Origin of the sequence: Pseudolactococcus insecticola, assembly GCF_011170065.1 — a bacterium.
GTDB lineage: Bacteria > Bacillota > Bacilli > Lactobacillales > Streptococcaceae > Pseudolactococcus > Pseudolactococcus insecticola.
Genome location: NZ_BLLH01000002.1, coordinates 230,686 through 342,246, shown reverse-complemented (window position 1 = coordinate 342,246; position 111,561 = coordinate 230,686). Strand labels below are relative to the sequence as shown.

Genomic DNA, 111,561 nt, shown 5'->3' with positions numbered 1-111,561 from the left:
GATCTTCAAGCATTGATTGATGATCCAGACGCAACAGAAACTGAAATCAAGGCTGCCCAAGATGCATTAGACGATGCTGTTAAACAAGCTGAACAAGAAGTTGAAGATGCTAAGTCTGCCGCAACTGATGACATTAACAAAATCCCAACAAATGTTTCAGATGATGACAATGTAAACAAAGCTAAAGATGATCTTCAAGCATTGATTGATGATCCTGATTCAACGGAAACTGAAATCAAAGCTGCTCAAGATGCACTTGACGATGCAGTAGCTCAAGCTGAACAAGAAGTTGAAGATGCTAAGTCTGCCGCAACTGATGACATTAACAAAATCCCAACAAACGTTTCGGATGATGACAACGTTAATAAAGCTAAAGACGATCTTCAAGCATTAATTGATGATCCAGACGCAACAGAAACACAAATCAACGATGCTAAAGACAAACTTGACGATGCTGTTAAACAAGCAGAGCAAGAAGTAACTGATGCTAAGTCTTCTGCTACTGATGACATTGAAAACATCCCAACTAACGTATCCGATGATGACAATGTCAATAAAGCTAAAGATGATCTTCAAGCATTAATTGATGATCCTGATGCAACAGAAACTGAAATCAAGGCTGCTCAAGATGCGCTTGACGATGCAGTAGCTCAAGCTGAACAAGAAGTTGAAGATGCTAAGTCTGCAGCTACTGACGACATTGCTAAAATCCCAACTAACGTTTCAGATGATGAGAATGTCAACAAAGCTAAAGATGATCTTCAAGCATTGATTGATGATCCTGATGCAACAGAAACTGAAATCAAGGCTGCTCAAGATGCGCTTGACGATGCAGTAGCTCAAGCTGAAAAAGAAGTTGAAGATGCGAAGACTGTAGCTACTGATGATATTGCCAAAATCCCAACAAACGTTTCGGATGATGAGAATGTCAACAAAGCTAAAGATGATCTTCAAGCAGTAATTAATGATCCTGATGCAACAGAAACTGAAATCAAGGCTGCTCAAGATGCTTTGGACGATGCAGTAGCTCAAGCTGAAAAAGAAGTTGAAGATGCGAAAACTGCAGCAACAGATGACATTAGCAGCATCTCAACAAATGTTTCAGATGATGATAATGTCAATAAAGCTAAAGATGATCTTCAAGCAGTGATTGATAACCCAGATTCAACAGAAACTGAAATCAAGAAAGCTCAAGATGCTTTGGACGATGCAGTAGCTCAAGCTGAACAAGAAGTAACAGATGCTAAGTCTGCCGCTACTGATGACATTGAAAACATCCCAACAAATGTTTCAGATGATGACAATGTCAATAAAGCTAAAGATGATCTTCAAGCATTGATTGATAACCCAGATTCAACAGAAACTGAAATCAAGGCTGCTCAAGATGCACTTGACGATGCTGTTAAACAAGCTGAACAAGAAGTAACAGATGCTAAGATTGCCGCAACAGATGACATTAACAACATCCCAACTAACGTAACTGATGATGACAATGTCAATAAAGCTAAAGATGATCTTCAAGCATTGATTGATGATCCTGATGCGACTGAAACACAAATCAAAGATGCACAAGACAAACTTGACGATGCTGTTAAACAAGCTGAAAAAGAAGTTGAAGATGCTAAGTCTGCAGCGACTGACGACATTGCTAAAATCCCAACAAATGTTTCAGATGATGACAATGTCAACAAAGCTAAAGATGATCTTCAAGCAGTAATTAATGATCCAGATTCAACAGAAACTGAAATCAAGAAAGCTCAAGATGCTTTGGACGATGCTGTTAAACAAGCAGAACAAGAAGTAACAGATGCAAAAACTGCAGCAACAGATGACATTGCCAAAATCCCAACTAACGTTTCAGATGATGACAATGTCAATAAAGCTAAAGATGATCTTCAAGCATTGATTGATGATCCTGATGCAACTGAAACACAAATCAAAGATGCACAAGACAAACTTGACGATGCTGTTAAACAAGCTGAAAAAGAAGTTGAATATGCTAAGTCTGCAGCGACTGACGACATTGCTAAAATCCCAACAAATGTTTCAGATGATGATAATGTCAATAAAGCTAAAGATGATCTTCAAGCAGTGATTGATAACCCAGATTCAACAGAAACTGAAATCAAGGCTGCTCAAGATGCACTTGACGATGCTGTTAAACAAGCTGAAAAAGAAGTTGAAGATGCTAAGTCTGCCGCAACAGATGACATTAACAAAATCCCAACAAACGTTTCGGATGATGACAATGTCAACAAAGCTAAAGATGATCTTCAAGCATTGATTGATGATCCAGATGCAACAGAAACTGAAATCAAGGCTGCTCAAGATGCACTTGACGATGCTGTTAAACAAGCAGAGCAAGAAGTTGAAGATGCTAAGTCTGCAGCGGCAGATGACATTGCCAAAATCCCAGCAAATGTTTCAGATGATGACAACGTTAATAAAGCTAAAGATGATCTTCAAACATTGATTGATGACCCTGATGCAACAGAAACAGACGTCAAGAAGGCTCAAGATGATCTTGATAACGCAATCAAGACAGCCGAAAATACTGTTAAGCCAGTTGTGACAAATACTGATCTAGCTGATGCGGTTAAGGCTGCTCAAGATGCACTTAACAACACTGCACCTGTAAGTTTGGAAAACGCTGTTTCAAAAGCTGCTGATAATCTTAAGAACATTCTTAATGATCCAAACGCAACTGTTGAACAAATCGAGAACGCAACTAAGGCTCTTGAAGATGCAACTGCGGATGCAAAAGTAATCCGTGACGATGCAAACAAACAAGCTGCTGTAGTTGAAATTCCTAGCTCAATTGCTGGCAATCAAGATGTAATCAATGCTAAAAAAGCTCTTGATGATGCCATTAAGAACGCCGCAAATGACAAGGGAACTACTCAAGATATTCTTGATGCCTTGGCAAATCTTGAAAATGCAATTACAATTGCTGAAAATGATAAAGATTCTGCAATCAAGAAAGCTCAAGATGCTTTGAATAACGTTCATCCAGTTGGTAACGAAACTGCTGTTAAGAATGCTGCTGACGCACTTGAAGATATTTTGAATGATCCAAATGCAACAGTTGAACAAATCGCTGATGCAACAAAGAATCTTCAAGATGCGACTAATGCAGCCAAAATCGATCGTGGTAATGCAATTTCAGATGGTAACAGTGCAATTACAACTATTCCAAGTTCAATTGCCGATGATCCAGCCGTTTCTGCAGCAAAAGATGCTTTGAATAAAGCAATTGCCGATTCGAAGAATGAAAACGCAACTACTGCTGATATTCAAAAAGCAATCGATGATCTAAATGATGCAATTATCATTGCCCTGCAAGGAACTGGAGATGCACGTGCTGCTGCTCAAGTAGCAATCAACGCAACTCACCCAGTTGGTAACGAATCTGCTGTATTTGATGCAGTTAAGAGGTTACAAGATTTGCTTGATGATCCAAATTCGACAACAACGCAAATTGAAGATGCAATTAAAGCACTTCAAGATGTAACTAAGCCTGCTAAGTCAGATCGTAACGCTGCAATTGAAAAAGCAAATTCAACTAAGATTCCAGCTAACGTTGTAACTGATCCAGCAGTCAAAGCGGCGCAAGACAAACTTGCAGCCCTGATTGCAGCATCAAAAGATGAAAAAGCAACGACGCAAGAAATTCTTGATGCGATTGCTGCTTTGAATGCTGCAATTGCTTCAGCAGAATCTTCAAACGATTCTGCAAGAACAGCAGCTCAAGCGGCACTTGACAACGTGCATCCAGTTGGTAATGAATCAGCTGTAGCGGATGCGGTTAAAGCGCTTCAAGATTTGCTCAATGATCCAAACGCAACAGCAGATGCAATCAACGCAGCGACAGACGTACTTGTCAAAGCGACTGAATCAGCTAAAGCAGCTCGTGATGAAGCGATTGGAACAGCAGATGCGATCACGATCCCGACAGACGTTGCGGCAGATCCAGCAGTCAAGGCAGCGCAAGAAAAACTTGCAGCGTTGATTGCGTCATCGAAAGGTGAAAAAGCAACGACACAAGAAATTCTTGATGCGATTGCGGCGCTTAATGCAGCGATTGCGACAGCGCAAGGCAATTCAGTTGTCCCAACTGTTCTACCAACAACTGCAAAAGCGAAAGTAACACCGATTTTGTCTACAACTGCTAAAGCAAAATCAGTTCAACCAATACCTAGTGCGAAAATTTTGCCGAAAACAGGTGAAAGTGACAGTAAAGCAACGCTCCTTGCGGGTGTAGCAATGCTCTCAGCCGGGTTCTTGGTAGCCTACAAACGCCGTAAGAAACAAGACGGTGAAGGTGAACAAGTTATTGACCAAATTACTGGTAAATAATCAAAAAAGACGCGTAACGTGTGAAAACGTTATGCGTTTTTTGGGCTCTATAAAAATTTTTGCTTTAAGCTTGATTTTAGTTAAGAATATGTGTCACAATTTTCAGAAAACATGATATAATTGAAAAGATGATGGTTTATTTTGCCATCGCTGATTTTATAAATTGGAGAAGTTATGTCCTATATATTAGAAATTTTACCGCAATTATTGGACGGGACTAAGCTGACCTTGCTTGTCTTTGCCTTGACATTGGTGCTTGCGATTCCACTTGGCATCTTGCTGTCATTTTTACTACGCGTGCCTGTTGTGAGCTGGTTTGTGAACATTTACGTCTGGATCATGCGTGGCACACCGCTTCTTGTGCAGCTGATCATCATCTTTTATGCTTTGCCAATGATTGGGCCAACTTTACCGCGTTTTCCATCTGCGCTCCTTGCTTTCACGCTGAATTATGCAGCGTATTTTGCAGAAATTTTTCGTGGCGGGATCAAGGCCGTGCCAAACGGTCAGCTTGAGGCCGCAAAAGTGCTGAAACTCAGCAGATGGCAGACCATCCGCTATGTACAACTGCCACAAGTTATCAAAATCGTTTTGCCGTCAGTTTTTAACGAGGTCATCAATCTTGTCAAAGACTCGTCTTTGATCTATGTGGTCGGGCTTGGCGATCTGCTGCGGGCTGGAAAAATTGCGATGAGCCGTGATGTATCGCTTGCGCCCATCATGATGGCAGCTCTGATTTATTTGATCTTGATTGGGATTCTGACTGTCTTATCGAAAAAAATCGAGCAACGATTTGACTATTACAAGTAGGAGTTTTTATGCTAAAACTTAAAAATATTTCTAAAAAATTTGACGATCGTGTGATTTTTGATGGTTTTGATTTGACAATCAATGCGGGTGAAGTCGTGGCGATTGCGGGTCCCTCAGGCGGCGGGAAAACGACCTTGCTCAGGATGCTTGCGGGGCTTGAAACGATTGACTCAGGTCAGGTCATTTTCGATGACGAAACGATCAACCTAGATGAGCTTATCACGCGAAATTTACTGGGATTTGTCTTCCAGGATTTCCAGCTCTTTCCACATATGACAGTGCTTGAAAACTTAACCTTGTCACCTGTTAAGACGATGGGCATTTCAAAACCAGATGCTGTTGCAAAAGCTGAGGCCTTACTTGAAAACTTGGAAGTCATTGAGCAAAAAAATGCCTATCCGTATAGTTTATCAGGCGGTCAGAAACAGCGTGTGGCACTTGCGCGTGCCATGATGATCGACCCGAAAATCATCGGCTATGATGAGCCGACATCTGCGCTTGATCCAGCCCTGCGAGATCAGGTTGGTAAGCTGATTTTGGAAAATAAAGCGCTTGGTATCACGCAAATTGTCGTGACGCATGACATGACTTTTGCAGAAAAGATAGCAGACACTATTATCAAAGTCAATCCAAAAGAAAATAAGGAGAATTAAGATGACGTTTAAAAAAATAATAGGATTCGTGGTTGTTGTTGCAGCATTTATCACATTAGCCGCTTGTGGTAATAAATCAAGCAAGGACAGCTGGGCTGCCATCAAAGACAAAAAAGAAGTCGTTATCGGCTTTGATAATACATTTGTGCCAATGGGCTTTAAAAATGACAAGGGTAAAAATGAAGGCTTCGACATTGACCTAGCTAAAGCAGTCTTCAAACGCTATGGCATCAAGGTCAAAATGCAGCCAATCGACTGGGACATGAAAGAAACTGAGCTCAAAAACGGCTCAATAGACCTGATTTGGAATGGCTACTCAGTGACGAAAGAACGTGAGAAAAAAGTCTTGTTCAGCGACCCTTACATGAAAAATGAGCAAGTGTTAGTCACGAAAAAATCAAGTAAAATCGACTCGGTTTCAGGCATGAAAGATAAAATCCTCGGTGCCCAACAGGGCTCATCAGGCTACGACGCTTTTACCAATCAGCCGAAAATTCTAAAAGATATCGTCAAAGATAATGACGCCACACAGTACGAGGATTTCAACTCAGCACTTCTTGACTTGAAAGCGGGTCGTATCAACGGTCTTTTGATTGACAATGTCTATGCTAACTACTATCTGACGAAAAATGGCGAGATCAATGACTATAACATCATCAAAACAGGTTATGCGTCAGAAGACTTTGCCGTTGGTGCCCGCAAGTCTGATAAGACATTGGTGGCAAATATCAACAAATCAATCAAAGCCCTCCATGCAGACGGTGAGTTCCAAAAAATCTCTGAAAAATGGTTTTCAGAAGACGTTTACCCAGGCAAATAACTAACCGAATTTTCAAAAAATGCCATCTTTTTACTTGACAAAGATCTGACAAAGCGGTAAACTGTAATAAAATAAGAAAGGTTCCATTGAAAGATGACACAGTCAAACAAAACATTGCGATTGTTGATGAAGGACACGTTTTAAGGTTTATCCTTAATTGTACGTGTCCTGTTTGGCGTTCAGTCATCTAGTGGGACAAAAGACTTGCGTCCCGCACTTTGATGGGGCGTTTTTCTTTTATAATTTTATACCTTTCCCAAAAATAAGGAGAATATGCTATGCGTAAAATCGAATTTCTAGACACCAGTCTTCGTGATGGTGAACAAACACCTGGGGTCAACTTTTCTGTTAAAGAAAAAGTTGCCATTGCAAAACAGCTTGAAAAATGGGGTATTTCAGCCATTGAAGCTGGCTTTCCAGCAGCGAGTCCAGATTCATTTGAAGCGGTTCAACAGATCGCTAAGACGCTGACAAAAACAGCTGTCACTGGCCTTGCACGTGCGGTCAAATCCGACATTGACGCAGCCTATGAAGCGCTTAAAGACGCGAAATTTCCACAAGTTCACGTTTTTATCGCGACAAGTCCTGTCCACATGACTTATAAACTGAAAAAAACACCAGACGAAGTGATTGCCTCAATCACAGAGCACGTTAGCTATGCCAAATCACTGTTTGATGTGGTCGAGTTTTCGCCAGAAGATGCGACGCGGACAGAAAAAGATTTCTTGCTCAGGGCTGTGCAAACAGCAGTTGATGCGGGTGCGACCTATATCAATATTCCTGATACAGTCGGTTTCACAACCCCGTCAGAATACTATGAGACATTCAAATTTTTGATTGAAAATGTGACATCTGATCGTGAGATTATTTTCAGCCCGCATTGTCATGATGACTTGGGCATGGCGACGGCAAATACACTTGCAGCCATCAAAGGTGGCGCAGGACGTATTGAAGGCACGATTAATGGTATCGGCGAACGTGCGGGAAATGTCGCACTCGAAGAGGTCGCAGTGGCGCTTGAGATCCGTAAAGACTATTATCAAGCAACGTCAGACATTGTGTTAAACGAAACCTTTACAACGTCAGAACTCGTATCACGTTTTTCAGGCATACCAGTGCCTAAAAACAAGGCGGTTGTCGGTGGCAATGCTTTTGCACATGAGTCAGGTATTCACCAGGATGGCGTGCTTAAAAATCCTGAAACCTATGAAATCATCACACCAGAAATGGTTGGGGTCAAGAAAAATTCACTGCCACTTGGGAAACTTTCAGGTCGCCATGCCTTTGTTGAAAAACTGCATGAGCTTGACATTGAGGTGACAGACTCAGAAGTCCAAGATCTTTTTGCTAAGTTTAAAATCCTGGCTGATAAAAAGCACGAGATCACAGATACAGATATTCGGGCGCTGGTTGCTGGGACAACCGTTGAAAATCACGAAGGCTTCCAATTTGATACCTTGACGATTGCGTCAAACCTTGATGGCACGCAAACTGTGACAGTGGCCATGCGCAATGTTGACAATGAAAGTATCGAAACGATTGCAAATGGTAGTGGTTCAGTGGAAGCGGCGTTTAACGCGATTGACAAGTTCTTTAATCAAACGGTTAAACTTGAAAGCTATACCATTGTTGCGGTGACAGACGGGATTGATGCCCAAGCAGAAGTGCATGTGACGGTTGAAAATGTGGACACAGGTACCATTTTCAATGCGAGTGGCCTTGACTTTGACGTATTGCGCGCGAGTGCTATCGCCTACTCAAACGCAAATACTTTGGTGCAACGTGAAAATGCGGGTATCATCACGAAGAAAATTTCTGAAAAAGACACGATTTAAGACAAAGTTTAAGTAAATAGAAAGACGATTATGACGAAAAAAATAGTAACACTTGCAGGTGACGGGATTGGTCCTGAGATCATGGCAGCAGGCCTTGACGTGCTTGCTGCAGTTGCACCGAAAATCAATTTTGACTACGAAATTGAAGCGAAAAATTTCGGAGGCGCAGCCATTGATGCGGAAAATCATCCATTGCCTGAAAGTACGTTAAATGCTGCTAAAAACGCAGATGCCATCTTACTTGCAGCGATTGGTGGACCCAAATACAACGATGCGGCTGTTCGACCAGAACAGGGCTTACTTGCCCTCAGAAAAGAGCTGGGCTTGTTTGCTAATATCCGCCCTGTGCAAATTTTCGATGCGCTCAAGCATCTTTCGCCACTCAAACCTGAGATTATCGAAGGTGTTGACTTTGTCGTGGTGCGTGAGTTGACAGGTGGCATTTACTTTGGCGAGCACACGCTGAACGCGCGTGATGCGCGTGATGTCAATGATTATAGCTATGAAGAAATCGAGCGCATTATCAAAATTTCCTTTGAGATTGCACGTGGACGTGGTAAAAAAGTCACCTCTGTTGACAAGCAAAATGTGCTTGCAACTTCGAAACTTTGGCGTATTGTCGCTGAAGATGTAGCCAAAAGTTATCCTGATGTGACGCTTGAACACGCACTTGTTGACAGCCTTGCTATGAAGATGATCACGAATCCGAGCGACTTTGACGTGATTGTGACTGAAAACCTGTTTGGTGACATCTTGTCTGACGAATCAAGTGTTTTGCCTGGAACTTTGGGCGTCATGCCGTCTGCCTCTCATGCTGCAAATGGGCCTAGCCTTTATGAACCGATTCACGGCTCAGCGCCTGATATTGCAGGCTTAGGCATTGCAAACCCAATCTCGATGATTTTATCAGTTGCCATGATGTTGCGTGAAAGTTTTGATGAAACAGCAGGAGCTCAGTTTATCGAAAATGCGGTTAATAAAACCTTACTTGACGGTGTTCTGACGAAAGATTTGGGTGGCACAGCAAGCCTGTCAGAAATGACAGCAGCTATTATCAGTAATCTATGATGATGGGGTTATTTGCCATCCTCGTCATCTGGAATCTAGTTGTTTTTGTCATTTATGGTGAAGATAAACGGCGTGCCAAGCGTGGCCTTTGGCGTATTAGTGAAAAGACATTATTGCTATCAGCCGTCTTATTTGGTGGCATTGGGGCACTTTTGGCAGGTCATGTGTTTCATCATAAAACTCGAAAAGTATATTTTCAGATAATTTGGTGGATTGGTGTTATAATAGATTGTGTTGCAATAGTTGCAATTATCAGAAATTTGACTTAAATTAGGTCAAATAAAAATAGAAGATAGAAAGAAGAACTTTATGGGACAAACAATTTTTGATAAGCTTTGGGATCGTCACGTCATTACAGGCGAAGCAGGCGAGCCACAACTGCTTTATGTGGACTTCCACATGATTCATGAGGTAACCAGCCCTCAAGCTTTTCAAGGTTTACGTGAAACCGGACGTAAGGTACGTCGCCCAGATTTAACATTTGGCACGACAGACCACAATGTACCAACTGTTGATATTTTCAACATTTCAGATTTGATTTCTAAAAATCAGATTGATACACTTGCGCGCAATGTCAAAGAATTTGGCATTGATGCTGCCACGCATGGCTCTGCCCGTCAAGGCATTGTCCACATGGTTGGCCCTGAAACGGGAAATTCACAGCCAGGTAAAGTCGTTGTTTGTGGGGATTCTCACACGGCAACGCATGGTGCTTTTGGGGCAATTGCCTTTGGGATTGGTACGAGCGAGGTTGAACACGTTTTTGCAACACAAACCCTTTGGCAAGTTAAACCTAAACAAATGAAAGTCGAGTTCATCGGAAAACCTGCTAAAGGGGTCTACTCAAAAGACTTTATTTTAGCACTGATTGCTAGGTATGGCGTTGATGCGGGTGTTGGCTATGCGGTTGAGTTTACAGGCGAAGCCATCGCAAATCTTGAGATGGAAGAACGCATGACCATCTGTAACATGGCAATCGAATTTGGCTCAAAAATGGGTCTGATGAATCCTGACCAAAAAACATATGACTATGTCAATGGCCGCGAATTTGCACCAAAAGATATGGCAGCAGCTATTGCTGACTGGGAAACACTGCCGTCAGACGCGGATGCTGTCTATGATAAAGTCATCACAATCGACGTGTCAGAACTCGCACCAATGGTCACTTGGGGGACCAACCCTGAGATGGGCATTGAGTTTACAGAAAACTTCCCAGAAATCAAAGATTTCAATGATGAACGTGCTTACAAATACATGGACTTACAACCTGGTGGTAAGCCTGAAGATATTGACCTAGGCTATGTTTTCATTGGTTCGTGTACTAATGCGCGTCTGAGCGATCTTGAACTCGCTGCTGAAATTGTCAAAGGTCACAAGATTTCTGACAAACTGACAGCCATTGTCGTGCCAGGCAGCCGTCCAGTCAAAAAAGCAGCTGAAGCGCTTGGCCTAGATAAAATTTTTATCGACGCTGGTTTTGAGTGGCGTGAACCGGGTTGCTCGATGTGTCTTGGCATGAACCCTGACCACGTGCCTGAAGGCGTGCATTGTGCATCAACAAGTAATCGTAACTTTGAGGGGCGTCAAGGTCACGGTGCTCGCACACATCTGTGTAGTCCAGCCATGGCAGCGCTCGCTGCAATCAACGGCAAGTTTGTAGATGCACGGGAGGTGCTTGCATAATGGATAAATTTACAGTCTATAAAGGCACAACAGTGCCACTCATGAACGATAATATCGATACAGACCAGATCATTCCCAAACAGTTTTTGAAGGCGACGGATAAAACAGGCTTTGGAAAAAATATGTTTTTTGAGTGGCGTTATCTGGATGATGGTGAAAATGAAAATCCTGATTTTATTTTAAATCATCCAGAATATCAGCAGGCAACGATTTTGATTTCTGGGGATAACTTTGGTTCAGGGTCGTCACGTGAACATGCTGCTTGGGCGATTAAAGATTACGGTTTTCGTGCGGTTATCGCAGGTTCATTTTCAGATATTCACTACAACAATGAACTAAAAAATGGCATTCTGCCAATTGTTCAACCACTTGAAAATCGTGAAATCTTGGCAGCCTTATCACCAGACGAGTCAATCGAGATTGACTTACCAAACCAAGTGATCAAAACCTCAAAAGGGGAGTTTACGTTTGAAATCGACGCCGAATGGAAGCGTAAACTGGTCAATGGTCTTGATGACATCGGTATCACGCTGCAGTATGAGGACATGATCACAGCCTACGAAAAACAACGGCCGGCTTACTGGCAATGAGATTCAAACAACCAAAATGTGCTACGCGCATCGGATTATCAAAAAAGCCACAAATGCTAGTGGCTTTTTATGTTATAATAGAAAGACGACTACTAGAAAAACGAGAACACTATGCAATTCACAGAATTTAATTTCAAACCATTTATTAACGAGACGTTAGAGAATATCAAGTTTAAGACAGCTACACCAGTCCAAGAAAAGCTGATTCCGATTGCTTTATCAGGCCGTGATATTGTCGGTGAATCAAAAACAGGATCGGGCAAAACGCATACATTTTTGCTGCCGATTTTTCAGCAGATTGACACGCAGATTGACGGTGTGCAGGCCGTGATTACAGCGCCGTCACGCGAACTTGCGACGCAAATTTATAATGCGGCGATGGCATTTACCAAGTTTGATGATACGATTCGTATCACAAACTTTGTTGGTGGCACAGATAAAAAACGTCAGATTGAAAAACTATCTGGCAATCAACCTCACATTGTCATCGGAACGCCCGGTCGGATTCTTGACTTGATTGATGCACAGGCGCTTAAAACTTATACAGCCAATATCTTTGTCATCGATGAAGCTGATATGACACTAGACATGGGATTTTTAAACGAAGTTGACAAAATCGCTGGCACCTTTGACAAAAAAGTGCAGATGCTTGTTTTTTCAGCGACTATTCCACAAAAGCTACAACCATTTTTGAAAAAATATCTCAATAATCCTGTCATGGAAAAAATCGCAACCAAGACGGTTATCAGTGATATGATTGATAACTGGTTGATTTCGACTAAGGGTCGTGGCAATAATGCAGCGATTTTGGAAGTACTACAAACGGTTAATCCATACCTTGCCATGATTTTTACCAATACCAAGGAACGTGCTGATGAGCTGCATCGCTTTTTGGTCAATAACGGTATCAAGGCCGCTAAAATCCATGGTGGCGTACCACCACGTGAACGTAAACGCATCATGAAAGCTGTCCAAAATCTCGACTACCAATATGTGGTTGCGACTGATTTGGCGGCGCGTGGCATTGACATCGAGGGCGTGAGCCATATCATTAACGACGCCATTCCTAGAGACTTGGAATTTTTCGTTCACCGTGTTGGAAGAACTGGGCGAAATGGCATGTCTGGGACAGCGATTACGCTCTATCAGCCGTCTGATGATGCGGCAATTCATGAGCTTGAAAAAATCGGCATCAAATTCACACCAAAAGTCATCAAAAATGGTGAAATCGTAGATTCCTATGACCGAGACCGCCGTGATAAACGGGAAAAATCAAAGGAAGCACTTGACATTACCATGATTGGGCTTGTCAAAAAGAAGAAAAAACATATCAAACCAGCTTATAAGAAAAAAATTGGCTGGGAAATTGACAAGCAAAAGAAAGCGAAAAAACGCATTGAAGGTCGTGCACAAGGCCGTGCGGAGCGTAAATCAAAACGTCAAAGTTTTTGAGATAGCTGTAGGATAAAAGAGACTAGGCATGTTGTATAGAAACAATGTGCTTTTTGTCTGTTTTTGAATGAAAGCGTTTTCGTTATAATAAAGGTATCAAATAAAGATAAAGAGGAATTATCAGATGACAACATTAGCCCTAGAACATGTTGATAAAGTGTATCCAAACGCCAAAATCAAGGCAGTGGAAGATTTTAACTTAGATGTCAAAGACAAAGAATTTATCGTATTCGTTGGCCCTTCAGGCTGTGGTAAGTCAACGACGCTACGCATGATTGCAGGACTTGAGGACATCACAAATGGTGAATTTACGATTGATGGCGTGCGGATGAATGACGTTGCACCAAAAGATCGTGACATTGCCATGGTTTTCCAAAACTATGCCTTGTATCCACATATGACTGTATTTGACAACATGGCATTTGGTCTGAAATTGCGCAAATACAAAAAAGATGACATAAAAAAACGCGTGGAAGAAGCAGCAGAAATTCTTGGCTTGACTGAGTTGCTTGACCGTAAGCCCGCAGATATGTCAGGTGGTCAGCGTCAACGTGTAGCGATGGGACGTGCCATTGTCCGTGATGCGAAAGTCTTTCTTATGGATGAACCTTTGTCTAACTTGGATGCCAAACTGCGTGTGTCAATGCGTGCTGAAATTGCGAAAATTCACCGTCGTATTGGGGCAACAACAATCTATGTTACCCATGACCAAACAGAAGCGATGACGCTTGCTGATCGTATTGTCATCATGAGCGCGACAAAAAATTCTGATGGCACAACAGGACGTATCGAACAAATCGGTGCGCCAAAAGAGCTTTACAATGAGCCTGCAAATAAATTTGTCGCAGGATTTATCGGTAGTCCAGCTATGAATTTCTTTGAAGTGACAGTAAATGGTGATCGCATGACAAATGGTGCGGGTCTTGACATCATGATTCCAGAAGGTCAGGTCAAATTGCTCAGAGCAGCAGGCTATGATAAGAAAAAAGTTTGGTTTGGCTTGCGTCCTGAGGATATTTCAGCTGAAAGTATCGTTCAAGACGTCTTCCCAGATCAAAATGTTAAAGCAGAAGTTGTTGTTTCTGAGTTGCTTGGTGCTGAAACCATGCTTTACTCTAAAATCGGCGACACAGAGTTTGTCTCAAAAGTTGATGCGCGTGATTTCCGTCAACCGGGCGAACATGTTGATTTGACGTTTAATGTCAACAAAGGTCATTTCTTTGACTATGACACTGAGAAACGCATTACAGAATAAGCAGATGAAAATGCCATTGAGTTGGCATTTTTTATTGCCTGGAAATATCTTTCAGATAAGCAAAATAGTTGAAATTATATTACAATAAACATATAATATAGTCAAAGGTCAAAAATGGTCAAAGTCCGTTTTACCTTTTATCAAATAATGAAGGAGTGACTTCTATGCTCTGTCACAATTGTCAAATAAATGAAGCAACGATTCACCTTTATACGAATGTGAACGGTGTTAAACAACAAAATGATCTCTGTCAGAACTGTTATCAGATTATGAAAGCGGGCGGTCGCGAAAATCTTTTTGGCGATGCCTCAGCTAATGGAGCGCAAAATATGTCAGATAATAATGACTATACACCAAATAATCCATTTGATGACCTTTTTGGGACATTAAGTGGGGATCTCAACCGACCAAATGGTCGACCAAATCATACACCACCAACGCAATCTGGTGGTGGCAACGGTGGCAATCGTCCGCCGCGTGGTCGTGCGGGGGCTGCTCAACCTAAAGGTATGCTAGAAGAATTTGGCTTTAACGTCACTGAAAGTGCACGCAAAGGTGAGATTGATCCGGTCATTGGCCGTGATCAAGAAATCACACGTGTGATTGAAATTCTCAACCGTCGTACGAAAAATAATCCCGTCTTGATTGGTGAGCCTGGTGTTGGTAAAACAGCTGTGGTTGAAGGGCTTGCACAAAAAATCGTTGATGGAGATGTGCCACAAAAACTACAAAATAAAGAAGTTATTCGTTTGGACGTTGTCAGCCTTGTTCAAGGTACTGGTATTCGTGGTCAGTTTGAAGAGCGGATGCAAAAGTTGATGAAAGAAATCTCTGAACGTAAAGATGTGATTTTGTTCATTGATGAAATTCATGAGATTGTTGGTGCTGGTTCTGCCGGCGATGGCAATATGGATGCGGGAAATATCCTGAAACCTGCACTTGCTCGCGGTGAACTACAACTTGTTGGTGCAACGACATTGAACGAGTATCGGATCATCGAAAAAGATGCGGCGCTTGAGCGTCGGATGCAGCCTGTCAAGGTAGATGAGCCTTCTGTTGATGAAACGATTACTATTTTGCGAGGGATTCAAAAACGTTACGAAGACTACCATCACGTCAAATATACCGATGAAGCAATCGAGCAGGCAGCAATCCTGTCAAATCGCTATATCCAAGATCGTTTCTTGCCAGATAAGGCGATTGACTTGCTAGATGAGTCAGGATCTAAGAAAAATCTGACCTTGAAATTTGTCGATCCACAAGAAATCGCAAAACGCATTCAGTCGTCAGAAGACGCTAAAAATGAAGCTTTGCGTTCAGAAGATTTTGAAAAGGCGGCGCATTTCCGTGATCAAATCGCAAAATTGCGTGAGTTGTCTAAACAAGAGCTGACGGACGAAGAAACGCCAATTATTTCTGAAACAGACATTGAAGCCATCATCGAAGAGAAGACGCAAATTCCTGTCGGCGACCTCAAAGAAAAAGAACAAACGCAGTTGATCAATCTCGCTGATGACTTGAAGAGTCATGTCATTGGTCAAGATGAAGCGATTGATAAGATTTCTAAAGCGGTGCGTCGTAACCGCGTCGGACTTGGCAAAGCCAATCGCCCAATCGGTAGTTTCATGTTTGTTGGTCCGACTGGTGTCGGAAAAACGGAGCTTGCAAAACAGCTCGCCCTTGAGCTATTTGGTAGCCAAGAAAGTATGATTCGCTTTGACATGAGCGAATATATGGAAAAACACAGCGTGGCAAAACTCATCGGTGCGCCTCCTGGCTATGTTGGCTACGAAGAAGCAGGACAATTGACTGAAAAAGTCCGCCGTAATCCTTATTCGTTGATCTTGCTTGACGAGATTGAAAAAGCGCATCCTGATGTGATGCACATGTTTTTGCAGATCCTTGATGACGGGCGTCTGACGGATGCACAGGGCCGTACGATCAGCTTTAAGGACACTATTATCATCATGACGTCAAACGCTGGGACTGGTAAGGTTGAGGCAAATGTCGGATTTGGTGCAGCACGTGAAGGCACTACAAACTCTGTTTTAGGTCAGCTCGGTGACTTCTTTAGTCCTGAGTTTATGAACCGTTTTGATGGTATCATTGAGTTCAAGGCTTTGAGTAAGGAAAATCTGCTCAAGATTGTTGATTTGATGTTGGCTGATGTTAATGCTCAAATCGCGCGCAATGAAATTCATCTGGAAGTGACGCAAGCCGTCAAGGAAAAATTAGTCGACTTGGGCTATGATCCGAAAATGGGAGCGCGTCCACTTCGCAGAACCATTCAAGACAATATAGAAGATGCTATTGCCGACTTCTATATTGAACATCCTGAGCACAAAGAACTTGTGGCAGACGTGATTGACGATAAAATCGTGATTAGCAATGTCACAGAAACCCTTGATGACACTGCAACAGTTGAGGAAAACTCCGCTGCAAGTGATGCTGAAGTAAAAGAAGATTGATAAAAAAACTAGCTTACTCTAATATAAGCTAGTTTTTTGTGAAAATGATAATCTGGAATATGTTATATAGGGAGAACTAAAAAAGAAAGAAAGCTTTTATCATGAGAATATTTCCACTACCAAGCAGCAACACACCTATGTCCTTATCAATCTTTGTAGGTATGGCAGTTTTATTGGTTATCAGTACCATCATTTCAATGGTTTGGGGTCAGATCAAACATGGCTCATTTTTGTTTGGCGCCAAGTCCTTTGGCAAATGGCTCTGGCAATCAATCGTCTGGGCCTTTCGAACTGTTATCATGCAGTTTTTCATGCAACTGATCTGGACGGTCATTCGTCAGATTGGCGATAGTATTTTAGGGAATAATAAAAAGAATTGAGCAATTGGCTCGATTCTTTTTGAGTTTAGTTAATCAGCTATTCAATAATCAGCATGCCATCTTTGACGGCAAAAGGATTAGTTTCATTGATACGGTCATAAAACATAATGCCGTTTGTGTGGTCAATCTCGTGTTGGACGACCATGGCATCATAACCTTTTAGTTTGAGGCGTTTTTTCTCATTGTTTTTGTCGATATACTCGATTGTCACACGGGCGTGGCGGACGACGTAGCCAGGGACTTCGCGATCGACAGATAGGCAGCCTTCCCCGTCTGCAAGAGCCGCATCCTGTACGCTGTGGCTGACGATCTTAGCGTTGTACATCACAGTGGCAAGGGTGTAGGCATCATTTGCAGGTGCGCCTTCGCTTTCCAAATCTTTTGGCACGAGGCAGGCGATGATTTTTTTAGAGACGTCAAGCTGTGGTGCAGCAAGGCCAACACCACCACGGAGGCCCATTTTTTCAGCAGTGACGGGATCTTGCGAGTTGCGCAAGAAATCAAGCATTTTCTCACCTAGGATAATGTCCTCGTCAGATAGCGGTAGTGTGACGTCAGATGCCACTTCACGAAGGGTTGGATTGCCTTCACGGATTACGTCAGTCATGTCGATCAAATGACTGGCTTTAACTAAGTTTTCTTGTCTTGTCATGATAACCTCTTCTTATTACATTCAAATCTATTATATCACAAATGAGGCGCCAAATATGCTAAAATGAACCTATGATAGAAAAAGATACATCAAGAAAATTTGAACTAGTCTCAAAATATTCGCCTTCTGGGGATCAGCCACAGGCCATTGAGCAGTTGGTTGACGGGCTAGAAAATGGTGAAAAAGCACAGATTTTGCTGGGGGCAACTGGGACCGGCAAGACCTACACCATGAGCCAGGTCATCGCGCGTGAAAACAGACCAACGCTTGTCATTGCACACAATAAGACACTCGCGGGTCAGCTCTACGGCGAGTTTAAGGAATTTTTCCCGAACAATGCGGTAGAATACTTCGTGTCCTACTATGATTACTATCAGCCTGAGGCCTATGTGCCGTCAAGTGATACGTATATCGAAAAAGACTCATCTGTCAATGATGAGATCGATAAACTGCGCCACAGTGCAACGAGCTCGCTTTTAGAGCGAAATGACGTGATTGTCGTTGCTTCCGTCAGCTGTATCTACGGTTTGGGTAATCCAAAAGAGTATTCTGATAGCGTGGTGAGCTTGCGGCCTGGTATGGAAATCTCACGGGATCAGCTTTTAAATAACCTAGTTGATATTCAGTTTGAGCGCAATGACATTGATTTTCAACGTGGGAAATTTCGAGTGCGTGGGGATGTTGTTGAAGTCTTTCCAGCGTCACGTGATGAGAATGCCTTTCGGGTAGAATTTTTCGGCGATGAGATCGAGCGCATCCGTGAAATAGAGGCACTCACAGGTCATGTCATCGGCGAAGTTGAACATTTGGCGATCTTTCCTGCGACCCACTTTGTGACAAATGATGACCACATGGAAGAGTCGATTTCAAAAATTGAAACGGAGCTTGAAAGTCAGCTCAAACATTTCAACGAAGAAGGGAAGCTTTTGGAAGCGCAGCGTTTGGAGCAACGGACCAACTATGATATCGAGATGTTGCGTGAGATGGGCTATACCAATGGCGTTGAGAACTATTCGCGCCATATGGACGGACGCAGTGAGGGTGAGCCGCCGTATACCTTGCTTGATTTTTTCCCGGATGACTTTTTGATCATGATTGACGAGAGTCATATGACCATGGGGCAAATCAAGGGCATGTATAATGGTGACCGCTCGCGCAAGGAAATGCTTGTCAACTATGGTTTTCGTTTGCCGAGTGCGCTTGATAACCGTCCCTTACGCCGTGAGGAGTTTGAAAGTCACGTGCATCAGATTGTCTACGTGTCTGCGACGCCTGGTGACTATGAAATGGAGCAGACTGATACGATTGTTGAGCAGATTATTCGCCCGACAGGCTTACTTGATCCAATCGTTGAAGTGCGGCCAATTATGGGGCAGATTGATGACCTTTTAGGTGAGATCAACTTGCGTGCCGAGCGCAATGAACGGACGTTTGTCACGACATTGACCAAAAAAATGGCGGAAGATCTGACGGACTATCTCAAAGAAATGGGCGTCAAGGTCAAATACATGCACTCGGACATCAAAACGCTTGAGCGAACCGAGATTTTGCGGGATTTGCGGCTGGGTGTGTTTGATGTTCTGATCGGTATCAATCTCCTGCGTGAAGGCATTGATATTCCAGAAGTCTCGCTGGTTGCCATATTAGACGCCGATAAGGAAGGCTTTTTGCGCAATGAACGTGGGCTGATCCAGACGATTGGCCGTGCGGCAAGGAACTCTGACGGCCGTGTAATCATGTATGCGGACAAGATGACAGAATCTATGCAAAAGGCGATTGATGAGACGGCCCGCCGCCGTGAAACGCAGATTGCCTATAATACTGAACATGGTATCACACCAACAACGATCATCAAGGAAATCCGTGATAAAATCGGTATCACCAAGAAAACAGATGATGGTCAAGAAGTCGAAGTGGACTATGAAACGATGTCGCGCAAGGAAAGAAAAGCTGCCGTCAAGACCTTGACTGAGCAGATGAATGAAGCAGCTGGCAATCTAGATTACGAGCTTGCGGCGCAGATTCGTGATACGATTTTAGAGATTAAGGCGATTGATTAAAATTGTGTTTGGATATTTTTGCAAATTTTATGCAAAAACGCTTGACAACATCTGGAAATCGTGTATAATTATGCTATAAACTAATAAATATACAGAAAAGAGTGTGTGATGAAATTGAAAAAAGTTCTTTTAGGAATGGTTGCTGCGGCAGCAGTTGTGGCATTGACAGCGTGTGGCTCAGATAAAAAAGCGAGTCCTGACAAGTATTTGGATAAAATCAAAGACAAAGGTACCTTGACCGTTGCCATGAATCCTGAGTTTGCACCATTTGAGTTTCAAATGATCAAAGACGGTAAAAACACGATTGTAGGCTCAGACGTCGACATGGCAAATGCAATCGGAAAGGCGCTTGGCGTCAAGGTTAAGTTCCAGTCTATGGACTTTAACAACGTCCTTGCTTCTGTCGAATCTGGTAAGGCTGACATTGCGATTTCAGGGATTTCAGCAACACCTGAACGTAAAAAAGCCTATGATTTTTCAACACCCTATTATACGGCAAATAATGTCATGATCGTCAAAAAAAGTGATCTGACGAAACTTGATAAGCTGACAGCCTTCAAGGGCAAAAAAGTTGCAGCTCAAAAAGGGACTGTCCAAGAAACAGTAGTGACAGATCAAATCAAAAGTGCAGAACTTGTAAGTCTGACGAAAAATGGTCAGATGATTAACGAACTCAAAAATGGCACAGTTAATGGCGTTGTTTTTGAAGAGCCAATTGCGAAAGCCTATGTGGCATCAAATAGTGACCTTGCGATTGTGGACGCCATTAAATTTGACTCATCAAAATCTGACAGCTATGCCATTGCGATGCCAAAAAACGCGGGCAAACTTAAAACTGAGATTGACAAAGTCATCACGCAACTCAAGAACGAAGGCAAGATTGACCAATTTGTCAAAACAAACTTTGAATTGTCACAAAAAGCAAAATAAATTGAAAAAAATCATCAAAATTGATGGTTTTTTTGTGTATATCAATTCACAATATGATATAATAGTATCAATATTTAGTCAATTCTAAATATTATGTCAATAATGACGCACTATAAAACTCGGAGGTTTTACCAAATGACAGTTTACAATTTTTCAGCAGGACCAGCCGTCTTGCCTAAGGCTGTGCTTGAACAAGCACAAAAAGAAATGCTTAACTACCGCGATAGCGGCATGAGTGTGATGGAGCTGTCCCATCGCTCGTCCGAGTTTGATGAGATTATCAAGGCTGCTGAGCTGCGTTTGCGTGAGCTCATGGCGATTCCTGATAACTATAAAGTGCTCTTTTTACAAGGCGGCGCATCATTACAATTTTCGATGATTCCGCTTAATCTTGCAAAAGGCAAAAAAGCTTATTATTTAGTCGGTGGGTCATGGGGCAAAAAAGCCTATACTGAGGCTGTTAAACTCTCAAAAACGATTGATTTTGAACCCATTCTTTTGGCATCATCAGAAGACACGACATTTAACCATATTCCAACATTTGACCCAGCAACGATCGATAAAGATGCGTCTTATGTACATTTGACGACCAATAACACGATTGAAGGCACGACGATTTACGACTTGCCAGATACAAATGGTGTGCCGATTATCGCTGATATGAGCTCAAACATCCTTGCTGTGCGTTATAATGTTGCTGATTTTGGCATGATTTATGCTGGGGCACAAAAAAATATTGGTCCTGCTGGTGTGACGATTGCTATTATCCGCGAGGATTTGCTTGAAGGTAATGACCCAGTTTTATCAAGCATGCTTGACTATAACATCCAAGCTGACAATGGCTCGCTTTATAACACACCGCCAACTTACGGTATTTATATCGCACGTCTTGTATTTGACTATGTGGCAAGCCTTGGTGGTGTTGACGCCATGGAAGCAAAAAATGTTGAAAAAGCAAACTTGCTTTACAACTTTATCGACAATTCTGAGTTTTATTCAAATCCTGTTTCTGTCACGGCTGACCGTAGTATTTCAAATGTACCGTTTGTGACGCCTTCTGATGACCTGGACAAATTATTCAATAAAGAAGCGTTAGAACATGACTTTAAAAATATCAAAGGACACCGTTCAGTTGGTGGTATGCGTGCCAGCATTTACAACGCTTTCCCGCTTGAAGGCGTGCAAGAATTGATCGCCTTTATGGCTGATTTTGAAGCTAGAAATAAAGCCTAACTGATCACATCATCTGATCAGAATGCTCTAGCAAATCGTTTTTGGTGCTTGTCATCATTTTCAAATAGAAAAAGGTAATCTATGGTTTATACAGTAAAAACATACAATAATATCAATAAAATCGGCCTGCGTGAGCTGGGAAATGGGTTTCAAATCGATGGTGAGCTGAAGGAAAATCCAGACGCCTACATCATTCGCTCAGAAAATCTCCACGAAACGGAGCTGCCGAGTAATCTCAAAGCTATCGCCCGTGCAGGTGCTGGGACAAATAATATCCCGATCGATGCGGCAACAGCGCAAGGTGTCGTCGTCTTTAACACGCCTGGTGCGAATGCCAATGCGGTGAAGGAAGCCGTCATTGCGTCAACGCTATTGAGTGCGCGTGATTACATCGCAGCCAACAAATGGACCAACACGCTGACTGGTGATGATGTACCAAAACAAGTCGAAGCCGGCAAAAAACAGTTTGCAGGTAGCGAGATTTTGGGTAAAACCTTTGGTGTCATCGGCCTTGGTGCCATTGGTGCACGAATTGCAAATGACGCTTATCGCCTGGGTATGAAAGTCTATGGCTATGATCCATACGTGTCGATTGAGACCGCTTGGAATATCTCAAGCCACGTCCGTCGTGTCAATGATATCAAAGAAATTTTCACCAACTGTGACTATATCACGATCCATGTGCCGTTGACTGATGAGACGAAAAACACCTTTGACCGTGCGGCGTTCGATCTCATGGGAAAAGACGTGACGATCATTAACTTTGCACGTGGCGAGCTTGTGGATAATGCTGCCTTGTTTGATGCGATTGAGACAGGTGTTGTCAAACGCTATATCACGGACTTTGGGACGGAAGACTTGCTGAATAAAGACAAGATCACAGTCTTTCCGCACGTTGGTGGTTCAACGGCTGAAGCTGAGCTGAACTGTGCTATCATGGCGGGTCAGACCATTCGTCGTTTCATGGAAACAGGCGAAATCGTAAACTCGGTCAATTTTCCAAATGTCAAACAGGCCTTGTCAGCACCGTTCCGGATTACGTTGATCAATAAAAACGTACCCAATATCGTAGCGCGCATCTCGACTCGCGTGTCTGATAATGGCATCAATATTTCAAACATCATCAACCGTTCAAAAGGTGATTTTGCTTATACACTCCTTGATTTGGACGAGGCAGATGCAGCAAAGGTGCAAGCACTTGCTGATGAGTTTGAAGCATCAGACAACATTGTTAAAGTTCGGATTATCAAGAAATGACACAGACATTTTACTGGTATCCAAAGTGTTCAACCTGCCGTAAAGCTCATAGAGAGCTTGATACGCTAGGTATTTCGGTAGATGAGATTGATCTAAAAACGGCGCCACCAACGGCTGATCTGATCAAAAGCTGGATCCTATCGTCTGGACTCGACAAAAAGAAGTTTTTCAATACATCAGGCATGAGCTATCGCAGCCTCGGACTCAAAGACAAGGTTGATGGGATGTCGCTCGATGAAGCGGCAGCTTTACTTGCAAGCGATGGTATGCTGATCAAACGCCCGATATTACTTGACACATCTGGAAAAGTTGTGCAAGTAGGCTACCGAACGACATATGGGGAGTTGGATTTAAAATAATACATCAAATCGTGTCAAAAAATCCTGAGATTTCTCAGGATTTTTTCTTATTATCAAAGTTTGATTTCAAGCAAGAGTGGCGTGTGATCTTGTCTGGCGCCTGAGTCGATCATCTCTGATCTTGTGACCTTGTTTGCGATGCGTTCTGATGTCAAAAAGTAGTCAATGCGCCAGCCAGAATTATTGATTTTGCTGGTTTTTGAACGCTGAGCCCACCAGGAATAAACGCTTGGCACTTGCCCATGAACATGGCGGAAAGTATCTGTGAATCCTGCCGCAAGTAGCTGCGTAAATCCAGCACGTTCTTCGTCTGTAAAGCCTGGTGAGTTGCGGTTATTGTTGGGATTTGCGAGGTCGATTTCTTGGTGAGCAACATTGTAGTCGCCTTGTGCGATGACGGGTTTTATTTTGTCAAGTTGCATGAGATAATCACGGTATTTTTCGTCCCAGATTTGGCGTTCTGCAAGGCGTTTTAGGCCATCACCAGCATTTGGTGTATAGACTTGGGTCAGATAAAAATCGTCAAACTCAAGGGTAATGATGCGGCCTTCACAGTCCATTGTCGACGGGGCATCAATCTCTGGAAAACTGACAAGTGGCGTCAAGTTATTTTTATAGAGAAACATGGTACCAGCATAGCCTTTTCGTGCGGGTTCAACTGATGAGCGAACGGCAATCTCGTAGTCAGGAAAGCGCTCGGCTAGGATCTCAAGATGCTTTTTTGTTGGGCCTTTGGATGAGAGCTTGGTTTCTTGCAGGGCGATGATGTCCGCGTTTTGTGCGGCGAGTGTCGTGAGCACGGCCTGTGAGAGCTGGGCGCGAGGAGAGTCGCTTGTGAGCGCAGCGTTTAGGGAATCAATGTTCCAAGAGATAAATTTCATATTCATAGTCTTAATTATAACAAAAATATGGTATAATAAAAGGGATTAGGGCGTCTCATTTGACGTCATGAAAGAGGACATTATTTTGACGACTCAAGCTAACAATAAAAAAGAAACTTTTTACATCACAACCCCGATTTATTATCCATCAGGCAAGCTCCACATCGGAAATTCGTATACGACGATTGCCTGCGACGTGCTTGCGCGTTACAAGCGTGCCATGGATTTTGACGTTTTCTACTTGACAGGAACCGATGAACATGGGATGAAAATCGAGGAAAAGGCAAAAGAATTGGGCATTTCGCCTAAGGCCTATGTCGACGGTATGGCGGCAGATATGAAGGCTTTGTGGCAAACGCTTGATATTTCCTATGATCACTTTATCCGGACGACGGATGATTATCATGAAAAAGCCGTACAGGATATGTTTGAGCAGCTGCTTGCGCAAGATGACATCTATCTGGGCGAGTATGCGGGTTGGTATTCGGTTTCTGACGAGGAATACTTTACAGAGTCTCAGTTGGCTGAGGTTTTTCGTGATGCTGCGGGCAATGTGACGGGTGGTAAAGCGCCGAGTGGTCACGAAGTTGAGTGGGTTAAAGAAGAATCTTATTTCTTCCGCATGGGCAAATACGCCGATCGCTTGCTTGCCTATTACAATGAACATCCAGAGTTTATCCAACCAGAATCTCGTAAAAATGAGATGATCAACAACTTTATCAAGCCTGGATTGGAAGATTTGGCGGTATCACGGACGTCATTTACCTGGGGAATTCCTGTCAAATCAAATCCGAAACATGTCGTCTATGTCTGGCTTGATGCGCTGACAAACTATATCACAGCGCTCGGTTATGGTTCTGATGATACGACGAATTTTGATAAATATTGGCCAGCCAATGTCCACATGGTTGGGAAAGAAATCGTGCGTTTTCACACGATTTACTGGCCAATCATGCTGATGGCGCTTGACTTGCCGTTACCTAAGCAAGTTTTTGGTCACGGCTGGTTGCTGATGAGGGACGGCAAAATGTCGAAATCAAAAGGCAACGTGGTCTATCCTGAAATGCTGGTTGAACGCTATGGTCTTGATGCGCTGCGCTATTATCTCATGCGCGCCGTGCCATTTGGTTCTGACGGGATTTTCACGCCTGAAGACTTTGTCAATCGTGTCAACTACGACCTTGCAAATGATCTTGGAAACTTGCTCAACCGCACAGTTGCTATGATTAACAAGTATAATGGTGGTGAGATTCGGACGCCGAAAACTGCTACAGCGTTTGATAGCACACTTAAATCTGTGATTGAAGCTGCGGTTAAAAACTATCACACGGCCATGGACAAAATGGAGTTTAATATCGCCTTGAGTGAAATTTGGACAATCATCTCACGGACCAACAAATATATCGATGAAACAGCGCCGTGGATCTTAGCTAAGGACGCTGAAAAAGCGGCTGAACTTGATAGTGTCATGTACCATTTAGCTGAGAGTTTGCGTGTGGTTGCAGTCCTTTTGCAACCTTTTATGCGGGCAACATCTCAAGCGATTTTTGAACAACTAGGTCTGACATTTGACGCACCAAGCTTGCTTGATTTGAGTTTTGGTTATACGTTCACTGCACCTGTTGTGGCAAAAGGTCAACCGATTTTCCCACGTCTTGATACAGATGAAGAAATCGCCTATATCAAAGAGCAGATGGCACTTACGACCCCTGTGGAAACATCAGAGACGACATTTGACCCGGAAGCGACGACTTTGTCTTCTGACAAGAAAGCCATCAAGTTTGATGACTTTGAAAAAATCGAGATTAAAGTAGCAGAAGTTATTGCAGCCGAAAAAGTTGAAGGTTCTGACAAATTATTGAAATTTGAGCTGGACGCAGGCGACGAAGGACACCGTCAAATTCTTTCAGGCATTGCAAAATTCTATCCAAATCCTGATGAATTGGTCGGGCTTAAGTTGCAGATTGTCGCCAATCTCAAACCACGTAAAATGATGGGACTTTTGTCACAAGGCATGATCTTGTCAGCCGAATCTGACGGCGAACTGACCTTGCTTGCAGTACCAAATGATGTTGCAAATGGCAGTATCATTGGCTAATCCGGTCATCTAGGAGTAAATCATGCCAATCGTTATTGCTGATATTTTGGAATTTTTGATTGCTGTAACAAGCCTTGTTGCTGTGATCATCCTAATTTGCGGGATTGTAAAGGCTGTTTATAAGTTTGTCAAAAATGAATTGGCCGACACGGAAGATGCGATCAACCTGCGTCTGATCAAAAATGAATTGGGTGCTTATGTGTTACTGTCTCTTGAGATTTTGATTGCAGCTGACATTATTGAAAGTATCGTCAGACCAACATTTTCAGACATCGGCAAGCTTGCAGCACTCGTTGTGATCAGAACAGTCATCTCCTACTTTTTAGGTCAGGAGATTGATCAGGAAAATAAGAGATAATCAAGGACGAAAGTCCTTGTTTTTGATAAAAAGACGCGTTAGAAAGGATATGCTTTGAAAAAACGACAGAAATCTGCTATGTTTACGATTACAGGCCTGATTTTAGTGCTAGGTGTCGTTTTTGGCCTAGTTTATGTATCAGGTCAGTTATCAAATGATAGTGAGCAGGCTCAGGTACGTGCTTATTCGTCGCAGCTCACCGCGCAAGATGCCAAGCAAACGAGTAGCTTGAGTCAACCAGATCATGAGGTCAGCTATGATTTTTCGACGGATAATTTTGCAGATCCTTCGGCAATAAAAGTAGGCAATCACTATTATGCCTATGCCACGTCGACAGATGGTTTGAACATTCCGCTTGCCACATCTGACAACGGTAAAAAGTACCGTGTCAAGTATGATGCGCTGCCTGTATTGCCAAGCTGGGCGAAAAAGGGCATCTGGGCGCCACATATTCTATCAAAAAACGGTAAATATTTTCTGTATTTTTCGGCAAAAGATAAGGTGACTAATAAGCGAAGTATCGGCGTTGCGACATCGCAGTGGCCGGATGGTCCGTTTATCCCAGATGATGAAAAAGTGGCTGAAAATGATGCGTTGGGTGGCTTGATTGACCCCGCAACATTTTCAGAAAATGGTGACACTTATCTGCTTTATAAAAATGATGGCAATGCAATCAACCTGCCCAGCAGCATCTGGATTCAAAAATTAACTCAGAACGGTATGCGAACCGACGGTGCTGCGTATAAACTTCTGACCAACACGCAGGTGCCTAATCCAGTGGCAAGTGGTGTGAGTCACCCGATGACCATAGAGGCACCGTTTCTGACGAAAACGCCTGATGGTCGTTATTTGTTGCTATTTTCTGGTAATTCCTATGCCACGACCAACTATTTTACAGGATATGCGACGAGTACGAGCTTGCTTACGGGTTATGTGTATCAGTCGGCATTGCTCACAACGGCGGGGCTTGAAGGACAGATCAAAGGACCAGGTGGTGCTGAGCTTGTAGCAGGTGAAAAGTCGCAACAACAGCTGGTTTTGCATGGTTGGGTAGGAGATCCTAAAGATAAAGCAACGCGCAAGCGCAAGCTCTATATATTACCATTTTCATGGACGACAACCAATCAACCCCAGATACCCTAGCTGATAAAATACAGTGACAAGGTGCGTATGGCCTTGTTTTTTGGTATAATGATAATAATGGAAACTTTACACGAAAAATTACGCGAGTATCAGATATTTTTTGATAATGAAGCGCTTTTAGATGAAGCGTTTACGCACAAATCTTACTTTTTTGAGCATAAGGCGACGAGCTTGGCGCATAATGAACGGCTGGAATTTCTAGGCGATGCAGCGCTTGGTTTTATCATCGTTGAGTACCTGTATAAAGCCTTTCCCGAGGAGCGCGAGGGTGTTTTAACAGAGAAAAAAATCTCGATTGTTCGCAGGGAATCTTTGGCGGATTTTTCGCGTAAACTCGGCTTTGACCAGTACCTCAAGCTTGGTAAGGGCGAGGAGAAAAATGGTGGCAGAAAAAATGACGCCAATCTGGAAAATTTATTTGAGTCATTTTTGGGTGCTTTACTGATGGATCAAGGACTTGACGCGGTAAAAAGTTTTATCTACGCAGTTATGATTCCTGAGATTGAAAATGGTAGCTATGACAAGGTAACAGACTACAAGTCAGCTTTGCAGGAGGTTTTTTACACGGCAGGCCAGATCGATCAGCACAATAAAATCCCGCTCGACTACGTGATTACGGCAAAAAGCGGTCCTGTGCATGATCCGATGTTTGAAATAGCAGTCGTTTTTGAAGGACGCACCATTGGCCACGGCCGTGGCAAATCAAAGAAAATCGCTGAGCAAGATGCCGCGCGTGATGCTTTTGAGCACCAAAAAAAGCTGCGGTTAGCAGACGAATCAACCGCAAAGGAAAGCAAATAAATGTATCTGAAACAAATCGAAATGGTCGGTTTCAAGTCTTTTGCTGATCGGACAAAAATTACATTTGATACGGGTGTGACGGCGATTGTTGGGCCTAATGGTTCAGGCAAGTCAAATGTCACTGAAAGTTTGCGCTGGGCGCTGGGTGAGCAGTCGGCAAAGAGCCTGCGTGGTGCAAAGATGCCAGATATTATTTTTGCAGGAACGCAAAAACGTCGTGCGCTCAACTATGCTGAAGTGATTGTCACTTTTGACAATAGTGATGACTATCTGCCGAGTGAAAAAACAGTGATGATTACGCGGCGCCTGTATCGCAATGGTGACAGCGAGTTTTTGATCAATGATAAAAAAGTCAGACTAAAAGACGTGCATGAGCTGTTTACGGACACGGGCCTTGGTCGCGATAGTTTTTCTATCATCTCACAAGGCAAGATCGAAGCGATTTTTAACAGCAAACCCGAAGAGCGTCGCGCTATATTTGAAGAGGCGGCGGGTGTTTTGAAGTATAAAAACCGCAAGAAAGAAACGGAGTCAAAACTTTCAGCGACTCAGGAAAATATAGACAGGCTTGATGACATCATCTATGAGCTTGACGGGCAATTGACACCATTGCGGGCGCAACGTGATGTGGCTTTGCAGTTTCGTGAGCTTGATGAGGTGCGCACAAAACTTGATATGTCAGTTTTAGTCGCGCAAATCATGGCTGAAAAAATCAAGTATGACAGTGCGCAAGCGCAACTTTCAGAAGTAAATAATGAGCTTGCTCAGCAAGAAGCACAACAGATCGCTTTTGAAGCACAGGTGCAAGAGTTGAAGACAGCGCGTTTGCGGGTAGAGACAACTCAGGAGTCGTTGCAAACTGAGATATTACAGCTGACTACTGCTAAGTCTGACTTTCAGTCAAAAATCGATATTTACACCAATCAATCGCAGATGTCACAAAAATCAGCAGCTGAGCGTTCGGCGCGCATTGCGACGTTGACCGAAAAACTCGTAGAAATCTCTGAGACACTTGCGGCTTTGACAGAAGCCAACACAGCAAATCAAGCTAAAAAACAGGCGCTAGATGCTGAGATTGTCGATGTTAAGGGGAAGTTAGACCAGTTATCTGAAAATCCGGATGACGTCATTGAGCGCCTGCGCGCAGACTTTGTCAATCTGGTCAGTAAAGAGGCAAAACTCTCAAACGATGTGACGAAAAACACGTCAGAACTTGCCAATATCAAGGCAAATGCGGCAAGTAAATCTGACGAAAATCAAGCCTTGGCAGATAAATATGCCGACCTTGAAAAAGAGTTAGATGCGACAAGTAAACAGGCAGATACAGCGAAACTTGAACTTGATGGGCTGATTTCAGACTATCGGACGGCAGATCAGGCACTCAAAACACAAGAAAGTACGATTAGTCAAGCGCAAAATCAGCTTTTTTCTGCTATGGATGCGCAAAACAAACTAAAAGCAAGTCTGAATAGCTTGGAAAATATCCGTGCTAGCCATGATAATTTTTATCAAGGAGTCAAGGCTGTACTGAAATCAAGTGACAAATTGCCAGGCATCATCGGTGCGGTGGCTGATTTGGTGACTTTTGACACGCAGTATACGACAGCTATGGACATTGCGCTTGGCGCTGGTGCGCAAAGTATTGTCGTTTCTGACGAACAGGCGGCCAAATCAGCCATTTCATTTTTGAAAAATCAACGTCTGGGTCGGGCAACTTTTCTGCCTTTAACCACCATTAAACCGCGCTATTTTGCAAAATATAACCAGGTTGCAACAATGGCTGGGTTTATTGACACAGCACAAAATCTGGTCAGCTATGATGAAAAAATTGCGCCAGCGATTGCGAATCTACTGGGTAGTGTACTCATCGTTGACAATAATGACAATGCGACGAAAATTGCGCGAGTATTGAACTTTTCAGCTCGGATTATCACACTTGATGGTACGCAAATTAATGCTGGTGGCTCATTTACAGGTGGGGCAAATAAGCGCAATACAACAACCTTTACAAATGTCGCCATTGATGATCTTAAAAAACAAGTCGCAAGTGCAGATATCACAGTCAAGCAGCTCGAGCATGGGCTTGAACAAGCACAAAAGGACAAGTCAGTTCTGACGGAAAGTCTTTCGGACCTGCGTCAGAAGGGCGAAAATGCTAGATTTGCCAGTCAAGAATACGAGCTAAAAACGCAGTCGCTGCTCACTGCTAAGGCTGATCTGGAGAGTCGCCTTGCGCTTTCTGGGACGTCTGACGAGGCCATGCGTATCAAAGTCTTGACGGATGAAAATACCTCGCATGAAAGTGATTTAGCGGCTATTGCTGAACAGAAAAATCAGCTCACAGCTGACATTGAACGCATCAAAGAAAATCAAACCGAAATCAAAACGATGACTGAAACGCTCAGAAATAGCCTGCAGGACAAGCAATTGGCGCTTTCTGAACAGATGTCAGAAATCCGCCATGAAACGAGTGAAATCGGGCGCCTAACACAAGAAAAAACGGCATTCAATCAGGAAATTGCGACGCTTAACTCGCAAAATGATACTGAAAATTCGGATATGCTGGATGTTGATGGCATTGAGCGGTTACGTGCGCATCATCAGACGGTGTCTGACCAGCTTGAGGCGGCAAATATCAAGCTTGTTTCGCTACGTTTTGAGCGGGATGATCTGACGGCACAAATCGAGGATTTGGATGTGGCAAATGCCAGCAACATTGAAGCACGTCAGAAGCATTTTTCTCAGAAAACACGGTTGGAGCTGGCACTTGAAACTTCAGAAAATATCTTGAGAACCCGTCAGAACAAACTGGTAAATGAGTATCAGATGAGTTTTGAAGCAGCGAGTGATCAGGCTGAAGACTTACCAAACTTGGCAGAAAGCGAGCGTCAGCTGCAAAGTTTAGAATCACAAATTCGCCGACTTGGCCCTGTCAATCTGGCATCTATCAGCCAATTTGACGAGGTCAATGACCGCAGAGGATTTCTCAATACACAAAAAGATGACCTCTTAGCTGCCAAACAACTGCTCGAAACGACCATTCATGACATGGATGATGAGGTGAAAATTCGATTTAAGACAACATTTGAAGCTATTCGGACGTCATTCCAACAGACCTTTACGCAGATGTTTGGCGGTGGTCAGGCCGACTTAGAACTGACTGATGAGGCTGATTTACTCAATGCCGGCATCGAGATTGCGGTGCAGCCACCAGGTAAAAAACTTGCCAGTCTCAATCTCATGAGTGGCGGTGAAAAGTCGCTGACGGCGCTTGCTTTACTGTTTGCCATTATCCGCGTTCGGACGGTACCTTTTGTGGTGCTAGATGAGGTTGAAGCAGCCTTAGATGAGGCCAATGTCAAGCGATTTGGTGACTATATGACGCGCTTTGACGAGGGCTCAAACCAGTTTATCGTCGTCACCCACCGAAAAGGGACGATGAAAGCCGCAAAAGCCATGTACGGCGTGACAATGCAAGAAGGTGGCGTCTCAAAAATCGTTTCTGTCAAGCTCAAAGACTATGTCGCTGAACCTGAGCAAAAATAGCCTGAAAGTCATCAGAAACATCATCCAAGCAAGGCAATGTCCTTGCTTTTTTGCTATAATAAAAGCATGACTAAAATAAAATTACTGGCGTTGGATCTTGACGGCACGCTATTGCGTGATGACAAGTCGATTTCTGACGAAAATAAATTGGCGCTCAAAAAGGCCAAAAGAGCAGGTGTCAAAGTTGTGATCACGACAGGACGCCCGCTTAAAGCAATTGAACACATTCTTGATGAGCTTGATCTGCGTGACGATGCGGATTATTCGATCACGTTCAATGGTGGTTTGGTACAAAAAAATACGGGCGAAATTCTATCCAAAAAATCATTTACTTATGAGGAACTCGCTGAGATTTATACGGCGGTGTCAAAACTCGGCTTGCCGTTTGATGTTCTGAGTGATGAGCGCGTGTTTGAAACAAATAGCAAGTCACTTTATCGTGGCGTCAGCCCATTTTTAAGCTTTACGGCGACGACTTTTGAGGCGATGCCACGTGATCGCGTTTTCAACAAAGCGATTACGGCCTTTGACGCTACCTATCTGGATCAGAAAATTCCTGAAATTCCGGCAGAACTTTTTGAGAAATACGAAATTTTCAAAAGTCGTGATATTTTACTGGAATATATGCCAAAAAATGTGGTGAAGTCTTACGGACTTGCGAGTCTGATTGACATTTTGGGGATTAGCCGTGAAGAAGTGATGGCGATGGGCGATGAGGAAAATGATCTGCCCATGCTAAGCTGGGCCGGTCACAGCATTGCCATGAAAAATGCGGTTCCTGCAGCTAAAGCAGCAGCAAGCGAAACAGCGCCTTACACCAATGAGGAAAACGGTGTCGCTTGGGCGGTTAATACCTATATTTTGGAGGATTAAATGGGTTTATTTGATAAGATTTTTGGCAAAAAAGATATTGCAGATGAGGTTGAAGAAACGCTTGCTGAGCAAAATGTGTTTGCCTTTGATATGGATGAGTTAGATGATGCCGAGATTGAGGTTGTTCCGACAGAATCAGAAGCTGAGCCTGACCCTACAGAAACACCAGTAATTGCTGAGTCTGAAGCTAAAATTGAAGCTGAACTAGCGCCAATTGTAACTGACGACGTGGCAGAAATTTCTGAGCAAGAACCAGTTCCGGAGCCGGCTACTGAAGCCAAATACGAGAAATCGCTACAAAAAACGAGCAAAAGTTTCGGGGCACGTTTCAATGAATTTCTATCGAATTTTCGATCAGTCGACGAAGCATTTTTTGAAGATTTAGAAGATACGCTCATTATGAGCGATGTTGGGGTCGATGTGGCTGCACAATTGAGCGAGGATCTGCGCCACGAAGTCAAACTGCAAAATGCTAAATCAAAAGAGGATGTTAAACGTGTTATCATCGAGAAAATGGTGGATAATTTTGGTGAATCGCATCTTGAAACGCAGCTGAATTTGCAAAAAAAACTGACAGTTATGATGTTTGTCGGCGTAAATGGTGTTGGCAAAACCACAACAATTGGCAAACTCGCTAATCGCTATCAACAGGCAGGGAAAAAAGTCCTGCTCGCAGCAGCCGACACATTTCGTGCTGGGGCAACAGATCAGCTTGTCGAGTGGTCACGTCGCAGTGGCGTTGACATCGTTGTCGGTAAAGAAAAGTCAGACCCAGCAAGTGTCGTGTTTGATGCCGTCAGAAAAGCGACTATCGAAAATTATGATATTCTCTTGATTGATACGGCTGGACGGCTGCAAAACAAGGATAATCTGATGAAAGAGCTTGAAAAAATGGGCAAAATCATCAAACGTGTGCTGCCCGATGCACCGCACGAAACTTTGTTAGCGCTTGATGCGACGACTGGTCAGAATGCTATTTCACAGGCAAAAGAATTTTCAGCTGTGACGCCTCTGACGGGTATTGTTTTGACCAAGCTTGACGGTTCAGCAAAAGGTGGGATTATTTTGAGCATTCAGCAGACTTTGAAAATACCTGTCAAGCTTGTTGGCCTTGGCGAAGGCATTTCTGATTTGGCGGATTTTGATGAAACACTGTTTATCAAAGGCTTGTTCCAATCCCTTTTGTGAGTTAATATCAGAAACGTTCTGACAAAAATAGGCGAAGTCAGGCTGTGGTAAGCATTTACAAAAGCCGCTAAAAATAGTAAAATGGAAATAAGAAAATCTCGGAGGATGACATGTCGTACGCAAACTTGAAGTTATTTGCACTCAGCTCAAACCAAGAATTAGCCCAAAAAGTGGCTAAAAACATGGGCGTTGACCTTGGAAAATCTAGCGTTGAAACGTTCAGCGACGGTGAAATTCAGATCAATATCAAAGAATCAGTCCGTGGCAGCCACGTTTTTATCTTGCAATCGACATCAAGCCCTGTCAATGAAAATCTCATGGAGCTTTTGATCATGGTTGATGCGCTAAAACGGGCGTCAGCTGAGACGATAAATGTTGTCATGCCTTACTATGGCTATGCACGCCAAGACCGTAAGGCACGTCCGCGCGAACCCATCACATCAAAATTGGTCGCAAATATGATTCAGATGGCAGGAGTCAATCGCTTGTTAACAGTTGACCTTCATGCTGCGCAAATCCAAGGTTTCTTCGACATTCCTGTTGACCACTTGATGGGTGCGCCGCTGATTGCTGATTATTTTGACCGGATGGGCTTGACTGGGGAAAATGGGGATGTCGTTGTCGTTTCGCCTGACCACGGTGGCGTGCAACGTGCCCGTAAGTTAGCTGACTTCCTCAAAGCGCCGATTGCGATTATTGATAAACGTCGGCCACGTGCCAATGTTGCTGAAATAATGAACATCATCGGTGATGTTTCAGGTAAAAAATGTGTCTTGATTGATGATATGATTGACACGGCAGGAACGATTACACTTGCAGCAAATGCGCTGAAAGAACTTGGTGCAACAGCAGTGTATGCCTCATGTACGCATGGTGTCTTATCAGGTCCAGCGCTTGAACGTATCGAAAATTCAGCGATTACAAAATTAGTCGTGACAGATACAATCGAGCTGCCTGACGCCATTCGTGAATCAAGCAAAATCACTGAAATTTCGATTTCAGCTTTGATTGCGGATGCCATTGTGCGTATCCACGAAAAACGTCCGCTGTCGCCATTGTTCAAGATGCGCGTCAAATCAGAAGATATTTAATTGAGAACGCCAGCTGGCGTTTTTTGGTAAGATCATGAACATCCAAGAACTAATGAAACTCTATCCTGTCAAATCAGGGCAAGGCCAAGCAACTGCAGAAAATAGTCAAACGTTTTTTGACTTTGAAAATGACGGGCAGCACTATTATATTGAAAAAAGTGATCTGACGACGCGTGAGCAATTGCTTTTTGAGCGTGTTTTATTTGCTGATGTGAGTCTGACGGATTTTGAGCATCTGACGGCGGGGACTTATCGCCTGATTCAGTTACGCTCAGCGAATTTTGATGACTTGTCAGAAAATCTATCGCTCATCTTGCCCGAACTTCGTGAGATTAAAAAAATCTCGCAGGATAGTGGTTATGCCATTGAACGCCTGTCTCAGGATCATCTAAGTGAGTTTGAACTTAAAAATGCCTTAGAGACTCTGACGCAGGATTTGGGCATCAAGGCCTCTTACTATATCGGATTTTTTGCAGATAAGACCGAATTATCCGCACTATTTCAGCTCGAAAAGGCGAATTTTGATCAAGACCTGACATTTTCAGAAAGCCTGATAAAATCAGGACTAAGTCAGGAAAGTAATCCACCGTTTGATAAAATCAAGCAAGCCCTTCTGACGGATTTTGAGGCGCAGGAGCTGATTTTAGCGCTATATCAACACGATGGCAATCAGCTTAAAACGGCTAAAGCGATGTTCATTCATCGCAATACCTTGACGCAAAAAATCAAGAAATTTGAAAAAGCATATGGACTAAGCTTGTCAGGTAGCGATCTGGTTTTGCTTTATGCGCTTGCTAAGCATTGAAAAAAAGCGCAAAATAGCGTAAAATAATAAAGAAAAGACGATAAATTGGAGTAATTATGACATTTAATCACAAAGCCATCGAACAAAAATGGCAAACTTTTTGGGCTGAAAATCAGACCTTCAAAACAGGAACAGATAGCTCAAAGCCGAAGTTTTACGCCCTTGATATGTTTCCATATCCGAGTGGTGCTGGATTGCACGTGGGACATCCAGAAGGTTATACAGCGACAGATATTCTCAGCCGCATGCGCCGTGCTCAAGGCTACAATGTCTTGCACCCAATGGGCTGGGATGCATTTGGCCTACCTGCTGAGCAATACGCCATGGATACGGGCAATGATCCAGCTGAGTTTACAGCAAAAAATATCGCGACTTTCAAGCGTCAGATCAATGCGCTTGGCTTTTCTTACGACTGGGATCGTGAAATCAATACAACCGACCCTGACTACTACAAATGGACGCAGTGGATTTTCACCAAACTTTATGAAAAAGGCCTCGCCTATGAAGCAGAAGTTGCAGTCAACTGGGTGGAAGAGCTTGGCACTGCCATCTCAAACGAAGAAGTTCTGCCTGATGGGACGTCAGAGCGTGGCGGCTATCCTGTCGTCAGAAAACCGATGCGCCAATGGATGCTGAAAATCACAGCCTATGCTGAGCGTCTGCTCAATGATTTGGAAGACGTTGACTGGCCTGAGTCTGTCAAAGACATGCAGCGCAACTGGATTGGTAAGTCTGTCGGTGCCAATGTTGATTTCAAAATCAAAGATACGACTGAAACATTTACAGTCTTTACGACACGTCCGGACACACTTTTTGGTGCGACCTACGCCGTCCTTGCGCCCGAACATGCGCTTGTAAACAAGATTGCATCAGAAGGACAGGCGGAGTTTGTCAAAGAATATCAGCACCAAGCGAGCCTCAAGTCAGACCTCGCTAGGACCGATCTTGCCAAAGATAAAACAGGCGTCTTTACAGGTGCCTATGCGATAAATCCGGTCAATGGTCGTGAAATTCCGATTTGGATTTCTGACTATGTCCTTGCAAGTTATGGTACAGGGGCTATCATGGCGGTGCCAGCACACGATCAACGTGACTGGGACTTTGCGACAACATTTGACTTGCCAATCATTCCTGTTATCGATGGTGGCGATGTGACGCAAGCTGCCTTTACAGAAGATGGCCTTCATATCAATTCTGACTTTTTAGATGGTCTTGATAAACAAACAGCGATTACCAAAATGGTTGAATGGCTTGAAACGCAACATGTTGGTCAGGAAAAAGTGACCTATCGTCTGCGTGACTGGCTCTTTAGTCGTCAGCGTTACTGGGGTGAACCAATTCCGATTATTCACTGGGAAGATGGGACATCTACGGCAATTCCAGAACAGGATCTGCCACTCATCTTGCCTAAAACACGTGATATAAAGCCGTCAGGCACGGGTGAGTCACCACTTGCCAATCTGACAGACTGGCTCAGTGTGACACGTGAAGATGGAGTGAAAGGGCGTCGTGAAACCAATACCATGCCACAATGGGCAGGTTCAAGCTGGTATTTCTTGCGCTACATTGACCCGAAAAATCCGGAGCAGTTAGCTGATCCGGAGCTTCTAAAAGAATGGTTGCCAGTCGATATTTATATCGGTGGTGCTGAGCATGCTGTTTTGCACCTGCTTTATGCGCGTTTCTGGCATAAATTCCTTTATGATATTGGCATTGTGCCGACTAAGGAGCCCTTCCAAAAGCTTTATAATCAAGGTATGATCTTAGGAACGAGCTATCGTGATGGTCGCGGGGCGCTCGTTGCGTCTGATAAGGTTGAGGCACGTGACGGCGGTTTTTATCATACAGAAACAGGTGAAGCGCTTGAAGAAGGCCCAGCGAAGATGTCTAAGTCGTTGAAAAATGTCATCAATCCTGATGACGTGGTCGATCAGTACGGTGCGGATACCCTGCGTCTCTATGAGATGTTCATGGGGCCACTTGATGCTAGTATCGCCTGGTCGACTGAAGGCCTTGAAGGCGCGCATAAGTTCCTTGAACGTGTTTATCGCTTGATCACTGAAAAAACGATTACAGCTGAAAATGACGGCAAGCTTGACCGTGTTTATAACGAAACTGTCAAGTTTGTCACAGAGCATCTGGACTCGCTCAAGTTTAACACCGCGATTTCACAGCTCATGATTTTTGTCAATGCGGCGAACAAGCAAACAAGTTTACCGCTTGACTATGCTCGTGGATTTGTCCAATTGCTGGCACCATTTGCACCGCATCTGGGCGAAGAACTCTGGGAGATTTTGACGGGTGATGCTGGGATTTCTTATGTGGCATGGCCAAGTTTTGACGCTAGCAAACTCGTTGATGATGAAGTCGAGATTGTCCTGCAAGTCCTAGGCAAAAACAAGGCGAAAATCATGGTGCCAACAGGTCTTTCAAAAGCTGACTTAGAGAAAATTGCTCTGGAAAATCAAGTCATCAAAGATCTGATTGCAGGCAAAACCGTTAGAAAAGTCATCGCAGTACCTGATAAATTAGTTAATATTGTTGCAAACTAAACGGCAAATAAAATACAAAAAACGTATCAGAACACTTTCTGATACGTTTTTCTGTCAAGTTAGACCTGACGATAATCAAGGATTTGAACGTTGCTATCAATGACCTCGCCTGATTCTTTTAGCTGCACACGTCTGACGCTGTCCTCGCTCAGGGTCATGTCTTTTGTCAGAAACATCTGACCATATTTTTTGAAATGCAAGGGCGCAAAGTTTGAATCGATCACGGTGTCAAACGATTCTGGCACTGTGCCTTTGTTAATGGCAATCAGCCGGTAGTTTGTACCGATTGAGCAGCCTTCGACAGGTCGGCCATTTTCGCCGATGGTATTATCAAAATCAAGCACCAGATCAGCATCAGAAAAGTCAGCCACCTTGGCAAGTATCTTGTCATCAAATGTTATTTTCATGTGTCTACCTCCTATCTTTATTATAACCCTCTATATCATTTTAATAAAGCCAAAAGAATTGTTAAAATAGTATTAGAAAGTAATCATAGCAGAAAAAGGAAAGAGGACTAAAATGACAAATTCGATTGATTATCAAGTGATGAAACTGGTGGCTGATGCCTACATGAATAACACGACAACATGTGTGCTGTGTGGTGCAGATTTGCTAGGGGTGACGATAAAAAAGGATAATTCAGACTTGATTTACCTGTTTGTTAATAATCATCAGACTGCAACAGTCAAAGTAAAAGGGACACGCAGCCATATCATCAGCATTGATCAGCAATGTTTAGACAATATCAAATATATTATACCGTTTGCAAAAAGCCTAGGCTTGCCCGAGTCGACAACCCTGCGCTGCTTTGAAAAAGTGCCAGAGGTGATTTGAGATGATCAGATAAAAAGCAAAATGCTTGCACAGGTGCGGGCATTTTTTGCTATAATAAAAACATGACAACAGCACAGGAAATCTTAAAAACAGTTTATGGCTATGATGCGTTTAGAAGTGGGCAGGAAGCTATTATTGGTAGCGTTATGGCGGGGAATCGCACACTTGGCATCATGCCGACAGGTGGCGGTAAATCGCTGACCTATCAAATTCCTGCGCTCTTGCAAGATGGTCTGACGATGGTTGTGTCGCCTTTGATTTCTCTGATGAAAAACCAGGTTGATGAACTTGTCGCAGCAGGCGTTTCTGCGACCATGATCAATAGTGCGCTTGAGTTTGATGAGATGCAGGAGCGGATTTATGACATTCGAAAGGGCGTTTATAAACTCTTTTTTGTTGCACCAGAAAGGCTTGAAGATAGCTATTTTTATGAGTTAATTCAGACGCTTGATCTTCGTTTGGTCGTGATTGATGAGGTGCATGTCTTGTCCCAATGGGGGCACGATTTTAGACCGTCATATCTGAGTGCGGTCGGATTGATTGATAATCTGACCAATCGTCCAAACGTCATGGCGCTGACGGCCACGGCGACTGAAAAAGTACAGTCGGATTTGGAGCGGATTTTGGCCATTGACAAGACCGTCAAAACAGGCTTTGCCCGTGCCAATCTCGCAATAAAAATCGAAAAAGGCTTGTCAGATGCTGACAAAAAGAAATATATCATCAACTACGTCAAGGCGCATCCGGCAGATGTCGGGATTATCTATGCTGGCACGAGAAAAAAAGTTGATGAACTCGCAGAAACGTTGAATGCGGCGGGTATTTCAGCGGGACGCTATCATGCGGGGATGACTGATGTGGCGCGTGAAGCGGCGCAAAATGGTTTTCTCTATGATGAGTTTCAGGTCATTGTTGCGACGAACGCTTTTGGTATGGGCATCAATAAGACGAACGTGCGCTATGTACTGCATCTGAGCATGCCTGGCTCGATTGAGGCTTATTATCAGGAGATTGGGCGTGCTGGGCGTGACGGCTTGCCTAGTGAGACCGTGCTTTTATACTCGGCGCGTGATATTGCTTTGCAGCGATTTTTCATCGATAATTCTGATAATCAAGACAGCGATTATCGGCACAATGAACTCAAAAAATTACAGGAAATGACGGCATTCGCAGCTACCCAGATGTGTTTGCAGCGCTATATCATCCAGTATTTTGGGGAAGATATGGCTGATTGCGGTGTCTGTACCAATTGTACGGATGAGCGGGAGTTGCTGGATGTGACAGTGGACGCACAAAAAGTCTTGTCAAATGTCGTCAGAATGGCGCAACTGCGTGAGGGCACCTATTCGCGCACGCAAGTCGTCAATGTTCTACGTGGCAAATTGCCTGAAAAAATGCTCTGGACAGGATTTGATGCGCTATCGACCTATGGACTGATGGCGAGCTGGACTATCAAAAAACTGAGCTCATTTGTCGATTATCTGGTGGCTGACGGCTATCTGGACGTTGCAGGCGAGTACAATGGTCTCAGCGTCTCAAACAGGGGAGTCGCCGTCTTAAAAGGCGAAGAAACGGTCACCATGCGTGAGATTCACGTTGTCGAGCAGGCTGAAAAATCACGCGCCAGCAAAAAAACAGTCGGTGGCGACTTGTTTGAGCTTTTGCGCAGCGAACGCACGAAATTTGCCAAAGCACTTGCTATTCCGCCGTTTATGGTCTTTTCTGACCAAGTCCTTATGAATCTAGCCGACGCCCAACCGCAAAGTTTGTCAGACATGCTAAATGTCTCGGGCATCGGGCAGAAAAAAGCTGACCAGTTTGGCCAGGCATTTTTGGACGTGATTGCGAGCTATCGGGGGTAGAAATTACGGAATAAAGGTTCAGTAGTTTTGATTGTGTTGGCAAAGAAAAGCCTTAAATCTCATAATCTCAGTAACTAAAAAAACGTGGCATAATAAATCGTGTGGGAAAAATTCCAACACGATTTATTTGCATAAAAAAGATGGTTTAGATGGCATTGTTTCTTGGTAGAAAATTAATACTTGAAGATGGATTTGAAATTTAGATTTTTTTTACTGACGCTTAGGAACAGCACCATTTTTTTGGATCTCAACAATTTGTGTAAGCTTTATTTAAAAAGTTCGCTATTATTCCGTTAATTCTGTCTGTGTTATTCCGATAAGTTGATACTATTCCGATAAAAGGTTATAATTAGGGAAAAAAAGCAGGTGTCACTATGTACATTACAGTCAAACAAGCTGCCGAAAAGTGGGGGATTTCCGATAGACGAGTTAGGCTTCTGTGCGCTGAAGGAAAAATAGTAGGTGCAATTCAACAAGGACGTGCTTGGAAGATTCCCTATGATGCTGTAAAACCTTCTGATGGCAGGTTCAAGTCAGAAGAAAATCTATTGAAAAAAATTGATGAGAAAAAAAGAGAACTTGATTCAAGACGTCCGCTAACGTCTGGGGAATTAGAGAGATTAACAGAAGAGTTCACGGTAGAGTATACTTATAATTCTAATGCGATTGAAGGGAACACCTTGACGCTTCGTGAAACAGATATGGTTTTGCGTGGTCTTACAATTGATAAGAAACCGTTGAAAGACCATATAGAGGCGATTGGGCACAAAGAAGCTTTTGACTTTGTTGGCAGCCTAGCGAAGGAAAACAAACCGCTTTCTGAAAGCGTCATCAAACAGATTCATTACCTTGTCTTGGCTGATAAGAAAGAAGATAGGGGAATCTATCGAAAAGTTCCTGTCCGCATCATGGGAGCAGCGCATGAACCTGTTCAGCCATATATGATTGCACCAAGTATGGAGCAGTTATTGGAAAAATATCGTGAAAGCGATGAACCTATTATTCCACGATTGGCACGATTTCATATTGAATTCGAGGGTATTCATCTATTCATTGATGGAAATGGCAGAACAGGTCGATTGCTAGTCAACTTAGAGTTGATGAAAGCAGGTTTTCCGCCAATTGACATCAAGTTCACTGATAGGGTCAATTATTATACAGCTTTTGATGACTATCATGTTAAACACAAGTTAGCTACTATGGAGAAATTGTTTGCAGGATATGTAGATGAAAGACTGGATTCATATTTGACAATGCTATCTGACTAATATATCATCATAACTAAGGAAAAAAGTCTCTATAATAAATCGTGTGGGAAAAATTCCCATGCGATTTGACAAAGAGTTAAAAACCGTTAGACTTCTTGCTAGTCTGACGGTTTTTTGTTAATCATTTCTCGTGTTACCTTTTTGATCGTGGATGGGTTTGACAGCAGCATTGCCGGGACGACCTGTACCTGTGTAGGGTTTGTAGTCGTCAAAGTAAATGCCTTGTTCAGCATACCATTTTTGGAGTTCATCACGATTGCCATCAAAACGTGGCGGCATGGCAAAAGTAGTGCCTAGATTTTCAACAGACTCGTCCAGTGTAAATCCTGGGTTTGTCGTTGCAATCTCAACACGGTTGCCACCTGGCTCGATCAGATAGACTGAGTTAAAATAGCCGCGATCGACATAGACTTCGCGTGTCCAGCCGTGTTCACCCGCGCGCTCCCAGATATAGTCAAGCTCAGATGAACTTGTCACACCCAGGGCAAAATGGTCGGTAGAACCACGGCCAAACTTAGATTCTGGTGCATCAGGAGCAGTTTGATAGAGATAAATCGCCTCAGGACCATCAAGATTGATGACATTACCTTTGACAGTCACGCCAAACTTCCCAAAAATATCTGCAAAGAAATTTGCAGTGGCATCAACATCTGGTACGTGAAGCTCGGTGCCAATGACACCTGTGACTTGATTTTCAGCAGGTACATCACTGAGGAAGTTGACATGCCAGTCAAACGCTGCTTTGTCAACTTCCTTGAGTTCGATTGGGATGGCATCAAAATCTTGCGTGTGTAAGATATTTCTGGCGTCAACCGAAACAGCTAAGCCAAAGCTTTCAAAACGTGCTTGCCAATAGCCAATTGTGCCAAATGGGACACCAAAATGCAGACCAGAGAAGTACATGCGACCATCTAGGCGATCACGGTCGAGTTTTTTATCAGGAAAGAAAGTGACAACAGTCCCAGGCGTTCCGACAAAATCACCGTAGTAGACGTGGCGCATATGTGGATTGGCTTGATTGATTGAGTTTTTGATAAAGCGCAGGCCCAAAATATCAACATAGAAATGGGCATTTTGCTTGAAATCGCCAGTCAATAATGAAACGTGATGTGTTTGCATAGAATCATCTCCAATATTTTTTTCTTATCATGATTATAAAACATTGACCAGAAAAAATATAGTAATATGACTTACTTGTGCAAGGTTGCGATCAAACCGATGCTAAACAAAATCATATCGTAGGCGTAGTGCGTCAGAAAACTTGCCCAGATGCTCTTGGTTCTGATGTAGACGGCACTCAGGAAAAATCTGACAACGCCGATGACTAAAATGCTTTGTGCGACATTATAGCCGTAAGTTGGCAAATGATACAGACCAAAGACAAGACTAGAGCCAATAAGCGCAAGAAGTATCGTCGTCTCACGGTTCAGTTTTTTGATAGCAAGGCTATAAATCAGGAAAAAGACGATCAGCGTCAGCAACTCTTCGCCGAGAAGACCGCCGATAGAATTAAGCGCCACCGTGATAAATTTGCTCAAGGCGCCTGTTTTATCCTCGACAACATGGGCGTTTGTCGTCATTGGACCAAAAAGTTTGGCAAGGTCGCCTGCAACGCTTGACCCAAAAAACGCTGCAAAAAACATGCCAATCATAAACTTGATCTGAGAGCTATGAAAAGGTTTGAAAAGGCCTTTAATTGCACGGCCTGCAAAGGCACAGAGCGCTAAAAATGGTACAATAAAAAGTGAGCTATTCATGAGGAAGTTGAAAATCTCAACGCCAAGGGGCAGTTTTTCAAGCACATGAATTAAACCAGTAGGGAAAGTCACAAAGGTGGCAAATAAAAACCAAGCCAGAGATATGAGCCAGATAGTGCCCCATTTGACACTGTTTAGACCAAGTGGCAATGTTTTTGTCTTATCATCGCCAAACGGTAGGTCAATCAAGCGTTTTTTATCTTCAAAAATAGCAGGTTTTGTCATAAATTTTCTCCTATACTTAGCTTAAAATAAGCTTAAATGATAAATTTATTATGCGATCTTTTTTAGAAAAATGCAAGGAAAATGATTAGAATAAGATAAGGTAGTTCTCATAAAAATAAGGGTTTACTTTTTCTTGTGAAAGCGCTATAATTATTATTGTGAGATTACTATCAAACATCTCAAGAAAAAGACGGATTATCAAGTTATTACTTACATATTACATACATAGGAGACAAGATGTCTAAGAAAAAAATCGTTGTCATTGGTGCTGGTTTTGCAGGTATCAAGGCGGCAAAAACACTCTCAAAAAAGCTGAAAAATGACGCTGAGATTACACTCATTGACAAACACAGCTACCACACGATGATGACGCAGCTCCACGAAGTTGCAGCAGGTCGTGTGCCATTTACAAATGCGCAGTATGATTTGCAAAAGCTTTTTGCGCACAGAAAAAATGTGCAAATCCTGACGGATGAAGTGATTGGTTTGGATAAAGAAACCAAAACGATTGCGACAAAAGCAAGCGGCGTGCTTGATTATGACTACGTGATTGTAGCGATTGGTGGCGAGCCAAACGATTTTGGTGTGCCCGGCGTCAAGCAAAATGCCTTCACGCTTTGGTCAATGGAAGATGCGCTTAAAATCAAGCGTCATCTGGAAGCCGTTGTCGAAGCTGCATCACTCGAACATGACGATGAAAAACGCAAAGCCTTGCTTAACTTTGTCGTTGCAGGCTCAGGCTTTACCGGTATCGAAATGGTTGGTGAGCTGATTGATTGGCGTGCTGTTGTGGCGCGTGATTACAAGCTTGATGAGTCTGATATTACGCTCAATGTTGTTGAGATGATGCCTACAATCCTAAACACACTTGATCGCCCTGACGCAGATAAAGTCGTTAAGTACCTGACTAAGAAAAATGTTAATCTTCTGCTCAATCAAGCGATTACAGAAGTTGCTGCTGACCATATCAAGATCAAAGATGGCGCTGACATCCAAACGCATACCCTCATCTGGACAACAGGTGTGCAAGGTAATACGCAAGCCGTTGCCTATGAATTACCTGAAACTGAGCGTGGTCACAGACTGGTCGCAAACGACTACATGGAAGCGCAAGGCTTTGAAGGTAAGGGCATCTACGTAGCTGGCGATGTATCTGGCTTTATCGAAGAAGCAACAGGTCGTCCAACACCGCAAATTGTCGAAGCAGCTGAACAAACAGCGCACACAGCCGCTGAAAATATCGTTGCAGACATCAAAGGTGGCGACAAGCACAAGTTTGTCGGCAAATACCAAGGCACAATGGTGTCAGTTGGCTCAAAATGGGGCGTTGCCTCACTTATGGGTAAATACCATCTGTCAGGTTTCTTTGCAATGGTCGTGAAACACCTGATTTATGTGCTTTATACCTTGCAAATCGGCAGTCTCTGGTATTTCTTTACCTACCTGAAAAATGAATTTTTCCATACACCAAACGACCGCAATCTCTTTCGTGGTCACACGTCACGCCTTGGTAATGTGCTATGGTCTGTGCCATTGCGTGTTTTCTATGGCCTTGTCTGGCTGGTCGAAGCATCAAGTAAATGGGTCGGTGATGGCAAACTTTTGAAACCGTCAACTTGGTTTGGTAAAGGATCTTGGTTCACAAACGACTTGCATTTTCCATTTGACTGGTTAAAAGAACCTGTCAAAGCAGCTACAGACGCTGCAGCAGGAGCCTCAACAGCGGCATCTGATACAGCAAGTAAAGTAGCAGATGCAACAGCTTCAGCATCAGGTGCCACAGACGCTGCAACAACAGCAGCCACATCTGGCACAGCTGACGCCGCAAAATCAACTGCAGAATTTGGTCTGTCATACTCATATGGTCACGAACCAATGGCAGTTCTTGACAAGCTACCACACTGGTTAGAACCCATCTTTAAGGTCATGATTCCAAACAAAGAAGTGGCCTTGTTCATGCAAAAATTCATGTCAGTTCTTGAAGTTGCCTTGGCGCTTGCTTTGATTGTTGGTGCCTTCACATGGCTTGCTGCGGCGTCAACAGCGGCTCTGACTGTCATGTTCTCACTTTCAGGGATGTTTTACTGGGTAAATATCTGGTTTATCTTTGCAGCGATTGCGCTCATGAATGGCTCAGGTCGTGCATTTGGCTTAGATAAGTGGATTCAACCTTGGATTCAAAAGCATTTCTTTGGCTGGTGGTATGGCAAATCAAAATCATTATACAAATAAGCAATAAAGGAATCAGTCAGAAATGGCTGATTTTTGCTATAATAGGACTATGAGAATTATCATTTTAGCAGGCGGTCCTGCAAGTGGATTTGACAGGCAGATAAAAGCATTGCCGAACTTTTCTGATAGCTATTTTGTAGGGGTAGATCGGGGTGCTTTTCGCCTGATGACAGCAGGATTTCCGGTTGATCTGGCAATAGGTGATTTTGATAGTTTGACGGCTGATGAGCTTGGACTTGTCAAGGACTATGCCGGCAAATGGTATCAGGCACCTGCTGAAAAAGATGATACGGACTTGGAGCTTGCTGTTTTGACTGCGACTGAGCAGGTATCGGAAATTAGAGAAATTATCATCTTTGGTGGTCTCGGTGGGCGTTTTGATCACGAGATTCAGATTTTTTATCTGCCTTTGCAGGCACGTTTTGCGAGTCTGGCGCAAAAAATTGTTCTGATGAATGAGACCAATCACATCAGTTTTCGGGGCGAAGGGACGCATGTTCTGACGAAAATTCCTGAGATGACTTATCTGGCATTTGCGAGTCTGACGGCCGTTTCAGGCTTTTTCATCTCAGATGCCAAATACCCCCTTTCAAAAACTGATTTTCCCAAAAATTTTTCCTTGTCATCAAATGAATTCCTAGATAACAAGCCTGTCACCATTGGCCTTGAAAAAGGGATCGTAGCGGTTATCCAGTCGCGAGACTAGGTGTTTGACAAAAGTAGTTTACAGGTGTAAACTATAGACATGGAAAAAACGGAGACTGGGAAAAGAGGTAAGTAAAATGAAAGTGACTATATCGGACTCAGAGATGGTCGTCATGCGCGCCATCTGGACGCTAAATACGGCAAGTGTCGATGAGATTTCCTGTAAAATAGCGGACTCGCACGGTTGGTCTGTGGCGACAATCAAGACCATGCTTGGTCGTTTGGTCAAAAAAGATGTACTTGAGACGACAAAATCTGGCCGCAAATTTATCTATTCGCCGACTTTGTCAGAATGTCAGGCAGTTGCGCTCATGGGACAAGACTTGCTTGATAAGATTTGTGCGCAAAAGCATGCGGATGTGATTGCGGATTTGATTGGTCAGGCGAATTTTACAGCAGAGGACTTGACTATGATTCAAACGGCGCTTGCAGCTAAAGCGCCGGTTTGTCATGTCAATTGTGACTGCCTTGAGACATCAAGTGTTTGCACGTGCGAGACGCATGAACATGCGAATAGTAACATGGCAGCTAAAACAGAAATAATGGAGATCGCCTAATGACAAAAACAGTACTGAAGATTGATGGCATGACCTGTAACCACTGCGTCATGCATGTAACCGAGGCTTTGGAGAGCGTTTCAGGCGTCAAGTCTGCCAAAGTCAACCTGAAAAAAGGGGAAGCAGTCGTTAAATCTGACAGCGAAATCTTGGACCTTGCGGCAGCAAGTGTAGCCGTAGCAGCAGCTGGCTACAAAGTCGTTTAAGAAAGATAAAATAAAGTGAGGACACGTGGTGCTCTCGCTTTTTTAGGAATAAAATATATGAAAACACAATCTTTTGTGATCACAGGCATGACCTGCGCCAACTGTGTGACACGCGTCGATAAGGCACTAAATGCATCAAAACAAGTGCTTGAAGCAAGTGTCAATTTGGCGACGGAAAAGGCCAAGGTTGTCATGACCGATGAGACAGATCTTTCGAGTATCATAGCAACCGTCGAGAAAGCGGGCTACGGTGCGATTATTGATGACAAGGCGCATCGTGAAAAAATCGCCCTGGCAAAACGTCAAGCGGAGCGACGTCTGTTTTGGTCATTTGTTTTATCTGCAATCTTGACATTGCCGATGATTTTGGGCATGCTTGCAGGCATTTTTGGCTTTCATGGCTTGATGATGTTACATGAACCAATGGTGCAGCTGATACTTGCGACACCTGTCCAGTTTATTTTTGGTGCTAGATTTTATCGAGGCGCCTACATGGCCCTGAAAAATAAATCAGCCAATATGGATGTTTTAGTCGCCCTTGGCACGTCGGTAGCTTATTTTTCAAGTCTGTTTTTAGGCTTGATTATGCAGCAAGCGCAAGCCGTGAATTTTGAGTCAGCAGCGGTTATTATCACGCTGGTTTTACTAGGTAAAAATCTGGAAAATCAAGCTAAAAAAAATACATCAGCCGCGATTGAAAGTTTGCAAAAAAAACGGGCGAAAACCGTTCATGTGCTTGAAAACAAAACATCAGAAGCATTGAAAAACATGCGTGAGCAAGATGTCGCCACAGTCACTGAAAATCAGATCATTTTTATCAAACCAGGAGAAATCGTGCCCCTGGATTTGAAAATCATCTCTGGCACGGCGAATTTTGACACGTCGTCTCTGACGGGCGAGTCTGTGCCTGTGGCAAAAACAGTCGATCAGAGCGTTATGGAAGGTGCTATCAATCTTGATGGTAACATCACGGCGCGCGTCCTTCACAGTCAGGATGAATCAGCGATTTCGCAGATGATGATGGCCATGGCTGACGCGCAGGCGACAAAGCCAGAGATTCAAAAAGTAGCAGATCGGATTTCAGCGATTTTTGTGCCCGTGGTCTTGGGCATTTCGCTTGTGACATTTGCGCTTACGCTGATTTTGACCGCTGACATCACGCAGGCGCTGAGCCACGCGACAGGCGTACTCGTGATTTCCTGCCCCTGTGCGCTGGGACTTGCGACACCAACGGCTATCATGGTGGCAACGGGTCTGGGCGCTAAAAACGGAATTCTGATCAAAGATGCCAATGCTCTTGAACACGCTAAAACTGTTGAGACAGTCATTTTTGATAAAACGGGCACACTCACAACAGGTCAGTTTCATCTGGAAAAATGGACGGGTTCTGACGCTGATTTTTCAGTTCTGACAAGCCTTGAACAAGGGTCGAACCATCCATTGGCACAAGCGCTGACGTCTGATAAGTCGGAAAATCTGACAGTCACTGACTTCAAAGAACTGGCAGGCCTTGGTGTGTGCGGACTTATCTCGGATAGAGCTTACTTTGCTGGTAATGCAAAGCTCATGGCTGAACGTGGTATTTTTGTGGCGGATGCAGATATGAGAGATGAAGCAACAAATACTAGCATTTTTCTAGCCAATGAAACTGAGCTATTAGGGATTGCAACATTTTCATCAGAAGTGAAAAAGGACGCCAAAAAAATCATCTCTGAACTACGTCAAAATGGTCTAAAAACCGTCATGTTGACAGGGGACAATGCGGCCTCTGCTGCTAAAATCAATGCCCAGTTACAGCTTGACCAAGTGATTGCAAACACGAGTCCAACGCAAAAAGCCGAATACGTCAGAGCAACGTCAAACGCCATGATGATTGGCGATGGGATCAATGATTCTGTTGCCTTATCAAGTGCACTTGTTGGCGTTGCCATGGGTGCAGGTAGCGATATTGCCATGCAGTCTGGTGACGTGGTGCTCACGTCGTCAAACTCACTTGTGAGACTCGTGAGTCTGCTCAAACTCTCGCAGCTCACGGTCAATAAAATCCATCAAAATTACTTTTGGGCATTTATCTACAATATCATAGGCATTCCACTTGCAGCATTTGGCTTTTTGAGTCCAATGTTTGCGGCACTTGCTATGAGTTTATCAAGTGTCAGCGTGATTATCAGCTCACTTTTACTGGGAACGAAAAAAATCTGACCTTGCGTCGGATTTTTTAGACTGGATTTTCTTGGCAAATACCCCTTTATTTTTCAGCTCAAAACGGTATAATGGAAATAATGAAAAAACAAAAACTTACTTTTGATAGTCGAATTGATTATGCGCTGATTTTGCCGGCATTTTTGCTAAGCATGATTGGCCTTTTGGTCTTATATATCGCAACAAGCCATGATTATCCGACGCGCCTTACCGCTGTGATGACCCAGCAAGTCACCTGGGGGATTGCAGGGATCATCGTTGCACTTGTTGTCATGCACTTTAATGCCAAGATGCTTTGGAGATTCACGCCGATTTTATATGGTTTTGGGCTCGTCCTCATGGCCTTACCGCTGAAGTTTTACGATCAGACAACGGTCAATCTGACGGGGGCAAAAAACTGGGTTTATCTCGGCGGCAGTAATTTATTTCAGCCGTCAGAATTCATGAAAATCTCTTATATCTTGCTCATGGCGCGCATCGTCGTTAGTTTTCAAAATCGGCTGAAACAGCGCAAACTCAGAGATGATTTTTTGCTGATAGGCTACATGTTTCTGGTGACGATTCCTGTCATGGCGCTCTTAGCTGCACAAAAAGACTTCGGGACGGCGCTTGTCTTTATGGCAATTTTTGCAGGTATTGTGGTCGTCTCAGGTATTTCATGGCGACTGATTTTGCCGGTGGTTGCGGTTGCAGTTGTCTTTGGCGGTGGGATCATTTTTCTGACAACATTTGACGGGGGCCGCGATTTTCTGAAGTCTGTCGGCATGGGCAACTATCAGATCTTGCGGATCGATGCTTGGCGTGATCCATTTGCAAATGCCCAAGGCTCGACCTATCAGCAGGCGCAAGGCCTGATTGCGATTGGGACCGGTGGCTTGTTTGGGCAAGGCTTCAACGTCGCAAATGTCAGTGTCCCCGTCCGTGAGTCAGATATGATTTTTACGGTTATCGGCGAAAACTTTGGCTTTGTCGGATCTGCGCTCGTGATCTTGCTTTATTTTGTCTTGATTTACCGCATGATTCGCGTGACTTTACAGGCAAACAACCAGTTTTATATCTACGTGTCGACCGGTATCACCATGATGATCCTCTTTCATGTCTTTGAAAATATAGGCGCAAACATCGGTGTCCTGCCACTTACCGGGATTCCCCTGCCTTTTATCTCACAAGGTGGTAGTTCGCTGATTGGCAATCTCATTGGCCTTGGCTTAGTCCTGTCTATGAAGTACAACCAAGAGCCTGTCTTTCCAATGGAAAAAGTCAAAAAACGTTCAACAACTGCAAAGCGTTACAGAACAAATAAGTCTGTATCATAACACAAATGCAAGCGATTACTTTTCAAAGTAGTCGTTTTGATATATAATAAACTTATCAAAAGAAAGAAAGCGTTTACAGAATGTAAACGAAAAAAGGTAAATTACCATGACAACTACAGTAAAATTATTCTGCTCAGCAGGTATGTCAACATCACTCTTCGCACAAAAAATGCAACAAGAAGCTGAAAAACGTGGCCTTGATTTCGACGTCAAAGCTTACGGGCTTGCAGAAGTTGATAGCGAAGGGCCTAAGGCTGACGTTATCATGATTGGCCCACAAGCACGTTACATGGTTGACGAAGTAACTAAAAAATTCCCTGAAACACCAGTTAAAGATATCCCAATGCAAATGTACGGCCTCATGCAAGGCGATAAAGGCCTTGACTTGGCAATCGAACTCAAAGGGTAATCAAAATCAAACAGAAAATCACTTGCAAAAGTGGTTTTCTTTTGTTAGCCAAAAAATCGAGCAGATGTCCATTGGTCAGCAGAAAAAAGTTGAACTTGCAAAATCTCTGTCAGAAACAGCTGGGTCATTCATCTGGGAAGAGCCACTGAACTATCTGGACGTCTTTAATCAAGAACAGATTGAGCGCCTACTGAACTCTTTCAAGCCCGCCATGATTATCATTGAGCGTGATCACGTTTTTCTTGATAATGTATCTGACCTAGTCATGACTTGCAGCCCATTTCAGAAAAAAGCGTGAAATGAACCTGAAAAACAAGATATAGTGAAACATCTGGCAGATATTATGATAAAATAGTAGCATGAAATCTATCAAGACAAGTGTGCTAAAAGGGACAATCTATGCGATTATGGCAGGATTTTTTTGGGCGTTTTCAGGCATCTTCGGCCAAATCTTTTTTGAAAATTTTGGTGGTAATGCCATGTGGATCACGTCTTTTAGACTCTTAGTGGCTGGGGTGATTTTGCTTGTTATCTCATTTATCCAAAGCCCGTCAGATTTTTTTGCGATTTGGCGAGAAAAGCGTAATATTCTGCCGCTGATCAGTTTTGCGATTTTTGGAGTTCTGATGGTTCAGCTGACATTTTACGCCTGCATACAGGCCGCAAATGCAGCGACAGCAACTGTACTTCAGTTCACAGCGCCAGTCTTTCTTCTGACCTATCTGGCGATTTTTCGCCATCAGAAACCGTCTGTAAAGTCTGTTATGCTAGTTTTGGTCGCGCTCGTTGGTATTTTCTTTCTGACGACGCATGGCAATATTGCCACAATGACCTTGTCACCGCTTGCGCTGATTCTAGGCCTTTTATCTGCAGTTGCAGTAGTCAGCTACTCACTTTTACCAAAACGACTGTTACAGACCTATGAGGTGATCAACGTAACAGGCTGGGGTATGCTGATAGCAGGCGTCGTCATGAATATCGTCTACCCAGTTTGGCGGCTGGACTTCACGCTCAATGTCAAAAGTCTGTCGCTTGCGCTTGGTGTTGCGGTAGTTGGCACAGCGATTGCGTTCATGTTTAACATGAGTGCGATCAAGCATATCTCGCCTGTTGTTGCAGAAGTCTGTGCCGCCATGGAGCCAATTCTCGCCGCAGTTTTCAGCGTCATCCTATTTGGCATGCGCTTTGACGCTGTGACAGGTATCGCAATGGCAGTCACACTTGTAAGCGTCATCTGGCTATCTTTGGAAGAAGGAAAATCATGATTTTTACAGATTATATATGGGATTTGGGCGGGACCTTGCTTGACAACTACGAGACGTCAGCAGCGGCTTTTCAGGAGGTTCTTGCGAGTTTTGGGGTAAGTGTGTCACATGATGCTATCTACGAAGCACTTCGAACGTCGACAGACTTTGCCATTTCAGAGTTTGCAGCTGGTCTGCCTGATTTTGCTGCGGCGTACAAAAAAACAGAGGCAAAAGCCCTCACGCACCCCGTCTTGTTCAAAGACGCTGCAAAGGTGCTTGCAACCATTTGCCAAAATGGTCAACGAAATTTTATGATCTCGCATCGCAATGATCAAGTCCTAGAAATCCTTGAGACGGCAGGCATCTCAAGCTATTTCAAGGAAGTTGTGACAGCAAGCAACGGGTTTGCTAGAAAGCCAAGTCCAGAGTCAATTAACTATCTGCTTGATAAGTACCAGATGGCAAAGCCAGTCATGATTGGTGATCGGGCGATAGACGTTGTAGCAGGCGAGAATGCTGGTATCGCAACGATTTATTTTGATGACAATGCGACACAAGACAGCCAAGAAATCATGACAGCGACATATACCGTGAGCAATCTGTCAGAGATTTTGACGCTAAAAGAAGACTAAAAATTAAAACAAACACCTGCTTTCTGATCACGGCTTGGCAGGTGTTTTTTTGTCTGAAAAATGGTATAATATAGTGGTATCTCTATTTATTTTTAAGTAGAGAAGGACCGATGAAAAAGTCAGCTCAGCTGATTTTAGGAAATAAGAAGAGGTTTATTTTGACACTAGAAAACGAAGCAAACGACGTGATAGATAAAGCGCAAGACTTAAAAGAAAGAGCAGCCGAGTATGATGCTAGTCAGATTCAAGTCCTAGAAGGGCTTGAAGCTGTTCGCATGCGACCAGGGATGTATATCGGCTCGACCTCAGCAGAAGGACTGCATCATTTGGTCTGGGAAATTGTGGATAACTCGATTGATGAGGCGCTTGCTGGATTTGCAACGCATATCGAAGTCTTTATTGAGCCAGATAATTCGATTACGGTTATCGACGATGGACGTGGTATTCCAGTTGGTATCCAGGAAAAAACAGGTCGTCCAGCAGTTGAAACAGTCTTTACTGTGCTTCACGCGGGTGGTAAATTTGGCGGAGGCGGCTATAAAGTCTCTGGTGGTTTGCACGGCGTAGGCTCATCAGTCGTCAATGCCCTGTCGACACAGTTAGATGTCAACGTTTTTACGCAAGGTAAACAATATTTCCAAGAATATCACCGTGGTATAGTTGGAGAGGACCTCAAACTTATTGGAGACACCGATAAACACGGGACAACTGTCCATTTTACACCAGATCCGACGATTTTCACGGAAACGACTGAGTTTGAGTTTGAAAAACTAGCGAAGCGCGTGCGTGAGCTTGCCTTTTTAAACCGTGGTTTGCGCATCTCAATCACAGATAAACGCCCTGACGAAGCTGAAACCCTGCATTACCACTATGAAGGTGGGATTCAGTCCTATGTTGCCTATCTCAATGAAAAGAAAACAGCCTTGTTTGAACCAGCTATTTTCACCGAAGGCGAGATGGACGGGATTGCAGTCGAAGTTGCTATGCAATATACAGGGGACTATCACTCAACGGTGTTGTCATTTGCAAATAATATCAGCACCCACGAAGGTGGAACGCATGAACAAGGGTTTAGAACAGCTCTGACGCGCGTGATTAACAACTACGCCAAGACTAACAAACTCCTCAAAGAAAATGAGGAGAATCTGACGGGTGATGACGTTCGTGAAGGTCTGACGGCAGTCATTTCTGTCAAACACCCGAATCCGCAGTTTGAAGGACAAACCAAGACAAAGTTAGGTAACTCTGAAGTTTCAGGTATCGTAAATAAACTTTTCAGCGAAGAATTAACGACATTTTTGCTTGAAAATCCGCAAGTTGCACGCAGAATCGTTGAAAAAGGAATTCTTGCAAGTAAGGCGCGCATTGCAGCCAAACGTGCCCGCGAAGTGACTCGTAAAAAATCAGGACTTGAAATCTCAAACTTACCAGGGAAATTAGCAGACTGCTCATCTAACGATCCGACACAAACTGAAATCTTCATCGTCGAAGGAGACTCAGCCGGTGGTTCTGCCAAGTCTGGTCGAAATCGTGAGTTTCAAGCGATTTTGCCGATTCGAGGTAAGATTTTAAACGTCGAAAAAGCAAGCATGGATAAAATTCTGGCCAATGAAGAAATTCGCTCGCTGTTTACTGCGATGGGGACTGGTTTTGGTGCTGATTTTGATGTGTCAAAAGCACGTTATCACAAGCTTGTCATTATGACCGATGCCGATGTTGACGGTGCGCACATCAGAACCCTGCTCTTGACGCTATTTTATCGCTACATGCGCCCAGTCGTTGAGGCAGGCTATGTTTATATTGCACAGCCACCGATTTATGGCGTGAAACTTGGCGATAATATCACCTACATCCAACCCGGTGTTAATCAGGAACAAGAGCTTCAAGAAACAGTTGCCAGTATGACGAATGGGAATCGTAAGCCAATCGTCCAGCGTTATAAAGGGCTTGGTGAAATGGATGACCATCAGCTCTGGGAAACGACCATGGATCCAGAATACAGAACCATGGCACAAGTCAGCGTTGATGACGCAGCAGAAGCTGATCAAATCTTTGACATGCTCATGGGTGATCGCGTGGAACCACGCCGTGACTTCATTGAAGCCAATGCACAATATTCAACGATTGATATTTAATGAAGAAAGCAACTCACAAGAGCTGCTTTTTTTGATATTATCACCAAAATAATGTATGAAAACGTTTTATTGTAAACTTAGTTAACAAAATCCTTGACAAAGCAAAATGAAAGTCGTAAACTAAATAATGCAATTACATCTATTGTCTCTTGAAAGACAAACGTAATGAATTAAATTAAAGGAGAAATACATTGTCAGATACTACTACAAAAGCACCGACACTTGATATTCATGGCAAACCATATAAACGTATGGCTATGCTTGTCTTGATTCTGGTTGCGACATTTGCAGGGATGCTGATGCAGACGTCACTTGGGACGGCGCTTCCATCTCTTATGAAAGACTTCGATATTAACCTGTCGACAGCACAGGAAGCAACGACATGGTTTTTGCTTGCAAACGGTATCATGGTTCCCGTTTCAGCCTATTTAACAACGAAGTTTTCTACAAAATGGCTCTATGTTGTGGCTTATGCGCTATTATTTATAGGTATGTTTACGGCGAGCGTTGCACCGACTTCAAATTGGACTGTCTTTCTAGCAGGACGGATTATCCAAGCCATCGCAGTTGGGATCACTATGCCCTTGATGCAAGTCGTCATGGTCAATATCTTCCCAGCCGAAGAACGCGGTAAAGCCATGGGGCTTGGTGGACTCGTGATTGGGCTTGCACCAGCTATCGGACCAACTTTGTCAGGTTGGATTTTGGAAAAAAATCATGTGATTTTGGGACTTACCATCTCAAACTCTTGGCGGACAATCTTTATCTTGCCACTTGTGGTCATCACAATCGCATTTGTCTTGTCACCATTTGTCTTGAAAGACGTCATTCCAAACCGTCCGATGAAACTCGATTTCTTGTCATTGGTTGAATCTATTCTAGGTTTCGGACTCTTTCTTTGGGGATTCACAAACGTTGCAACAGAAGGTTGGGGCAATGTGCCGAAAGTTATCGTACCAATCGTGGTTGGTATCCTGATTATCGTCTTGTTTGTTTTACGTCAAACTCGCATGAGCGATCCGTTTTTGGACGTTAAAGTTTTCCTTAACAAACAATTTACCGTGACAACAGCTGCGATTGCGCTATCTATGATGGCCATGATGGGTGTTGAGATGATGTTGCCACTTTATTTGCAAAATGTTCGTGGTTTATCAGCTTTGAACTCAGGGATTGCACTCTTGCCTGGGGCTTTGATGATGGGGATTGTGTCACCGCTTGCGGGAGCTGCTTACGATAAAGTCGGGGCAAAACGCCTTGCTCGTGTCGGCTTTACTATCCTAGCTATCGGGACGTTGCCGTTCATGTTTTTGAGCGAAACAACGTCTACTATCTTCATTACAACCATGTATGCGCTTCGTATGTTTGGGATTGCCATGGTCATGATGCCACTGACTGCATCAGCCATGTCAGCTCTGCCACCTCAAGAAGCCGCACAAGGGACAGCAAGTAACAATACAGCACGGCAAGTTGCCTCAGCAGTTGTCGTTGCTCTCTTGTCATCTGTCACACAAAATATCATCACAAATAACACACCGGCAAAATCGCTACAAACGTCAAATCCATTGGCTTATGCTGAAAAGATGATTCATGCTAGTTTAGATGGTTTTCACGTGTCATTCTTCCTTGGTTTCTTATTTGCTGTGATTGGTCTTTTGATTTCAGGACTGTTGCGCAAGGGTAAACATATCGAAGGAAAAGATGAAACTGCGACTGCAGATGTAAAAGGAGGTAAATAATCATGATTATTCCTATCATTGCGATTTTCGCTGTACTTGTTTTTTACTTCTTTATGTTCACAAAAGCAGACCTTGTCCGCTGGATTTTTGGTGGCATTAGTTTTATCTTGCTTGCGCTTAGCGTGGGTGGCTTGACGGCGCATTTTAGCCATCATTGGGGCATGAAAACTGTATCGAAAACAACAACGACTGAGATTTATACGGCTGGTGATACAAATGCTAGTTTTGGTATGATGATTGATGTGCCAATTGGTACAAAATCAGGAGATTATGTCCTAGTTTACCGAGATAAAGCAACGGATAAAAAGCCAAGTGCGCATTTCACACCAGATAAAAAACACATCAGTGAAAGTGTTAAAAAATCTGCTACTTATAAAACGGCAGCAGTCAAAAAAGCGACATTGACGACGACTAAAACAACACGAACATGGTCAAATGACTTTTTCAAAGTGATCTTTGGTATCGGCGATGAAGACGGTGAGCTTGTTAAGGAAAAAAATGTCGTCAAAGTGCCAGCAAAAACTTGGCTTGTTTTGACACAAAAACAAGCAGCTGAACTGCAAAAGAAAGCGCCAGAGCTACAAGCTAAAATGGCTGCTGAAGTTAAAGCAGATCCTGCAAAAGCAGCGCAACTCGCCCAACTTCAAAAAGCAGATCCAGAAAAATACACAGAACTTCAAGTGCAACAAATCAAGTCACTTTTAGCAATCAAGTAAGACTGTGACCATAAAGCGAAAACGCGCTAAATAGCGTGTTTTTTGGTATAATAGATAGATAATATAGTTTAAGATAGCATTATAGTAAAAAAATGGGGAATAAAGAAAATGATAAAAAAAGAACTCCTAACAAGTACTATCTGGGCATATGGTAGGCCTTTTGCAAGAACTTTTTCAGAAAATGTCAGGTTCACAGCAGATGGCAAGATTGAAAATAGTACAAGTTCAAATCTTTCTTTTTGGACGATAGCAGATGAAGCGTTATTGATATATGATAATAATCATCAACTAAAAATGACACTGGTTGAAACGACACCAGGTCGTTTTGAAGGAAAAATGGGTATCAATCCCAGATTTTTGAAAGTGAATAATTTAAAGCATGCAGCGAGGCTAGATGAGATGTTGTTGGATGAGCAGGTAGAAAATGACAGCCTAAGATCTGAGAGAAAAACAGCCCACGCTATCATACAAAAGCTGAATTTCAAAATGACAAAACTCAGTGAGGGAAAGGTAAAAGTAGCCTTTTTACTCCATAAGTATGGCAGCGTTGTTGCCATGCGAGATTTGATGCTACGATTGCAAGTAGATGAACGGTTTGAGCTGAAAGTTTACACGGTGCCATGGGTGATTCCAAATGGTGCAAACATCTTACCAAAATTAAACGACGAACTCAAGGCGGCAGGCATTGCATTTGAGACTGGAGAGCCTGATGAACTGGCTCAGAGCTTGAAAACATTCTTACCGCACTTTATCTTTCGACAAGATCCATGGGAAGATGGCTGGCACAAGGTCTTTAGTGCACCAAGTCTGTCATATGCCAAGCTAAACAGTATTTTTTATACGGTTATTGATAACTTTATTTCTGATGATACGGCACAATGGATGGATCCAGCAACAAATACGAGCCCTTATTATCTTTACGGAAACGTGATCTATGGGACTCTGTCACAAAACGAAAAAGATAACTATGAGAAAGCTGGACGCCAAGACATTGCTGATAAGTATCATGATGTTGGCAATATTAAAGCAGTCTCTATTGCACAAACTGAGGCATATTGGCCTGAGGAAATGCGTGATTTCAAGAAAAAAATTGTTATTGTTGCGCATTTTACAATCGAGGATAAGGGCTTGCAGTTTGGTGTTTTGGGACAATTTTTTGATAAATACCTTGCCTTGATTGAGAAATATCCTGATTATGCCTTTATACTGAATCCGCATCCCGAGTTTCAAACACATAATCCTCAAAAATATAGAGAATTTGTTCAAAAATGGGAAGCCTTACCTAATGCAAGAGTTGTTGCTGACCGAGGGATGCATGCGCTTGTCAAGGCGGCTGACTTGGTTATTGCAGACGGTGTTTCTATCTTATATGAGTCTCAGATACTGCGTACGCCGATTGTTTGGCTGGAGCGTGAGGGTCATAAAAAACTGAGTCAAGATGGTGAGGCACTCATGGATGGTGTCCATAGACTCACTCAGTTTGATAGGCTTGAAGCTGAAATGCAGGAAATATTGACAAATGGCGATACATTACTAGAAAACCAGATCGCAAATACTGCGAAATGGTTACACCAAGCGCAACCTGAAAAACAAATTGTAGAAGAACTATTTTCTGATGTTTTTGAGACGTTGTAAACGATAAAGGAAAAGCATGCGAGAAGAACTTAATGTCGTCATCTGTGGCGATGACCATTTTTTTGATGAAGCACCGGCATTTTTTGTCAATTTTTGTGACCTTCACTCAGAGTTTGACGTTAGATTTTTTGCATTTTGTGATGCTTTATCTACAAAACATCAAACGCAGTTATCAGCGATTGCAGAGCGCTATGGGCAAACGTTTAACTACGTCAAAATATCAGAAAATGAATTTGACTTTTTGAAGGACTATGATGCGGGTGCTGACAGATGGCCAAAACAGGCCTATTACTACATGCTTGCAGGAAAATATCTGCCTGAGTCAGTTGATCGTGCTGTTTATTTTGACTTAGATGTGCTTTTTGTAGGTCAGATTATGAGCTTCTATCACGCTGACTTTGATGGTAATTATTTTATCGGAAAGCGCGATATTATTTTCAAGGAACAGGCGACTATCACTCCGTCAGAGCTGCGGCGGGGGCTCCTTATCAATACAGGCGTTCTGATGTTGAACGTGGCAGCTTTGCGAGCAAATCATATCGATGGACAATATATGCAGGACTTTGTTGCAAAGTCAGCGCAGCTACCACCAGTTAAAGTTTTTAGAAATACGGTGAGTTTTTTTGCAGATCAGGGATTGCTAGCATTTACCTTTTTAGAACATATCAAAGTCATAACGGATAATCGCATTTCTCATGGTTTGTATGAAGAAAAAGCGCCAATCATACATTTAGTCGGTGCCTTGAAGGCAGTCTTTCAAAGTGATTTAAGCCATGTTCTGACGGGTGATTATCCAGATTTGATCTATCAACGGGCGCAATATGAACTTAAGGCGCAGATGTTACTTGGAGTATTAACTTCTGACGAGGTTTACCAGTACTTTGATGCAAAACTAGTGCGTGCGAGCAAGTACAGCAATTTTAACCTGCTACCTAATTTTGTGAGTCGTAAAAATATCATGAAGCATGTCAAATCTCTTTTTTTGGATAGCAATCGTATCCAAGAAAGTGAAGAAAAACAAATAGCACGGCTGAACTATCGTTTTTCCAAACAATTCATGGCAAGAAAAACTCAGGGAGATTATCAAGTTAAGCTCGTGATTCAGTCATCGCTTACGATTGAGAACCTTGGTATGATTGGGTTTAGTAATAATAGTAGTAAACTTACCCGATTAACATCTGGTCCAGTTGCAAGTCAGGAGCCAACGACTTTTACGGCGACGATAAACTTTGCCTCAAAAAATTACGATGGTATTGGCTTTTCATCATATGGTGTGCCAATCGGGTCTGTCATTGATTTGATAGATATTTCGATAGAGAAGTTGACAGATAGCTAACAGGGAGGAGAGTTATGTCAGAGATAGAATTTTTCGAGAAATTTGAAAATGATCGTGGAGATATGACAACGTTTCATAGGCAAAAAAGCGTTACTAATTATCACAAAATCAAGGATTATGCCAATCAAGGCTATACAGTAGATGGATATAACACGGATACTGGTGAGTACCGCTTTGTCAAGTTGACAAATCTTGACTTTGGATTTGGACATGTTGGTAAGTTACAGTACCGGATAACGCAGCCCAAAACACCTTCGACAAGTTTTAAGAACAAGCTAGTTGTTGTTTTTCCGCCCTTTCTTATTTATGATGTCAATGCGCGTGGTCGCATGTTTGGCAGAGAAGAAATTTTTCGAGACTTAAAAAAGCATCTGCCAAGAAATACCTACATCCTAGAAATAGCAGATACCAATCTGATCTCAGGGTCATTTTTCATGAATACAGAAAATTATCCGGACTATATCTCAGATGTTCAAAACTTAATTAAAAAAACTTATCAGGATTTGAAGATTGATAAAGCGCGTGTTCTGCTTATGGGGTCAAGTCGTGGCGGGTTTGGGGCAGTTTTACATGCACTTGCAGGGGATTATTATGCCGTCGCACATGAACCGGCTCTGACGGTTGCTTATTTGCACAATAGAGACTATAGTCTCTTGCGAGATCAGATTCCGACGTCATTTGGTGAGGTGTTAGAGCCGTTTATGCGCAGTGATAGTAAAGATGCAAAAATTACGATTATGTCGTCGTCAGATAGCCAAGCCTTTTGGCCGCATTACCAAGTCATTTGGGATAAACGTGTGCAGTTGATTGATTTGGCTATAGCATTTGATACTACGAATGGTGTCAGTAAGCATATAGCGTTGGTGGAACATGGAGGCGTGCCCTATTTCTTAGCAAATATAATTAAGACTCTGGAGTCAATGGATGCTAGTTATGTTGAGCTGAATCAATCTGTTTTAAATCCAGTAAGGTTTGATGTCAAAATGCCTTTGTCAACACGCTATTTTACATTTGCAAAAGTGGGGGATAGTTTAGAGATAGCATTGACTCAGGTAAGCGAGAAGCCACGTGAAGCCTCGTTTTTACCAATGATACCGTTTGTTGGACAGGAAACTTATGAGATTGATCTTGAGATAATTGAGACGCAGGTGATTGAGTTTTATCTAACAAACCAAGTCAAAGTCGGTGAACGTATCCCCTTTGAAGTGGTCAAACAAGACGGAGACGTCATCACGAAAAAAGCGACTTTTAAGCCTATGTCAGACTGGTTTTTGGTTGGCATATAGACGACAAACTTTGATCTGGGGGAAAAAGCTGTCATCAAACGTTTTAACATTACAAGGATAAGTAAATGATTGAGAAAAAACAAATTAATCTCATTGGGAAAGGTGACAGTGGCTATTTTAGTCAAGCACCGACTTTTCTGACCAATTTTTTTGAGCTTCATAAGGCGTATGACATCACTTTTTATGCCTTTTCTGATTATATTTCAGATGAGTACTTGGCAGATATGCAGAAGATTGCAGCACATTATGGTCAAAAAGTTGTTTATACTCAGATAGATCAAGAAGAATTTGCCTACCTCAAAGATTATGATGTATCAGAGATGTTTTCAATCTGGCCGATTCAGGTTTATTATCCTTTGTTGGCTGGAAAATATCTGCCTGATACGGTAGATCGAGCCATGAGTTTTGACTTTGACATCACTTTTTTTGATGATATTTCAGATGTTTATTTTGAAGCGTTTGAAGATAACTATATCATCGGGGCAAGTGAAGTACCAGGGCGTACGGACAGTCATATTTCTCATGATCTCATGCGGCGCGGGAAACTGATCAATGGTGGTGCTATTATCTTGAATGTTGCAAAAATGCGTTCTGACGGGATTGACGATGCTTACTATCATCAGTTTGTTGATAAGGCGGCTCAACTTGACAAATTTTATTTTGCAGGTCATATGGTGTCGTTTTATTCTGAGCAAGGTCTTGAAGCCTATGCATTTGCAAATCAAATCAAAGTCTTACAAGACGACCGTATTTTATTGATGTTTAGTCTGCCAGAACGCCATAATCAGTCGCCTATTGTCCATCTTCTTGCGCCGGAGTATCGCTCGCACAAGGCAGAATTACAGGATGTGTTAGCATCACCTGATGCCAAATACATCTATAATTATCAACGTTATAAGCTGATGAGTCAGATGATTTTAGAAAATCTGAGTGCCGAAGACGTGTTTGAAAAGTTTGACACAGCTATTTTAAAAGGCATAGAACATCCAGATTTTATTTTGGCACCGCAATGGTATCAGAGATTCTGGCAACGTGTCAGCTCAGACTACTTGACAGCCTATGTGGCAAAGGATATCTCTGATATTGGCAGGCTGAACTTTAGATTTTCAGATCAATTTCAAAAAAAGTCGTCAGAGTACCAAGTTAGTCTGACGGTGGAGGCGAATGGAACGATTGCAGATTTTGGGCTAGTTGCTTTTTATAAAACAGGAAAAGCACAGCGTGCTCAAAGAATGGATTCAAAAACAGTTGAGAAAGGAATCGTGACAACCCTCAAAGCTAAATTGAACTTTGCACAGCATGATTATGTTGGCGTTGGCTTTTCAAACTATACAGTGCCACTAGGCACACGGATAGATATTATCGACTTGACATTGGAGAGGCTGTAACAGAATATTTTCAGAAGGAAAAAGCAGCCTATCAAGTGCAGATGACTGTTAGATTATCTGAACCAACAGAAAGTTTTGGTTTTATCGCTTTTGAGGGATTGACACCGAAACCACTGACACGTCAGCCTGTCAAAAAAGATGCCCCAATACAGGTAACCGCAACCATCGACTTCATCAGCGTAACTTGACAGGTATTGGCTTTACATCCAACGGTTTGACGGCTGGGACAATTGTTGATATCATTGACATTGCGATAAAAAAAGCGGAATACTCGTTGCCTTGCTGGCATTGTTTATAGGAGAGAAAATGGAAAATGAAGACTGATTTTGGACTCGAGGTAAGCGCACGGATTTATCACATTGTGATGGGTGATAGGGACATCACAGAGATAGATGCCACAAATCCGATCGACAAAGTCGCGTGGAATCTGTCACACAACGCCCTTAGATCAGATAAACAAAGTTACTTGCTGATGATTGAAAAAGGATGCGTAACGGATGCGCATCAAACCAAGATTGATCGTGACTGGTTAGTCTTACTTGCGATAAAAAAGATTCAAAGATTTGCAAAAACTCAAGTCAAACAATGGCTAACCCCCTTGATAACTGCGAATTATCAGAGTTATACAGGGGATGGCTTGACTGCGCTATGGATAGAACGTTGGGCCTATGAGTTTGGCGTGATTGATGACTTTCCGCTACACAGAAACCTCAATCAAGCGATTGATCTCAGCCTGCTTGATCAGCTATATTGGACGCAATATAATAATTATTCAGGACTATTGATGTGGTTTTTTAACCATTTAGACGGCATCAAAAAACGGGCGTTTGAGATTAAACAGCGCAATATAACTGATCAGGCAAAAAAAGAAACAAGTTTTCCGATTTGGAGTTTTTGGGCTCAAGGTATCTCACAAGCGCCTGATTTGGTAAAAAAAGTCGTGTATCTCAACCAGATAAAAGCAGATGAACGTAATCAAGCTTATCGTGTTCTAGATAACCAGACAATTTGCGACTATCTTGATATGCCAGAAGGCGTTAGAAACTATCAAAACAATCAAAATATATCACCAACTCACTTTTCAGAGTGGCTCAGATTGGCGCTTGTGGTGAAGTATGGAGGGTGCTGGATTGATGCAACTGTGGCAGTTACAGATAGGGGATTTGACCTGCTTCAATCAATTGAAAGTAAAAAAGAAAGTGATTTTTTCATATCAGACAATAGACCAAGTTTTTTTAACGCCTATCTATTTATGAGTCAGCCCAATCATCACTTACTGCTTTTGATGCAGGCTTGCTTAGAGATTTATATGTCTGAGTTTGACGATTTTAGTCATTATTTCATGATTGATCAATTATTTTATATCATGACACGTTTCACAGATGATTCAGAAATACAGCGGTTAATGGCAACGGAACAAAAGGTTGAAAAACTTCAGAAATCCTATATCAAACATATCACGAAAGGCTATCCCTTGCAGGGATATAGACAAACCTTCAAGCATATGTCTGATAATTGTTTTAATAAATTATCATATAAATATGATGACGTCGGATCGGGCACATTTCTTGCATCTGTTATACAGCAAATAGACTACGAGATTGGGCAATATCAAGCTTAATCAGATATAAGCGCGCATTAAAATTTTTTTAGAATGGAACTAACAAAAAACATGGCAAAACAAAAAATAAATCTAATCGGTCGTGGGAATAGCCCGCATTTTGCAATGGCACCAACATTTTTGGTCAACTTCTTTGAGTTGCACAAGGATTTTGATGTGACTTTTTATGCCTTCTCTGATTTTATCGATGAGGCTTATCTCAAAGATATCGAGAAAGTAACGAAACGTTACGGCCAAAACTATGTCTATATCCAAATTGATGCGCATGAACTTGATTTTCTTAAAAATGGGAAAGCCATGCTTAAATGGTGGCCGATTCAAGTTTATCACCCATTTTTAGCTGGTAAATACATGCCTGAAACAGTTGATCGGGCCATGTATTTTGACTTTGATATTCTCTTTTTTGGGGATATTTCAGATGTTTATTTTGAAGATTTTGAAGATAATTTCTTCATAGGGATCAGTGAAGATCAAGAAAGAAAAGACCATCATCTTTCAGAGGACGATTTGCGCCGTGGTTATCTGATTAACAACGGGATTATCATTTTGAATGTTGCAAAATTGCGGGAAAACCATGTGGACGGCAACTATCTGAAACCCTTTGTCGAAGAACTGTATGCGAAACCAGCAGTTGAGTTTGCTGGGCTAGATGTGGCATTTGTAGCTGATCAAGGACTCATTCCTTATATTTTCCATGAACAAATCAAGATTTTGAAAACGGCTGATGTGCTACATATGGTACATATGCCTGAGAAAAATCAGGCGAAAATCGTGCATTTATTGGACCGTGCGTATCAGTCTCACAAAGCGCAGTTGCAGGACATCTTTACTGCGCCAGATTTTGAGTATATCTACACCTATCAACGTTATAAAATCAAGGCTAAAATGATCACAGATGATTTAAAAGCAGGACAGGTTTTTGATATATTTGACAAGGCGCTCACCAAAGGCATTGATAGCATTGACTTTATTTTGACACCACAAAGCTATAACATCACACATTGGCGGAGACTGGATAGTGCGTATTTGACGAGTTATCGTTTGCTACGGACCAATGGTATTGGTCGGCTTAATTTCCGTTTTTCCAATCATTTTAAAAAAGAAACAGGGACTTATCGTGTGACAATGACGGTCAAGGCGTCAAATGACGTCAAAGGTTTTGGGTTAGTTGGGCATACAACAAGTGCGAAAGTCAAGAGAATGGCATCTGTCGATATGATAAAAGATGAACCAGTCAGCTTGACAGCTGAAGTAGATGTTGTTTCAGATTATTCGGGATTTGGCATTTCATCTTATAATGTTCCGAAAGATACGGTTATTGATATCATAGCGCTTAGAATTGAGAAAGTCTAAATGTCAGAACAAGAACAGACATACGTTGATAAAGCGCGATTAACCACCTCTATCTGGCGCTATGGCAGACCACAGGGGAGAAAGCTAGCTGATGGCGTCCGATTTTTACCGGATGGTCGTGTTGTAGGTGGTTTGTCTAATCACAAAAAATGGTTGTTAGAAAATAACCGATTGATTATCAAAAATGGCGATGGCAATACAGTTGCACAACTCGCAAATACAGAACAAGATAGATTTGAAGGTCGGGTTAAGGGCAATTTACGGTATTACAAACGTGTCACGACTGAAATAGATAGTGCTATACTAACCGAAAATATCTGGTTATATGGACGTCCCAGAAGACAAGGGGCCCTCAAAACAGGCATCATTTTTAATGTAGATGGCAGTATCACGAATGGCCTCTGGAATCAAAAAAGTTGGCGTATTTTCGGGAAAACGTTACAAATTTTGGATGGTAGTGATGATGTTGCGGCGACATTAACTAAAACATCCGACAGTAGATTTGAAGGCAGGGCTAGTGGTCGTCCTAGAATTTTTAAGATTGCAAATGTGTCATATCGCAATCATATCAATAATGTCATTAGCACACTTGAAAACGATATACAAGTGCGACAACATCAAATCAGAAGTCTGAATCATCAGATGACAAAGCTTACAAATGGCAAGATTAAAATTGTCTTTTTAATCAACAAATACGGCTCAACGACTGCCACAACTAGACTGATCAGATATTTGCAGTCCGATGAACGATTTGATGCGAGAGTTTATATCGTTGATCTGACTCGTGCTGACGCAAGAGGTGTACGTCAGAAGATTGCAGCAGAGCTTGAAAGTCAAAAAATTAGCTATCAGAATATCTCCAATACAGAGGCTTCACTTGAAATGTCTGATTTTTTGCCACATTATATCCTGCGCCAAGATCCGTGGGATGCTGACTGGGACGGGCGTTTTGGGACAAAATCCATCTCATATGCGTATCTCTTGATGGTCTACTATACCGTTATTGATGACTTTATAGCAGGTGATTACTTACTTGATTATGCAAATAATGCTTATTTTCAGGAATCAAGCTATATTTTTAATAGTCTGACTGAAAATAACCGTGCTTATCTGACACGAATTGGTCAAGAAAAGTTGATTGAAAAATATCATGCTATTGGTAATCTAAAGGCGATTGAAATTTATGAAACCAAAGGCTATTGGCCAGAAAAATTGCAAGATTATGGTAAAAAAATTCTCATTGTTGCCCATCATGCGATAACTAGTAGTTGGCTAAATTTTGGTTTGTTGGCTGATATGGCACAGACCTATTACGACTTGGCAAAAAATCATCCCAACTTCTCTTTTGTCTTCAATCCGCATCCCTTGATGCGAGAAAGGGCAGCAAGGTTATTGTCAGATTTTGAAAAACGTTGGGCTGAACTGCCTAATACAGCCATTGTTGATGATATTGGGATGTATGCCTTAATCAAAGCGTCTGATCTCGTCATTGCTGAGGGTGTTTCAGTTTTATATGAAGCGCAAATTCTCAGAAAACCTATTATCTGGTTAGAAAAAGCTAATCACATGCCCTTGTCAGAAGACGGTGAAGCCTTGATGAGTGGTGTACATCGTTTGAAAGACTACTCATTTGAAGCCATTGACAAACAACTTACGACTATTATAGAAAATGGCGACGAACTAGCTCCGCAACAATCTCGAAATGTTGCACCTTGGCTATCAGAACCCCATCCTGAAGAAAAAATTGCAGATTGCCTGTATGAGGGGATATTTGGTGAAAATACTGCCCCATCAAGTGAAAAATAGCGTTTTGAGTGATGTTGCAAGACGGTAAACTTTTGATAGACCAGATTAGTAGACAGAAAAAGACAAGCTTAAAAACTTGTTTTTGCTACAATAGAAAAGAGATAGATAAAGAAAAGAGGCAGTAAGATGGCAAAATTTAATCGGATTCACTAGTCGTCATGGACTCGGTTGGTATCGGTTTTTCATCGTATTCATTAGCCTTGGAACGCAGATTGATGTAATTGATATATCGATAGAAAAAGTTTGAGTTAGCACAAAAATAGGTGAGCATGACAGGGGAGAAAATCATGGATAAAAAAATGTTACTGACGCATATTTGGATATATGGTCGGCCACATGGTAAAGTATATAATAAAAATGTGATTTTTCTGCCAGATGGCAGTATCAAAAATGCTCAGGAACACCACGTTAAGTGGGAAATAAAAGGCGGTAAACTGATCATCCAAAATGATGAGGGCAAAGTGATCTCAACCATGTTCCCAACAGATGATGGGCGATTTGAAGGGGAAGTGAACGGGCTATTACGATTTTATAAACGATCAGATAGTCGGATCAACCAAGAAATATTGTCAAAAAATCTTTGGACTTTAGGGATTCCGAGAGTACATAGTCTTGCCTATGGTCTATATTTTAGCGCAGACGGTACCATTATAAATGACCTTTCCCATTTTGCCTATTATAGAATTAACAGCGATAGATTAACGATTTATAATCAAAAATGGGGGATTGAGCATCAACTTGATTATTTGTCTGATGAAAGGCTCGAAGGTGTTCATGGTAAGCATAAACGCAGACGTTTTATCAAGATTGATAATCCGGCAGCTGCGATTGCTTCACATGATAAGATACAAGCTCTTGATACTCAAGTCGCTGAGACGCTTGCTTTGCTCAAATCATCAAATGAGGAGACAACAAGAGAAAATCATTTGAAAATAAAAGTTGCGATTTTGTTGTTTAAGTATGGGACGGCGTCGCATTTTATTCGCCTTGTTAGATTACTCGAGCAAGACCAACGATTTGAGGTTCGCATTTTCATTCAGCCGAATCGGGCATCGAACGGTGAGTATCTTAATAATGAATTGCTAGAAGAACTTGATGCTGCAAATCTTGCATATACAGCTGGTACACTATCAGAAGTTGAAAAACAGTTGAAACACTTTCTACCGCATTATGTTTTTCGGCAAGATCCGTGGGAAAGTAACTGGGCGACTGAATTTCAGACAGGATCACTTCAATGGACGAATTTAGCCAATATTTATTACACAGTGATTGACCATTTTATCGCTGGAGCTCTTTTGATAAACTATGCGGTGCAGCCGTATTTTCAAGAATCAAAGTATATTTTTGGGACGATTTTTGATGAGACCAGAGATTATTTGCTTTCAATCGGGCAAGGAAAACTACTTGATAAGTATCAAGATACGGGTAACTTAAAAGCGATTGCTATTTCAAAAACAGTAGCATTTTGGCCCGAACAGTTTGTAAAGTATAAAAAAAATATTTTGTTCGTTAGTCACTTCTCACTTGGAAAAGATTTTTTGAAATTTGGGCTGTTTGATGAGGTAGCTGAGCACTATCGGGCACTTGCAAAAAAATATCCGGAGTATTCCTTTGTCTGGAATCCACATCCTGAGTTCAAAGCGAGACACGGCCAACTTTTTTCAGATTTTGAAGATAGGATTTCTGAGCTTGATAATCTGATGATTGTTTCTGATCGAGGGATGCACGCATTGATTGCTGCTGCGGATGTTGTGATTGCTGATGGTGTATCCGTATTATACGAAGCGCAGATTCTTCAAAAGCCAATCATCTGGTTAGAACGTGCGGATCACAAACCACTATCAAAAGAAGGTGAGGCCTTGATGAGTGGTGTGCATCGTTTGAAAGACTATTCATTTGAAGCCATTGACAAACAACTTACGACTATTATAGAAAATGGCGACGAACTAGCTCCGCAACAATCTCGAAATGTTGCACCTTGGCTATCAGAACCTCATCCTGAAGAAAAAATAGCGGATTGTCTATATGAAGGAATATTTGATGGAAATACTAGCCATCAAGTGAAAAATAGCGATTTGAGTGATGTTACAAGATAGTAGACTTTTGCTAGACTAGATTAGCAGACAGAAAAAGACAAGCTTAAAAACTTGTTTTTTGCTATAATAGAAAAAGAGACAAATAAAGAAAAGAGGCAGTGAGATGTCAAAATTTAATCGAATTCACTTAGTCGTCATGGACTCGGTTGGTATCGGTGCAGCGCCTGATGCGAATGAGTTTTTCAACCACGATGTGGATGATACCAAGTCTGATACTTGGGGACATATCTCAGAAAACTTTGCGCTAAATGTACCAAACATGGCGAAAATTGGTCTGGGTAACATTCCCCGAGATAAGGCATTAGTCGGCGTTGAACAAGTCAGCGCGCAAAACGGCTATGTAACAAAGTTAGAAGAAGTTTCACGTGGCAAAGACACGATGACAGGTCACTGGGAGATCATGGGGCTCAATATCAAGGTGCCGTTTAGAGTATTTCCTGAAGGCTACCCTGAGGATCTGCTTGAAAAGATAGAAGCTTTTTCAGGGCGTAAAATCATCCGTGAAGCGAATATCCCATATTCTGGAACGGCTGTTATTGATGATTTTGGGCCACGGCAGATGGAGACGGGTGAATTGATCATTTATACGTCTGCTGATCCAGTGCTGCAAATCGCAGCTCACGAAGATGTGATTCCTTTGGAAGAGCTTTATAAGATCTGTGAATACGTGCGGTCGATTACACTGGACGATCCGTACATGATTGGTCGGATTATTGCGCGACCTTATGTTGGCACACCTGGACATTTCACACGGACTGCTGGGCGCCATGACTATGCGCTGTCGCCTTTTGGGCATACAGTGCTTGACTCACTAAACGAAGCTGGCGTGTCTGTTTACTCAGTCGGCAAGATTAACGACATTTTCAACGGTGTTGGGATCAATCACGACATGGGTCACACGGCGAGCAATATGGCAGGTGTCAATCGCCTGATTGAAACGCTGAAACTGCCTGAGTTTGAGACTGGTTTTTCATTTACCAATCTGGTTGATTTTGATGCGCTTTTTGGTCACCGTCGCGATGTGGCGGGATATGGTAATGCCATCAACGAATTTGATGCTCGCTTGCCTGAGATTTATGAGGCGATGGGTCATGATGATCTTTTGCTGATCACAGCTGACCACGGCAACGATCCGACTTATCCAGGGACTGACCACACCCGTGAGTACATTCCGCTTCTTGCTTACAGCAAAGCTTTTTCTGGAAATGGCGTGCTGCCAGTTGGACATTATGCTGATATTTCAGCAACAGTAGCTGAAAACTTTGGCGTTGCTGCCACTGAAAACGGTGTTTCATTCTTAGGAGATTTGACATAATGCTAGAAAATTTGAGTGCAAAAATTCATGAAACGGCTGATTATCTGACGAGTATCGGCTTTGGAAACGCTGATTTTGGCTTGATTTTGGGATCAGGCTTGGGCGACCTTGCTGAGGAGATTGAAAATCCGATTATTGCTGACTATGCTGATATTCCAAACTTTCCTGCTTCTAAAGTTGCAGGACATGCAGGCAAGTTAGTTTACGGTGAACTTTCAGGTAAAAAAGTGATTGCCATGCAAGGGCGCTTTCATTATTATGAAGGTCATGACATGCAAACTGTGACGATGCCTGTGCGTGTGATGAAGTTGCTTGGTGCTGATAGCCTGTTAGTTACCAATGCGGCTGGGGGCATTAGTTTTGGTCCTGGTACCTTGATGCTGATTTCAGATCATATTAACTTCACAGCCAATCATCCGCTAATTGGGGATAATCTGGACGAGTTTGGACCACGTTTTCCTGATATGAGTGATGCCTATACACGTGATTATCGTGAGATTGCAAAACGTGTGGCAGCTGAAAATAAAGTTGCCTTGTCAGAGGGCGTTTACATGGGCTTTTCGGGTCCGACTTATGAAACGCCAGCTGAGATTCGTTTTGCTGAAACCATTGGTGCCGACGCTGTCGGTATGTCGACTGTGCCAGAGGTCATTGTGGCTGCGCATTCAGGTATGAAAGTGCTTGGTATCTCTGCGATTACCAACCATGCAGCAGGCAAACAAGCTGAGCTCAATCATGAGGAAGTCGTCGCCGTGACCACACAGATCAAAGAAGATTTTAAGCTATTTGTTAAGTCGGTTTTGGCAGCTTTATAAGTATAGAGAGAACTCGCGATTTGGCGAGTTTTTTGCTATAATTAAGAGCAGAAATAAATAAAAACGAGGTAAATCATGAGTATCCATATCGAAGCTGAAAAACAGGACATTGCAGATAAGATTTTGCTGCCAGGAGATCCTTTGCGGGCAAAATTTATCGCAGAACACTTTTTAGAAGACGCCGTTTTATTTAACAAAGTGCGCAATATGTTTGGTTATACCGGCATTTACAAAGGCGAGCGTGTTTCTGTCATGGGAACTGGCATGGGCATGCCATCGATTTCGATTTATGCGCGGGAGTTGATTGTGGATTATGGTGTTAAAAAACTGATTCGTGTTGGGACAGCTGGATCACTTGCGCCAGATGTGCACGTGCGTGATCTGGTTCTCGCACAGGCAGCTGCAACCACGTCAAATATCATCAAAAATGACTGGCCTGAATATGATTTTCCACAAATCGCGGACTTTGACTTGCTTGATAAGGCCTACCATATCGCCAAAGATATGGGTGTCATCACACACGTTGGCAGCGTTTTATCTGCTGATTTGTTTTACTCAGACTTATTTGACAAAAACGTCAAGCTCGGTACCATGGGTGTAAAGGCGGTCGAGATGGAGGCCGCAGCGCTTTATTATTTGGCAGCAAAACATGGCGTGCAGGCTTTGGGCATCATGACCATTTCGGATTCGCTTGTGGCTGACGAGGATACAACGAGTGAAGAACGCGAAAAAACATTTACCGATATGATGGCAGTTGGCCTTGAGACTTTGATTGCGGAGTAACTCATCTCGTGAAGCAATCTGTTGAGATGAATTGCTTCTTGTTAGTTGAAAAAACTAACAAAAAGATGTAAAATAAAACCATGTTAGTTTTTCCACTCATCAATGATACCAGTCGAAAAATCATCCATGTGGATATGGATGCCTTTTTTGCCTCGATTGAAGAGCGTGATAACCCAGATCTAGTCGGTAAGCCCGTTGTGATTGCACGAAATCCGCTTGAGTCGGGCGGGCGCGGCGTTGTGTCTACGGCTAACTATATCGCAAGAAAATATGGGATTCACTCAGCCATGTCGGCTAAAGAAGCCTATGAACTCTGCCCGCAAGCTGTGTTCGTTTCTGGAAATTATGAGCATTATCGTGAGATTTCAAAGCAGATGCACGAGATTTTTCATCGCTATACAGATGAAGTTGAAGGGATGGCGTTAGACGAGGCTTATCTGGATGTTACAATCAATAAAATCGGTGCCACATCAGCCATAAAAATAGCTAAAATGATTCAGCATGATATTTTCACAGAACTCCATCTGACAAGTTCAGCCGGTGTTTCTTACAATAAATTTTTAGCGAAAATTGCGTCAGATTTTGAAAAACCGAGAGGTTTGACTTTGATCAGTCCGGATGAGGCGTTCACATTTCTAGCTGATTTTCCGATTGAGAAATTTCACGGTGTGGGTGCGAAAACTGCCGAAAAGTTGGAAAAACTTGGCATCAAAACAGGGAAAGACGTGCAGAATTATTCGCCACAGATATTGGCGGATAAGCTAGGTCAGTTTGGCTGGGAGCTTTATCTGAAAGCAAACGGCATTCACATGGCACCCGTCAAGCCCAATCGCATTCGCAAGTCGGTTGGTAAGGAAAAAACATACGGTAAATTGTTATATCTAGAGGCTGATGTCAAGGCTGAGGTTGAAAAATTGTCACAGAAAGTGTCTGATATTCTGACAAAAAATAAGATGAAAGGTAGCATCATCGTGATCAAAATTCGCTATGCTGACTTTACGACAGTGACCAAGCGATTATCACTAGATGAAAAGGTCGCTGATTTTCTAACAATTGATGGTCATGCTCAAAATTTATTGGCGGATTATTTGCAAGAAGATAAGGGCATTAGGCTACTTGGCGTAACGGTTACAGGGCTATAAAGGCATTTATGAAATAATTTTTCAATTTGACAAATGCTTAATTTGTGATACAATATAATCATGAGGTAAAGGCATCATGAAAAATATCTTTTTGAATAAATATTTGATTGCCACAGAGCTTTTTTTGACAGCGATTATTGCGGTTGGTGGTGTCATTGTCAACGAAAATAGTAAAAATAGTGCAGTTGAGCGCGGCAATAAGATTGTTGCGACTAAAAATATCATCAAAAGTTCATCAGAATGGGCAGCCGTACGAGAAGCGGCTGCAGCTGCAAGGACGATGCCAAGTCAGAAGCTGCCTGATATACCCGTGGCAGGGACAGATTCGCAGAAAGTCAGCACAACGGCGAAAGCGCCAGACAATCAGCCGTCGGCACCGAAGCCGGCAGTTGGCGAAAGTGATGGCAGAGGGACTTCGGTAGAGACTGAGGTTGGATCGACAAAATCAAGTGAATCTACAACAAGCCACAAACCCGCTACTGATAAGCATAGCTCAGAAAAAGCTTCAACAGTGGGTGTGACAACGACTGCGAGACAAACCGCTTATGACACTGAGACACCTCAGTCGCAGACGTCATCTGTGACAACGACAACTGCAAGCAATCCCAATGTGAAGAAGGCGTCAGATAGTCCAGAGACGAGTGTGCAAACATCTGCTTCTGAGCCAATTGTACCAAAATCACCAAGAGAATCACAGCTAACACCTAGTACGACAGCGACTGCGCAGGTACAGCGTGTACAACCGTCAGTTTCGTCAGAATCGAAAACGGCACTGGCACCATCAGAATCGACGCCTGAAGTCAAGCCTGAGCCAACACATACGTCAGAGGTTAGCATAGAGACACCACAAACAGTATCAAAGCCAGATAACACTGATACCAAATCAAGAGATTGGTCTTACCCGTGGCAATGGTGGTGATCAAATGATAAAAAGAACACTTATAAAGCCAATCGATAAAAAAGGTAAGAAAGGGATTTCTTCCTTTTTTTTGCGTAACATATAATAGACAATGCCTGTTAGGCTGGCGATAAATAAGAGTAGTGTTATCTGATGTAAATCAATTAAAAAAGATAGCAAACTCAAATAGAGCCAATCGCCAGATCCGATTTTTTTCAAGCCAAGCTCGGTTAATAAAGCAGCAATCAGGAAAAATAGGACGGCTAGACGAAAGGGCGTTGTGACAAGTAGCAAGCCAAAAAAGATCAGCCAGATGATCAAGGGAAAGCTGTGACTTTTGAGATCAAAACCTGTCAAAAGGCTTGAAACGACCAGTAAAATAAACGTCGTTAGATCAATCGTGCTTGAAAGTCCAAGCATGAAAATACCGCCTGTCAGGACTTCCAACACGCCATACCAAACCGGAATATGACTGCCACAGTAGCGACATTTTGAGTGGCTAATCGCCTGTGATAGGATAGGAATCAGATCCCTGTTTTTGAGTGTTTGACCACATTTTCCGCAATGAGAGCGAGGAAAGGCGATTGACTGTCCATCGGGCAAGCGGTCGATGCAAAGGCCGAAAAAGGAACCAAAAATCGTACCAATAGTAAAAAATAAAAAGTTTTCCATACTGATATATACGAAAAAATAAGCAAATTGTTTGCGTCTGTTTGAAATTTGACTTATAATAAAGTTAGAAACAAATAAAATATGGAGGCGACATATGTCAAGAGAAAAAACACAAGCGGTACTCAATCAATCAGTTGCTGATTTGTCAAAAGCGTCAGCTTTGGTGCACCAAGTTCACTGGTACTTACGCGGTCCTGGCTTCATGAAATTACATCCAAAAATGGATGATCTCATGGATGAACTCAATGCCATCTTAGATGAGTTGTCAGAACGTCTCATCACGATTGGTGGCTCACCCGTCTCAACCTTGAAAGAATTTGACGAATTGTCAAAAGTTGAGTTGGAACCTGCGACATGGGGCAAAAAAACTGAAGATCGCATCAGTGAAGTTGTTAAGGCCTACAAATACTTGGCGAGTGCTTTCCAAGACGGTCTAGATGCAACTGACGAAGAAGGCGATGACGTGACAAACGGCATGTTCTCTGACGCCAAAGGTGCTGTCGAAAAAACAATCTGGATGCTAGAATCAGAACTTGGTCTGGCACCAGGTTTGTAAAAAGTTAAAGAGTCCGCATAAGCGGGCTTTTTTTGATGTTTGAAAATGTTTTCATAATATGTTAAAATATGGGAGTATGAAAACATTGTATGATGTCCAGGAATTTCTTAAAAAGCATGGCTATGTGAACTTATTTAGCAATCGGCGTGATGCCATATTCTTTATGGCGCAGGAGCTAAAATCACAGTACGATGCGGGACTAATTCCAGACCAAAATGATTATTTCACTGCAGATTTGATTTTGCGGCGAGAACATAGACTTGAAAGTGAGAAAAGCAACCATGACACAAAAAATTATCGGCATTGACCTTGGCGGCACAACCATTAAATTCGGCATTTTGACGATTTCTGGCGAAGTTCAGGATAAGTGGGCAATTGAGACAAATATCATCGGCAATGGTAAAAATATCGTGCCTGATATTATCCGTGCCATCAACCATCGGCTGGATCTGTACAAACTTGATAAATCTGACTTTATAGGTATTGGTATGGGATCACCTGGTTCTGTTGATATTGACAAAAATACAGTTAAGGGCGCTTATAACTTGGGTTGGGAAGAACTGCAAGAAGTAGGTCGTGAGATTGAAGTAGGCGTTGGTCTGCCATTTGCGATTGACAATGACGCAAATGTCGCAGCGCTTGGTGAACGTTGGGTTGGCGCAGGTGAAAATAATCCTGATGTTATTTTCATGACGCTTGGCACAGGTGTTGGCGGCGGGATTATTGCTGCTGGAAATTTGATTCACGGTGTGGCTGGTGCTGGGGGTGAAATCGGGCACGTGACAGTTGATCCTGATGGTTTTGACTGTACCTGTGGCAAAAAAGGCTGTCTTGAAACCGTTGCGTCAGCAACAGGTGTTGTCCGTGTGGCACGCCAATTGGCCGAAGAATATGAAGGCGAATCTGATATCAAAGCTGCCATCGATAACGGCGAAACAGTGACGTCAAAAGATATTTTTATCGCCGCAGAAGCAGGGGATAAATTTGCCGATTCAGTCGTTGAAACTGTTGGAAAATACCTCGGATTAGCAGCTGGTAACCTTGGCAATACGCTCAATCCAGACTCTATCGTCATCGGTGGTGGCGTGTCTGCAGCTGGCGAATTTTTGCGCGCACGTGTTGAAAAATACTTCAAAGTATTCACTTTCCCGCAAGTCCGTGAGTCTACAAAAGTGAAAATTGCTGAGCTCGGAAATGATGCAGGCATCATCGGTGCCGCAAGCCTCGCCTTGAAATTTGCAAAAGATAACGAGGTCGCATAAGATGTTTATTTATATTTTTGATGTTATTTTAATCATCGCGATTGTTGCAATTGTTGGCTATCCACAGGTTAATAAATTACGCATTAAAAAAATCTCGAAAACGGTTGATAATGCCGAATTTTCAAATGCTGTGACAGGCGGTCAATTGATTGATTTGCGTGAACCTGCAGATTTTCGTGTGGCACATATCCTAGGTGCACGTAACTTGCCGTATTCACAGTTTGAACAAAGTATTTCTGCCATTCGTAAGGATAAGCCAGTGCTGTTTTATGAAAATGGGAAGCCAACGATTTCAGTTCGTGCAGCTTTGAAACTCAAAAAAGCAGGCTACACAGATATTTACATCTTGAAATCTGGGATGAAAGCATGGAATGGTAAGACAAAAACGGTTTAACTGACAATATGAGCGTTAGAAATACTATTTTTAGGTAAAATCAGGTAGTAGCAAAGGAAAAGAGCAAGCATGGAGACGAGAAAACGACGCGCAACACGTGTGGCGCAAACGCCTGTTCGGCATAAAAAAGACAAAAAATCGAAAAAGAAAAAACACAAAGGCCTCAAAATTTTTGGCTGGATTGTGCTTGTGTTGGTGTTGATTGGCGGTGCTATTGGTGGGAAAGCCTATCTGGATGTCAAAAAAGCGTCTGATAAAGCCTATCAAGAAGTCAACCGGAAAACGGTGGCAAAACTGCCAAGTCTCAAAGCAAAATCACCTTTTTCATTCCTATTTTTAGGGGTTAATGGCAAGACGGCAAACGATGTTTTAGTCTTAACGGTTAATCCTAAGCAAAATAAAACCACAGTTATTAGCCTCAAGCGAGACATTTATCTGACATCTGAAAAGACGACGCTAAAAAATCTTTACGGCACTAAAGGGGTAGCAGGTGAGATTGATGCCTTGCAAACTTTGCTTGGTGTCAGTATCCCACGCTATGTGCAGTTTGACATGCGTGGACTTGGCGACTTTGTTGAGGCTGTAGGTGGTGTTGAAGTGGCAAATGACACCGAGTTTATTTCAAATGGCTACCAGTTCAAAAAAGGAACACTGAGTTTACATAAGTCTGATGAGGTTAAAGCGTTTCTGACCAAAGTAACGGGTGGCGATGTTGATGATGAAAAGGCAGATGCAGCCTTGATTGAGCGAGAACAAGCTGTTCTGATGGCTGTCATCCCCAAGATGAAATCTGTTAAAACTGTCCTCAAATACAATCAGTTTGTCAGTGCATTTGGCGATAATGTCAAAACTGACCTTGTCTTTGGTAATCTGAAAGCGCTAGCTCTTAACTACAATGGTGTACTAGGCAACATTACCAAAGAAAATCTCAAGACAACTAAGACGACAATCGACGGCAAGGATCAAATCATCTTGTCAGAAGATCAAGTGAATAAAGCACATGACCGGATTGAAGAAGCATTAAGTGAATAATAAAAGTGATTGGCAACTATTTGTCAATCACTTTTTGTTTTTCTATTTCAGAACGATGAAGTCTGCAACAGGCCGTCCGTCTTGACTCGCAAAGATAGTCTGGCCATTCAGCGACATTTGAGAAGAGCCGCCACCGTCAAGGACGACGAGATTTTGCAGCTTGAGATCAGCTACCGCAGCCATGGTCCCCTCGTAACCCACGCTTGTGTCAGATATGATGAGATAGATATTATTAGCTGCGTCATTGCCAATATAAGAGTGAATCATCCAGTTGACAGAGCCGTCGTCAGGCAAGGTCACACCGTTTTTTATGAGAATGCTACCAAAGCCATAACTTTGCTCCGCACCTTTTTCGAGAATCTCTGTGGCAGGTGTATGCAAGTCATAGCCTGTAGCAGATCCGTTTTTATTGATAACAAATGCAGCACTACCGTAAGCCGTATTTGACCAGTTTGAAAAAAGTTTACCATTGTTAATCTGGAAACCAACGATTTGACCTGTCGCCATGTCAAAGCCTGATGTGTTCATGATCAAGGTATTTGGATATTTGTCAATCATGTCCTGCATCGTATAAGTGCCGGGGATTTGTGCTGCTGCAGTTTTCAAAACTTTTGGATTATTAGCACGATAGATGGTCACACCCTCGACGGATAAGTCGGTGAACTTGTCAAGCTTTTCTTTGGATTTGACCTGTACCCAGCCCGCCTCGCCCGTGTCCTTGACTTCTGGAGCTGAGGCAATGGCGACTTTTGATGAGCTTACGATCGTGTTTGACGTATTTGTCTTGATAGGGTTACTTGCTGTTGAGTGCGTTGTTTTTGACTGTGTGAGTAAGACAAAGGCTGAGATACAGGCAATTATGAGGATGAGTCCTACTATCACAAGTCCTGTTTTGCCAAATTTCGTATTTTTATTTTCCTGGTGTCTACTTCTAGTTGTTTTTTTTGCCATGTTATTTTAGGACGATAAAGTCGCCGACTTGACGATTGTCTTGGCTTGCGACAAGTGTTTGCCCTTTGAAGCCCATTTGCGAAGAACCACCACCGTCCATGACGACAAGGTCTTTGAGATGCATATCAGAAACAGTGTCCATGATTCCTTGGTAGGCAACGCCAGTGGCTGCAACCATGACGTAGATGTTATTATCAGCGTCATTTGCGAGATAAGAGTGAATCATCCAGTTGACAGAGCCATCATCAGGCTGAACAACGCCATTTTTGATCAAGATAGAACCAAAACTGTAAGATTGTTCGGCACCTTTGGCGAGAATCTCACTTGCTGGAGTAGAGCTGTCATAAACCGTTGAACTACCGTCTTTATTGATGACAAATGCTGTATTGGCACGTTTGTTTTCACCCCAGTTGGTGAAAAGTTTGCCGTTGTTGATCTGAAAACCGGTGATCTGACCAGTTGACATGTTGAATCCTGACGTGTTCATGATGAGGGCGTTTGGGTATTGCGCCATTACGTCTGGCAATACTTGCAAGGTTGGGTTATCTGACGTGGCAGTTTTTAAGACTTTTGGATTGTGTGCTTTGTAAATGGTCACATCGCCTTTTGACATGTCGGTGAACTTGTCAGCGGTACCTTTTGATTTGACCTGTACCCAGCCTGCTTCACCCGCGCTTGCGACTTTTTGCGTGTCGTCAGAAGCAACGACAGAGCTTGATGAGATAATCGTTGCACTTTGTGACGGATTGACCTTAATAGGCGCATTCTTCGAAGAGGAGGGGGCAGTGGTCGTTTTACTCTTGCTAAATGGTTTGACAATCAGAACAGCTGCAATAGCAGCAACAATGATCACGAGTAGTAGCCAGATAAGCCAGGCTTTAGATTTTTTCTTCTGATTTCTTTTCATTCTACTATTATAAAGGGCTTTTGACATTTAGTCAAGATAATTTTATGTTGAAAACGCTTAATAAAAGCCATTGTTTGCATTTTACAAAAAATGTGTTATACTAGGTTAGTTGAAATAGAATAAAAATAGAGGTAAAATCTTGACTAAATTACGCGAAGACATCCGGAATGTCGCAATCATCGCCCACGTCGACCACGGTAAAACAACACTTGTTGACGAACTTTTGAAGCAATCTGATACATTGAGCGCTCGTGCTCATCTTGACGACCGTGCCATGGACTCAAACGATCTTGAAAAAGAACGTGGGATTACGATCCTTGCCAAAAATACGGCTGTAAAATATAAAGATAAACACATCAACATCTTGGACACCCCTGGTCACGCGGACTTTGGTGGTGAAGTTGAACGTATCATGAAAATGGTTGATGGGGTTGTTTTGGTCGTTGATGCCTACGAAGGTACGATGCCACAAACGCGTTTCGTTTTGAAAAAAGCCTTGGACCAAGGTTTGACGCCAATCGTTGTTGTCAATAAAATCGACAAACCATCAGCTCGTCCTGAAGAAGTTGTTGATGAAGTGCTTGAACTCTTGATTGAGCTTGGTGCTGACGAAGACCAACTTGAGTTCCCTGTCGTTTATGCGTCAGCTATCAACGGGACTTCTAGTCTTTCTGACGACCTTGCCACGCAAGAACACACGATGGAACCTTTGTTTGAAACAATCATCGATCACATTCCTGCGCCGGTTGATAATTCTGACGAACCTTTGCAATTCCAAGTATCACTACTTGATTACAATGATTTTGTTGGTCGTATCGGTATCGGACGTGTCTTTCGTGGGACAATCAAAGTTGGCGACAGCGTAACATTGTCTAAACTTGATGGCTCTAAACAAAACTTCCGTGTAACGAAATTGTTTGGTTTCTTTGGTCTTGACCGCGTCGAAATCAATGAAGCAAAAGCTGGTGATCTGATCGCCGTATCTGGTATGGATGACATCTTTGTTGGTGAAACAGTAACACCATCAGACCACATTGATCCACTGCCAATTCTACACATTGACGAACCAACACTTCAAATGACATTCCTCGTGAATAACTCACCTTTTGCTGGTCGAGAAGGAAAATGGGTAACATCACGTAAAGTCGAAGAACGTTTGCAATCAGAATTGCAAACTGACGTGTCATTGCGCATTGACCCAACTGACTCACCTGACCGTTGGACGGTTTCTGGTCGTGGTGAATTGCATTTGTCAATCTTGATTGAAACAATGCGTCGTGAAGGCTATGAACTTCAAGTATCACGTCCTGAAGTTATCGAACGTGAAATAGATGGCGTACGTTCTGAACCATTTGAACGTGTCCAAATCGATACACCTGAGGAATACCAAGGCTCGATCATCCAAGCCCTTTCTGAACGTAAAGGGAACATGCTTGACATGGTAAACACAGGTAATGGTCAAGTCCGTTTGATCTTCCTAGTGCCTGCACGTGGTCTCATCGGATTCTCTACGGAGTTCCTTTCTATGACACGTGGTTACGGAATTATGAACCACACGTTTGACCAATATATGCCAATGATTCACGAACAAATCGGTGGTCGTAGCCGTGGTGCGCTTGTGTCTATCGATACAGGAAAAACGACGACTTACGCGATTATGGGTGTTGAAGAACGTGGTACAATCTTTGTTAATCCAGGAACAGAAGTCTATGAAGGCATGATCATCGGGGAACATTCTCGTGAAAATGACTTAACTGTCAATGTCACAAAATCAAAACAAATGACAAACGTGCGTTCAGCTAATAAAGACCAAACCAACGTCATCAAAACGCCACGTATCCTGACTTTGGAAGAATCAATCGAGTTCATGGCTGATGACGAATATCTTGAAATCACACCTGAATCAATCCGTTTGCGTAAACAAATCTTGAACAAAGCAGAACGCGAAAAAGCAAGCAAAAAGAAAAAAGGATAAGCTCTGAAGCGTGAACAGGAGGGCGACGAGTTATGTTTTATTTAGTAGTCTTAGCGCTTTTCATCATGTTTTACCTCTTTTTAGCACCAGATGATATAAAAAAAAATCTCAACCTTTTTATCGGGATTATCGGAAGCGTTTTGTCAGTGACAATCGTGATTTCCTTGATCATCTCGAATAAAACATCTATTTTGCAAGGGCTCGTGATTCTTGCGGGGCTTGCGCTCATGGTGGAAAGTATTCGTGAGATAAATCAATTATAACCAGTCGCAAGACTGGTTTTTTGATATAATAAAGTTATGAAACTAAATGAAAAACAACTCATAACTTATGCTGAAAAGTTGGGCGAGAAATTGCGATCAGGCGATATTATCGTACTGACAGGAGATTTAGGTGCTGGAAAAACGACGTTTACTAAGGGTTTGGGGCGAGGCCTAGGCATTAGTCGGATGATCAAGAGCCCGACTTATACCATTGTCCGTGAATACGACGAGGGTAGGTTGCCGCTGTATCATATGGATGTTTACCGGATTGGTGACGATCCGGATTCGATTGATTTAGATGATTATCTTTTTGGTGATGGCGTGACAGTGATCGAGTGGGGAAATCTTTTGGGACCAGATTTGCCCGCTGACTATCTGGAAATTGTCCTTGAAAAGGACGAGGCAACGGAAACGGCATCAGATAATGATGCTGAAAGTCGCGTGTTGACACTTGTCCCACACGGAAAAGGGTATGAGGTGTATCTATGACTGAAATCATCGTCCGCGAAGCAACGGCAACAGATGCACAAAAATTGATTGATTTTCTCGATGCTGTGGGTAAGGAATCTCATTTTCTGACCCTAGACGAAGCTGGTATTTTGATGTCAGAAGCGGATATGGCGACTTATCTGACGCAGATTGCTGAAAAGGATAATAACGCTTATTTTCTAGCGATTTTGGATGATGAGATTGCCGGTGTAATTAGCTTGACGGCTGATTTTCACTATCGGATTCGGCATATCGGAGATTTATTTATTGCTGTGCGCGAGCAGTTTCAGGGCTATGGCATCGGGAAAATTCTCATGGCTGACATGCTTGACTTTGTGGCAGAAGTGGGTGTTATCAAACGCTTGGAGTTGCAAGTCCAAAAACGAAATGAGCGTGCTGTGCACATTTATCAAAAAAATGGTTTTGAGATAGAGACCGTCAGAAAATATGGGGCGCGTGATGAAACTGGTCAGCTGATTGATGTCCTTGAGATGGTCATATTTTTCGACTAAGGTTACAATTTTATAACATTTTCTTAATTTTCAGCTGAATCATCCAAAAATTTGGTAAAATAGAAGAATGAAGCGAAGTCATCGAGTTTACCGTGAGGAAAGACATGGTATAAAAAAACAAGCAGTAAAGAAAAATGGGAAACGTAAACTGCGTCTCTGGCAAAAAACTTTGCTGGGATTGCTCATTTTTGTTGTTGTCGCACTGGGGGCAATCTTTGTATATGGGAAAATCGTACTAGATCGCACTGAAAATGTTATGAAATCGACCTTTTCAGACTTGGGTATTACCTCAACAAAAAAAACAGACGAGATTATCAAGGCGACAAAGCCCTTGACAGTGCTTCTCATGGGTGTTGACACGGGTGATGCGACGCGTTCTGATACTTGGGCTGGCAACTCAGACACCATGATTGTCATGACCATCAATCCCACGACAAACACGACAACCATGGTATCATTGGAACGTGATATGCTAGCAAATATTCTAGATGCGCAAGGTCATATCACAGATGTCGCTAAGCTCAACTCAGCCTATGCGACGGGAGGGGCTGCGTCTGCGGTTCGGACTATTCAGCATCAAATTGGTTTGAATATTGATAAATATGCGCTAATCAACATGAACGGCCTTAAAGAGCTTGTGGATGCGGTTGGTGGCATTGAAGTTAATAACACGCTTGGCGAGACGATTTCTATAGCGGAAACTGAGCCAGAATATACTGCGAGCATTGCACCAGGTAAGCAGCATATCAATGGCGATCAAGCATTGGTCTACTCACGTATGCGACATCAGGATCCGGAAGGGGACATTGGCCGTCAAACACGCCAGCGTGAGGTTATCAGTCAAGTGGTCAAAAAAATACTGAGTTTGAACTCTGTGACTAAGTATGAAAAGATCCTGCAAGCCGTCTCAAGCAATATGAAAACTGACTTTTCTGTCAATACGAGCAGTCTGACGAGTTTGATTGGCTATAAAGACGCCTTTCAAAAAATGCGCTCAATCAAACTACAAGGCGTCGGTGAGATGATTAACGACGGCTCTTACCAAGTTATGCCCGCTGCTAATCTGCTCAGTGTACAAAACGCGCTACGTCTATCACTTGGTCAAAAAACGGTAGATAGCCTGTCTGATAGCATCGTTACCTTCGATAATTACTATGGGGAAGCGTCGTCAGAAGCCGTATTACCAACGGTCACAACGACTGTTTCTGGGAAATCAACTGAAAAAACACTTCTGACGGACGGTGAGGAAACAACAGCTGAAAAAGCAGAGGCTGAAGACACTGATGTAACTACCACCGACGCTAGTACGGCATCATCTGATCAGGTATACGATGCTTATGGTAATCCAGTTTATTAAAAATTTGACGAAACAGCTGAATTTTGGTAGAATTTAGTAGTTGTCAAATGGTCTCATAGCTCAGCTGGATAGAGCATTCGCCTTCTAAGCGAACGGTCGCAGGTTCGAATCCTGCTGGGATCATATTAGTTATAAAAAAGTATCTAGCAGACCGCAGAATTTGGCGGTTTTTTTGCTAAAATAACAGGATTATTTGAAAGGAAAGGAACCAAAAATGCTCAGTAAAGCAAAGTTTACAGCAGTTTTAGCGATTATCGCTGGGATGTTTCCAAATGCGCATGGTGAGCTTGAATCAGACACGCCTTTTCAGCTTTTGATTGCAACGATCTTGTCTGCCCAGGCGACAGATAAAGGGGTTAATAAGGCAACGCCAAAACTATTTGCGAGTTATCCAGATGCTGAAACTCTGGCAATAGCTGATATAGCTGACGTTGAAAGCAAGATTCGCACCATTGGCCTCTATAAAACCAAGGCGAAAAACATCGTCAGAACGGCGCAAATGTTGATAACAGACTTTGGCGGTGAGCTGCCGCATGATAAGGACTTGCTGCAAAAGCTGCCAGGTGTGGGAAGAAAGACCGCAAACGTCGTCTTAGGTGATGCGTTTGGCATTCCTGGAATTGCCGTGGATACGCATGTAGAGCGCGTTTCAAAGCGCTTGCAGCTTGTCAAACAATCAGCGACGGTGCTTGAAGTCGAAGATAAGCTGATGAAGGTAGTGCCTGAAAAAGACTGGGTCGAAACGCATCATCGCCTAATTTTTTTCGGGCGCTATCACTGTACGGCAAGAAACCCCAAATGTCAAACTTGCCCAGTCCTACCTTATTGTAAATTCGGAGAAAAATTGACCCATGAATCATGAAAAATTATCGAAACGCTTGCAAGCCGTTGCAGATTTTGTGCCTGACAATGCACGCCTGCTTGACGTTGGCAGTGACCATGCTTATCTGCCAATCAACCTCATAAGAACAGGAAAAATCAATTTTGCCGTGGCAGGTGAAGTTGTCAAAGGCCCGTTTGAGTCGGCAGTTGACAATGTCCGTGTGTCGAATCTGACTGATAAAATCACCGTGCGACTCGCAAATGGTCTCGTAGCAATGACAGCAGATGACGCTATTAACACCGTAACAATTGCAGGCATGGGTGGTAATCTGATAGCTGAGATATTGGCTGCGGATACGGCAAAACTAGAAAAAGTTGAGACCCTAATCTTGCAACCAAACAACGGCGAGAAATTTTTGCGGACTTGGCTGGTTGCGAATGGGTTCAGCATTTCTGACGAGCGTATTTTGTCAGAACACGACAAGATTTATGAGCTTATGCGAGTCAGACACGCTAAAAATACTAACGCCAACTTAACTTCTGACGAGTTGACATTTGGCAAATATCTGATGAATGAAAAATCAGCAGTGTTCAAAGCCAAATGGCGTGCAGAACAGCTGAATATGCAAAAAATTCTGGACAAATTACCCGCAGCAGCTGCTGAAAAACGTCAAATGTTTCAAGAAAAAATAGAAAAAATCGAGGCAATACTAAATGCTAGCAAGTGAATTTTTCAAACTTTATGAAGCCTACTGTCCTAAAGAACTTGCCATGGCTGGCGACCCAGTAGGCTTACAAATCGGAACGCTAAATCGGGACATCAAAAAAGTGATGGTGACTTTAGACATTCGTGAACAAACAGTCGCAGAAGCGATTGAGAAGCAAGTGGACGTGATTTTAGCCAAACATCCTGTTATTTTTCGCCCGCTTGACAACCTGACAGCTAGCCAGCCGCAGGAAAAAATCGTACTTGATCTTGCGCGTGCGGGCATCGCAGTTTATACGAGCCACACCAATATTGATATTGTCGAAAATGGTCTAAATGACTGGTTTTGTGAGCTTTTGGAGGTGACAGATGTTGAAAATCTGACAGAATTCGGGCTTGGCCGTGTTGGCCATGTAAAACCCCAAACACTTGCGACATTTTCAGAAAAGGTTAAAGCCGTTTTTGGTCTTGATGGCCTTTCTGTCGTGAGTTATGATCGCAGTATGTCGCAAACTATTGGTCGTGTTGCCATTTGTGGCGGCTCAGGTGGCAAGTTCTACGTGGACGCCGCAGCTAAGCAAGCAGATGTTTATATCACAGGTGACATCTACTATCACACAGCACACGATATGCTTTCGCTCGGGATTTCTGCCATTGATCCTGGACATCACATCGAGGCACTGTTTATCCTAAAAGTTGCGGAAGTCCTTAGAAATTTTGACACATCAGTCGAGATTATCGAAAGTACGAGCCTGACCAATCCATTTGTTAAATTTTGAAAACAGCTGATGCGTCAGTTGTTTTTTTGATTGTCTAAAGTAGTTATAGTTTAAAACTATGACAAAACTGCATTTTTATATATTTTACAACTATAGCAAAATGATATAAAATAAAGTCATCAAAGAAAAAGAGGTAACTAAAATGGTAAAACAAAAATTTGAACATGTCGGCTCATTCTTGCGTCCAAAGGCTTTATTAACTGCGCGTGAACAGTTTGACAATGGGGCTATCACACGAGAAGATCTGACTGCGATTGAAAACGCTAGCATCACAACACTCGCTAAAAAAGAAATCGCAGCTGGACTCGACGTCATCACAGATGGTGAATTTCGCAGATCTTACTGGCACTTAGACTTTTTCTGGGGATTTGACAATGTTGCGCACACCCACTACGGTCAAGGCTATCTTTTCGCAGATGAAGAAACGCGCGATGACACAGCCGTCTTAACAGGAAAACTTGGCTTTACTGCTGAAAATCATCCAGAACTCGCAGCTTATGCCTTTATCAAAAAAATCGCAGATGCTGAAAACGGTGCAGTCGAAGCCAAAATCACGATTCCTGCACCAGCACAGTTTTTGGCAGAACTTTTACGCGGGAATAACGCCGCAATCACGGCAGAATTTTACCCGGACCACAAAGTGTTGTTAGATGATATAGCAAAAGTCTATCACGAAGCGATTTTGGCCTTATATGCGGTAGGTGCGCGGACGATTCAGCTGGATGACTGTACATGGGGCATGCTAGTTGACAAAGATTTCTGGGACACCATGGCAGGTGCAGGCTTTGACCTTGCGGGCATCCAGGAAGATTATCTTTATGTCAACAACAAAGCGATTGACAATTTGCCTGATGATTTGACGATCAATACACACATTTGTCGTGGCAACTATCATTCGACTTATGCGACAAAAGGCGCCTATGATACCGTTGCTGACGTCCTCTTTGCTCGTGAGCATGCTGAAAAATATTTCCTAGAATATGACAACGAACGCTCAGGTGGTTTTGAACCATTGGCAAAGTTCCCAGCAGATAAAGTCGCAGTTTTAGGTTTGATTACCTCAAAAAATGGCGTGCTGGAAGACAGAGATGCTGTGATCACACGGATAAAAGAAGCAACACGCTATCTGCCTTTGGAGCAGCTCTACCTGTCAACACAGTGTGGCTTTGCATCGACCGAGGAAGGCAATATCCTTTCGGAAGACGATCAGTGGACCAAACTAGCCCTTGTCAAATCAATCATCGACGAAGTTTGGGCATGAGTGAGAACAGCCGACGGCTGTTTTTTGCTATAAGCATATTTTATAGCGGCTATCAACATTTAAGCATAGGCGCAATCTGTAAAAATATGCTAACATAATAGTAAGAGAAAATGGAGGCAGTATGCAATATCTACCCTTAGAAAAAGCCGAAGTCTTGCGCTATCTGGGCTATAAACGCAAGCAGGAGCTGACGAGTGATGTGTCAGACTTGGTGGATGACTTGATGCTGGAGGTTCAGGAAAAGTCACATGCCAGATACCTCTATCAAGCCTATGATTTCACGCTTGACGAAGAAAATCTCGCAGTTCATCTGACTGGCACAGACCTTGTTTTACAGTCAAAAAATATCTATAATCACCTGAAAAATGCTAAAAAAGTTGTCTTATTGGCATCGACACTTGGCATCGAAATTGAGCGTCAGATCAGGCTTTATGAACTTTCTGAGATGACTAAGGCCTTTGTTTTGGACTCGTGTTGCGTGGATTATATCGAAAAAGTCTGTGACTTGGCAGAAGTTGATATTGCAGATAGATTTTCAGACTATACGCTAAATCGCAGGTTTTCACCAGGTTATGGTGATTTGTCACTTGATATTCAGCCACAGTTTTTGAAAACATTGGCCGCAGATCGTAAGTTAGGCTTGACGCTGACTGATACCAATCTCATGGTGCCACGCAAGTCAGTAACGGCAATCATGGGATTGTTTGATGATCCGAAAATTGCACGGCCACGCCGAAAAGAACCAGATGATCTGACGGTTGAGATGGTAAGAAATGCGCATTTTAACATCGACGCATGACCTTAAAAATCAAAAAACTGACGCAAATTGCGATTTTGAGCGCACTTGGGAGCGTGATGCGCCTTAGCCTTGTTGCCTTTCCAAATGTCAAGCCAATCACCGCTTTCTTTTTTGTTTTGGTGATTTACTTAGGCCTTGGAACGGCGCTTTTGGTGGCAAGCTTGACCATGACGCTAACAGGGCTTTTACTAGGATTTTCTGTGATTATTTTCGCACAGATCGTCTCATATGCGATGATTTTGACGGCTGGCTACTTTCTTTTTAAACATGTCAGACAGGTCGTGTTACAGGCGATTCTTGCGGGTATTCTTACCATGTGTTGGGGATTTTTAATCTCACTTTTTTCGGCTAGGTTATTTGGTAGTAGTATCTGGCCATTTTGGCTCAGTGGTTTGCCATTTGACGTCGCACATGCCGTGTCAACGGCGCTCTTTTTTCCAGTGCTGATCATCATTTTCAAACAGATAAATAAAGGACAAAACAATGACAATTTTAGATGATTTACGTGATAATATTTTGCTTTTTGACGGGGCAATGGGGACGCAACTCCAAAACAGAGGCTTGCCGATTGGGGGGATTCCTGAGCATTTCAACCTGACACACCCTGAGATTGTGACAGCTATTCACAAAGACTATGTGGCTGCGGGTGCGGATGTCATCACGACCAATACGTTTCAGGCAAATACCACAAAAATGGACGCTGATGAGCTAGAATCCGTGATTACAGCAGCGGTCTCCCTTGCCAAGTCAGCCAATCCAAAATATGTCGCCTATGACATGGGGCCAACTGGGCAGCTATTACAACCAATGGGCACGCTGTCATTTGACAAGGCCTATGAGATGTTTGCAAGTCAGGCCAAACTGGCTGAATCAGCGGGTGCTGATCTTGTGATTATCGAGACTTTAGCTGATTTACTTGAAACAAAGATTGCCGTGCTTGCCGTTAAAGAAAATACAAACTTGCCGGTGTTTGTTACGATGACCTATCAAGAAGACGGGCGTACTTTTGTTGGCGTTGATCCGCAAACGGCAACGCTGACTCTGCAAAATCTAGGCGTCGATGTCCTAGGCGTCAATTGCTCGCTCGGGCCAAAAGAACTTGCGCCAATTGTTGAAACGATTTTGACCTATGCGCAGGTGCCCGTCATGGTGCAGGCAAATGCTGGTCTGCCACAGATGGAAAATGGTGAAACGGTTTATAAAATCACGCCTGAAACCTATACGGCCTACACGCAAAAGCTCTTGGATAAAGGTGTTGCGATTATCGGTGGCTGCTGTGGCACGACGCCAGAGTTTATTAAGCAATTGCGTGCCATCATCACAACCACTGAAAAGGTTATACCAGAGCCAGTTTCTGGGACATTTATCACTTCAGGGCTGAAAACTGTTGCGATTGGTAAAGGTTTGACGCTAATAGGAGAGCGGATTAACCCAACTGGGAAACCTCGCCTAAAAGATGCACTACGCCGCAGCGATGTAGACTACATCATCAAAGAAGCGGTTGCCCAACGTGATGCTGGTGCAGATATTTTGGATGTCAATGTTGGTCTGCCTGAGATTGATGAGGCTGCCATGATGACCAAAACTATCGGTGAACTCCAGTCGTTGCTTGATCTGCCACTGCAGATTGACTCGTCAGAAGTGGCGGCGCTTGAAGCAGGCGCAAGACACTATAACGGCGTGCCCTTGATCAACTCGGTCAATGGCAAACAGTCAAATATGGATAAGGTTTTACCGATTGTTGCCAAGTACGGTGGTGTGATTTTAGGACTTTGTCTGGACGAGGACGGCATTCCTGAAACAGCTGAAAAGCGCTACCAAGTCGCCGAAAAAATCGTCCGTGAAGCTGGGAAATACGGTATTTCTGCTGATCGTGTGATGATTGATCCGTTGGTTCTGACGGCATCAGCTCAGCAGGATCAGGTACCCGTGACATTGGATACCATCCGTTTGGTCAAATCTCGTTTAGGCTGTAAAACGGTGGTCGGCCTGTCAAATATCTCTTTTGGCTTGCCAAATCGGGCGCTTTTAAACGGTACATTTTTGGCACAGGCATTTGGTGCTGGGCTTGATGCGCCCATCATGAATCCACTCAGTGATTATATGATGAGCGTTGTTCGCTCAATCAAGGTCTTTACGGGACAAGATGCCAATTCGAGTGATTTTATTGATAAGGAGCAAAATGCTAATATTGCCGTTTCATCCGGAAATAGCGCAGCACAACCAGCTCAGTCAGACGAAAATCTGACGCTCAAAGAGATGATTATCAAGGGACGCAAAGAGTTGACGGTTGCTGAAACCAAGAAATTGCTTGAAAACTTGACACCACTTGAAGTGGTCAATCAGCACTTTATTCCAGCTTTGGACGTCGTTGGTGCCAGATTTGAATCGGGCGAGCTTTTCTTGCCACAGCTGATGCAGTCTGCTGAAGCCACAAAAAATGCCCAGGAAGTCCTAAAGGACAAGCTCGCAAAAGAAGGCAAGCAGTCAGAAGATCTGGGCAAGATTTTACTTGCAACGGTGGAAGGTGACATTCATGATATCGGTAAAAATATCGTGAAGATGATTCTTGAAAACTATGGCTATGACATCATTGACCTTGGAAAAGATGTACCGATTGAAACGGTGGTTGAGACCGTGGTCAAGGAAAATATAAAGCTCGTTGGTCTCTCAGCCTTGATGACGACAACTGTGCAAAACATGAAACGCACGATTGCCGCAGTAAAAGCCGCTGCGCCTGAGACGATGTTCATGGTCGGTGGCGCCGTACTAAACGAGGAATACCGTGAGTTTGTTGACGCAGACTACTACGCAAAAGATGCCATGGCAAGTGTCGAGATTGCGCATCAGTATTTTGGTAATTAACAGGATAAAAAATACCTTATTAGTCAATTAACCACATTTTATCTATCTTTCTCGTCTATCTTTTGTTAAAATAGGGGTATCAGTTGACATAAAATAAGGAAAGTAGTAGCCTTGACAGACAGACAGACAGACAGACAGACAGACAGACAGACAGACAGACAGACAGACAGACAGACAGACAGACAGACAGACAGACAGACAGACAGACAGACAATAATCTTGCCAAATGTGACAGGTGTTTTAAGCGTGTACTCAAAATGAGTAGGCGCTTTTTTGCTGCAAAAAAATAGTACTCAAATGACTAATCACAATATTATCGAAAACTAAAGGAGCTAACCCATGACTGATCAACCAGAAAAAATCAACTTATCCGATGTTAATTCACGTAAAGTCGACAATGAATTATTAGACGAACTGCGCGATTTATTCGCTAAGGCAGAAGAACAAAAAGAACGCTACGACTTTATATGGAACGGTAAAGCCAAGGCCTATTTTGAAGCAGCAACGCCAACTACGAAAACCTTGCACCCGCAACCAGAGGAGTCTTATATCTACGCAGATGATGACTACAAAGAACGTGTCAATACCTTTGATGATTCAGAAAATCTGTTCATCACTGGTGATAATCTGGAAGCCTTGAAGCTGTTGCAGGAATCTTATCTAAATAAGATTGACATGATTTATATTGAAATAATCTATAATGAATTGATACAATTTAAAATGGGGGTAAACCCCGTAAACACGGCTTTCTCAAAGTTTCAAAATCGAGAGAGCCTTTTTCTTTTACCTAAAATACCGAAGTTAGTTGTGGTCTAATGATTTTTGGTATTTTAGGGGTGTTTAGAATTTTAGCTAGGGGTGTCCATTTTGACACCCCTGAGTTTTTTATGACCCCCTCTTGACTTTTCAGCGGACTTGAGTGATATATAGACACTAGAAAATATGGAGGTTTGTATTATGGAAGAAACTCAACGAAAGCAGATTGAAACTTTGAGGCACGAAGGACTTGGATATAAGCGAATTGCTAAGGAACTGAATATTTCAGTGAATACGGTCAAGTCATTTTGTAGGCAGAATGACTTGACCGGGGTAATGGTCGAAAGGACGAAGTCTGTAACGAATAATATTCCTGACGAGGTTAAACAACTTAAACAGGCAGAGATGGACTACCGACTTTCTAAAGTGATGGTGGACTATCTGTGTCATGAGGGGCTGATTACGAAGCGTGAAGAGAAATTGATAACTACTAGATTAGTAAAACAATTGAATCCTTTGCTCGGTATTTTGGAGGAATCACATGGTTGAGCATAAGGAAGTTGTAAAAATCGAGGGTACTGATTTCCCTAAGTTGATTACTAAAAATCAAGGGAGGATACGTGTTGCAGCATATGCCAGAGTTTCAACTGAGAAAGATGCTCAACAGAACAGTTTAAAGGCTCAGAAATCGTACTATATTGATTTGATTGATAATAATCCTAAGTGGGAGTTTGCAGGGCTGTATGCAGACGAGGGGATTAGTGGCACATCATTTGGGAGGAGGACTGCATTCAATGCGATGATTGCAAATGCTAAGGCTGGATTTATTGATATGATTGTGACGAAATCAATTAGTCGATTTGCACGAAATACTGTTGATACGCTCACGATAATTAGAGAATTGAAATCAATTGGTGTTGCAGTTTGGTTTGAAAAAGAAAGTATTGACACGCTTGATGCAAAGGGAGAGTTTATTATTACCTTGCTATCAAGTTTGGCACAAGAAGAAAGCAGAAGTATTTCAGAAAACTGTACTTGGGGTCAGAGAAAACGTTTCTCAGATGGGAAAGCAACTGTGCCGTTTGCTCGTTTTATAGGTTACAATAGGGGCAGAAATGGCGAGTTTATCGTAAATGAAGAACAAGCCGTCACTGTTAGGGCGATTTACGCAATGTACATCATCGGATTTCCAATTAGCGCAATTAAGCAAAAACTTGAAGCGCTGAGAATTCCGAGTCCAGGCGATAAAGAAAATTGGAATATAGGGAATATCCAAAGTATTCTTAGAAACGAAAAATACAAGGGAGATGCTCTGCTTCAAAAGACTTATACAGTTGATTTTTTGACAAAGCGAAAGAAAAAGAATGAAGGTGAGTTACCGCAATATTATGTTTCAGAGCATCATGAAGCGATAGTTTCCTCAACGATATTCAATTTTGTTCAAGAAAAACTTGAAAGTGAACGAGGAAAAAAACGGATGGCTTTGACACCATTTTCAAGCAAGTTAATTTGTGAAGTTTGTGGGTCGTATTATGGACCTCGTGTTTGGCATGCTGATAAAATTGGCAAGCATAAAAAGAAGGTGTGGCAGTGTAAGCATTTGACTGCGTGTGGGACTCCGCACGTTGAAGATGAACGGTTACAGCAAGTGTGTAGAGATTTAGTTTGCGATAAGATAGCAAAATCAGATGTTCGAGAAAATTTGATTGGTATAATTTCTAGTGTTGTCATTGCAGAGAGTAGACTTGATAGAATTGTGGAAACTTTGAACGATATAGGTGGTGGTATGAAGATGACGGATTATTCGATTGCTGATATTGCGATGATTATTGAGAGTGTTGAGGTTAAGAGGAATTGTCGTCTGGAATTTCTGTTTATTGATGGGGTGAACTTCAATATTGCTTTATATCAGTCCTAACAAGATTGTTTTTGGGTAAGTTGTCACTACAAAATAGATAACACAAATTTATAACGGAGTACTTGTTGCAGGGAACATTTAGTGTGCAGCATTGCTTTCGAGGGTGGATGTTTACTATATAGGGTTTTATAGCGATTTCGTCTTTTGTCGCAAATCGCTTTTTTTTGTCCTAAAATGATGATTTTAGGGGGCGGTGTTGAGTGTATAGGTTTGTCATTGAGGGCGAGAGGCTGTTGAGTGAGTGGGTTGGATATAGATTTGAGAAATAGCATGAGAAAATTTGTAATTGTTCGATTAAGACGCGTTGAACGAGTTGCGGTACGTGGTATAATGGTAGTAGTAAAAATTTCAATTACTGGATTACTTTTATGAAATAAATAAACTAAAGCAAGGATAGAAAAATGAAGGCTATGTTCAAGGTGTTTAATGACGAATCAGAATGGGAAATATTTAACAATTTCATAAACGGCAACAGGCTTACGTTTGCAAAATCTCGCGCTGAAAAAAGCTTAATTGAAAAAATAACATCAGCTAGTTGGCAAAATAACACCGAATCCAGACCTGATTTTATCTCTGAAGATCTCATGATAGAAATGTTTGAAGTGGATGATATTGTGACGATAAAAAAGGGCAAGAAAAATCCGCAAAGGGAAGCTAATGCAAGAGCTTATCGTGAAGTCGAGAAGTTTATTTCTGAAGTTGGAGTTTTTAATGAGGATATAAGAATCGTAGCTACAGGTGACACTAGGTATGATCCGGAAACCGAGCAGGTCATTCCTGAAAAAACTGAAGAACACCATAACTATCAAGCTTATATCAATAATTTTAAACGTATTTGTCAAAAGCATTTGGATAGTTTGGAATCATATAGGGAAAATTATCCTCATAAAAAACTCGGTTTTTTAATCATAGATGATGCTACAATGTATCTTCCTAGTAAGAAAACACCGAGAACCACCCTTAAGGATGCAGTGTACAGTTTGCCCTATTACGATAAAAACTTTATGAGTCTATTCGTGCAATCTGATGTAGATTTTGTGATTTGGGCATTCAATAATAAATATCTTTATATTAATGGAGACCATGGGCAAAACTCATACCTTCCAGATATTGCTGTGATTTCCAAAGATAATTATTACACTAAGCATTCCAAATATATTGATTCGAAAAAAATGTGTTCGTTAGAAGAATAAAAATAGCGAGGGAAAAGTATGACTAAAAGTTTACGAGGTCAGTTTCGTGATTTGGAGCGGAATTTAACTAAAGAGATGAATAAAACTGTGAAAAGCGTTAATAGAAAAATGGCGAGGAATCCGATAAAACTACCTGTTGAATCCAAATTGGCAGAAGATGGGGTAACCGTTCAGCATATTGATAATAGTGTGCATATTTCTGGAGACGTTACTCATTCTCAGATAGGTGGCACTGGGCATTTTCAAATCAACGTTAATGAAAGTAACATCGAAGGAATACTGACCGAAATCAAAGAGTTTTCTAAGTCGTTAAATGAATACGAAAAAGAGACGTTAACTAATGTCCTTGAAGAGTTACAAGATAACGGGGAAGTATCTTCGAATATGGGTAAATCTTTTCTTGAAAGGCATCCACTAATTTCGATGGGGTGGGGGCAACAATTGAATGGGGCGCAACAGCTGGTCTAGATCGATTAGTGCCAATTATTCAAAATATTTTTTCATAGTTTATAAGTCTTGAGTTGTGGGCGGGGTGAAAGTGATGTTAGATGATAATGCAATGAAGGAAATATCAATAGCCTTTATTGGGGATTCAGAAGGTTGGTTTAGTTATAAAACTGGTCCTGAGTTGGTTACTTTTTTTAATCAACGGTTTGGGGCTAGGGATACATATGGTCAGTTTTTTCCAACGCGGTGGGTTTATGTTCATGATCATTTAGTTGGTCTGCTTAACTCAAATCAGATAGACAAATTTTTCAATATCATACTAAGCAAAGAATATGTTTTAAGCGAATTTAAAATTTCAGAGGCAGAAGCAGTTGCAAAGGTTAAAGATATATTTCAGAAATTCAACAATTTGTTACGACCATATAGTTTCATGCTCTCAAGTAAAAATAACAAATATCATTTAACTAGAATTGACGAGGACTTAAAATTTATTGGTTCTGGTGGATTTGCCAATGTATATCTTCAAAAATCTACTGGCTATATTATGAAAAAGTTGAAAGATGATTTTTTAGTTGACACTGGCATAAAAAGTAGATTTAAACGAGAATACAAAATTACCGAGTCACTTCAAGATGTTCCAATGATAATAAAAGTGATTGATTTCGACGAAGGTACATATAGCTATCGGATGGAAGAAGCTGAGACAACTTTAGAAAACTTTATTAGTGAAAATCAACTGGATATTAGTTCCAAAGTGACAATAATCTCTCAGATTATATATGTGTTAGCAGAAGTACACTCCCGAAATATTATGCATCGCGATTTGAGTCCTACAAATATATTTATTGTTGGTGGTATGATAAAAATAGCAGATTTTGGTTTGGGCAAAGATTTGAATATCTTTTCTTCGCACCAGACTGTAACAACGAGAGCGGTTGGTCAGTATTGGTACTGTGCTCCGGAACAATTTATGCTATTAAAAGATGGAGATAAACGTAGTGATGTCTATTCTCTAGGCCGTATCATTAATTTCATTATGACTGGTAATCCCCAAGATACAGCACATCAATTTAGAAGTGTTACCGAGAAGTCAACAAACGATAATTCAATTTATCGATATGCTGATGCAGGTGAGATGAAATCTCATATAGAACTAAACATAAAATTTCATGCAGATACAACCAGATTAGAATTGGCTCTGGGAAAAATCAAGGATGGAAAATTTGATGATGATATTGAAAGCTATATTTATGAATTACCTAAAGAAAAAATCTGCAATACTTTGATGAATAATAGAACTAAAGGATTCGTAGAAGCGCTATTAAAGTTTATGAATATAGATGATAAGCATGCGCAGCATGTAATACAGTCAATTGAGAGTGGTTATGTTGAATCAACCGAAGGCATATTTGCTGCATTTGATCCGTTTGCAAGTTTCGCCAAAGACATCTTAGGACAACAACCATCTTTTTCGTTTCCCGTAAATGAAATTGCAGCTAAAATTCTGAGATATATTGCGAAAGATGTAAATCGTTTTAGCGCTCAAAGAATGATTGAAACTCTTTTGGCTCAAGGGTTAGAACCGATGATTGAGGAAATACTGAAAAACTAGAAAAACTTAAAACACGATATTTCTAATTTAATATAGAAATATCGTGTTTTTTAAACGAGTTTAGTGTACTTTAGCATGTATTTCATTCAAAAAATCAGCAATTGGTTGTACAATAGCTCTTGCAAGAAGAACGGGGACAGCATTACCAATTTGTTTATAAATTTTATCTATTTGGGCATTTTCGGAAATAGTTTTTCCACTTTTGCCAACTGGAGAACCGCTACTAAATTCAAACCAGTCAGGAAATGTTTGAATTCTTTTAATTTCTTTGACTGAAAGTCGTCTGTTTTTACCATGGAAAACCCAATGATTGTGACCGATTTTTTCCATTGACTCACCGCCTGGATGCTGAGGTGCTTGTCGACCACTAGCTTGAATTGTAAAACTTTGTTCATCCCATTTTTTCTTGCGGTTACGACTCATATAAATTGTACTGTAAGAACCTTCAAAATAGGGACCGGGATTATCAGTTAAATCTCCAATTGCATCCCCTAATGTTACCCACGGTTTCATATCTTTAAAAATATTCATTTTAGACGGATCACCATGAGTTGGAGTAGGCAGATCATATTTAAAACCGTATTTTGCTTCGATTTTCTTTTTGTGAACACCTACTAGGAATACACGCTCACGAGATTGTGGGACACCATAATCTCGTGCATTAACTAGATGTGCGGTAACTGTATAGCCTGCACTTGCAAAGTCTTCGATGATTTGCTTTAGGACTTCACCTTTACCTAAGGTCATCATTCCTTTGACATTTTCAGCAATAAAAAATTCTGGTTGTGTTTGCATCAATGCACGGATGAAGTGGATATATAAAAAATTACGTTCGTCATCGATTAATCGAGGTCCAGCTTCACTAAATCCGGGACAAGGGAAACCGCCAATCATTAATGTATTGTTCGGAAAATGAGCAACTTTTCGTATATCTTTTTGGTGTTGTAAAATATCATTACTAAAATTCTTTTTATATGTTTTATTTGCTTCAACAAACATATCGTTAGTATAAGCTGTGTGAAAAATAGATTTTTTCCGATTAGCAAAAAATTTATCTTTATCAGAAAAGTATTCCATAGCCTTATCATAACCAACTACAGATACCAAACCAGCAAGTTCAGTTCCTAAGTCAAGACCACCCGCACCCGAGAATAAACTGACAACATTTATTTTATCTTTCGGTTGATTTTTATTACATTTGTCAACTATTTTTTTATCTTCTTCATCTTCAATGATCTTGGAGGTTTCCTCTTTTATTTTATCGAATAAGACAGAATGAATTTCATTGACCGACAAATTTAATGCTGGTTTGAATTTTCCACGAGAACGAACAGTTGAGTCTTTGATTTTAATCTCACTTACGCTTACAGCTTCTATATTGACAACTGCCCTAGCTGTTGCTTTTTCTGTCATATACTGTGTTACCTCCTATTTGTGATGAAAAACCATCTTCGTATTAGTAAATTTTACCATTATTTTTTGGAAAAGTGTAGAAAAATGTTTATTCGATGTCCAATACTATTAGTATGATTTTGATATTTTTTTAAGTGATGACGGTAGTTTTAGTGGTTGGGAATCAAATTTTAAACTTGTTTCAACTTTTGAAGCCGCTGAGTGCAAACGAAGCGAGACTTCCCAGTTATTATCCATTTTGATTAGCAAAGTATTCTCACTTTGTGTCCCATTAGCGTTATTTTTCCATCCTTTAAATAAAAATTGGGTTGGTAAAGAAACTACCGTTAATGAATTTCCGCCGTTATTTAAATCGCCGTGAAGATTGTAAGTATACACATCTACGGTTTTCTTTGATTCGTTCATTACAAATTTATAGAAATCATTTTTTCCAGCTAAATATTCCATAAATTTTGTTGCTAAATCTGAATGGGAACTATCCAAATCATTTAGTTCATTTAGAAATGCATTTAAAATTGGGATATAGACATCATTAATCTTATCCATACCATGTGTTGATAGATCTCTCCAATTGATACCTTCTATTCTATGGTTGTTTAATTCTGAAAATATTGGACGAACTTTATTCCAATAAGAAGTTGAGACTGGATAGCCTGCCCATGAGTTTCCAAAGTCAATTGTTCCTGAGAGCCGTTGATGTTTTAAAGCGGTATGATTGTGTTTGCAAGATATGCCAATTTCCCAGTCCAGTGTTGGTTTGGTTAAAACGACGTCACGGACATCTCCTGTAATCCCAGCATTATCATCGGCTAATTTTATTTCTAAAATTGATTTATCTGAAGTAAGCGTTGGTTCAAATTTAAACATTTCAGACACGGCGACACTCGCTGCGTTTTGATACTCTTTTTGTTCTACTTGTGATAATTTTGAAATAAAATTGTTTTGAGCTACTGAAAAAGCACTATTTTCGATGACTTTAGCTATTCCAGGTGCATATAAATTTTGCACAGCTATAGCTGTTGCATATTCGAAAGCCTTGCCTTTTTCTGATTGTGTTGCCATATAATGTTCTCCTTTATAAACGAGATATTGCCACTCGAAACGTGTGACTTCCATTGTATACTTTATATTTTTTATTGATTTACTGTTTCTAAAATATCTTCAATATCACAGTCAAGCGCATCGCATATTCTTAATAAAACATCCGTAGTGATGTTTTTTCCTTTTCCAAGTTTTGCAACCGATGCTGGGCTGATGTTTGCGTACTTGCAGAGCTCTGACTTTTTCCAACCTTTATCGATTAGCAGCTTCCATAGTTTGTTATAGCTGATTGTTCTAGCCAATTAATTTTCCTCGCTTTCTTCATTCCATGCTCTACCAAATAATTCCCCGCCACCAGGGTATAGGCGAAGGACTGTTGAAGTAGTAAGCATAGATTGTGTTGCAGTAGTGAACGATTCCTCTTTATCCAAAGCAATGAACACTTGTTTTTTTTGATTTGAATAAAATCGAATGATGCCTTCCAACGATTTATCTTGAATTTGCTTCAATAAGATTGAGTCATGAACCAAGATAGGCAATGGCGTTTCTTTAAGCATTGCCAAGTCGAAAACAACAAGACCTTTATATTCCGATCCCGTTCCACGGTCTTTAGGTGTGTAGAAATCATAATGATTAGCGGTATCAATTGTTAGATAAGGGGCAGTTTTTTTACTCAAGTTGATGTTATCATTGATTTGTCTCATCCTCATATCAATTTCTTGTTGAAGTGTGGCAAAAATTTCTTGAATTAGTGCATTGTAAGCATTTTTCAAGTCATTGTATGTTGCTTGCAGATCTTTCTTGGTGAGATAATTATTGTTAGAGTTCTGCAACAATGAAATTTCTTTACTAACTTCGGCGTACTTATCAAGAATAGCTTGAGATACGTTAGGAATATCGCTAATTTCCGAAATCTTTAATTCTAAATCAGAAATGTTTGTTGAAATTAAGTCAACCATTGACTGCAAGTTTTTTGAAGTTTCGTTAAATTCTTTCTTTAGCACAGAAGCGAGTTGTTTGTGGAACTGCTCGATTTCAGAAAGTTTACGAATGTTTGTTTCTGGGAAAAAATGTTGTAAACTTTCAAAATCTTTTTCAAATTGCTGATGTGAAGGATCTCGTTCTGCTTCAAAGTTTTTCTTTTGAGCCTGCAGTTTAATACGTTGTCTACGTGCATTTGAAAGCTGACGACGTAAATCAGCTAGTTGTCCCATTTGCATTGAACTGAGATCTTCTAAGCCTTTGGTGCTTTCATCGGATAATTCTCTCAAGGCCTCATTAAGTTTAATAATACGCTTTTCGTTTTCTTTGTAAGCCGATTCTGTGCTAACGGTAGCAATGTACTCATATTTTTGAGCTGAGTTGAATGCCTTCTTTTTGTTTTCAGCTTCCTTTAAAATTTCTTTTTGTTCCATGATATTATCATATTTGCTGAATAGCATCAGCAATGATTCAATCCCTTGCTTATCAGGAGAGTTCTTAGTAGCTTTGAGTGGCTTGCTTTGGTCATAGGTATCTCGTCCCCAAACTCGGATAAAGGGGCTCATAACTTGTCTAAATAATAGGTTTTGAGAATCAAAGCCATATGAATTTGCTAGGAATTTGCAATAATCCGCTTTGCTTATACTATCAACAACATTATAGTCGTTATCACAAATGTTGACGAATTGAGAATTATCTGTAGAACGAGAGAAAAAGTAAGCCTTTCCCGAAAACTCAAATTCAAAATTTATAGTATGATTTCCGACATTGTCAATAACATCAGTTGCCTCTTCAACGTAGTCAGAACCACCAAAGATAAAGTCTATAACTAAAAGAAATGTAGACTTTCCAATTGAGTTAGCACCGTCATTTGCTCCAATGATAGAGTTTAAGCCATTATTAAAGTATATTGGATCACGAATAACACCTTTCTCCACAAATTTATCGCAACTAAGTCTTATTAACATATTGAATCACCCCCTCATCTAATAATTTGATTGTTCCTAAAGCATAGAGGCAATCAAGTGTGTTTGAAAACTCGGCAACAGATGAAAATTTCTTGTTTAACTTTTTGTATAGAGTAGCTGGACTTTGACTCCCGTTCTCTAATTCCATGAGAATAATTGGAAGTTTAATCAAGATACTCTTTCTATATGAAATAACTTTATTTGGGAATTTCATTAAACACCTCACAACTCTGTATAAAGAAAGAAATGATAATCCTACAAGCTTCAATATGGCTTGCGGGATTTTTTGTTTTGTCTAGAATCCATTGAGCTAGTTTGTCAACAATTTCTTGTTGGTTCCAGTCCCCTGTGTTTAATCTTTTAAAAGCTTTTTTAATCTCGGATTGGATAATATCTAGGTCTTCAATTTCCTCGAACAAGGAGCCGATGTAGCGATAGTAGGTCAATACATTAACCTGAATTGAATTTTTCAATAAACCATTTTCTGGTAGGATCTTTTGGTCGATTTTTAAAGCGTTCATACTCAATTGTTCAAGATTACCAACCGATTGGAGATTAGCAAGTGACTCTATTATATCTTTGATTTCATCTTCTAAATCAAGTTCTGCCAATACCTGTTGCAATGCATAGTTCGTAGAGTAGTGTTTTTTAAGTGCCGCTAGCTCTAAATATTCGCCCAACTCGGGAGCCGCCAAATACGATTCTGCATGATTTTTACAAAGTGCCAGCTTGTTGTCAAAAGAATCTAGTTTCACTGTTGGTGATAAAAAACTGTTGAACTCAGTGGCTGTACTTTCATCTAAATTACTCGGAAAAATTTCGACAATTCCGTATTGACGAGTAGTGACATTTTTAACTTTCTTAGTGAGCTTCTTGTGACAGATAGGACATTCATTACCAACTTCGTCAAGTAGTGGAAAATCGTCAGTTACGGGTTTTGATTCTGCTAACTTATTAGTGCGGTTAAGTGCATACAAGAAAGTCAAGGCTAAAAATTTCCCAATTTCATTATTATTCAGAAGATTGGAGAATTCTGTGTATTTACGTGCTGGTACGGTTGCATCTACATTAAGACAGTTCAATATTGTCTCGAAAGCATCATCTTTAGTATGTGGATTTAGAATGGGGACAACTTTGGATTCAAAACATTTTATTATATCAGCGATAACCTCTGTTCTGGCTGAAGCCATTTTTAATGCATCTTCAACATCATTTTTTCTTTTGACTAGATTAGAAACTTTTTTATCGTCAATAGTCACATTCACTTCTTCTCGATCTCCTAAAAAGCCCAATATCAAAATACCAAGTGGACCTTGACGATACTGGATTACATTCGATAAGAGGATTTGTATGTACGAAGAAATATTGAATTCAAGCAAAAACAACGCTCCTTTCTACTACTAGAAAAAATAGTGCAAAAACACTGCAAAATGAAGGCAAAGATTTTTGAAGTATATCTAGATACAATTAACTTGTGATTTAATTTCAAGATTTGTTGCTCAGAAAAATTACTAACAAATATATTATATCACGATTTCTAAGAAGAATATATCGGTTTTTGCATTAATTTTAATGCAATTGCAGATTATTTTTCAAAATAATTTAACGTTCATATTATGGTGCGCACCGAAGCGAACGGAAGAATCAAAAAGAAAGTACGAGAAATAGCAGTATTCTGCTTATTTCAAAACTTTGATGATTTTCCGCTTTTTCAGTGTGCTATTTTTATGTACTGATTTCGGTTGCCTCAATACTTTACTTTCAATAGATTTCCTCCGTTCTTGATTGAACAAGAAAACGGAGGGATTTCTAATGAGAAAATTCAAAACAGGTAAGCAAAACCGCATTAATTACATTTACTATCCGGTAAAGGGAGCTCGGGTGCAACTTACACCGAGTGAAGTTAGCGATGATACATTCATTGAAATTCTTCATCACTTTGATGATGAAGAGCTCAATGCAGAGCGTAGGATTAAAGAATATCGGCATGAAACAAGTTTGAACGAGATAGTTTACAACGAAGATGGAAATGAATCCGAAGTTGGCGATTTTATTTCAGATACTTTGTATAATCCATTAGGTTACTTGTTACAAAAGATTGAAGATGAGGAACATCAAGAGACTCTCGAAAAGTTAAGGAACTCAATTTCTGAACTGACACCATTGCAACAAGAAACAATTCAAATGAAATTTTTTGAGAATATGACAAATGTCAGAATTGCAGCTATCCAAGGTAAATCAGAAACTGCTGTCCGCAAATGTTTAAAAGGTGCATTTCAATCACTTAAAAAGAAATTATCATAATGGGGTTCGAATCCCTACAATTTTCCGCTTATAGATATAGAAGTGATAGTCACTTCGGAAAGGAGGTCGAATGTATGGGTTTAAAACACAAGGTTCAAATCAACGTTACCGACAATAAAGGTAACAAACAGGCAGTACTCAAAGGTGGAAGTCGGTCAATTCCAAAGAAATTGTTGAACTTTATCTTGGGTGAGAGTGTGGAACTTTTGGTTCTCACACCAGGTCAGTCAGTCGAATCTGTTGAGATTCACGAAATCAAGGAAGGAAAATAGTAGATGAGTCAAACAAAATTGTTACTTGAGGTGGTTCAGGATATTCAAACTTTGGCAGACAGCTTGCAAGTGCTGTGTGATGCTTTGTTGGCAAATGAGTCAAAAGTTGAAGTTGAAACACCAGTCGCTAAATCGAAAATGAAAGCTAAAACAAAAGAGTCCAAATTGTCACTTGAAGATGTGCGTGCTGTTCTTGCCAGTAAAAGTCAAGCAGGGAAAACGGCTGAAGTGCGTGAATTGATTGAGAAATATGGTGCGAACAAGCTGAGTGATGTAAATGCAAAACACTATGCAGACTTGCTCAAAGATGCGGAGGCGTTGTAATGAAATACGCCCTATTATCAGCATCATCAAGTTCTCGGTGGATTCATTGTCCACCATCCGCAAGGCTTGGAGAAAATTTTGAGAATAAGACCAGCGAGTATGCTAAGCAAGGGACAGATGCCCATAGTCTTTGTGAGTTCAAACTGCAACAGCTTTTAGGTATCAAGGCACGAGCACCAACGCTTGAGTACTATGACGAAGAAATGGCAGATTGTGCGGAAAGCTATGCGACTTATGTCATGGAAGAAATGGCCAAGGCGAAAGAAACTTGTTCTGATCCAGTTGTCATTATTGAACAGAAACTTGATTTTTCAAGATTCGTGCCAGAGGGATTTGGGACTGGTGACTGTTTGATTATTGCGGACGGTACACTTTCGGTTATTGACATGAAGTATGGGCTAGGTGTTTTGGTTGACGCAACTGAGAATCCTCAGATGATGTGCTATGCACTTGGGGCATTGGAACTTTTTGATGGCATCTATGACATCAACGAAGTGAAAATGACAATTTTTCAGCCACGGCGAGAGAATATCAGTACCTACACATTACCAAAAGATAAGCTCATCAAATGGGCGAATGAACTCTTAACACCTGCTTCAGAGCTTGCTTTTAAGGGTGAGGGTGAGTTTAACTGTGGCAAATGGTGCAAGTTCTGTCCTGCGAAAAATGTCTGTCGTAAACGTGCTGACTATAATTTGGAACTTGCAAGACTGGAATTCAAGAAAGCTGAAACGCTATCCAATGCCGAAATCGAAGAAGTATTGGCAAAGGTGGATGACTTGGTTTCATGGGCAACAGATGTGAAAGAATATGCCTTGAAACAAGCACTTTCAGGTAAGGAGTGGACGAATTACAAACTGGTAGAAGGTCGCTCAAATCGGAAGTATGTCAATGATGAAGAGGTTGCAACTGCAGTAGTTACTGCAGGTTTCGACCCTTATGAGAAGAAATTGCTAGGTATCACTGCAATGACTAAATCATTGGGTAAAAAGAAATTTGAAGAAATCCTCGGCGGTTTGGTTGAAAAGCCACGAGGTAAATTAACGCTTGTGCCAACTGCAGATAAACGACAAGCGGTAGTTATCGCAAATGTAAAAGACGAATTCAATGAAATTATGGAGGAAAAATAAATGGCAAATGTAATCAAAACAAAAGTAGTCACAGGTAAAGACACACGTCTTAGTTATTTCCATGGCTGGGAGCCAGTATCAATTAATGGTGGACCAGAGAAGTACAGCGTATCTGTATTGATTCCAAAAGATGATAAGAAAACAATTGATGCAATTGAAAAGGCAGTAGATGCAGCAATCGAAGAAGGACTTGCGAAGTTTGGTGGGAAGAAACCCAATAAGGGAACAATCAAACTTCCACTTCGTGATGGTGATATTGAACGAGATGATGAAGCATACAAAGGGCATTATTTCGTCAATGCCAACAGCACCACACCACCTCAGATTGTGGACCAGTCTGTTAATCCAATTTTAGACCGCAGTAAAGTCTATAGTGGGTGTTATGGTCGCGTGTCGCTGGTTTAACTCAAACGGTAATAAAGGAGTTGCCTGTGGGCTTGGAAATATCCAGTTTATTCGAGACGGTGAGCCACTTGGAGGTAAAACAAGTGCAACTGATGATTTTACGACACTCGAAGATGATGAGTTTCTAGCCTAATAACACATTAGAAATAAGGCGATGGAGTGTGAGTGCTCTGTCGCTTTATTTTTAGAAAGGATGGATTTTATGAAAATTTTATCAGTGGATATCGAGAGCTTCAGCAGTGTTAATCTTCAAAAATCTGGAGTATATAAGTACTGCGAAAGTGAGGATTTCGAGATTCTCTTATTTGCCTATTCAGTAGATAACGCACCAGTTCAAGTCGTTGATTTGGCAAATGGTGAAGAATTACCACCAGAGATTTTGTCGGCATTGACTGATGATTCTGTTCAAAAGTGTGCTTTTAATGCATCCTTTGAGCGTATCTGCTTATCTCGCTTTTTAGGATTGCCGAAAGGACAATACTTAAATCCTAAATCATGGAGATGCACAATGATTTGGGCGGCAACACTCGGTTTACCCCTATCACTTGCAGGTGTTGGTGCAGTGCTTGGCTTAGACAAACAAAAACTGGCAGAGGGCAAAAATCTTATTCGTTATTTTTGTGTACCCTGCACTCCAACCAAGACAAATGGTGGACGAATACGAAACTTGCCAATACATGATTTAAAGAAGTGGGAATTGTTCAAATCTTACAACGTGCGAGATGTAGAAGTCGAGATGGCAATACAAAAGAAACTATCAAGATTTCCCGTATCAGAGGAGATATGGGCAGAGTATCAACTCAGTGAAGAAATCAACGATATAGGAATTGGTCTTGATATGAAGTTTGTGGCATCAGCAATCAAAGTAGATGAAATTTCCAAATTATCAATTCTATCAAAATTGACAGAGTTGACGGGCTTAGAAAATCCAAACAGTGTTTTACAAATGCGGAAATGGTTGTTAGAACAGGGTTTGGAGACAGATAGTCTCGGAAAGAAACAAGTGGAAGTGTTAGTAAATTCTAACTCAGGGCTGTTAAAACAGGTACTTTTACTGCGTCAGAAACTGGCTAAATCATCTGTCAAAAAGTATCAAGCGATGGAGAATTATACTTGCTCAGATAATCGTGCTCATGGCCTCTTTCAATTTTATGGTGCTAATCGGACAGGAAGATTTGCAGGTAGAGGGATACAATTACAAAATCTTCCTCAAAATCATATGTTAGATTTATCAGAGGCACGTTTATTAGTTCGTGAAGGAAATTATGATGCTTTGACTTTGCTTTATGATTCAACACCAGAAGTCTTGTCAGAACTTATCCGCACAGCTTTTGTGCCACAAGATGGTAAGAAGTTCATTGTATCAGATTTTTCTGCGATTGAAGCACGCGTGATTGCTTGGTTGGCAGGAGAAAACTGGCGGCTTGAGGTGTTCAAAAATGGTGGCGATATTTATTGTGCATCAGCTAGTCAGATGTTTCATGTACCTGTTGAGAAGAATGGCGAAAATGCTCATCTAAGACAAAAAGGAAAAATTGCAGAACTTGCCCTTGGTTATGGTGGCTCAGTAGGTGCTTTAACCGCAATGGGAGCATTGGATATGGGATTAGCTGAAGATGAACTCCAGCCACTCGTAACAACATGGCGAAACGCTAATCCCCATATCGTTAAACTATGGTGGGAGGTTGATAAAGCTATCAAAAACTGTATCAAACAACGAACAGCCACAAATTCACACGGTATCAAATTCACTTATAAAAGTGGCATGCTTTTCATCACATTGCTATCTGGTAGAAAATTCGCTTATGTTAAACCACGAATTGGTGAGAACAGATTTGGTGGTGAGTCGGTGACGTATGAGGGTGTCGGTGTAACTAAGAAATGGGAACGTTTAGAAAGTTATGGTCCGAAGTTTGTTGAAAATATTGTGCAAGCCATGGCGAGAGATATTCTTTGTTTTGCGATGAAAAATTTGAGCCAATATCGAATTGTTGGTCATGTGCATGATGAATTAATTATTGAAGTTGATGAAGATGAATCTGTGAGTAATATCTGCGAGCAAATGAGTGCCACGCCGCCATGGGCAAAAGGTTTATTGCTCAATGCGGATGGCTATGAATGTGAGTTTTACAAAAAAGAATAATTTCTTAGGAGAAGGTTGAAAAATCTTCTTCTTTTTTTTGAAAAAATTACGGCTGAGCGCAAGTTTCTGATGATTTTTATTGCCTAACACAGAAAGTTGGAAAAAAATGAATGAATTTCTATTTTAGGGGTTCGAATTGCTCTAATTCTTCGTTTATAGATAAGAGGTAATGACACCTCGAAAATTAAATTTATAGGAGGTTCATCAGATGAACAAAGAATTACAAATTTTCAATAACTTAGAGTTCGGAGAAATTCGGACGACAGTTGTAAATGAGGAACCGATGTTTGTTGGTAAGGATGTCGCTAGTATTCTTGGCTATAGCAATACTAGAAAAGCATT

Annotated in this window: 99 protein-coding genes, 1 tRNA gene and 3 pseudogenes (1 of these 103 only partly in view); 89 read left to right on the top strand and 14 right to left on the bottom strand. The window is 41.9% G+C overall.

The window, feature by feature from the left end:
- The 13 genes from Hs20B_RS03880 to Hs20B_RS03820 form a co-directional block, all read left to right on the top strand.
- Window positions 1-4,356 (top strand): LPXTG cell wall anchor domain-containing protein (locus Hs20B_RS03880; RefSeq protein ID WP_172355787.1); only part of this gene is annotated, 4,356 nt, incomplete at its 5' end.
- 174 nt (window positions 4,357-4,530) lie between these two features.
- Window positions 4,531-5,166, top strand: coding sequence for an amino acid ABC transporter permease (locus Hs20B_RS03875; RefSeq protein WP_172355785.1), 636 nt, complete (start codon window positions 4,531-4,533; stop codon window positions 5,164-5,166).
- An 8-nt stretch (window positions 5,167-5,174) separates the two neighbouring features.
- Complete coding sequence (locus Hs20B_RS03870; protein WP_172355784.1) at window positions 5,175-5,819, top strand: amino acid ABC transporter ATP-binding protein; 645 nt, start codon at window positions 5,175-5,177, stop codon at window positions 5,817-5,819.
- A gap of 1 nt (window position 5,820) precedes the next feature.
- Complete coding sequence (locus Hs20B_RS03865; protein ID WP_172355782.1) at window positions 5,821-6,639, top strand: amino acid ABC transporter substrate-binding protein; 819 nt, start codon at window positions 5,821-5,823, stop codon at window positions 6,637-6,639.
- A gap of 278 nt (window positions 6,640-6,917) precedes the next feature.
- A complete protein-coding gene (locus Hs20B_RS03860; RefSeq protein ID WP_172355780.1) occupies window positions 6,918-8,474 on the top strand; it encodes a 2-isopropylmalate synthase in 1,557 nt (518 codons plus the stop codon).
- Window positions 8,475-8,504: 30 nt separating this feature from the next.
- The gene (gene leuB / locus Hs20B_RS03855; protein WP_172355778.1) at window positions 8,505-9,542 is read left to right on the top strand and encodes a 3-isopropylmalate dehydrogenase; all 1,038 of its coding nucleotides are present in this window, start codon (window positions 8,505-8,507) and stop codon (window positions 9,540-9,542) included.
- Window positions 9,542-9,811 carry a DUF1294 domain-containing protein gene (locus Hs20B_RS03850; RefSeq protein ID WP_308780218.1) on the top strand — a complete coding sequence of 90 codons (270 nt, stop codon included), beginning with the start codon at window positions 9,542-9,544 and terminating at the stop codon, window positions 9,809-9,811. Before leuB ends, Hs20B_RS03850 begins: the two co-directional genes overlap by 1 nt.
- Window positions 9,812-9,851: 40 nt before the next feature.
- The gene (gene leuC / locus Hs20B_RS03845) at window positions 9,852-11,225 is read left to right on the top strand and encodes a 3-isopropylmalate dehydratase large subunit (protein WP_172355775.1); all 1,374 of its coding nucleotides are present in this window, start codon (window positions 9,852-9,854) and stop codon (window positions 11,223-11,225) included.
- Window positions 11,225-11,815, top strand: coding sequence for a 3-isopropylmalate dehydratase small subunit (gene leuD / locus Hs20B_RS03840; RefSeq protein ID WP_172355773.1), 591 nt, complete (start codon window positions 11,225-11,227; stop codon window positions 11,813-11,815). Before leuC ends, leuD begins: the two co-directional genes overlap by 1 nt.
- Before the next feature lie 111 nt (window positions 11,816-11,926).
- The gene (locus tag Hs20B_RS03835) at window positions 11,927-13,267 is read left to right on the top strand and encodes a DEAD/DEAH box helicase (protein ID WP_172355771.1); all 1,341 of its coding nucleotides are present in this window, start codon (window positions 11,927-11,929) and stop codon (window positions 13,265-13,267) included.
- A gap of 124 nt (window positions 13,268-13,391) precedes the next feature.
- A complete protein-coding gene (locus Hs20B_RS03830) occupies window positions 13,392-14,522 on the top strand; it encodes an ABC transporter ATP-binding protein (RefSeq protein ID WP_172355769.1) in 1,131 nt (376 codons plus the stop codon).
- A 164-nt stretch (window positions 14,523-14,686) separates the two neighbouring features.
- Window positions 14,687-16,990 carry an ATP-dependent Clp protease ATP-binding subunit gene (locus Hs20B_RS03825; protein WP_172355767.1) on the top strand — a complete coding sequence of 768 codons (2,304 nt, stop codon included), beginning with the start codon at window positions 14,687-14,689 and terminating at the stop codon, window positions 16,988-16,990.
- Window positions 16,991-17,091: 101 nt separating this feature from the next.
- Window positions 17,092-17,370, top strand: a complete 279-nt coding sequence (locus Hs20B_RS03820; protein WP_172355765.1) for a hypothetical protein — start codon at window positions 17,092-17,094, stop codon at window positions 17,368-17,370.
- 37 nt (window positions 17,371-17,407) lie between these two features.
- Here the strand turns inward: Hs20B_RS03820 and def are convergent, their stop codons facing one another.
- Complete coding sequence (gene def, locus Hs20B_RS03815; RefSeq protein ID WP_172355763.1) at window positions 17,408-18,022, bottom strand: peptide deformylase; 615 nt, start codon at window positions 18,020-18,022, stop codon at window positions 17,408-17,410.
- A 71-nt stretch (window positions 18,023-18,093) separates the two neighbouring features.
- On the opposite strand from def, the gene uvrB reads away from it, so the two are divergent.
- From uvrB to Hs20B_RS03790, 5 genes are all read left to right on the top strand, one after another.
- A complete protein-coding gene (uvrB, locus tag Hs20B_RS03810; protein WP_172355761.1) occupies window positions 18,094-20,082 on the top strand; it encodes an excinuclease ABC subunit UvrB in 1,989 nt (662 codons plus the stop codon).
- Window positions 20,083-20,187: 105 nt separating this feature from the next.
- On the top strand, window positions 20,188-21,012 hold the full coding sequence (locus tag Hs20B_RS03805) for a transporter substrate-binding domain-containing protein (RefSeq protein ID WP_172355759.1): 825 nt from the start codon (window positions 20,188-20,190) through the stop codon (window positions 21,010-21,012).
- Between the two features lie 135 nt (window positions 21,013-21,147).
- The gene (gene serC, locus Hs20B_RS03800) at window positions 21,148-22,245 is read left to right on the top strand and encodes a 3-phosphoserine/phosphohydroxythreonine transaminase (protein WP_172355757.1); all 1,098 of its coding nucleotides are present in this window, start codon (window positions 21,148-21,150) and stop codon (window positions 22,243-22,245) included.
- A gap of 81 nt (window positions 22,246-22,326) precedes the next feature.
- Complete coding sequence (locus Hs20B_RS03795) at window positions 22,327-23,502, top strand: 3-phosphoglycerate dehydrogenase family protein (protein WP_172355756.1); 1,176 nt, start codon at window positions 22,327-22,329, stop codon at window positions 23,500-23,502.
- On the top strand, window positions 23,499-23,861 hold the full coding sequence (locus Hs20B_RS03790; RefSeq protein ID WP_172355754.1) for an arsenate reductase family protein: 363 nt from the start codon (window positions 23,499-23,501) through the stop codon (window positions 23,859-23,861). The genes Hs20B_RS03795 and Hs20B_RS03790 overlap by 4 nt, the downstream gene beginning before the upstream one ends.
- Before the next feature lie 53 nt (window positions 23,862-23,914).
- Here Hs20B_RS03790 and Hs20B_RS03785 read toward each other — a convergent pair whose 3' ends face one another.
- Window positions 23,915-24,742, bottom strand: coding sequence for an exodeoxyribonuclease III (locus tag Hs20B_RS03785; protein ID WP_172355826.1), 828 nt, complete (start codon window positions 24,740-24,742; stop codon window positions 23,915-23,917).
- Window positions 24,743-24,827: 85 nt separating this feature from the next.
- Between Hs20B_RS03785 and metG the strand changes: the two genes are divergently transcribed.
- The 10 genes from metG (at window position 24,828) to leuS (ending at window position 39,197) form a co-directional block, all read left to right on the top strand.
- The gene (gene metG / locus Hs20B_RS03780; RefSeq protein ID WP_228407464.1) at window positions 24,828-26,840 is read left to right on the top strand and encodes a methionine--tRNA ligase; all 2,013 of its coding nucleotides are present in this window, start codon (window positions 24,828-24,830) and stop codon (window positions 26,838-26,840) included.
- Between the two features lie 22 nt (window positions 26,841-26,862).
- Window positions 26,863-27,198: a DUF1622 domain-containing protein gene (locus Hs20B_RS03775; RefSeq protein WP_172355750.1), complete on the top strand. Its 336-nt coding sequence runs from the start codon at window positions 26,863-26,865 to the stop codon at window positions 27,196-27,198.
- Window positions 27,199-27,252: 54 nt separating this feature from the next.
- Window positions 27,253-28,341 (top strand): glycoside hydrolase family 43 protein, encoded by a 1,089-nt coding sequence (locus tag Hs20B_RS03770; protein ID WP_172355749.1) that lies wholly within the window; start codon window positions 27,253-27,255, stop codon window positions 28,339-28,341.
- Window positions 28,342-28,398: 57 nt separating this feature from the next.
- A complete protein-coding gene (gene rnc / locus Hs20B_RS03765) occupies window positions 28,399-29,142 on the top strand; it encodes a ribonuclease III (protein ID WP_172355747.1) in 744 nt (247 codons plus the stop codon).
- The gene (smc, locus tag Hs20B_RS03760; RefSeq protein ID WP_172355745.1) at window positions 29,143-32,688 is read left to right on the top strand and encodes a chromosome segregation protein SMC; all 3,546 of its coding nucleotides are present in this window, start codon (window positions 29,143-29,145) and stop codon (window positions 32,686-32,688) included. It abuts the gene before it with no gap.
- A gap of 66 nt (window positions 32,689-32,754) precedes the next feature.
- On the top strand, window positions 32,755-33,561 hold the full coding sequence (locus tag Hs20B_RS03755) for a Cof-type HAD-IIB family hydrolase (protein WP_172355743.1): 807 nt from the start codon (window positions 32,755-32,757) through the stop codon (window positions 33,559-33,561).
- A complete protein-coding gene (ftsY, locus tag Hs20B_RS03750) occupies window positions 33,562-34,749 on the top strand; it encodes a signal recognition particle-docking protein FtsY (protein ID WP_172355742.1) in 1,188 nt (395 codons plus the stop codon).
- A 110-nt stretch (window positions 34,750-34,859) separates the two neighbouring features.
- Complete coding sequence (locus Hs20B_RS03745; protein ID WP_172355740.1) at window positions 34,860-35,840, top strand: ribose-phosphate diphosphokinase; 981 nt, start codon at window positions 34,860-34,862, stop codon at window positions 35,838-35,840.
- 34 nt (window positions 35,841-35,874) lie between these two features.
- Window positions 35,875-36,645, top strand: a complete 771-nt coding sequence (locus Hs20B_RS03740) for a helix-turn-helix domain-containing protein (protein WP_172355738.1) — start codon at window positions 35,875-35,877, stop codon at window positions 36,643-36,645.
- A gap of 56 nt (window positions 36,646-36,701) precedes the next feature.
- Window positions 36,702-39,197, top strand: coding sequence for a leucine--tRNA ligase (gene leuS / locus Hs20B_RS03735; RefSeq protein WP_172355736.1), 2,496 nt, complete (start codon window positions 36,702-36,704; stop codon window positions 39,195-39,197).
- Between the two features lie 59 nt (window positions 39,198-39,256).
- Here the strand turns inward: leuS and Hs20B_RS03730 are convergent, their stop codons facing one another.
- Window positions 39,257-39,604, bottom strand: coding sequence for an iron-sulfur cluster biosynthesis family protein (locus Hs20B_RS03730; RefSeq protein ID WP_172355734.1), 348 nt, complete (start codon window positions 39,602-39,604; stop codon window positions 39,257-39,259).
- Window positions 39,605-39,716: 112 nt separating this feature from the next.
- On the opposite strand from Hs20B_RS03730, the gene Hs20B_RS03725 reads away from it, so the two are divergent.
- The 3 genes from Hs20B_RS03725 (at window position 39,717) to Hs20B_RS03715 (ending at window position 43,161) form a co-directional block, all read left to right on the top strand.
- Window positions 39,717-40,031 carry a hypothetical protein gene (locus Hs20B_RS03725; protein ID WP_172355732.1) on the top strand — a complete coding sequence of 105 codons (315 nt, stop codon included), beginning with the start codon at window positions 39,717-39,719 and terminating at the stop codon, window positions 40,029-40,031.
- Between the two features lie 62 nt (window positions 40,032-40,093).
- Window positions 40,094-41,893, top strand: coding sequence for a DNA helicase RecQ (gene recQ, locus Hs20B_RS03720; protein ID WP_172355731.1), 1,800 nt, complete (start codon window positions 40,094-40,096; stop codon window positions 41,891-41,893).
- Between the two features lie 374 nt (window positions 41,894-42,267).
- The gene (locus Hs20B_RS03715) at window positions 42,268-43,161 is read left to right on the top strand and encodes a Fic family protein (RefSeq protein ID WP_172355729.1); all 894 of its coding nucleotides are present in this window, start codon (window positions 42,268-42,270) and stop codon (window positions 43,159-43,161) included.
- Window positions 43,162-43,278: 117 nt separating this feature from the next.
- Here Hs20B_RS03715 and Hs20B_RS03710 read toward each other — a convergent pair whose 3' ends face one another.
- Together Hs20B_RS03710 and Hs20B_RS03705 are read right to left on the bottom strand one after the other, a co-directional pair.
- Entirely contained in the window at window positions 43,279-44,280 is a 1,002-nt protein-coding gene (locus Hs20B_RS03710; protein ID WP_172355727.1) for a VOC family protein, read from the bottom strand.
- A 71-nt stretch (window positions 44,281-44,351) separates the two neighbouring features.
- Window positions 44,352-45,143, bottom strand: coding sequence for a CPBP family intramembrane glutamic endopeptidase (locus Hs20B_RS03705; protein WP_172355725.1), 792 nt, complete (start codon window positions 45,141-45,143; stop codon window positions 44,352-44,354).
- 237 nt (window positions 45,144-45,380) lie between these two features.
- On the opposite strand from Hs20B_RS03705, the gene Hs20B_RS03700 reads away from it, so the two are divergent.
- From Hs20B_RS03700 to Hs20B_RS03570, 27 genes and pseudogenes are all read left to right on the top strand, one after another.
- Window positions 45,381-47,375 (top strand): NAD(P)/FAD-dependent oxidoreductase, encoded by a 1,995-nt coding sequence (locus Hs20B_RS03700; RefSeq protein WP_172355723.1) that lies wholly within the window; start codon window positions 45,381-45,383, stop codon window positions 47,373-47,375.
- A gap of 49 nt (window positions 47,376-47,424) precedes the next feature.
- Window positions 47,425-48,081 (top strand): thiamine diphosphokinase, encoded by a 657-nt coding sequence (locus tag Hs20B_RS03695; protein WP_172355721.1) that lies wholly within the window; start codon window positions 47,425-47,427, stop codon window positions 48,079-48,081.
- A 76-nt stretch (window positions 48,082-48,157) separates the two neighbouring features.
- Window positions 48,158-48,637 carry a CopY/TcrY family copper transport repressor gene (locus tag Hs20B_RS03690; protein ID WP_172355719.1) on the top strand — a complete coding sequence of 160 codons (480 nt, stop codon included), beginning with the start codon at window positions 48,158-48,160 and terminating at the stop codon, window positions 48,635-48,637.
- Complete coding sequence (locus Hs20B_RS03685; RefSeq protein WP_172355717.1) at window positions 48,637-48,843, top strand: heavy-metal-associated domain-containing protein; 207 nt, start codon at window positions 48,637-48,639, stop codon at window positions 48,841-48,843. Before Hs20B_RS03690 ends, Hs20B_RS03685 begins: the two co-directional genes overlap by 1 nt.
- A gap of 57 nt (window positions 48,844-48,900) precedes the next feature.
- Window positions 48,901-51,045, top strand: coding sequence for a heavy metal translocating P-type ATPase (locus Hs20B_RS03680; RefSeq protein WP_172355716.1), 2,145 nt, complete (start codon window positions 48,901-48,903; stop codon window positions 51,043-51,045).
- Between the two features lie 71 nt (window positions 51,046-51,116).
- Window positions 51,117-52,361 carry an FtsW/RodA/SpoVE family cell cycle protein gene (locus Hs20B_RS03675; protein WP_172355714.1) on the top strand — a complete coding sequence of 415 codons (1,245 nt, stop codon included), beginning with the start codon at window positions 51,117-51,119 and terminating at the stop codon, window positions 52,359-52,361.
- A 106-nt stretch (window positions 52,362-52,467) separates the two neighbouring features.
- Window positions 52,468-52,770, top strand: coding sequence for a PTS sugar transporter subunit IIB (locus Hs20B_RS03670; protein ID WP_040525803.1), 303 nt, complete (start codon window positions 52,468-52,470; stop codon window positions 52,768-52,770).
- Between the two features lie 52 nt (window positions 52,771-52,822).
- Window positions 52,823-53,068, top strand: a pseudogene (locus Hs20B_RS03665) (P-loop NTPase family protein); the annotation flags it as partial.
- Between the two features lie 61 nt (window positions 53,069-53,129).
- A complete protein-coding gene (locus tag Hs20B_RS03660) occupies window positions 53,130-54,035 on the top strand; it encodes a DMT family transporter (RefSeq protein WP_172355710.1) in 906 nt (301 codons plus the stop codon).
- Window positions 54,032-54,649, top strand: a complete 618-nt coding sequence (locus Hs20B_RS03655) for an HAD-IA family hydrolase (RefSeq protein WP_172355708.1) — start codon at window positions 54,032-54,034, stop codon at window positions 54,647-54,649. The genes Hs20B_RS03660 and Hs20B_RS03655 overlap by 4 nt, the downstream gene beginning before the upstream one ends.
- Before the next feature lie 188 nt (window positions 54,650-54,837).
- Window positions 54,838-56,784, top strand: coding sequence for a DNA topoisomerase (ATP-hydrolyzing) subunit B (gene gyrB, locus Hs20B_RS03650; protein ID WP_371863840.1), 1,947 nt, complete (start codon window positions 54,838-54,840; stop codon window positions 56,782-56,784).
- A 251-nt stretch (window positions 56,785-57,035) separates the two neighbouring features.
- A complete protein-coding gene (locus tag Hs20B_RS03645; RefSeq protein WP_172355822.1) occupies window positions 57,036-58,520 on the top strand; it encodes an MDR family MFS transporter in 1,485 nt (494 codons plus the stop codon).
- Between the two features lie 2 nt (window positions 58,521-58,522).
- Window positions 58,523-59,236: a DUF4811 domain-containing protein gene (locus Hs20B_RS03640; protein WP_228407463.1), complete on the top strand. Its 714-nt coding sequence runs from the start codon at window positions 58,523-58,525 to the stop codon at window positions 59,234-59,236.
- A gap of 108 nt (window positions 59,237-59,344) precedes the next feature.
- The gene (locus tag Hs20B_RS03635) at window positions 59,345-60,871 is read left to right on the top strand and encodes a glycosyltransferase family protein (RefSeq protein ID WP_172355706.1); all 1,527 of its coding nucleotides are present in this window, start codon (window positions 59,345-59,347) and stop codon (window positions 60,869-60,871) included.
- A gap of 16 nt (window positions 60,872-60,887) precedes the next feature.
- Complete coding sequence (locus tag Hs20B_RS03630) at window positions 60,888-62,207, top strand: glycosyltransferase family 8 protein (protein WP_172355704.1); 1,320 nt, start codon at window positions 60,888-60,890, stop codon at window positions 62,205-62,207.
- A 14-nt stretch (window positions 62,208-62,221) separates the two neighbouring features.
- Window positions 62,222-63,493, top strand: a complete 1,272-nt coding sequence (locus Hs20B_RS03625; protein ID WP_172355702.1) for an XcbB/CpsF family capsular polysaccharide biosynthesis protein — start codon at window positions 62,222-62,224, stop codon at window positions 63,491-63,493.
- A gap of 65 nt (window positions 63,494-63,558) precedes the next feature.
- Window positions 63,559-64,881 carry a glycosyltransferase gene (locus Hs20B_RS03620; RefSeq protein ID WP_172355700.1) on the top strand — a complete coding sequence of 441 codons (1,323 nt, stop codon included), beginning with the start codon at window positions 63,559-63,561 and terminating at the stop codon, window positions 64,879-64,881.
- 41 nt (window positions 64,882-64,922) lie between these two features.
- Window positions 64,923-65,069, top strand: a complete 147-nt coding sequence (locus Hs20B_RS03615) for a hypothetical protein (RefSeq protein WP_172355698.1) — start codon at window positions 64,923-64,925, stop codon at window positions 65,067-65,069.
- Window positions 65,070-65,194: 125 nt separating this feature from the next.
- Complete coding sequence (locus Hs20B_RS03610; RefSeq protein WP_172355696.1) at window positions 65,195-66,502, top strand: capsular polysaccharide synthesis protein; 1,308 nt, start codon at window positions 65,195-65,197, stop codon at window positions 66,500-66,502.
- A 51-nt stretch (window positions 66,503-66,553) separates the two neighbouring features.
- A complete protein-coding gene (locus tag Hs20B_RS03605; RefSeq protein WP_172355694.1) occupies window positions 66,554-67,855 on the top strand; it encodes a glycosyltransferase in 1,302 nt (433 codons plus the stop codon).
- Window positions 67,856-69,661, top strand: coding sequence for a hypothetical protein (locus tag Hs20B_RS03600; RefSeq protein WP_172355692.1), 1,806 nt, complete (start codon window positions 67,856-67,858; stop codon window positions 69,659-69,661). It begins immediately after the preceding gene.
- Between the two features lie 287 nt (window positions 69,662-69,948).
- Window positions 69,949-71,757 carry a glycosyltransferase family protein gene (locus Hs20B_RS03595; protein WP_172355690.1) on the top strand — a complete coding sequence of 603 codons (1,809 nt, stop codon included), beginning with the start codon at window positions 69,949-69,951 and terminating at the stop codon, window positions 71,755-71,757.
- Between the two features lie 103 nt (window positions 71,758-71,860).
- Complete coding sequence (locus Hs20B_RS03590) at window positions 71,861-73,072, top strand: phosphopentomutase (RefSeq protein WP_172355688.1); 1,212 nt, start codon at window positions 71,861-71,863, stop codon at window positions 73,070-73,072.
- Window positions 73,072-73,887: a purine-nucleoside phosphorylase gene (locus Hs20B_RS03585; RefSeq protein WP_172355686.1), complete on the top strand. Its 816-nt coding sequence runs from the start codon at window positions 73,072-73,074 to the stop codon at window positions 73,885-73,887. Before Hs20B_RS03590 ends, Hs20B_RS03585 begins: the two co-directional genes overlap by 1 nt.
- Before the next feature lie 75 nt (window positions 73,888-73,962).
- Window positions 73,963-74,670, top strand: coding sequence for a purine-nucleoside phosphorylase (gene deoD, locus Hs20B_RS03580; RefSeq protein ID WP_172355684.1), 708 nt, complete (start codon window positions 73,963-73,965; stop codon window positions 74,668-74,670).
- Between the two features lie 80 nt (window positions 74,671-74,750).
- Entirely contained in the window at window positions 74,751-75,812 is a 1,062-nt protein-coding gene (dinB, locus tag Hs20B_RS03575) for a DNA polymerase IV (RefSeq protein ID WP_172355682.1), read from the top strand.
- A 76-nt stretch (window positions 75,813-75,888) separates the two neighbouring features.
- On the top strand, window positions 75,889-76,731 hold the full coding sequence (locus Hs20B_RS03570; protein ID WP_172355680.1) for a hypothetical protein: 843 nt from the start codon (window positions 75,889-75,891) through the stop codon (window positions 76,729-76,731).
- Here Hs20B_RS03570 and Hs20B_RS03565 read toward each other — a convergent pair whose 3' ends face one another.
- The gene (locus tag Hs20B_RS03565) at window positions 76,732-77,382 is read right to left on the bottom strand and encodes a prepilin peptidase (protein ID WP_172355678.1); all 651 of its coding nucleotides are present in this window, start codon (window positions 77,380-77,382) and stop codon (window positions 76,732-76,734) included.
- Window positions 77,383-77,476: 94 nt separating this feature from the next.
- Here Hs20B_RS03565 and Hs20B_RS03560 point away from each other — a divergent pair, with 94 nt between their 5' ends.
- From Hs20B_RS03560 to Hs20B_RS03540, 5 genes are all read left to right on the top strand, one after another.
- Window positions 77,477-77,938 (top strand): Dps family protein, encoded by a 462-nt coding sequence (locus Hs20B_RS03560; protein WP_172355676.1) that lies wholly within the window; start codon window positions 77,477-77,479, stop codon window positions 77,936-77,938.
- Between the two features lie 76 nt (window positions 77,939-78,014).
- The gene (locus Hs20B_RS03555) at window positions 78,015-78,245 is read left to right on the top strand and encodes a YqgQ family protein (RefSeq protein ID WP_172355674.1); all 231 of its coding nucleotides are present in this window, start codon (window positions 78,015-78,017) and stop codon (window positions 78,243-78,245) included.
- Window positions 78,220-79,200: an ROK family glucokinase gene (locus tag Hs20B_RS03550; RefSeq protein WP_172355672.1), complete on the top strand. Its 981-nt coding sequence runs from the start codon at window positions 78,220-78,222 to the stop codon at window positions 79,198-79,200. Before Hs20B_RS03555 ends, Hs20B_RS03550 begins: the two co-directional genes overlap by 26 nt.
- Window position 79,201: 1 nt before the next feature.
- Window positions 79,202-79,594 carry a rhodanese-like domain-containing protein gene (locus tag Hs20B_RS03545; RefSeq protein WP_172355670.1) on the top strand — a complete coding sequence of 131 codons (393 nt, stop codon included), beginning with the start codon at window positions 79,202-79,204 and terminating at the stop codon, window positions 79,592-79,594.
- Window positions 79,595-79,663: 69 nt separating this feature from the next.
- Window positions 79,664-80,626, top strand: coding sequence for an LCP family protein (locus Hs20B_RS03540; RefSeq protein ID WP_172355668.1), 963 nt, complete (start codon window positions 79,664-79,666; stop codon window positions 80,624-80,626).
- Between the two features lie 42 nt (window positions 80,627-80,668).
- Here the strand turns inward: Hs20B_RS03540 and Hs20B_RS03535 are convergent, their stop codons facing one another.
- Window positions 80,669-81,577: a phosphodiester glycosidase family protein gene (locus Hs20B_RS03535; protein WP_172355666.1), complete on the bottom strand. Its 909-nt coding sequence runs from the start codon at window positions 81,575-81,577 to the stop codon at window positions 80,669-80,671.
- 1 nt (window position 81,578) lies between these two features.
- Window positions 81,579-82,484 carry a phosphodiester glycosidase family protein gene (locus tag Hs20B_RS03530; protein ID WP_172355664.1) on the bottom strand — a complete coding sequence of 302 codons (906 nt, stop codon included), beginning with the start codon at window positions 82,482-82,484 and terminating at the stop codon, window positions 81,579-81,581.
- A gap of 139 nt (window positions 82,485-82,623) precedes the next feature.
- On the opposite strand from Hs20B_RS03530, the gene typA reads away from it, so the two are divergent.
- The 19 genes and pseudogenes from typA (at window position 82,624) to Hs20B_RS03435 (ending at window position 100,238) form a co-directional block, all read left to right on the top strand.
- A complete protein-coding gene (gene typA, locus Hs20B_RS03525) occupies window positions 82,624-84,459 on the top strand; it encodes a translational GTPase TypA (protein WP_172355662.1) in 1,836 nt (611 codons plus the stop codon).
- Between the two features lie 32 nt (window positions 84,460-84,491).
- The gene (locus Hs20B_RS03520; RefSeq protein ID WP_172355660.1) at window positions 84,492-84,722 is read left to right on the top strand and encodes a DUF3165 family protein; all 231 of its coding nucleotides are present in this window, start codon (window positions 84,492-84,494) and stop codon (window positions 84,720-84,722) included.
- A gap of 36 nt (window positions 84,723-84,758) precedes the next feature.
- Window positions 84,759-85,211: a tRNA (adenosine(37)-N6)-threonylcarbamoyltransferase complex ATPase subunit type 1 TsaE gene (gene tsaE / locus Hs20B_RS03515; RefSeq protein WP_172355658.1), complete on the top strand. Its 453-nt coding sequence runs from the start codon at window positions 84,759-84,761 to the stop codon at window positions 85,209-85,211.
- On the top strand, window positions 85,208-85,723 hold the full coding sequence (locus Hs20B_RS03510) for a GNAT family N-acetyltransferase (RefSeq protein WP_172355656.1): 516 nt from the start codon (window positions 85,208-85,210) through the stop codon (window positions 85,721-85,723). Before tsaE ends, Hs20B_RS03510 begins: the two co-directional genes overlap by 4 nt.
- 67 nt (window positions 85,724-85,790) lie before the next feature.
- Window positions 85,791-87,080 (top strand): LCP family protein, encoded by a 1,290-nt coding sequence (locus Hs20B_RS03505; protein WP_172355654.1) that lies wholly within the window; start codon window positions 85,791-85,793, stop codon window positions 87,078-87,080.
- Between the two features lie 49 nt (window positions 87,081-87,129).
- Window positions 87,130-87,203 (top strand) — tRNA-Arg (locus Hs20B_RS03500).
- A 91-nt stretch (window positions 87,204-87,294) separates the two neighbouring features.
- Entirely contained in the window at window positions 87,295-87,942 is a 648-nt protein-coding gene (gene nth, locus Hs20B_RS03495; RefSeq protein ID WP_172355652.1) for an endonuclease III, read from the top strand.
- Window positions 87,932-88,630, top strand: coding sequence for a tRNA (adenine(22)-N(1))-methyltransferase (locus Hs20B_RS03490; protein ID WP_172355650.1), 699 nt, complete (start codon window positions 87,932-87,934; stop codon window positions 88,628-88,630). The genes nth and Hs20B_RS03490 overlap by 11 nt, the downstream gene beginning before the upstream one ends.
- Window positions 88,617-89,387 (top strand): Nif3-like dinuclear metal center hexameric protein, encoded by a 771-nt coding sequence (locus tag Hs20B_RS03485; protein ID WP_172355648.1) that lies wholly within the window; start codon window positions 88,617-88,619, stop codon window positions 89,385-89,387. Before Hs20B_RS03490 ends, Hs20B_RS03485 begins: the two co-directional genes overlap by 14 nt.
- Before the next feature lie 142 nt (window positions 89,388-89,529).
- Entirely contained in the window at window positions 89,530-90,648 is a 1,119-nt protein-coding gene (locus Hs20B_RS03480; protein ID WP_172355646.1) for a 5-methyltetrahydropteroyltriglutamate--homocysteine S-methyltransferase, read from the top strand.
- Window positions 90,649-90,769: 121 nt separating this feature from the next.
- Window positions 90,770-91,447: a Rossmann-fold NAD(P)-binding domain-containing protein gene (locus Hs20B_RS03475; protein ID WP_172355644.1), complete on the top strand. Its 678-nt coding sequence runs from the start codon at window positions 90,770-90,772 to the stop codon at window positions 91,445-91,447.
- Window positions 91,444-91,947: a hypothetical protein gene (locus tag Hs20B_RS03470; protein ID WP_172355642.1), complete on the top strand. Its 504-nt coding sequence runs from the start codon at window positions 91,444-91,446 to the stop codon at window positions 91,945-91,947. Before Hs20B_RS03475 ends, Hs20B_RS03470 begins: the two co-directional genes overlap by 4 nt.
- Window positions 91,931-94,312: a homocysteine S-methyltransferase family protein gene (locus Hs20B_RS03465; RefSeq protein WP_172355640.1), complete on the top strand. Its 2,382-nt coding sequence runs from the start codon at window positions 91,931-91,933 to the stop codon at window positions 94,310-94,312. The genes Hs20B_RS03470 and Hs20B_RS03465 overlap by 17 nt, the downstream gene beginning before the upstream one ends.
- Before the next feature lie 339 nt (window positions 94,313-94,651).
- Window positions 94,652-95,014, top strand: a pseudogene (locus Hs20B_RS03460) (site-specific DNA-methyltransferase); the annotation flags it as partial.
- A 255-nt stretch (window positions 95,015-95,269) separates the two neighbouring features.
- The gene (locus tag Hs20B_RS03455; protein WP_172355638.1) at window positions 95,270-95,617 is read left to right on the top strand and encodes a helix-turn-helix domain-containing protein; all 348 of its coding nucleotides are present in this window, start codon (window positions 95,270-95,272) and stop codon (window positions 95,615-95,617) included.
- Entirely contained in the window at window positions 95,610-96,986 is a 1,377-nt protein-coding gene (locus Hs20B_RS03450; protein WP_172355636.1) for a recombinase family protein, read from the top strand. The genes Hs20B_RS03455 and Hs20B_RS03450 overlap by 8 nt, the downstream gene beginning before the upstream one ends.
- A 419-nt stretch (window positions 96,987-97,405) precedes the next feature.
- Window positions 97,406-98,179 carry a hypothetical protein gene (locus tag Hs20B_RS03445; protein WP_172355634.1) on the top strand — a complete coding sequence of 258 codons (774 nt, stop codon included), beginning with the start codon at window positions 97,406-97,408 and terminating at the stop codon, window positions 98,177-98,179.
- Between the two features lie 18 nt (window positions 98,180-98,197).
- Window positions 98,198-98,647 carry a hypothetical protein gene (locus Hs20B_RS03440; RefSeq protein WP_172355632.1) on the top strand — a complete coding sequence of 150 codons (450 nt, stop codon included), beginning with the start codon at window positions 98,198-98,200 and terminating at the stop codon, window positions 98,645-98,647.
- 73 nt (window positions 98,648-98,720) lie between these two features.
- Window positions 98,721-100,238 (top strand): protein kinase domain-containing protein, encoded by a 1,518-nt coding sequence (locus tag Hs20B_RS03435; protein WP_172355630.1) that lies wholly within the window; start codon window positions 98,721-98,723, stop codon window positions 100,236-100,238.
- A 60-nt stretch (window positions 100,239-100,298) separates the two neighbouring features.
- On the opposite strand, the gene Hs20B_RS03430 is transcribed toward Hs20B_RS03435, so the two are convergent.
- From Hs20B_RS03430 to Hs20B_RS03410, 6 genes are all read right to left on the bottom strand, one after another.
- Complete coding sequence (locus Hs20B_RS03430) at window positions 100,299-101,651, bottom strand: DNA cytosine methyltransferase (RefSeq protein ID WP_172355628.1); 1,353 nt, start codon at window positions 101,649-101,651, stop codon at window positions 100,299-100,301.
- Window positions 101,652-101,759: 108 nt separating this feature from the next.
- Window positions 101,760-102,713, bottom strand: a complete 954-nt coding sequence (locus Hs20B_RS03425) for a HaeIII family restriction endonuclease (RefSeq protein ID WP_172355626.1) — start codon at window positions 102,711-102,713, stop codon at window positions 101,760-101,762.
- A 71-nt stretch (window positions 102,714-102,784) separates the two neighbouring features.
- Window positions 102,785-102,994 (bottom strand): helix-turn-helix domain-containing protein, encoded by a 210-nt coding sequence (locus Hs20B_RS03420; protein WP_172355624.1) that lies wholly within the window; start codon window positions 102,992-102,994, stop codon window positions 102,785-102,787.
- A complete protein-coding gene (locus Hs20B_RS03415) occupies window positions 102,995-104,641 on the bottom strand; it encodes a DUF2326 domain-containing protein (protein WP_172355622.1) in 1,647 nt (548 codons plus the stop codon).
- Window positions 104,625-104,789 (bottom strand): ABC-three component system middle component 7, encoded by a 165-nt coding sequence (locus tag Hs20B_RS09840; RefSeq protein WP_308780216.1) that lies wholly within the window; start codon window positions 104,787-104,789, stop codon window positions 104,625-104,627. The genes Hs20B_RS03415 and Hs20B_RS09840 overlap by 17 nt, the downstream gene beginning before the upstream one ends.
- Before the next feature lie 49 nt (window positions 104,790-104,838).
- Window positions 104,839-106,020, bottom strand: coding sequence for an ABC-three component system protein (locus Hs20B_RS03410; RefSeq protein ID WP_172355620.1), 1,182 nt, complete (start codon window positions 106,018-106,020; stop codon window positions 104,839-104,841).
- Window positions 106,021-106,453: 433 nt separating this feature from the next.
- Between Hs20B_RS03410 and Hs20B_RS03405 the strand changes: the two genes are divergently transcribed.
- The 7 genes and pseudogenes from Hs20B_RS03405 to Hs20B_RS03375 form a co-directional block, all read left to right on the top strand.
- Window positions 106,454-106,945, top strand: coding sequence for an RNA polymerase sigma factor (locus tag Hs20B_RS03405; RefSeq protein ID WP_172355618.1), 492 nt, complete (start codon window positions 106,454-106,456; stop codon window positions 106,943-106,945).
- Window positions 106,946-107,019: 74 nt separating this feature from the next.
- Window positions 107,020-107,217: a hypothetical protein gene (locus tag Hs20B_RS03400; RefSeq protein WP_172355616.1), complete on the top strand. Its 198-nt coding sequence runs from the start codon at window positions 107,020-107,022 to the stop codon at window positions 107,215-107,217.
- Between the two features lie 3 nt (window positions 107,218-107,220).
- The gene (locus tag Hs20B_RS03395) at window positions 107,221-107,541 is read left to right on the top strand and encodes an rRNA biogenesis protein rrp5 (protein WP_172355614.1); all 321 of its coding nucleotides are present in this window, start codon (window positions 107,221-107,223) and stop codon (window positions 107,539-107,541) included.
- Window positions 107,541-108,671: a DUF2800 domain-containing protein gene (locus tag Hs20B_RS03390; RefSeq protein WP_172355612.1), complete on the top strand. Its 1,131-nt coding sequence runs from the start codon at window positions 107,541-107,543 to the stop codon at window positions 108,669-108,671. The genes Hs20B_RS03395 and Hs20B_RS03390 overlap by 1 nt, the downstream gene beginning before the upstream one ends.
- Window positions 108,672-109,209: pseudogene (locus tag Hs20B_RS03385) on the top strand (DUF2815 family protein).
- Window positions 109,210-109,278: 69 nt separating this feature from the next.
- Window positions 109,279-111,219, top strand: coding sequence for a DNA polymerase (locus Hs20B_RS03380; RefSeq protein WP_172355610.1), 1,941 nt, complete (start codon window positions 109,279-109,281; stop codon window positions 111,217-111,219).
- Window positions 111,220-111,427: 208 nt separating this feature from the next.
- Window positions 111,428-111,561, top strand: partial view of a phage antirepressor gene (locus Hs20B_RS03375; RefSeq protein WP_172355608.1) — the 5' portion only. It continues 664 nt past the right edge of the window; the window shows 134 of its 798 coding nt (coding positions 1-134); the start codon lies at window positions 111,428-111,430; its stop codon lies beyond the right edge, outside the window.

Coding starts and splice junctions, on each gene's coding strand:
- ftsY (WP_172355742.1), top strand. CDS start 33,562: ATGGGTTTATTTGATAAGATTTTTGGCAAAAAAGATATTGCAGATGAG.
- Hs20B_RS03785 (WP_172355826.1), bottom strand. CDS start 24,742: ATGAAATTTATCTCTTGGAACATTGATTCCCTAAACGCTGCGCTCACA.
- Hs20B_RS03705 (WP_172355725.1), bottom strand. CDS start 45,143: ATGACAAAACCTGCTATTTTTGAAGATAAAAAACGCTTGATTGACCTA.
- nth (WP_172355652.1), top strand. CDS start 87,295: ATGCTCAGTAAAGCAAAGTTTACAGCAGTTTTAGCGATTATCGCTGGG.
- Hs20B_RS03415 (WP_172355622.1), bottom strand. CDS start 104,641: ATGTTAATAAGACTTAGTTGCGATAAATTTGTGGAGAAAGGTGTTATT.
- Hs20B_RS03755 (WP_172355743.1), top strand. CDS start 32,755: ATGACTAAAATAAAATTACTGGCGTTGGATCTTGACGGCACGCTATTG.
- Hs20B_RS03630 (WP_172355704.1), top strand. CDS start 60,888: ATGCGAGAAGAACTTAATGTCGTCATCTGTGGCGATGACCATTTTTTT.
- Hs20B_RS03710 (WP_172355727.1), bottom strand. CDS start 44,280: ATGCAAACACATCACGTTTCATTATTGACTGGCGATTTCAAGCAAAAT.
- Hs20B_RS03655 (WP_172355708.1), top strand. CDS start 54,032: ATGATTTTTACAGATTATATATGGGATTTGGGCGGGACCTTGCTTGAC.
- Hs20B_RS09840 (WP_308780216.1), bottom strand. CDS start 104,789: ATGGAATTAGAGAACGGGAGTCAAAGTCCAGCTACTCTATACAAAAAG.
- Hs20B_RS03585 (WP_172355686.1), top strand. CDS start 73,072: ATGCTAGAAAATTTGAGTGCAAAAATTCATGAAACGGCTGATTATCTG.
- Hs20B_RS03715 (WP_172355729.1), top strand. CDS start 42,268: ATGTACATTACAGTCAAACAAGCTGCCGAAAAGTGGGGGATTTCCGAT.
- Hs20B_RS03565 (WP_172355678.1), bottom strand. CDS start 77,382: ATGGAAAACTTTTTATTTTTTACTATTGGTACGATTTTTGGTTCCTTT.
- Hs20B_RS03535 (WP_172355666.1), bottom strand. CDS start 81,577: ATGGCAAAAAAAACAACTAGAAGTAGACACCAGGAAAATAAAAATACG.
- recQ (WP_172355731.1), top strand. CDS start 40,094: ATGACAACAGCACAGGAAATCTTAAAAACAGTTTATGGCTATGATGCG.
- Hs20B_RS03435 (WP_172355630.1), top strand. CDS start 98,721: ATGTTAGATGATAATGCAATGAAGGAAATATCAATAGCCTTTATTGGG.
- Hs20B_RS03590 (WP_172355688.1), top strand. CDS start 71,861: ATGTCAAAATTTAATCGAATTCACTTAGTCGTCATGGACTCGGTTGGT.
- Hs20B_RS03455 (WP_172355638.1), top strand. CDS start 95,270: ATGGAAGAAACTCAACGAAAGCAGATTGAAACTTTGAGGCACGAAGGA.
- Hs20B_RS03825 (WP_172355767.1), top strand. CDS start 14,687: ATGCTCTGTCACAATTGTCAAATAAATGAAGCAACGATTCACCTTTAT.
- Hs20B_RS03390 (WP_172355612.1), top strand. CDS start 107,541: ATGAAATACGCCCTATTATCAGCATCATCAAGTTCTCGGTGGATTCAT.
- Hs20B_RS03795 (WP_172355756.1), top strand. CDS start 22,327: ATGGTTTATACAGTAAAAACATACAATAATATCAATAAAATCGGCCTG.
- Hs20B_RS03730 (WP_172355734.1), bottom strand. CDS start 39,604: ATGAAAATAACATTTGATGACAAGATACTTGCCAAGGTGGCTGACTTT.
- Hs20B_RS03820 (WP_172355765.1), top strand. CDS start 17,092: ATGAGAATATTTCCACTACCAAGCAGCAACACACCTATGTCCTTATCA.
- Hs20B_RS03520 (WP_172355660.1), top strand. CDS start 84,492: ATGTTTTATTTAGTAGTCTTAGCGCTTTTCATCATGTTTTACCTCTTT.
- Hs20B_RS03545 (WP_172355670.1), top strand. CDS start 79,202: ATGTTTATTTATATTTTTGATGTTATTTTAATCATCGCGATTGTTGCA.
- Hs20B_RS03700 (WP_172355723.1), top strand. CDS start 45,381: ATGTCTAAGAAAAAAATCGTTGTCATTGGTGCTGGTTTTGCAGGTATC.
- Hs20B_RS03560 (WP_172355676.1), top strand. CDS start 77,477: ATGTCAAGAGAAAAAACACAAGCGGTACTCAATCAATCAGTTGCTGAT.
- leuS (WP_172355736.1), top strand. CDS start 36,702: ATGACATTTAATCACAAAGCCATCGAACAAAAATGGCAAACTTTTTGG.
- Hs20B_RS03850 (WP_308780218.1), top strand. CDS start 9,542: ATGATGGGGTTATTTGCCATCCTCGTCATCTGGAATCTAGTTGTTTTT.
- Hs20B_RS03480 (WP_172355646.1), top strand. CDS start 89,530: ATGGTAAAACAAAAATTTGAACATGTCGGCTCATTCTTGCGTCCAAAG.
- Hs20B_RS03440 (WP_172355632.1), top strand. CDS start 98,198: ATGACTAAAAGTTTACGAGGTCAGTTTCGTGATTTGGAGCGGAATTTA.
- Hs20B_RS03465 (WP_172355640.1), top strand. CDS start 91,931: ATGACAATTTTAGATGATTTACGTGATAATATTTTGCTTTTTGACGGG.
- Hs20B_RS03425 (WP_172355626.1), bottom strand. CDS start 102,713: ATGGCAACACAATCAGAAAAAGGCAAGGCTTTCGAATATGCAACAGCT.
- Hs20B_RS03395 (WP_172355614.1), top strand. CDS start 107,221: ATGAGTCAAACAAAATTGTTACTTGAGGTGGTTCAGGATATTCAAACT.
- Hs20B_RS03470 (WP_172355642.1), top strand. CDS start 91,444: ATGACCTTAAAAATCAAAAAACTGACGCAAATTGCGATTTTGAGCGCA.
- Hs20B_RS03830 (WP_172355769.1), top strand. CDS start 13,392: ATGACAACATTAGCCCTAGAACATGTTGATAAAGTGTATCCAAACGCC.
- Hs20B_RS03485 (WP_172355648.1), top strand. CDS start 88,617: ATGCTAGCAAGTGAATTTTTCAAACTTTATGAAGCCTACTGTCCTAAA.
- Hs20B_RS03550 (WP_172355672.1), top strand. CDS start 78,220: ATGACACAAAAAATTATCGGCATTGACCTTGGCGGCACAACCATTAAA.
- Hs20B_RS03790 (WP_172355754.1), top strand. CDS start 23,499: ATGACACAGACATTTTACTGGTATCCAAAGTGTTCAACCTGCCGTAAA.
- leuC (WP_172355775.1), top strand. CDS start 9,852: ATGGGACAAACAATTTTTGATAAGCTTTGGGATCGTCACGTCATTACA.
- Hs20B_RS03400 (WP_172355616.1), top strand. CDS start 107,020: ATGGGTTTAAAACACAAGGTTCAAATCAACGTTACCGACAATAAAGGT.
- Hs20B_RS03660 (WP_172355710.1), top strand. CDS start 53,130: ATGAAATCTATCAAGACAAGTGTGCTAAAAGGGACAATCTATGCGATT.
- Hs20B_RS03450 (WP_172355636.1), top strand. CDS start 95,610: ATGGTTGAGCATAAGGAAGTTGTAAAAATCGAGGGTACTGATTTCCCT.
- Hs20B_RS03645 (WP_172355822.1), top strand. CDS start 57,036: ATGGCTATGCTTGTCTTGATTCTGGTTGCGACATTTGCAGGGATGCTG.
- Hs20B_RS03430 (WP_172355628.1), bottom strand. CDS start 101,651: ATGACAGAAAAAGCAACAGCTAGGGCAGTTGTCAATATAGAAGCTGTA.
- Hs20B_RS03595 (WP_172355690.1), top strand. CDS start 69,949: ATGGATAAAAAAATGTTACTGACGCATATTTGGATATATGGTCGGCCA.
- Hs20B_RS03640 (WP_228407463.1), top strand. CDS start 58,523: ATGATTATTCCTATCATTGCGATTTTCGCTGTACTTGTTTTTTACTTC.
- Hs20B_RS03490 (WP_172355650.1), top strand. CDS start 87,932: ATGAATCATGAAAAATTATCGAAACGCTTGCAAGCCGTTGCAGATTTT.
- Hs20B_RS03555 (WP_172355674.1), top strand. CDS start 78,015: ATGAAAACATTGTATGATGTCCAGGAATTTCTTAAAAAGCATGGCTAT.
- deoD (WP_172355684.1), top strand. CDS start 73,963: ATGAGTATCCATATCGAAGCTGAAAAACAGGACATTGCAGATAAGATT.
- Hs20B_RS03745 (WP_172355740.1), top strand. CDS start 34,860: ATGTCGTACGCAAACTTGAAGTTATTTGCACTCAGCTCAAACCAAGAA.
- leuB (WP_172355778.1), top strand. CDS start 8,505: ATGACGAAAAAAATAGTAACACTTGCAGGTGACGGGATTGGTCCTGAG.
- Hs20B_RS03620 (WP_172355700.1), top strand. CDS start 63,559: ATGATTGAGAAAAAACAAATTAATCTCATTGGGAAAGGTGACAGTGGC.
- Hs20B_RS03405 (WP_172355618.1), top strand. CDS start 106,454: ATGAGAAAATTCAAAACAGGTAAGCAAAACCGCATTAATTACATTTAC.
- Hs20B_RS03865 (WP_172355782.1), top strand. CDS start 5,821: ATGACGTTTAAAAAAATAATAGGATTCGTGGTTGTTGTTGCAGCATTT.
- Hs20B_RS03835 (WP_172355771.1), top strand. CDS start 11,927: ATGCAATTCACAGAATTTAATTTCAAACCATTTATTAACGAGACGTTA.
- dinB (WP_172355682.1), top strand. CDS start 74,751: ATGTTAGTTTTTCCACTCATCAATGATACCAGTCGAAAAATCATCCAT.
- Hs20B_RS03610 (WP_172355696.1), top strand. CDS start 65,195: ATGAAGACTGATTTTGGACTCGAGGTAAGCGCACGGATTTATCACATT.
- Hs20B_RS03740 (WP_172355738.1), top strand. CDS start 35,875: ATGAACATCCAAGAACTAATGAAACTCTATCCTGTCAAATCAGGGCAA.
- serC (WP_172355757.1), top strand. CDS start 21,148: ATGACAGTTTACAATTTTTCAGCAGGACCAGCCGTCTTGCCTAAGGCT.
- Hs20B_RS03675 (WP_172355714.1), top strand. CDS start 51,117: ATGGAAATAATGAAAAAACAAAAACTTACTTTTGATAGTCGAATTGAT.
- Hs20B_RS03600 (WP_172355692.1), top strand. CDS start 67,856: ATGTCAGAACAAGAACAGACATACGTTGATAAAGCGCGATTAACCACC.
- Hs20B_RS03680 (WP_172355716.1), top strand. CDS start 48,901: ATGAAAACACAATCTTTTGTGATCACAGGCATGACCTGCGCCAACTGT.
- Hs20B_RS03530 (WP_172355664.1), bottom strand. CDS start 82,484: ATGAAAAGAAATCAGAAGAAAAAATCTAAAGCCTGGCTTATCTGGCTA.
- Hs20B_RS03540 (WP_172355668.1), top strand. CDS start 79,664: ATGGAGACGAGAAAACGACGCGCAACACGTGTGGCGCAAACGCCTGTT.
- Hs20B_RS03380 (WP_172355610.1), top strand. CDS start 109,279: ATGAAAATTTTATCAGTGGATATCGAGAGCTTCAGCAGTGTTAATCTT.
- Hs20B_RS03695 (WP_172355721.1), top strand. CDS start 47,425: ATGAGAATTATCATTTTAGCAGGCGGTCCTGCAAGTGGATTTGACAGG.
- Hs20B_RS03510 (WP_172355656.1), top strand. CDS start 85,208: ATGACTGAAATCATCGTCCGCGAAGCAACGGCAACAGATGCACAAAAA.
- Hs20B_RS03625 (WP_172355702.1), top strand. CDS start 62,222: ATGTCAGAGATAGAATTTTTCGAGAAATTTGAAAATGATCGTGGAGAT.
- rnc (WP_172355747.1), top strand. CDS start 28,399: ATGGAAACTTTACACGAAAAATTACGCGAGTATCAGATATTTTTTGAT.
- Hs20B_RS03570 (WP_172355680.1), top strand. CDS start 75,889: ATGAAAAATATCTTTTTGAATAAATATTTGATTGCCACAGAGCTTTTT.
- def (WP_172355763.1), bottom strand. CDS start 18,022: ATGACAAGACAAGAAAACTTAGTTAAAGCCAGTCATTTGATCGACATG.
- leuD (WP_172355773.1), top strand. CDS start 11,225: ATGGATAAATTTACAGTCTATAAAGGCACAACAGTGCCACTCATGAAC.
- Hs20B_RS03875 (WP_172355785.1), top strand. CDS start 4,531: ATGTCCTATATATTAGAAATTTTACCGCAATTATTGGACGGGACTAAG.
- Hs20B_RS03860 (WP_172355780.1), top strand. CDS start 6,918: ATGCGTAAAATCGAATTTCTAGACACCAGTCTTCGTGATGGTGAACAA.
- Hs20B_RS03725 (WP_172355732.1), top strand. CDS start 39,717: ATGACAAATTCGATTGATTATCAAGTGATGAAACTGGTGGCTGATGCC.
- Hs20B_RS03475 (WP_172355644.1), top strand. CDS start 90,770: ATGCAATATCTACCCTTAGAAAAAGCCGAAGTCTTGCGCTATCTGGGC.
- uvrB (WP_172355761.1), top strand. CDS start 18,094: ATGATAGAAAAAGATACATCAAGAAAATTTGAACTAGTCTCAAAATAT.
- Hs20B_RS03615 (WP_172355698.1), top strand. CDS start 64,923: ATGACTGTTAGATTATCTGAACCAACAGAAAGTTTTGGTTTTATCGCT.
- Hs20B_RS03690 (WP_172355719.1), top strand. CDS start 48,158: ATGAAAGTGACTATATCGGACTCAGAGATGGTCGTCATGCGCGCCATC.
- Hs20B_RS03605 (WP_172355694.1), top strand. CDS start 66,554: ATGGCAAAACAAAAAATAAATCTAATCGGTCGTGGGAATAGCCCGCAT.
- Hs20B_RS03685 (WP_172355717.1), top strand. CDS start 48,637: ATGACAAAAACAGTACTGAAGATTGATGGCATGACCTGTAACCACTGC.
- tsaE (WP_172355658.1), top strand. CDS start 84,759: ATGAAACTAAATGAAAAACAACTCATAACTTATGCTGAAAAGTTGGGC.
- smc (WP_172355745.1), top strand. CDS start 29,143: ATGTATCTGAAACAAATCGAAATGGTCGGTTTCAAGTCTTTTGCTGAT.
- Hs20B_RS03870 (WP_172355784.1), top strand. CDS start 5,175: ATGCTAAAACTTAAAAATATTTCTAAAAAATTTGACGATCGTGTGATT.
- Hs20B_RS03635 (WP_172355706.1), top strand. CDS start 59,345: ATGATAAAAAAAGAACTCCTAACAAGTACTATCTGGGCATATGGTAGG.
- Hs20B_RS03775 (WP_172355750.1), top strand. CDS start 26,863: ATGCCAATCGTTATTGCTGATATTTTGGAATTTTTGATTGCTGTAACA.
- Hs20B_RS03670 (WP_040525803.1), top strand. CDS start 52,468: ATGACAACTACAGTAAAATTATTCTGCTCAGCAGGTATGTCAACATCA.
- Hs20B_RS03505 (WP_172355654.1), top strand. CDS start 85,791: ATGAAGCGAAGTCATCGAGTTTACCGTGAGGAAAGACATGGTATAAAA.